The organism is Actinopolymorpha sp. NPDC004070, assembly GCF_040610475.1.
Taxonomy (GTDB): Bacteria; Actinomycetota; Actinomycetes; order Propionibacteriales; family Actinopolymorphaceae; genus Actinopolymorpha.
Genome location: NZ_JBEXMJ010000001.1, coordinates 690,353 through 787,670, shown reverse-complemented (window position 1 = coordinate 787,670; position 97,318 = coordinate 690,353). Strand labels below are relative to the sequence as shown.

Sequence of the window (97,318 nt, the reverse complement as noted above, 5' to 3'; positions counted from 1 at the left end):
GCCACCAACTCGTCGAACCCTTCCAGCGACCCGAACGCCGGGTCGACCGCGCAGTGATCGGCCACGTCATAGCCATGGTCATGACCCGGAGAGGCATAGAACGGGTTCAGCCACAACCCGTCCACACCCAGACCCGCCAGATACGGCAACTTCGCCACCACACCCGCCAGATCCCCCACACCATCACCGTCACCATCACAAAAACTCCGCACATACACCTGGTACACAACCGCCCGCCGCCACCACTCCGACCCCAGGGACGAGACCGGCGAGGGCTCCAGGAGGTCGGCAGCGGAGGAGTCGACGGTGGAGTCGAGGGTGGAGGAGCCGAACGGGGTGGCTCCGGAGGCCGGCCGGAAGGCCGAGGGTTCCAGAGCGGGCACGGTGGTCGGCAGCGGAGCCACGGACTCCCGGGCCGGCGGAAGCGTGCACCGCCGGTGGGTGGACCGGGTGACGTTCCTGTGCGCCGGGAACGTCGCGGGGGTCGTGGCCCGCACCGCGACCGCGGTGCTGGTGCGCTGGGAAGTTCCCATGTCCTCGACCTTTCGCGTCCTGATCCGAAGGTGAGCTCCGTCATCTGCAAGCATCGGCCGCGGCAGGGCCCGAGTCGTCACGGCGAGCCGCCATCCGCCGGGTGGGCCTTCTGGCAGATCGGCGTACCTGCTGGCTGGTACGCGCGAGAGAGGATCTGACCGTACGCGCGGAATGGGGGGAACGCGCCCGTCACAATTGAGCGGAATGGGAAAGTCCCCGCCGGGGCTCGCCCGGGACTTCCGGCCCCCCTGCCGGCCTCGGAGCGGTCAGGACGCGGGCTGGCCGGAATCCACCGGTAGTTCGGCGTGGATCCGGGTTCCCTCGCCCGCCGGACTGGTCACCTTGAGCACGCCGCCGAGCGCCTCCACCCGGTCCGCCAGACCCACCAGGCCGGAGCCGTCACCGGAACTCGCACCGCCGACCCCGTCGTCTCGTACGTCGACGCACACCCGGCCGCCGCGTTCGCAGGTGGTGACCTCGACGTGCGAGGCGTGCGCATGCTTCGCGGCGTTCGTCAGAGCCTCGGCGACGACGTAGTACGCCGCGACCTCGATCGGCTGCGGCAACCTCGTGTTGACACCGAGGCCCAGCTCGACAGGAACGGACGACCGTCTGGCCAGGGCCTTCAGGGCGGGTGCCAGGCCCGCCTCGGAGAGGATCGCCGGGTGGATGCCGCGGGCCATCTCGCGGAGTTCATCGACGGCGTCGGTGAGCCCGGTGGCCACCTCGGCCACCTCGGCACGCACCCGGCCGTCGGGGATGTCCGCCTCGATGCCGCGCAGGTCCAGCAGCAGGGACACCAGGCGCTGCTGGGCGCCGTCGTGCAGGTCGCGTTCGATCCGCCGGCGTGCCCGGTCGGTGGCCGCGACCACGCGTGCCCTGGACGCGGCGAGCTCCGAACGCGCCTGGGCGTTGGCGATCGCGAGCGCGATGATCTCGGTGAAGTCGGCGAACCGCGCCTCGGCGTCCCTGGGCAGTGGCCGTTCCTTGGTGGAGAACGCGGTCAGTGCTCCCCACAGTCTTCCCTCCACCTCGATCGGCGCGGCCACCGCCGAGCGCACCCCGAGCTCACGCGGACCGAGAGCCGTGCCGGTCGAGTCCGCGTAGCTGTCCCGCCGGGCATGCCGGCCGGTACGGCGTACTTGAGCAGGCACGGTCCGCGCCCCCAGCTCCGCCCGCGAACCGACGCCGGGCAAGGAGGTGTCCTGCTGTCCCCACAGCGCGACAGCGGTCGCGGTGCCGTCGGACTCGTACCGCAGCATCGCCGTGCCGTCGGCGTCGAACAGCTCGCCGATCTCCTCGGTCACCGTGGCGAACGTCGTGGCCGGCGGCACCGCGCGGGCCACGAGGGTGGACAGCCGGCGCAACGCGGTCTGCTCCTCCACCAGCTTTGCCAGCTCGTCCCGGTTGCGCTCCAGCGACTCGCCCATCCTGTTGAACGAGTGCTCGAGGGTACGGATCTCCCCCGCGCCCGTCTCCGGCAGCCGGGCGCTCAGGTCACCGGCGGCGAGCTCGCCGGCCATCATCGCCGCCCGCCGCACCGGTCGGGCGATGGCTCTGGTGAGGTACGCCGCGAGCAGGGCGACCATCAGGGCCGATCCGGCCATGCCGATGACGGCAGCGACCTCCGCCCGCCGACCGGCCGCGGCGGCACGCTCCTGCCGGGCGACAGCTGCCCCGCGGGCGGAGTCGGACAACCGGCCGATCTGGGCACGGATGGCATCGGCGCGCCGCTTGCCCTCCAGCGTCAGTGACAGGTTGCGGGCGGCCTTCGGGTCGCGGCCAGCGAGCGCGACCAGCGGTACCGAGTAGTCGCGTACGTAGGACTGCGCCGAGTCGACGATCTGGTGCGCCATCCGGTCCCGGACCGGGTTGATGGTGAGGTCGGTCAACCGCGCGCCCACCCGCGGAATCTCCGCCCGGGCGGTGTTCCACGGCTGCAGGAAACGCCTGTCGCCGGTGAGGAGGTAGCCACGTTGTCCGGTCTCAACGTCCAGGACCAGCGCCTGCATCCGGCTGGTGGTGGTGAGGATCTGCTCGGACCGCCGCGCCAGCGCGGCGGCGTCGCGCTGGTCGGAGACCGCGAGCAGCAGTGCGGCGAACACCGAGCCGAGCAACACCGCGACCACACAGCTCGCCGCCACCAGTCGGCCGGTCAACCCTCGCCGCAGATGCGCCATCAGGTCAGCTGCTCGCAGCCGCACGTAGGCTGAACGAGTGCGTCGCACCGAGGCGACCGCAGCACCCCGCTGCCTGCCCGGTCGCGGCGGCGCAACCGGCGACTGCGTACATCTTCGGAGGCACCACCACGAACTCCCCCGGCACGAGCGGACGCCCACGACGCCAGGTGACACCGGACAACCCGCCGCCGCAGCTCCCCGAGCAAGCAGCCGTTGACAGCGGTGCCGCCATGGGACGGGTGGTGCTCGCCGACGACGACCTGTTGCTGCGCGAGGGAGTGGCGAGCCTGCTCGGCCGCCAGGGCTTCGAGGTCGTCGGCCAGGCCGGTGATGCTGCTGACCTACTCACGATGGTTCGCGAAACTCTTCCTGATCTGGTGGTCGTCGACATCCGGATGCCGCCCACCCACACCAACGAGGGGCTTGATGCCGCCCGGACGATCCGCGAGGAGTTCCCGCAGATCGGGATTCTGGTGCTCTCAGCATATGTCGAGGCGGAGCACGCGACGGAACTGCTCGCCACCGGGCAAAGCATCGGCTACCTGCTGAAAACCCGGGTCACCGACGTGGGCGAGTTCACCGAGACACTGCGGCGAATCGTCAAGGGAGGTTCGGTCGTCGATCCCACCCTCGTGCACGAACTCGTCTCCGCCCGGCGCCGTGACGACCCGCTGGACGTACTCAGCAGCCGGGAACGCGAGGTTCTCGCCCTGATGGCCGAAGGGCGCTCGAACGCCGGAATCGCCCGCCACCTGTGGGTCACCGAGGGAACGGTGGAAAAGCACGTCCAGCACATCCTGACGAAGCTGCGTCTCCCCGAGACCGGTGACGACCACCGCCGGGTGCTGGCCGTCCTCACGTTCCTGGAGGGCTCGCAGGGCGGGACGTAGCGTCAAGCCGGAGTTGCCGGCGCAAGCCCGGGTTGACGCGGACCGCCGGGACGGCGCGGTCAGTCGCCGCCGGCCTCGACCAGCGAGGCGATCGCCGCGGCGCTGAGGTTCGACTTGTCCAGGAAGCCCGCGGCCGGACTGGACTCGATGAGGTCCTCGAAGTCGTCCGCGCTGTGGCTGGAGATCAGGATCACCGGGGAGTGGCGGTCGGGACGGTCGCCCGACGTCAGCCGGCGAGCCAGGTCGAACCCGCTCTCGCCGCGCAGGTTGATGTCGACCAGGGTCACGTCCGGGCGGAGTTCGGCTACCTGGGCGAGCGCCTCCTCTGCCGTCTGGACCATGCCGACGACGGCGACGCCCTCGCGTTCGAGAAGCGCACGCGCTGCCCGCAGGTAGCGCGGGCTGTCGTCGATGAGGAGGCAGCGCATGTCTTCAGGATGTCCAACAGGTGGGAGACAGACATTCCGGCTACCCAGAAGATGCCGACGCCAGCCTTCCTGACCGGAAGCGGCCCGCCGCCGTGCCATCATCGGGGTAGGCCGCGTCTACACGAGGGTGCCGTCGTCGAAGACCGACGGCGCGGGAATGCCTCAACCGCCGCGAACGTGCAGGATGGGGGCAGTAGAACCGGTTCGGCCCAACCGCCGGTCCCGCGCCCGCACCCCGATGTCATCGACAAACCGACGCACAGGACGCACGAAGGAGCCCCATGAGCAGCGAAGTCTCGCGGACGATCGCCGCACCGGCCGACCAGGTGTGGGACGTGCTCGCCGACGGGTGGACGTACGCCGCCTGGCTGGTGGGCGCCTCCCACATCCGAGCTGTGGACGCCGAATGGCCCGCGCCGGGGGCGAAGATCCACCACAGCGTCGGATCCTGGCCACTGGTCCTGCAGGACGACACCAAGGTGCTGAGCTGCGAGCCCGGGAAACTTCTGGAGCTGGAGGCCCGCATCTACCCGGCCGGTGCCGCACACGTGCGGTTCCAGCTCACCTCGCTCGGCCCGGCACGCACCGAGGTGCGGATGACCGAGGAGCTCACCCGTGGACCGGCGCAGCACCTGCCCAAGCTCGTGCAGAAGCTGCTCCTCACCCCGCGCAACAAGGAGTCACTGGCCCGGCTGGCCTCCTACGTCGAGGGCCGGGTGCGCACGGGTCGTCAGTCCACCCCGTAGACCGCGCGGTGCCCGAGCCTGATGGCGGCGGCGTACGCGCCGCCGGCCAGGCCCGCCCGGGCCAGCGCGGCCCGGGCGGCGTTGGCTCCGGGCGCGCCGTGGACGGCACCACCCGGGTGCGCGGAGGCGCCGGCCAGGTAGAGCCGGTCCACCGGGGTGTCGGCGCGGGCGAGGCCCGGCGTCGGCCGGAAGATCAGCTCCTGGTGGATGGCCGCCGTACCCGCGTTGATCGCCCCGTCGACCAGGCTCGGGTTGTGGGCCTGCAGGTCCGGTGGGCCGGCCACGTGCCGGCCGAGCACGAGGTCGCCGAAGCCGGGTGCGTGGCGTTCGATCACGGCCTGGACTCGGTCGGCGTAGCGGTCCCGCCGCGCGGCGTCCCAGGACTCACCGCGGGGTACGTGGGTGTACGCCCACACGGTTTCCGTACCGGCCGGGGACCGCGTCGGGTCGGCCACGCCCATCTGCCCGAGCAACATGAACGGCGTGCTCGGCACCCGTGACCGCGACAGGTCCGAGCCGTACTGCACCAGCGCGTCCATGTCGCCGCCGAGGTGGACCGTTCCCGCGCCGCGTACGTCCTCGGCGGTCCAGGGGACGGGCCCGGAGAGCGCCCAGTCGATCTTGACGGTCGCGTGGTCCCAGTGGAAGCGCTCCAGATCGTCGAGCAGCCGGGCCGGCAGGTGCTCCGCCCCGACGAGCTGGTGATAGAGGATCGGAGCGGGCACGTCGGCGAGCACGCCGCGGCGTGCCCGGACCAGCCCGCCGTCGGTGGTGCGTACGCCGAGGGCGCGGCCGCCGCCGACGATCACCTGGCTGACCGGGGTGTCGCAGACGATGCGGCCGCCTAGTGAGGTGAGCCGGCGGACCAGCGCCTGCGTCAGCATGCCGGCGCCGCCCTCGGGCACCGGGAACCCGACGTCCTGCCCGAGCATGCACAGCAGCCAGCCGAAGACGCCGCTGCCGGCGTGGTCGGGGCCGAGGTCGGTGTGCAGCGCGTTGCCCGCGAGCAGCACCCGCGCGCCCTCGCCCTCGAACGACTCCTCGCCGAGTGTGCGAGCGGGCAGCATCAGCATCCGAGCCATCCGTAGTGCGTCCGCCGTGCCGAGCCGGCGCAGCAGGCGGGTGCCGGCCCGCACGGGCGGGAACGGGCGCAGCAGCGCCGACAGCAGCTCGGTGCGGATCCGCTGCCAGCGTTCGTACTCGGTCAGCCAGGCCTGGCCGTCGCCCGGAGCGAACGTCGCCAGCGAGGCCGCTGTCGCCTTCGGGTCGCGGTGGAGCACCGCGGCGCGGTCGTCGGGCAGGACGTGCGCGAGCACCGCCGGAGCGTGCCGCCACCGCAGGCCGTGCAGCTCGAGGTCGAGGTCGGCCAGCACCGGAGACGCCGCGCCCAGCGGATAGAACGCGCTGCACAGATCGCTGCGGAACCCGGGGCGGACCAGCTCGGCGGTGCGGACCGCTCCCCCGGGCTCGGACGTCGCCTCCAGCACCAGGACGTTCCAGCCGGCATCGGCGAGCACGTTGGCCGCCACCAGGCCGTTCGGGCCGGCGCCGATCACGACCGCATCGACGACCTCGGTGGTCATCGGCCCGCTCCCTCCACCTGCCGGCGCGGGCCGGTGAGGCCCTCACCCCCCTCACCGGTCGTCGTCATCGATCTCCATCGCCGGGTCCGGAATCTCCGCCGCGAGGCGCTGGTCGAGGGTGTCACCGCGCTCGTCGTCATCGTCGGTCGGGCGCCGCTGGGTTTCGCGGCTGAGCCGGTCCGGCGGCTCGAACTCGGTGACGTCGGACTCCGGGCGCAGCTCGTCGGTGACCAGGGGGTCGTAGCCCGCGTCCGCGGACACGTCGCGCGCTGCCTCGACGTCGGGTTCGAGGATGACGTCCGGCTCCTCCTCGCTCAGGTCCTGCGGGACGTCGCCGGCGTCCGGCAGGTCGAGATCGGCTTCCTCGTCGGGAATCTCGGAGTCGGGCAGGTCGAGGTTGTCCTCCCCGGTGACGTCCGGGGCGGGGATTTCGTCGCCGGCCGGGGTACGGTCCGGCAGGTCCGGGCTGCTCACGTCGCGACCTCCCTGGGTGCGTCTGCCTGTCGTACGGTCGTGCCTGTCGGCATCTGCGGGTGGGCCCGAGCCCAGTGCCGGGCCGCCCCACCACTCCGACCGTAGCCGTACCCGCTGCTACCCGCACTTCGCCCCGGCCGCGGCGCGGCCCCGCCCTCTCCGCGTCCGGTGAGCGACGGGGCCGTGGCCCCGCGTCAACAGTGACTTGACGCTGAGTCGTGAGCCGTCAGCGCTCACGACAGGTCGGGATCATCACTCCGGTGAACGAGAACCTCGTCGATCAGCCCGTACGCCATCGCCTCCTCGGCGTCGAAGACACGTTCCCGGTCGGTGTCGGCCCGCAGCGCCTCCATGCTGCGGCCGGTGTGCCGGTTGAGCACCTCCAGCATGAGCGTGCGGACGCGGGCCACCTCAGCGGCCTGCAACTGCAGGTCGGACAGCGCACCCTGCCCTCTGGTCGCGGGCTGGTGCAGGGCGATACGGGAGTGGCGCAGGGCGAGCCGCTTGCCGGGCGCACCACCTGCCAACAGCACGGTCGCGGCCGAGCTCGCCTGGCCCAGGCACATCGTGGACACGTCGGGCAGCACGAACTGCATCGTGTCGTAGATGCCCATCAGCGCGCTGAACGAGCCGCCCGGTGAGTTGATGTACAACGAGATGTCCTGCGACGGACTGGCCGCCTCCAGGTGGATCAGCTGCGCCATCACGACGTTCGCCACGTCGTCGTCGATCTCGGTGCCGAGGAAGATGATCCGTTCCGACAGCAGCCGGCTGAACAGGTCGGTGGCGCGTTCGCCGGTGTGCGTACGCTCGATCACGTTGGGGATCGTGTAGTGGCCCACGGCTCACACCCCCGCCCGGTGGGAGATGCCGTGGCCGATGCGGTCGAGTGAGTCCACCACCGCGTCCACCATGCCGTACTCGCGCGCCTCCTCGGCAGAGAACCACCGGTCGCGGTCGCTGTCCTCCCGGATGCGTTCCACCTGCTGACCGGTGTTGGCGGCGAGCAGGCGTTCCATCTGGGCCTTGGAGTGCTCGAGGTTGTCGGCCTGGATGGCGATGTCGGCGGCGGTTCCGCCGATGCCTGCCGAACCCTGGTGCATCATGATCCGGGCGTGCGGCAGCGCGAACCGCTTGCCCTTCGTGCCCCCGCACAACAGGAACTGCCCCATGCTGGCGGCGAAGCCCAGCGCCAGCGTGGACACGTCGTTGGGGATCAGCCGCATCGTGTCGTAGATCGCCATCCCGGCGTACACCCCGCCACCGGGGCTGTGGATGTAGAGGCTGATGTCGGTACGCGGGTCCTCCGCGGACAGCAGCAGCAACTGGGCGCACACCCGGTTGGCGCTGACCTCGTCCACCTCCGTACCCAGCAGGACGATTCGGTGGTGAAGCAATCTCGCGGCCAACTGGTCGTCGAAACCGTGGCCGGCGGTGGCGGCGTCTTTCATGGACGGATTCACGGATGCCTCCTGGACGTGGTGCCCTCTCAGTCGCCTCCACCTTCACCGAAGAAGCAGGGGTGTGACCGTGAGTGCGCTGTGAGCGAATCCGCTCAGGGCGTACGGGAGTCCTTGACGTACGAGGTGAAGCGTGCCGCGTCGACCCGCGAGTACGCGAGCCAGGCGGAGGTGTTGCTGCCCGGCATGTAGTGCCCCGTGTCGTATCCCACGAGCGGCATGCCGCGGCCCACCGGGACGTTGCGTACGACGACCTCGGCTCCGGAGCCGACCGCCGATCGAGCCGCCTGGGCCGGCCCGGCTGGAGCGGCGGCGAGGCCTTCAGGACGTGTCCAATACTGTCCAACGCCCGGCCAACTCTTCTCCGGGGCTTGTACGCCCCCGCTCACGCGCGGAGTATCGGCTAGCACTTCCGCCGATCCGCCGAACCGACCCGAGGGGCCATCCGGTGACGAAGCGCCTGCGATATCTCCTCCTCAGCCTGCTGCTGTGCGCACCTCTCCTCGCCGCCTGCGGCATCTCCAGTGCGGACACCGGTGCACTGTCGGGCCGGTGCCCTGGCACCAAGCCGGCCAAGGACGCGGTGACGATCGAGTGGTGGGTCGCCTGGGCCAACCCGACACTCACCAGGGCGGCGCAGGAGTTCAACTGCGCCAATCCGAAGATCCTGGTGAAGATCACGCTGTATCCGAACGTCGGTGACGACCGGCAGGGGAAGCTGCTGGCCGCGACGGTCGGCAAGAGTCCGCCCAACGTCGTCATCGGGTACGACGACGTCATCGCTCGCTGGGCGTCCCAGGGAATGATCCAGCCACTCGGCGACGCGGCAGTTCGGGCATCGGGCAGCAGCGCAGAGGACTTCGTGCCGGAGGCATGGGATTCCGTGCGCTGGCAGGGCCACACGTACGGCATCCCGATCGACTGGGACCCGGACACGCTGCTGTGGTGGAACAAGGAGGTCTTCGCCGACGCCGGGCTCGATCCCGACCGCGGTCCGCGCACGTGGGCCGAGTTCGAGGACTACGCGCGCCGGATCGACCGGGTCGACGCACGCGGACGGATCACCAGGCTGGGCTTCGTGCCGTGGTCGGGCTGGGAGTTCAACGACATCGAGTTCGGCCACCTCTTCGACGCGGGGCTGGAAAGCGGCGCGAACCGCCGGGTGACGCTGAACACGCCCGGCATGCGGGCCGCACTGGAGTGGGAGGCCTCGATCGCCCGGCGCTACGGCGGCGCGTCCAAGGTGAACAGCTTCACCTACGTGGCCAACGCCACCGGGGCCGCCGCCGACCCGTTGATCTCCGGCCGCCTCGGCATGATGGCCGTCGGCGACTGGTACCTCGGCAACCGGCAGGTGGTCGGGGCCAAGGAGTTCCGGTCGAAGATCGGTGTCGGGGTGATCCCGCCACGGCCCGGTGGCCGGCCCTACCTGTGCCACAGCGGATGGGCGTTCATGATGCCGAGGGGCGCCGGGCACGTCGAGGAGACGATGAAGTTCGTCGCCTGGATGCTGGACGACCACAGGTTCGCCCGCTACTTCGGTGCCGCCCTCGGATGGGCGCCGGCGAAGAAGTCCTCGCGTACGGTGCCGTTCTACGCCGACGATCCCATGTGGCAGGCGGTGTTCGCGGCGAACGCCCGTGCAGGCGCGGAACGCCAGTGGCTGCCGCCGAGCCCGGTGCTGGCGGAGTACTACCGCGCTCTCGGCGACGCCGAGGAACAGGTTGTCAACCTGAAGATGACACCGGCGCGGGCACTGGCCGAGGCCGACTCGATCGTGCAGCAGGCGCTCGAGGTGGCCATCACCGAACGCAACTACGGTGACTGATCCGGAGGAGAACCACGTGTCCGCACGGGCATCGAGCGCGCCGAGACGTCAGCCCACCGACAGGTCCGCGAACAGGTCCACCACCGGGTCCCGCGACGAGGCCGGCACCCGGGTGCCGCAGAGGTTTGGCCTGGTCGGGCAGGAGTGGCGCAACCAGCGCAACGGCATCCTGTTCATCTCACCGTGGATCATCGGGTTCCTGGTCTTCTCCCTGGGCCCGATGCTCGCGTCGTTGTACTTCAGCTTCACGTCGTACAACGTGCTGAAGGCTCCGCGGTGGATCGGCGTGCAGAACTACGTGAACATCTTCGCCCACGATCCCTACCTGCGGACGGCCGTGGTCAACACGCTCTACCTCGCCGTGCTCGGAGTCTCCCTCGGCACGCTGCTGTCGCTGGTCCTGGCCATGCTGCTCAACCAGCGGGTGAAGGGCATCGGGATCTACCGCACGTTGTACTACCTGCCGACGATGCTGCCGATCGTGGTCAGCTCGTTCATCTTCCTGCTCGTGCTCGACCCGCAGTTCGGCGTCATCAACAACTTTCTCGCGCTGTTCGGCATCCCCGGCCCGGGGTGGCTGAGCTCGCCGGACTGGTCCAAGCCGGCCCTGATCGTGCTGGGCCTGTGGGGCGTGGGCAACAGCGTCGTCATCTATCTCGCCGGCCTGCAGGACGTGCCCCGCCATCTGATGGAGGCGGCGGAGGTCGACGGTGCCGGCTGGTGGCGGCGCCTGGTGCACGTGACGCTGCCGATGCTCAGCCCGGTGATCTTCTTCAACGTGGTGCTGGCGATCATCGCGGCGTTCCAGAACTTCGTCAGCATCTTCTTCCTCACCGACGGAACCGGCGGGCCGGCCAGGTCGACCGTCACCTGGGGTCTGCAGATCTACACCAACGCCTTCGTCAACGGCCGCATGGGTTACGCCTCGGCGATGTCCTGGATCATGTTCGTGATCGTGCTGCTGGTCACCCTGGCGCTGTTCCGGCTCGGTTCGCACATCGTCTACTACGAGGGCGCCGAGGGCAGCGCCCGCAGACGCAGGTGAGTCTCCTCCCAGGCAAGTTCGCGTTGACAGGCAGAAGGAGTCAGGCGATGGCACGATCGGCGAACCTCCCGGCGGGAGTGGCGGCACTGGGCCGGGCCGGACGGCACGCGGTCCTCGCGTTGGTGGGACTGGCGTTCGTGGTGCCCGTCCTCGCGTTGGTGTCGACGTCGCTGAAGACGCAGGAGCAGAACCTCCGGGTGCCGCCGATGTGGATCCCGGTCTCGCCGCACATCGCCAACTACGCTGCGGCGTTCCAGACCGTCCCGGTGTGGACGTTCTTCCGGAACAGCCTCTTCGTCGCCGCGGTCTCGGTGGTGGGTGTGGCGGTGTCGAGCGCGCTGGTGGCGTACGGCTTCTCCCACATCCGCTGGCGCGGGCGCAACGTGGTGTTCGTGCTCGTCATCAGCACCATGCTGTTGCCGTACGAGGTGACGATGATCTCGCAGTACATCATGTTCGCCAACCTGGGTTGGGTGAACACCTTCCTGCCGCTGACGGTGCCGAGCTTCTTCGGTGTGCCGTTCTACATCTTCATGCTCCGGCAGTTCTTCCTGCGGATCCCGGTCGAGATGACCGAGGCCGCCCGGATCGACGGCGCCTCGGAGCTGCGGATCTTCGCGAGCATCGTGCTGCCGCTGGCCGTTCCGGCGTTGTCGGTGGTGGGGTTGCTGCAGTTCGTGGCGAGCTGGAACGACTTCCTCGGCCCGCTCATCTACCTCAACGACCCCAATCTCTACACGCTGTCGCTGGGGATGCACTACTTCCGCACCAGCCTCTACCAGACCGAGCTGGGTCCCCAGGCGGCGTACGCGTTCATGATCGCGCTGCCGGTCATCGTGGTGTTCTTCCTCGCCCAGCGCAGGTTCATCCAGGGGATCGCGCTCACGGGCCTGAAGGGCTGACGGTCTCGTAGGACACGAGGAAGGCCTCCGCCGCCGCGTCCACGGCATCCCGGTCACCGGTGGCGAGCAGGTCGAACAGCAGACCGCGGGCGACGGCCAGCGCCAGCCGCGCGTGTGCCCGAGCATCGGCCTCCGAGCGGCCTGTTCGCCGGCTGAGTTCGGTGAGCGGTGGCAGCCAGGCGTCGACGATGCCGTCCAGCAGTGGCAGGGCGTGCGGGTTGCCGACCAGCGCCTGCCCGGTCAGCTCGAAGAACAGCCGCGCGGGCCAGTGGTCGGCGGCGGACAGACGGTGGTGGAACTCCCGGGCCAGGTGGGCGGCGCTGTGGTCTGAGTCCAGGTTGAGCTGTGCCATCGCCGCGCGCTGCTCTGCCTCGACCCGGCGTACCACCTCCACCAGCAGGCCGTCCTTGGAGCCGAAGTGGTAGATGAGCATGCGATGGCTGGTGCCGAGCGCGGCCGCGAGCCCGCGCAGGCTGAAGTCGCCGACGCCGTGGCGGGCGAAGTGCGCGACCACCTCGTCGAGCAGCCGATTCCTGGCCGGCCGGGACGAGGACCGCCGCTCGGATTCGTTGTCTGCTCGGCTGTCCTTCGGCATGTACCAGATGGTACATATGACGGTGTGCAGTCCCGCTGCGCCGCGGCCTCCAGGACCTGGACGGCCCGCGGCACGTGGCTCCCTTGGAGGAAGTCATGCATGACGAGGTCGAGTTCGAGGTCGCCGCTCCCGCCGAGCAGGTCTGGAAGCTGCTGGTCGACGTCGAGCGCTGGCCGGAGTGGAGCGAGTCGATGACGTCGGTACGCCGGCTCGGCACCGGCCCGCTCGCCGTCGGCGAACGCGCCGTGGTCAGGCAGCCGAAGCTGCCCGAGCTGACCTGGGAGGTGACCGAACTCGTCGAGGGTTCGTCGTTCGTGTGGGTCACCCGCTCCCCCGGCGTCCTGACCACCGGCAGCCACTCCGTCACCCCTGTGCGGTCGGCGGACGGCAGGGAGGCCGCGAAGGTCCGCCTGGCCGTCGCGCACACCGGGCCGGGTGCCTGGCTGGTCAGGTTGTTCACCAGGTCCCTCAACCGCCGCTACCTCCAGATGGAGCGCAGCGGCCTCACCGCGCGGGCGGAGTCGACGACTGCTCAGAGCTGACCGAGTTTCACCTTCACGGTCGCGTCCTTGTCCTGGCGGCGGATGGAGACGGTGACCAGTTGCCCGGGCCGGTGCTGGGCGATGACCTCGCTCAGCGCCGCGCTCGTCGGCGTCTTCACCGCGTTGACGGCGGTGATGACGTCGCCGCGCAGAATGCCGGCGTTCGCCGCGCCGCTGCCGGTGCGCACCGACACGACGCCGACGCCGATCGGCGTGCCCTGGGGATCGGTGACCGTCGTGCCGGTCACGCCGAGCGCCGCCCGGCCGGAGTTCACCACTCGCCCGTGCCTGATGATCTGCCCGGCGATCCGGGTCACGGTGTTGCTCGGGATGGCGAACCCGATGCCGGCGGCGACGCCGCCGCCCTCGACCTGTGGATCGGTGGCGGCCAGCGTGGGGATGCCGACCACCTTCCCGGTCAGGTCGACCAGGGCGCCGCCGCTGTTGCCCGGGTTGATCGGCGCCGACGTCTGGATCATGCTCGTAATCGTCGTGCCCGGCACGCCGTCACGAGACGACTCCGGGACGGTACGCCCGACCGCGGAGATGATGCCGCTGGTCACACTGCCGGACAGGCCGAGCGGGTTTCCCATGGCCAGCACGATCTGGCCCACCCGCAGCTTGCTGGAGTCGGCGAACGTCGCCGGCGCCAGCCGCGGTGCCCGGTCCAGCTTGACCACCGCGAGGTCGCTCGGCGTGTACGCCGCGACCAGATGTGCGGTCAGCGGCGCCCCGCCCGTGGCGAGCAGAACCTGCACCGTGGTGGACCGGCCCAGCACGTGCGCGTTGGTGACGATGTGGCCCTGCTTGTCGTAGACGATGCCGGACCCGAGCCCGCCACCGCTGACGTTGAGCTGTACGACGGAGATGAGGGTGTGGCGTACGACGGCCTCGTAGTCACGCTGCAGCGCCTGCGCCTCACCGCCCGGTGCGGCACCGGCCACCCTCTTCGACGCGCCGGTTCCGTTCCGGTCACTGTCGGGCGGGTTCCCGGTGCATCCGGCCGCGCCCGCGGCGAACGCGAGCAGCACGACGAACACCGCGAGCGCGGCGGACCGGGACACCGCGGGCCGAAGCTGACGGGTCGTTCCCACGGGCTGGCCCCCTCGCCCGAGACACGTCTTGGGTGTACCCGAGGAGCGGCCGACCTACTCCGCCCCGGTCCTCGACCATCGGTGATCCGGGTGACGCTCCCCGAACCCGAGCGGATTGCCCATCGCTGGTGTGATCCCCGAACGGCGATGCCCGGGCATACCCGGGACTGGGGCACAAATGCCCCCCGGGAGGGTGGACCCGCGGTGTACCCCGGCGGCCGGTGGCTTACGCTGCCGGTGCGTCGTACCCCCAATTGGCCGCCACCGGCCATCGCAGCAAGGAGCGGTGCCGGACATTCTCCGCGGAGGGACCGTGACCATCCCGACCGTCTCGTCGTTGACGTTCCGGACCGGCCGGAGCGGCTGCGGGACGGGGACGCACAGATGAACCACTCACACCACCGCCATGCCGCGTGGGACGGCGGCGAATCGGCTGCCCGACCGGATGGCCCCTCGGGCGCCGCGGCTGGTGGTGCCCACCTCGGGGCCCGGCAGATGCGCGCTCGCCCGCCCGAGCTCGCCGACGTGACCGGCCTGCTGATCCGCGCGCAGTCCGGGTCCGCCCGCGAGGTGCTGGCCGAGCTGGACGACCTGCTGGGTGACGCCCGGCGCAGGCACGCGCACGAACGTGCGCAGTGGCTGCGGTTCGTCCGCTTCGCCGCCCACCACGAACTCGGCGAGCTCGACCTCGCCGACGCCGCGGCCACGGAGATGATCCGGCTGGCCGAGCCGTTCGACGACCGGACCTGGGAAGCGTTCGGGCACGCACTGCGCGGCATGGCGCTGTTGCTGCGCAGCCGGTTCGAGCCGGCCTACGACGAGCTCGCCCGCGCGGTGGTGCTGCTGGAGGAGATCGCCGAGCCCGGCTACGCGATCGGCCACGCCATCAACGCGGCCGTGCTCGCCCTGGCCCGCCTGGACCTCTACGAGCTGGCCGTCACCTGGCTTGAGCGGCTGCGCGAGGTGTCCACCGCGTTGTCCGACGCCATGCTGGCGACCCTGTACGCCTACAACAGCGGCTGGCTGGAACTCAACTGGGCGTGCGAGCTGGAGCTCATCGGCGAGGCCGACGCCGCCCGCGCGCACTACCGCGCGACGCTGGCCGCGTTCGAGGCGGCGCCGTCGGGAGTGGACGCGATCGACCGGTCGTACTGGCCCCGCGAGGTGGTCGTGCAGGCAGGCGCGGCGCGGGCGATGCTCGGCGCGGGTGCCGAGGTGGTCCCGGAGCTGCGCGCCCACCTGGATGCCGTCGCCGCGACCGAGCGCCAGGAGCCCACCATCGTCGGCCATCTCGGCCTGGCCCGTGCGCACGCCAACGAGGGTGAGACCGACCTGGCACTGGAGTGCGCCGCGCAGGCCTGCGCCGTCGGCGACGCGCTGCCCCGGCTGAACGTCGTCGCCGTACGCGCCTACTGGGAGTACGCCGAACTGCTGCGCCGCGTGCACGGCCCCGAACACACCGGCCAGGCGTACGCCCGGCTGACGTCCCGCCTGGTCCGCGACCGATGGAACGAACGCCGGGCCCGGGTGACATCCTTCGACGAGCGGCTGTCCGCGGAGCGGTTGCGCGACGAACTGCGCCGCCGGGCCGCGGCCTACCTCACCGACCCGCTGACCGGGCTCGGCAACCGGCGGCTGATCGAGATCCGGCTGCCCGAACTGCTGGTGGAGTCCGCGGCGACCGGTCACCCGCTCGCGGTCGCGTTCGTCGACGTGGACGACTTCAAGAGTGTCAACGACGAGTTGTCACACCTGGTGGGCGACGACCTGCTGCGCGAACTGGCGCAGGAGATGCGCGCGGCGCTCTCCCCCGACGACGCGGTGGCCAGGTTCGGCGGGGAGGAGTTCGTGATCGTGCTGCCGAGCCGGAGCGCGGAGGAGGCGTTCGACGTGGTGGACACGCTCCGCCGGCGGATCGAGGAACGCGTGTGGAACTGCCTGCCGCACGACCGCCGGATCCGGATCACCGCGGGCCTCGCGCAGTCGTGGCACGGCGCCACCCGCACCCAGCTGCTGGCCGCCGCCGACGAGGCGCTGCTGCGGGCCAAGCGGCAGGGCAAGAACCGCGTCGAGGTCCGCGTGAGCCCGCTCGCCGGCGATCTGTAGGTCCGCGGCGGGGCTTGCGCGAAACTTGGGCTCCAGGCGTACGGTCGAGTGCGTGACCCGACCCACCACACTCGGCGCCCTGCGCGCCACACCGCACCAGCACCGCAGCGTCAAGGAAGAACTCCGCACCAACCTCGTCGCCGCGCTCCGCTCCGGCACCCCGGCGTTTCCCGGCATCGTGGGCTTCGACGACACGGTCCTCCCGCAGGTCGAGCGCGCCCTGCTCGCCGGCCACGACCTCGTCCTGCTCGGTGAACGCGGCCAGGGCAAGACCCGCCTGATGCGCACCCTCGTCGGCCTGCTCGACGAGTGGACCCCGGTGGTCGAGGGCTGTGAGATCAACGACCACCCGTACGCCCCCACCTGCACCCGGTGCCGGCGGCTGGCCGACGAGCTCGGCGACGAGCTGCCGGTGGCGTGGAAGCATCGGGAGGAGAGGTACGGCGAGAAGCTCGCCACCCCCGACACCAGCGTCGGCGACCTGGTGGGCGACGTGGACCCGGTGAAGGTCGCCGAGGGCCGCACGCTCGGTGACCCCGAGACCATCCACTACGGCCTGGTCCCCCGCACCAACCGCGGCATCTTCGCCCTCAACGAGCTTCCTGACCTGGCCGAACGCATCCAGGTGGCGTTGTTCAACGTGCTGGAGGAACGCGACATCCAGGTGCGCGGGTACCTCCTGCGGCTGCCGCTGGACGTGCTGCTGGTCGCCTCGGCCAACCCCGAGGACTACACCAACCGCGGCCGGATCATCACCCCGCTGAAGGACCGGTTCGGTGCCGAGATCCGTACGCACTACCCGCTGGAGGTCCGGGAGGAGCTGGTCCTGATCCGCCAGGAGGCGGAGCTGGCCGCGCCGGTGCCGGACTTCCTGCTCGAGGCGGTGGCCCGGCTGACCCGCGGCCTGCGCGAGTCGCCCTCCATCGACCAGCGGTCCGGTGTGTCCGCCCGGTTCGCGATCACCGCCGCGGAGACCGTCGGCGCCTCCGCGCTGCGGCGGTCCGCGCTGACCGGCGAGCCGGACCCGGTGGCGCGGGTGTGCGACGTCCCCGGCGTCCTGCCCACTCTCCACGGCAAGGTGGAGTTCGAGATGGGCGAGGAGGGCCGCGAGCAGGAGATCTTCGGCCACCAGCTGCGGGTGGCGCTGGCGGAGACGTTCCGCGACCGGCTGCGCGGCCTCGACCTCGGCGGGTTCAGCAACCGGTTCGCCGAGGGCACGACGGTGGAGACCGGCGAGCTCACCCGCGGCGACGAGCTGCTCGACCAGCTCGGCACCATCCCCGGCCTGGCGAAGGTCCTGGAGCGGCTCGACCTCGGTGACGCGCCGGCGCCCGGCGAGGTGGCCTCGGCGGTGGAGTTCGTGCTGGAAGGCCTGCACCTCACCCGGCGGCTGGCGAAGGAGACCGTGGACGGGGTGACCTACTACGGCGCCTGACGGACCGCTCGATCCGTTCGATCCGTTCGATCCGTTCGACTCCGTTCGGCACAGGCACTCGAGAAGGGCGGCGCGGTGAGCGCACGGAAGTTCCGCTACGGGCCGTGGGACAACGGCCCGGACCCGCTGGCCTCGCCGTACGACGTCCGCGAGGCGCTGGACCAGCTCGGCCGCGACGTCCTCGCCGGCGGCAGCCTGCGGGAGGCGCTGCGGGACCTGCTGCGGCAGGGCACGCAGGGCCGGCGCGGGCTGAACGACCTGCACGCGGCGGCCCGGCGGCGCCGGCAGGAGGCGCGCCGGCGCGGCAACCTGGCCGGCACGCTGGACCGCGTACGCCAGATGCTCGACCAGGCGCTGGCCGCGGAGAAGGACACCCTGGCCCGTGACCCCGGCGACGACGCGCGGATGCGGGAGATGGAGCTGGACACCCTCCCCGACGACGTGGCGCGCGCCGTCCGCGAGCTCTCGGCGTACGAATGGCAGTCCGAAGAAGGCCGGCAGACGTACGACCAGATCCAGCAGATGCTTCGCCGGGACATCCTGGACGCGCAGTTCGCCGGGATGAAGCAGGCGCTGTCCGGGCAGGATCCGGCCGCCAGCCAGGCAGTCCGCGACATGCTCGCCGACCTCAACCAGCTGCTGGCCGCGCACTCCCGCGGCGAGGACACCACCGACCGGTTCGCCGAGTTCATGCAGCGGCACGGTGAGTTCTTCCCCGAGAACCCCTCGGACACCGACGAGCTGATCGACCTGCTGGCCCGGCGCGCCGCTGCCGCCGAGCGCCTGATGCGGTCGCTGTCACCGCAGCAACGCGACGAGCTGGCCCAGCTGATGAGCCAGGCGCTCGGCGACCCCGACCTCGCCAGCCAGCTCGGCCAGCTGCGCGACAACCTGCACGCGCTTCGGCCCGGACTGGACTGGCAGTCCCGCGCCCAGATGCGCGGGCAGCAGCCACTCGGCTACGGCGAGGCCGTCGAGGCGCTGGCCGACCTGGCCGACCTGGAGGCCCTGACCGAACAGCTCGGCCAGGAACACCCCGGCGCCACCCTGGACGACGTGGACGTCGAGGCGCTGGAACGCCAGCTCGGGCCGGAGGCCGCGGTCGACATCCGCGCGCTCCGGGAGCTGGAACGCGAACTCGAACGCCAGGGCTACGTCTCCCGCGGCGCAGACGGGCTGCGGCTCACCCCGAAGGCGCTGCGCCGGCTGGGCGAGACGGCGCTGCGGCGGGTGTTCCAGGAGCTGTCCACCAGCGGGCGCGGCGACCACGACGACCACCGCACGGGTGCGGCGGACGAGCCGACCGGCGCCAGCCGGGAGTGGAGGTTCGGCGACGAGCACCCCATCGACGCCACCCGCACCGTCCACAACGCCGTGCTGCGCTCGGCCGCCGAACGCCGCCGCCCGCCGCTGTCGCTGTCGGTGGAGGACTTCGAGATCGCCGAGACCGAACGCCGGTCCTCCGCGGCCGTCGCGCTGTGCGTCGACCTGTCGTACTCCATGATCCAGGAGGGCCGCTGGGGCCCGATGAAACAGACCGCGCTGGCCCTGTCGCACCTGGTCGCCACGCGGTTCCGCCAGGACGCGCTGGAGATCATCGGCTTCGACCGGGTGGCCCGCCGCCTCTCCCCCGTCCAGCTCGCCGAGATCGAACCGGACTGGATCCAGGGCACCAACCTCCAGCACGCGCTGATGCTGGCCGGCCGGCACGTGCGCCGCCACCCCGACGCCGAACCGGTGATCCTCGTGGTCACCGACGGCGAGCCGACCGCCCACCTGGAGCCGGACGGGGAGCCGTTCTTCTCCTGGCCGACCACGCGCGAGACGCTGCGGGCGACGATCACCGAGGTGGACGCGCTGACGAGGTACGGCGCGACCCTCAACCTGTTCATGCTCGGCGAGGACGAGGGGCTCGCGCGGTTCATGGACGCGGTGGCCCGGCGCAACGGCGGCCGGGTTTTCACGCCCGATCTGGACAGGTTGGGCGATTTCGTGGTGGCCGACTACCTCCGGGCCCGGCGAGGCTTCCGCCGGTCGGCGTGACCGCGGCGGGACCGCCTAGGCTTGACAGTCATGTACGACCGCTTGGTGTGGATCGACTGTGAGATGACAGGGCTCGACCTCGGAGCCGACGCACTCATCGAGGTGGCCGCGCTCGTCACCGACGGGCAGCTCAACGTCCTCGGCGACGGGGTCGACCTGGTGATCAAACCGCCCCAGCCGGCACTGGACCAGATGCGGGACGTGGTGCGCACCATGCACACGTCCTCGGGGCTGCTGAACGAGCTCGCCCAGGGGGTGTCCCTCGCCGAGGCCGAGGAGCGGGTTCTGTCGTACGTCCGCACCTACGCGCCCGAGGCCAACAAGGCCCCGCTGGCCGGCAACACCGTGGCCACCGACCGGGCGTTCCTCGCCCGCGACATGCCCACGCTGGAGCAGCACCTGCACTACCGCATCGTGGACGTCTCCTCGATCAAGGAACTCGCCCGCCGCTGGTATCCCCGGGCCTACTTCGCCAGCCCCGGCAAGGTCGGCAACCACCGGGCTCTCGCCGACATCCGCGAGTCGATCGACGAGCTGCGCTACTACCGCGCCGCGGTGTTCGTGCCGCAGCCGGGGCCGGACACCGCCACCGCGAAGGCGATCGCGGACGGGATCCTCGGCCACCCGACCCAGTCCGGGCCGGCCACCGACGCGGTGTCCTGATCGGTGACCTGATCGGTGACCGGATCTCGGTGCAGGGCCCGCTGACCGGATCGCTATACTCGTGGCGCCGCGGAGGAATTCGCGGCTGTCGTTCGTAGGGGGACCACTCCGTCCGGATAGTCTCCCTGTGGCGTGGTGGGTGTAGCTCAGCTGGTAGAGCACTGGGTTGTGATCCCAGGTGTCGCGGGTTCAAGTCCCGTCACTCACCCCATCCTCGTAGGGCCGCTGCCCCGCCTCGCGCGGGCAGCGGCCCTCTCTCGTTCCTGCGTCTGCGGCACCTGACCTGGACTTTCACGTCCTGATGACTGGTGGCGGCTATGAATACCCCGGAACGAAGGGGGCGCAGAATGCTTCACCACCATCACCACCACCGGGTCCCCGGCCTCTTCCGGCAGGCGTGGGACCGCCACCAGCGCCGTCGTCTGATGCGAGCCTTTGCCCGCAGCCGGTGAGCCGGCCCTCACCAAGCGGACGGGCGTGAACGCCTGCTCGGGCGATCACGCCCCGTCCGGCTGCCCGGCCAGGGGACCTGTTCCGCCGGAGCGCGCCTGAACAACTGAGCGGCTGCCCTGCGTCCCGCGTCAGGACGCCTTGCGATCGGGCTGGTCGCGGAGCAGTTGCGACACCCGCTGGGGAGACACGTCAAGGATCTTGGCAATGTCTGTACCCGTCAGCCCTAATCTTTTGAGCCTGCGGACCAGAATCCGCGACGCGCTGGCCAGTTCGCGGCCCGCCCGGCGAAGGTCCTCGGCTCGCCGCCGAACGTCGGCCGTTTCCTTGTCCAGGTCGTCGCTCACTTCGGGGGCGATGACGATGTTGGCGCTGTCGGCGACCTGCTGCCCGTACTCCAGGTGGAGGTAGTCGCGAACCATGCCTTCGGCGTCTCCGAGTCCGTGAGACTGTGTGACCCCCACGCCTTCGATGTGCAATTCCCAGCCGCGCTCCCACCGCACGGCGCGTACGTTGTATGTCGTCACTGCAGCCACCCCTCCGGTAGGCAGGTCATCCGCTTGATGGTGTCTCCGACGACTCCGGGGCTGACCTCGATGTGGCGGGGGATGTTGGCGGTGTGCCGGCCGCACGGGCAGACCCACTTGGTGTGCGGTCCACGGCTCGGGACGATCTCACAGTCCTGTTTGCGCATGGCCCGCTCGAGGTCACGGAGCTTCATCCCCTTCGGCATGAGGGTATCTCTATCCCCCTTGATCGACAGGTAAACCCGGCTAGAGGTGTATCTAGCCGGGTCGTGCGGCAACCGCAATCGAAGAGGCAAGGCCGCGCGGGCCGCGGCTCACTCGGTCATTTCCCATCGCTAGCCGGCGTTGTGGGCTCGGCCGTTCTGGGGGACGGCGGGCGGGGTATCCGTACGGCGAGGGCGCAGCCAGCTCAGCCGGACGGGAGGCGCACAGTGCAGGTCACCATCCTCGGCGCGGGCACCATGAGCCGCGGTATCGCCACCAGGCTCCTCGCGGGCGCCCACGAGGTGCACATCCTGGACCGGGACGCCGGACACGCGGCCACCCTGGTCGACGAGCTCCGCAGCGCCAGCGACGGCCGCGCCTCCGCCGGAGCCGTCGGTGACAAGCTGATGGGTGACGTGGTGATCCTCGCCGTTCCGTACGTCGGGGCCGCCCGGATGGTCCGGACCTACGCCGACCAGCTTCCCGGGCGGATCCTCGTCGACGTCACCAACCCCGTGAACGCCGCCTACGACGGACTGAGTGTGCCGCCGGGCACCTCGGCCGCGGAGGAGATCGCGAAGCTCGCCCCTGAGGGCACGAAGGTGATCAAGGCGTTCAACACCACGTTCGCCGGCACGCTGCTGACCGGCCGGGCCGGCGGCATGCCGCTGGACGTACTGATCGCCGGGGACGACGCCGACGCCAAGGCGACGATCGCCCGCCTGGTCGAGATGGGCGACATGCGGCCGCTGGACGTCGGTCCGCTGCACCGGGCTCGCCAGCTGGAGGGGCTGGGCCTGCTGCACATCACCCTGCAGTTCACCATGGGCACCGGGTTCGGCAGCGCGGTCAAGATCGTTTCCTGACACCGCCTAGTCTTCCGGGCATGGACTCGTACGACGTCGCCGTCGTCGGAGGCGGCCACAACGCCCTGGTCGCGGCGGCCTACCTCGCCCGCGCCGGACTGTCGGTGATCGTCCTGGAGCGGCTGGACCACGTCGGCGGCGCCGCGGTGAGCGAGCGGCCGTTCGCAGGCCAGGACGCCCGGCTGTCGAGGTACTCCTACCTCGTGAGCCTGCTCCCCGACCGGATCGTCGCCGACCTGGACCTGCGGCTCGACCTACGGTCGCGCCCGGTCGCGTCGTACACCCCGGTGGTCCGCGACGGCACCCCCACCGGCCTGCTGGTGGAGCGTGAGCCCGGACCGGCGACCGAGGAGTCGTTCCGGTCGCTCACCCGGTCGGACCGGGAGTACGCCGCGTGGCGGGCGTTCTACGGCGAGCTGGAGGACGTGGCCGAGGCGTTGGCCCCGACGCTGCTGGAGCCGCTGCGGCCGGCCGCCGAGGTGCGGGACCGGCTCGGAGCGCAGGCGTGGGACCGGTTCGTGAACCGCCCGCTCGGTGAGGTCGTCGAGCAGACCTTCGCCGACGATCTCGTACGCGGTGTCGTCCTCACCGACGGCGTGATCGGGACGTTCACCCATGCGCACGACGAGTCGCTGCGGCAGAACCGCTGCTTCCTCTACCACCTGATCGGCAACGGCACCGGGGAGTGGCGCGTACCGGTGGGCGGGATGGGCGCGGTGTCCGGCGCGCTCGCGTCGGCGGCCCGGCAGGCGGGCGCTACGCTGCGTACCGGTGCGGAGGTCCACTCCGTCGAGGCCGACGGCACGGCGGCGCGGGTGAGCTTCACCGACCGCGACGGCGGCGAGAAGGCCGTCGCCGCCTCGTACGTCCTGGCCGGGTGCGCGCCCGCCACACTGGACCGGCTGCGCGGGCGTACGCCCGCCGAGGTGCCCGAGGGCGCCCAGCTCAAGCTCAACCTGCTGCTCACCCGGCTGCCGAGGCTGCGCTCGGGCGCCGACCCGCGGCAGGCGTACGCCGGGACGTTCCACATCGACGAGGGGTACGCCGAACTGCAGCAGGCGTACGACGAGGCCGCCGGCGGCCGGCTGCCCACCCGCCCGCCGGGTGAGATCTACTGCCACACCCTCACCGACCCGACGATCCTGGCGCCCGAGCTCGCCGGGCGGGGCTGGCACACGCTCACGCTGTTCGGCCTGCACGCGCCGGCCCGGCTGTTCGGCGGTAGCGAGGCGGAGCACGCCGCGCTACGGGACGAGGCCGCGGCCGCCTACCTGGCCGGCCTGAACGCCCACCTCGCCGAGCCGATCGAGGACTGCCTGGCCACCGACCGGGACGGACGTCCCTGCGTGGAGGCGAAGACGCCGCTGGACGTCGAGGCATCGGTCGGCATGCCGGGCGGGCACATCTTCCACGGGGACCTCGCCTGGCCGTGGGCGGAAACGGCCGAGGAGGAAGGTACGTGGGGAGTCGAGACGGACGTACCGAATCTCCTGGTCTGCGGCAGCGGCGCGCGGCGTGGCGGCGCGGTCAGCGGGATCGGCGGCCACAACGCCGCCCAGGCGGTCCTGCAGCGCTGGGACCGAACCCGCAATTCGCCCGCCAAGACCCACACTGCTAACATCTCCGATGCCACGCGCCGCTAGCTCAACTGGCAGAGCAGCTGACTCTTAATCAGCGGGTTCGGGGTTCGAGTCCCTGGCGGCGCACAGCAGGAAACAGCAGGTCAGAGGCCCTTTCCGCCCCACAGCGGGGAGGGCCCTCTACTTTCCCGGGGCCAATGTGATCCCGGACTGGCCGAACCGGGCCCAGACGGTCCGTACTCCCTGGCCGGTCAGGCGGTGCGGCGCATCAGTTCGTCCACCGCAATACGCGCGGACGACGGGCAGCCCTTGGTGAATCCGTAGAAGGGTCCGAAGTCACGGGTCGAGGCGAACCCGATCACGTGCAGGCCCGGCAACGATGTCTCGAAACCTTCGGTCAGGTCGGGGAAGCCGTCGGTGGTGCTCACCTGGTCCGAGACGCTGCGAAGGTAGGGAATCCGGGAGAGGTCCGCTTTGTAGCCGCAGGCGAAGATCACATGGTCGGCCGTCAGCGTCGTCTGGTCCGAGAGCCGCAGTCGTACAGCTTGATCCTCGGGTGTCAGGTCGACAACCGCGGAGTTGGGATGGCTCGTGACGGCGCCCGTGGCCAGTCGTGGGACCAGCCAGGGCTCGAGGGTGAGGCGGCCCACCCGCCAGAATTCGCCGCTGATCCGCTGTCGTTCCTCCGCGGGCAGCCGCCGCCACCATCCTCGTTGCGCCAGCGTTTGCTCGATATACGGGTTCACAAAGGCCCAACTGACCTTGGCGAACTGAGGAGTGGGATGCCGATGTACGACGTGCACCTGCTCGGCCCCGTGGTCTGCCAGCAACGCCGCCCACTCGTACGCGCTCTGCCGCCCACCGATGATGACGACGCGGGCACCGGCGAGACTGTCGAAGCTGACAAGCTCGCTCGTGTGTGATCGGAGCTCCGGCGGCACCTTCGTGTGCCACTGCGGGAAGTGGGCGAAGTAGGAGACGCCCGGGACGGCTACGACCTTCTCCGCCGAAATCGTCGAGCCGTCGTCGAGGGTCGCGACGAAGGCTCCGTTCGGTTTGGTGAGGTCGGTGGCCAGCCGTTCGTCGACTTCGAGCGACGTGCGCTGGCGGAACCACTCGGCGTATCCGATGAAGACGGCGATCGGTATCGGGTCGAAGTCCTCGGGCCGCATCTTCCGGTCCTCGAAGAAGGCCTCGAAGGTGTAGTTTCCGTCCGCGTCGAGGTGCCAGTCGGGACCCGACCGCAGGAACATCTCGTCCGGCATCTGGTCCTGCCAGAACGCCATCGAACGGCCGACGATGTGAGTTTCGATTCCGTTGAAGCGCGCATGGGCGGCAGCCGAGTAGGCGTAGGGCCCTGCACCGATGACCAGCAGATCTGTCCGCTTCGGCATGGATTCCCCCGAAGGCTGGGCTCCTTCCACGCTATCTCGCGTGGGCCCGTCACCAGCTGCGCTGGTCGTCCCGTGGCACCCGCGCCGCTGATCGACACGTGGGCTCGTAGCGTGGGATCGAAGCCAGGCATCACCCGAGGTCCCCGTCGTGCGTACCACCGGGCCGATCGAGCCCATGCTCGCCAAGAGCATCGAGCGGTTACCTCCACCACGGCCAGGCGGATGGCGTTACGAACCGAAGTTCGACGGGTACCGTGCGCTGGCCACAATTGGGGACGACTCGTCGGTGTCGGTCCATTCCCGCCGCGGCACTCCCCTGGGCCGGGCGTTCCCGGAGCTCGTCGGCGCGTTGTACGCCCACCTGCCCGCCGGAACCGTCGTGGACGGGGAGATCGTCTGCTGGCGCGAGGGCCGGCTCGACTTCGCGGCACTTCAGCACCGCTACGCCGGACGCCGTCAGGCCGCCGGGCTCGCCACAGCACAGGCGTGCCATCTGGTGGTGTTCGACGTACTGGAAACGGCCCGGGACGGTGATCTTCGCCGTCGCCCGCTCTGGGAGCGCCGTACAGTTCTGGAGCGGCTGTTCGGGCGGGTTCCGGCCAGGTCGCCGCTCACACTCGCGATGCACACGTCCGACCCGGCCGTCGCGCAGGAATGGTTCGACACGATGGCCGTCGCCGGGGTCGAAGGGCTGGTGATCAAGCCCGCGGACGGCCTCTACGTGCCGGGCGCGCGGGAGTGGCTGAAGTACAAGGCCCGGCAGACCACCGAGGCCATAGTCGGCGGGGTGACCGGCAGCCTGCGGCGCCCGGAGACATTGCTGCTGGGACGGTACGCCTCCGACTCCGGTGTACTCCACTACGCCGGGCGGACGACCCGGCTGACCGACGCCCAGGCCGGCGCTGTCGCCCCGCAGCTGGCCGTCCCGAACGACGCCCACCCCTGGCCGGCACGGCTCACCGTGACCTGGCGATCCGCTCCGACCGACTACGTGCAGGTCGTCCCGCTGGTCGTGGTGGAGATCCACGCCGACACCGCCACCGACGCGGGACGGCGCTGGCGCCACGCCGTTCGCATGCTGCGGATTCGAGCGGAGTTGCGTCCAGTGGACGTTCCGACAGACCTCGACAACGATGCGGATGGCTGAACTCGGCAGTCCGGCGGAAGCGCCAGCAGGGGGACCCCGAGAACCTCGCCCCAGCCGATGTGCCGACTGACCTGGGACAGTGACGTACGCGCGGGCGTACTTTGTGCCCGTTGTGGATGTGCGCGGTCGCCTCCACCGAATTGCCGCGACACACGTGTGCCTCGGATTCGACGTCAGCCCAGCGGCCCGGCCACGCCGACGATGTTGCCCTCGGGGTCGCTGAACTGCCCCACGGCGAAGCCTCCGGACTCAGGCTCCGGACCCAACAGTCTCTTGCCGCCCAGGCTCTCGGCCCTGCGCAGCGCGTCCTCGACGTCGGGCACACCCACGTAGAACAGCACCCGGGGTGCGAAGTCCCGGCCACCGCCGACGCCGCCGTTGATGCCGTTTCCGTCGCCGGTGCCGGCGCCGTCCACGAAGTGGTAGTTGCCCGGCTCGGAGACCTTCTCCGTGGTCGCGTCCCCGGTGCTGAACTCCCAGCCGAACAGTCCGGCGTAGTAGTCGCGCAGTGTCGCGGGCGCGGCCCCGATGATCTCGAAGTGCACTACCGGCATGCCCATGTCTCTTGTCCTCCTCGTGCGTTCCTGCCGTCGGGCGCCGCTGTTCGGGCACCTCATGGCGAACGTCGGAGCCGGTGGCCGGATGTCGACACTTGCCGCCTGAGATCCGCGGCGGCGTCCTCCCTCCCCGCCCCCGACGGTCGCATCGAACCTCTGTTCGAGCCAAGATCGAGTCGTGGGGCAGCAGCGGAGATACAACAAACAGGCGGTCGACGGGTACGAAGTACCCACCGGGCAGCGGCGCCAGCAACTGGAGGATGCGGTCGACGCCATCCACACGCATGTACGCCAGACGGCATACGGCGGGATCTACTCAGGGGACGGCACCTGGCGCGCACCCGTCGACGACAAGCTGCTGGCGCCCATGCTCGACGGGCCGGACCGTGTGCGCCGCGGTGAACGCGCCGACGGCGCGGACACCATCCTCGCCGCCCACCCCGCCGAGACCCGGGAGGACGTGCAGGACCGGCTGTACCGATCGCGCCACTACGCATCTCCCCGCATGCTCACTCGCCACCGCATCGCCCAGGTCCTCTACGCCGGCATCGGCACCGGTCATCTCGAACCCGTCCCGGCCGCCCGCGTCGACGACACCGTCGACCTGATGCTGCACGCCATGGCTCGCGGGCGACTGCACGCCAGGATGCTCGCCGCCTACGGCCGGGGCCTGCGCCAGTGGCTCGGCCTGCCCGACGGTGAGTGGACCGAGGCCGACGACGAGGCGGCGCGGAAGGGACGCGCGATGTGCGCGGCGCCGGATGTCCTGCGGCGGGACGCCGAGTCCGCTTCCGGCCTTCGCCCTGGCCCGGTCGACCGGCGCGCCCTTCCCACGGACATGTGACGCAGGTCATACTCACCGCCATGAGTACGACGGGGCGCCACTCCACTGCCCGGGCCTGGGCGAGCGTCATCCTCCTCGTACTTCTCGTCTGCCTCCTCTTCTACGGCGCCTGGTACTACGCCGGCAGCGTCAGCATGTGAGCCGTTCACGTCTCGCGGGCGGACCGAGCCACCGGATCCCGCCGCGAGACGACGAACGACCAGACCGGCCACTGTCAATTAACGATTGACAGCAGCGGGACCGTGCAAAAGCAGGGCGCAAGGAGAGCCTGACAGTCGGAGGAGGCTCACCGCGGATCGGCGAGCCGGCCGTGCTCCCAGTCCCACGTACGACCGTCGAGGAGTTCGCGCGCGGCGTCCAGGTGCCCGGCGTGACAGGCCGTCTCGACCAGGACGTGCTGCAGCACCTCGAGGAAGTTGTCCATGCGCCAGTCGCCGAACACACCCTCGGGCCACCACGCGGGCGGGGTGTCCAGCGGCAGCTCACGGACAGCCGCGGTGGCCTGCGCGGTCACCTGCCGGTACGCGTCGAGGACGCTCACCGCGGGAACCGACGCGGGTACGTGGAAGTCGTCGTCGACGCCCGGCTCGACGCGTACGCCGGTCATCACCTCGACGAACCAGAACCGCGTCCCCACCATCAGGTGGTGGACCATGCCGGCGCAGGTCCAGCCCGACGGCAGGACCGGCCTGCGGAGGGCGTCGTCGGACAGTCCTTCGAGGATGCCCAGGATCCGGCGCTGCTGCGCGGCCAAGTACTGCAACAGCGTGTCGGTGGTCGTGACGGACAGGTGAGTGGTCATCGTCTTCTCCTGTGTACGAGGGGAACCGGACGGGATGTCCGTGCTGCCCGAGACGTCGGAGCCGTGCCGGCCGCCTCGACACAGTGCGCCGAACTTTTTCCTCGAGCTGATCCCGGGGTGTCGAGAACACGTCCCCGGCTCCGACGTTCCCGTCAGCAGGCAGGGGTGCGGCACCACCGCATCCGCCCGCATCGCAGAATCTCCCTACGACGGCGCAGAGCCCGAAACGAGGACTTTCCGATGAAGTACGTCATCCTGATCCACTCCAACCCTGACCCGTGGGGCCACCCGACCTCGCGCTACACCGCCGAGGGGCGCGCGCTCTCCGAAGAGCAGCACGCGCAGGGCGACAGCGCGTTCGACGCGTTGCTGGAGGAGATCTCCGCCTCCGGCGAGCTGGTCACCGCCGAGGCGCTCGCCGATCCCGCGTCCTCCACGGTGTACCGGTGGAGCCCCGAGGGCAACCTGGCCACCGACGGCCCGTACGCCGAGACGAAGGAGCAACTGGCCGGCTTCTTCCTGATCGACTGCGCAACCCGGCAGCGAGCCGAGGAGATCGCCGCCCACTTCGCCGGACCGGGCAGTCATGTCGAGCTTCGCCCGGCGATGTGGTCCGGCGGCGACGACCAGTGACCGGCTTCGAGGACGTGTGGCGCGAGTGCGCGCCGCACGTCCTCGCCGCGCTCGTCCGCCGCTACGGTGACTTCGACACCGCCGAGGACGCGGTGCAGGAGGCGTTGCTCGCGGCGGCCCGGCAGTGGCCGGCCGACGGGATGCCGGACAACCCGAGGGCCTGGCTGATCCGGGTGGCCTCCCGGCGGCTGGTCGACCACTGGCGGGCCGACCAGTCCCGGGCGGACCGGGAGGACCTGGTCGCCCGGCACACCCCGGCGCAGGCGTTGGTCGCCCCGCCGGCGGACGCGTCGGTCCACAGCGAGCGGGACGACTCGCTGACGCTCCTGCTGTTGTGCTGTCACCCTGCTCTGCCGCGGCCGTCCCAGGTGGCGTTGACGCTGCGGGCCGTCGGAGGGCTGAGTACCGCGCAGATCGCCCGCGGGTTCCTCGTACCCGAGGCGACCATGGCCCAGCGGATCACCCGGGCGAAGGCCCGGCTTCGCCAGGTCGGTGCGCGGTTCACCGTTCCCACGCCCGAGGAGTTGCCCGAGCGGGTGGCCGTGGTCGCCCACGTCCTCTACCTGATCTTCACCGAGGGCCACACCGCCACCACGGGGACCAGCCTGACCGACACCTCCCTCGCCGAGGAGGCCATCCGGCTGGCTCGTCAGCTGCATGGTCACCTGCCCGGGGCCGGCGAGGTGAGCGGGCTGCTGGCGTTGATGTTGCTCACCGACGCCCGGCGTGCGGCGCGGACCCGCCCCGACGGTTCACTCGTACCGCTGGCCGAGCAGGACCGCTCGTTGTGGGACCGGCGGCTGATCGGCGAGGGGGTTCGGCTGGTGGAGGCCGCGCTGCCGAGCGGGCCGGTGGGGCCGTACCAACTGCAGGCGGCGATCGCGGCGGTGCACGCCGAGGCGCCGACGGCGGCGGAGACCGACTGGCCGCAGATCGAGACGCTGTACGGCATGCTGCACGCGCTCACGCCCGGCCCGGTGGTCACGCTCAACCACGCGGTCGCGGTGGCGGAGGTGTCCGGGCCGGCCGCGGCCTTGCGGATGATCGAACCGCTGCTCGCCGACCGGCGGCTGCGTCACCACCATCGCCTGCACGCCGTGCACGCACACCTGCTGGAACTGGAGGGCCGCCTCGACGAGGCGCGGACCACCTACGCCACCGCGGCCCGGCTGACGACGAGCATCCCCGAGCAGCGTTACCTGAACGCCCGGGCGAACGACCTGGCCTCAGTGGCGGTCGGTGACTCCGGCCACGATCACGACGCCGACGGCGGCGAAGCCGACCTGGAAGGCGAGCTGGATCCAGTCGATGCCCGGGGTGTGCGCAACCCCCAACAATCCGGCGATCCACGTGCCGAGCAGGGCCGCGACAATTCCGATGGCGATCGTGAGTAGACAGCCCAGCTTCTGTTTTCCCGGCACTACCAGCCGGCCAAGTGCCCCGATGATGGCGCCCACGATGATCGCGGTGATGATTCCGCTGATAATCATTGATATTTCCCTTTCGCCCCGACCTGCGTGACGACCTGGCGGGGTGAACGCGAGATCGCCAGGCTACAGCCGGTGACGAGCAGGTACGACATCTCGGAGGCGGTCCGCACGGTCCTTGCGACCACACCTGTCGGACAGTCTCGATTGCCCGAAATCCCCTACCCAGCAGGCTTCTGACTGTCATGATCAGCGCATGAGCATCTACGGTCGTCGGCAGGGCGGCACGCCCTGGGGGCTGGTTCTGCTCTTCCTGCTTGCCCTCAGCCTCTCTGCCGGAGTTTTGATTTATCGCGACGGCGTCGCTGCCGCCAACGTCGTCGACACCACTTCCTCCACCAGCACCTCCACTTCCTCCACCAGCACCTCCACTTCCACGCAACGCTGACACGTGACGCACGACTGCTTTCGCCGCCGGACGTCACGTCTCGAACTCGCATCGATATCACCTGTATAACGAATTCCCGAAAACGCCGAGACGACTCGGCAGCACATTCACGTCGCAGCTCGCCGAGCACACATCACCCGGCTCCGGCCACCGCGTGGCGCCGCGTGGCGCCGCGCAGCGGCCGGGTGCCGGACCGAACGACCACCGCGCAACCGGCGAACAACTCTGACGAACGGCCGCCACGACGCCAAAACGACTGGTCTGCGGCGAGACGTGCGGCCATGCTGTGGCCTCATGGCATGGTTGCGCGAGATCGTCGTCGACTGCCGGCACGCAGCTTCGCTGGCGCGGTTCTGGGCACAGGTCCTGGACGGGTACGCCGTCCGGGCCTATGACGAGGATGAGATCCAACGCCTCGCGGGTCTCGGGTTCACTCACGAGACCGACCCGTCCGTCGCGCTGGACGGCCCGGGCCCGACCTTCTTCTTCACCGAGGTTCCCGAGCCCAAGGCGGGCAAGAACCGACTCCACGTCGACGTCGTCTCCACCGACCGGCGCAACGAGGTCGCCCGGCTGGTCGCGCTGGGCGCCTCGGCGCGCCAGGAGTACGACGGGTGGACCACGCTCGCCGACCCGGAGGGCAACGAGTTCTGCGTCACCGACCCGCGAGACGCGCCGTGAAAACCGACCGACTGATCGCCGAAGGCGTACAACTGCTGGCCGAGGCGGTCGAGGACCTCCGCCACCTGCCACTCGGACGGCAGTGACGGCGCTCAGGCCGATGGGGCTCCGCTGCCCTCCACGCGCTCGCGTACCACCCGGTGCTCACCGTCGCCCTGCTCGGTGAGGTTGCGCGCCAACGGCACCGGCCGGGGCCGCAGACTCCGGTCGAGCTGGCTCACCACCGACGCGAGCTGGGTGGCCGCCTGCTCGACGTCGTTGTGGGCGAGGTTTCGCTCGGTGGTGGTGACCGCAAGGACCAGGGCGGTGAGCGCGGTGGACCCGTCGAACGCCTGGATGGTGATCAGGTTGGAGTAGACGTCCTGCCCCTCGAACGGCCCCGACCCGTTGACGGCGCCGATGACCGCCATCGTCGACACCACCAGGATCGCCGTGGTCGCCCCGGCAAGCTGGAACCTCAGCGCCGCCCAGATCAGGAACGGGAAGACCAGGAAGAGAAGTTCGGTGCTCGTACGGGTGGCGAGGAGCATGACGAGAAGCGTTCCGGCCAGCATGACCACCGCCTCGAGAACGCGGAGCAGGCGTACGTCGCGTGGCACGTGCACCCGGCGCAGGACGAGAAGGAACGGTGTGACGACGAGGACGCCCATCGCCGAGCTGATCCAGCTCAGCAGCAGGCGGGTCCAGAAGTTGCCGGGTTGTTCGAGTCCGGCCAGCACCTGGACGCCGATGGCGATCGTCGTGCTGACGGCCGTGGCGGCCAGCGCGCCGTACACCACCAGGGAGGCGAGGTCCTTCATCCGGTCCAGCTCCAGCCGGAAACCGGCGCGACGCAGCAACCGGTAGCCGCACCACATGCCCAGGGTGACCCCCAGCGCCACCGCGGCGGCCACCAGCGGAGGGCGGCCCAGGCCGATCAGGTTGACCAGGAACGAACCGAGGGTGACGCCAGGGAGAATCCGTGCCCCGAAGATGAGCAGCGCGGCGATCGACACCCCCGTCGGCGGCCACAGCAGCCGCGCGGGCCCGGCACCGATGTGCTGGAGCAGTCCGACATTTCCGACGAGGTAATAAACCGCTGCCAGTCCGATGATCAGCGCGACGGTGGTGGCGTGATCACGCTTTCGGAAATCACTCGTCACGACACCTCATGATACGCCCGTTGGTCGTCGTTATTCAGCACCAATTCAGGCCCCTCCGTCCGAGTGGGACAGGCCGTTCGGAGTTCTTCGACACCATTCGGGAGTTGTCAATCACTGGCGCTTTTTCGGTAGTAATGCCACTGCTAGGCGGTTTTCGACTGTGGGAGGTTCGGGTCGCTGCGCTCCGAACCGGAGGCGTGGTCGGCCCGCGGGCGTACGCCTAGCCGCCGGGCGAGTTGGTGGACCACCGCGGCGAGTTGGTTGGCGACCTCCTCCACGTGCGTACGCGCCTCGTTGCGGGCGGAGACGGTCACCGAGAGGACCGACGCGGACACTGCGGTCGCCGCGGCGAAACGGGCACCATGACCGCGAACAGGGTTGTCACCTCGAGCCAGCGCGCGGGCAGGAACACCCTGGGCCAGTGGACTCTTCGCACCATGAGCAGGAACGGCGCGACCACCAGCACGCCGAGGGCGTCTCCGATCCACTCCACCAACCAGGTGGTGCCGAAGTCCGTGGCCGGCATACCGGCCACCTGCACCGAACCGACGGCCACGGTTGCCCCCACCACCGTCGAGGCGATCCCACCGAGCACCACGAGCGCGAGCACGTCGCGCAGTCTCGGCAACTCCGGCCGGAAGCCCGCGGCCTCCCGCAACAAATAGCCGAGCACTGACGTCAGCGATGCCACCACCGATCGGGCTGTACACACCAGCCGGCCACTCGCGTGACAGGCGACGGCGACGCCGAGAATGCACAAAGGCACACCGAACCGGCCGGGGTGTGCGGGGCGATTTCCACACGCCGACCGTACGTGCCGGCGCCCGGGCCCAACCACCGGACTTTTGCGGCTTCGGTGCGACCGTTTTCCGGTACGACGACCAGGGAGAAGGGAGATTCGGAGGAATGGGGCTCGATAGCGGCCCGCATGTTCAACGCTGTCAACCCGCCCTTGCTCTGACTGGTTTTCGGACCTGCCCCGGCGGGGAGGGGGCGACCATGACCGGCAGGCTGGCACGCAGGTCATGGGAGGGTACGCCCGGATTCCGCAGGCTCATCCCGGCTCGCCCACCGCGGCGCGCCGGATCCGCCGTCGCGGTCGCGGGCGGGCCGGCCCACCGCGCCCGTAGCGCCGGACCCGGCCCGTCGGGAGCGCTCCTGCCCGACCTGGTGGGCATGGGCCTGCAGTCGGCTCAGGAAGCGGCGCGTGGTGCCGGATTCGCGAACCTCATCTCCCACGACGCGCTCGGCCGCGGCCGCCGGGAGATCCTGGACCGCTCCTGGCGGGTCTGCGGCCAGTCGCCGGCGCCGGGCCGGTGGGCCAGGGACTCCCCTGTCGACCTCGGCGCCGTGCGCCTGGGGGAACGCTCCCCCGCCGACGACTGAGCACGCCCTCGCCGCCCGCGTGGCCACTTCGGCCAACTTTCCGCCGGTCGCACGAAGCCGAGCGTGCCCAGCGGTCGGCGTACGAATGGCGACCACCGCCTCGCGCACGTCCGTGCGGCCACCGCGATTCGGGCAGAAGATCCAAACCGGACAGCGCGCTCGCCCAATTCCGCAACCTTGCAGGGTCTGGCGGCAAAGGTCAGGCCGGACTGAGCGCTGTGACAGTCCTTTGCCTGGTTCCGGGGCGAGTGTTACAAGGTATGGACCCTGCGTGATCGGAAGTGGCAGCGACCCCGAAAACGAGCAGACGACACCAGGCGATCGCCGCCCGGACCCTCGGCTCAGCCTGACACCACCCGCACCGCGAGGTAGGACCCACTGACGAGGGAGCGCGCCGTGCCACGCCAACGACCCCAGTTTCGGCGACCCGGCAACTGGCGTACCCGCCGGGCAGCGTCCGCCCGGGAGCGGCTGCGGGCCGAGCTGGACGAGCAGCGGATGCGTGAGGACGCGGCGGTGCGCACCGAGGGGGTCGAGCAACGCGTACAGAAGCTCGGGTTCGTCCTGCGGGCCACGATGCCGCGCACCGTGGCGCCGCTGGACTTCGAGGCCCAGAAGGAGCGGGTTCCGTTTCTCGACCTCGGCCCGGACGCCGTGCCGGCGCAGGTGCCCACCTGGGCCGACTTCGCGCCCCGGACCGGACGGCTGCGCCGGTTGCTCACCAGGGACGCCCACCGGCAGGCCGCGCAGGCGGCGGCGGAGCAGGAGTACACGAGCGCGCTGGAGCGCTACCGCGAGGAGGAGGCCGCCCGCCTGGCCCGGATCGAGGAGCGCGGCAGGGCACACCACGAAGCCAGCGGACCCGACCGGCGCCGCGTTCTCGCCCACAACGCCGGCATCGACCGATTCCGCGACCGGGTGCTGACCGGGGACCCGGAGGCGGTCTGCGACTACTTCACCAGGATCTTCGCGCCGTTCGCGTCCCGCCCGGCCGGTTTCCCGCGCGGTCACCGGTTCGGCTACGTGCCCGAGTCCCGGCTGCTGGTGGTGGAGTGGCGGCTTCCCGGCGTCGACGTGGTGCCTCGCGAACGGGAGTACCGCTACAACCCGGCCACGAAGTCGGTGGGCGTGCACCGGTGGCGGCCGATCTCCGAGGTACGCAAGGTGTACGAGGGCGTCTGCGCACAGTTGGCGATTCGGGCCGTGCACGTCGCCCTGTCAGCCGACCCGGCCGACCTGGTGCAGACCGTGGTCTTCAACGGCGTCGTCACTCCCGGCTCCGGCCACAGCCCCGAGCACAGCCCCGAGCATGGCCACGACCATCGCCCCGGGCACGCCGCGGACGGGCCCGCGGATCCGGAGGAACCGGTCTGCCTGATCAGCCTGAGCACCTCCCGGCGGCAGTTCGCGCGGCTTCCCCTGGACGACCTCGACGATCCGCTGGGTGAGATCCGCAGCCGGTTCGGCGCGCGGGTGTCGGCCTTCCCGGACGAGCTCAGCGCCGTCTCCCCCGTCCTGCCGTACGAACTGGCCGACCCCCACCTGTTCGTGGCCTCGAGCAAGGGACCAAACCTGCTGGCCACCACGCCGGAGGAGTTCGGCCGGCTGATGGAGCGGCTGCTGGAGCGGATGGGCTACCAGCTCACGCCGCTCCCCCAGGGCTCCGGCAGCTATCTGGCCCGGCGTACCACCGGAGGGCGGACCGAGCAGACCGTCGTCCAGGTGCAGCGGCGCGGCGGGACGATGGAGACCGCGGAGGTACGAGCACTGGGCTCGGCCGTGCGCCGCCGGCACGCCACCGAGGGCCTGCTGCTCACCACGTCCGGGCTCGAACCCCAGGCCTACGACTACGCGCACGGCCGGCCGCTGCGCCTGTACGCCGGGCGGAGCCTGCTGGCGCTCTGCCGAATCCACGGGTTGCCCGCCCGGATGGACCCCCCTGCCGCCACCGCAGTCGCGGCCACCGCCGACGGCCCGACCGGGAGCCAGGCCGCGAACGGGAGGGCCCACCCGGCCGCCGGGTCCAACGGCGCCGGGCCGGGACCCTCGCACCATCCGACCCGCAGGACTGGACCGCGCGCCACCGGGGACACGCACCCCGCGCCGAAGCCCTCGCCCCGCCCGCCGTCCTGACTACTCCGGTGACTCCGCCGACCCTGCCGACCCGGTCGACTCAGCCGACTCCGGCGGCTGGCGGCGGCCGAACGCCTCGTCCACCTCGTCGGCCTCCAACCCGGCCGCGCGCATCAGGTCGTGGGCGGCCGAACGGATCTGCGCCACCATCACGTTGCCGGAGAAGCCGGTCCCGACCGAGGCTGTGGCGAGCTCCACCGCGTCCACCAGTCCGCGCTGCGTGGCCCGGGTGTCCGCGCCCTTGGCGAGTTCGTTGCGCAGTGTGCGGGTCGCCTCCGCCAGCCGGCGAACACCCGCCGGCAGGCCCGGGTCGACCGGCTCGTCCTGCTGGATCGCCACCACTGCCCGGCGGGCCAGCACCCGTACGTTGCGTACGGCGTGGTCGAGGTGGTCGACCGCGTCGACGTACTGCATCAGGTGACCCCGGGTACGCCAGCGCACCGGGGCGATGCGGGCGATCTCGCTGCCGGCACCCACCGCGTCCCGCAACTCCCCGACCGGACCCTCGATCTTCCGGGCGCGGCGCAGCGTCTCCCGGGCGTGCTCGGCATCCCGGTCGGTCAGCACCGTGGCGATCTCGTCGAGGACCGCGGCGAGTTCGTCGAGCACGCGGTTGGCGGCCCGGCGGGCCAGCAGGATGGGGTTCATCGGCAGCAAGAGCGCGTTGACGACCAGGCCGACCGTGCCGCCGACCAGCGCGTCGACGAACCGCGCCGTCGGGGCCGGCGACGTCGCGGCCGCGCTCGCGGGCACCAGCGCGACGATCAGGATGGCCGACGCCGCGCCCTGGTTGACCAGGACGGGCCCGCCACCGGCGAGCACCGCGGTGCACATCGCGAGGAACACGACCAGGGCGATCTGCCACGCACCCCGCCCGATCACGCCGATCAGGAGTTCGGCGACGAGGACGCCGAGCGCCACGCCGAGCACGAGCTCCGCCGAGCGGCGCAGCCGCTGTCCGAGCGCCACGCCGAGGGACAGGACCGCGGCGATCGGGGCGAAGAACGGCTGCTGGTGGCCGATCAGCTTGGTGGCGATGGCCCAGGCGATCCCGGCCGCGGCGGCGGACTGGATGATCGGCACGAGGGCCTGGCGCAGGCGTCCGCCCCGGGCGCGCACTGACTCCCGCGAGCGCTGCGCCATCTCGCCGACGATGGTCTCCCCGCGCCGGACCATCCGCTCAGCCGGTCGCCGGCCGGAGCGGTCGGAGTGTTCGGACTGGTGGGAGTGGCCGGGCTGGACGGGCATCGTGGTGGCCGGTGAGCGAGGCGCTCAAAGGTAGAGGCCGGTCGAGTCGTCCTCGAGGCGTTCGGAGGCGACGGCATGGATGTCGCGCTCCCGCAACAGGACGTACGCCTCGGCACGGACCTCGATCTCCGCGCGCTCCTCCGGATCGAACAGCACCCGGTCGCCGACGACGATGGTGCGTACGTGCGGACCGATCGCCACCACCCGCGCCCAGGCCAGCCGCTTGCCCATCTGGGCGGTGGCCGGGATCACGATGCCCGCCGAGGAACGGCGCTCGCCGCTGTCGGAGTCCATCGAGACGAGGACCCGGTCGTGGAGCATGCGGATGGGCAGTTTCTCGGCCTTCAGCCGCGCGGCGTGGGAGTCAGTCACGTCATGAGAGATTACGGCGCTCCCCCTCGGCGACGCCAAGGGGGACGCCGAAGGAGACACCGAAGGGGGCGTGGTCACCACGTGATCGTCAGGTGATCGTCGCCAGGTCAGCTGCGCTTGCGGACGACGTAGCGGAGCAGGGTCAGTGCACCGACCGCGCCGGCCACGCCGCCGCCGATCGTGAGGAGCCGCTCGGTGCGCGGGCTCCCGTCGGGGTTGAGGACGAGGCTCTTGGCCTTGGCGGTGACCCGGGCGGCCAGCGCCTTGGGCTGCACCCGCGAGCTCAGCAGGTCGACGGTGTTGGCCAGCGAGTCGCGGGTCGCCGCGAGGTCGGCCTCGATCTGCGCCGCGGTGCGTGGGCCCGAATGGGCACTGCGGGAGCCGTTGCTGACAGCCCGCTGGTCAGGAAGCGCCGGTCTGGTCGAGTCGCTCACTGGTGGTCCTTTCCGATCACGTCGGCCCCGCGGTGGTTCCACCTGCAGATCTCCGATCCCCTACCGGAGATCATGCCAGTCTTCCAGATGGCTACCCCGCTCGCGCGACGTTGGCACGTACCGGGTCGAACCCGAACGGAAGCTCCAGCCGGTGCGCGGCCATCAGGCCGGCGTCGGCGAGCAGGTCGACCGTCGCCCCGTCGGCGACGATCGTGCCCTCGTCAAGGATCACCGCGCGGTCGCACAGCTGCAGCGCGTACGGCAGATCATGGGTGACCATGAGCACCGTGACGTCCAGGCCGGTGAGGATCTCGGCGAGCTCGCGGCGGCTGGCCGGGTCGAGGTTGCTGGACGGCTCGTCCAGGACGAGCACCGACGGCCGCATCGCCAGCACGGTCGCCACCGCCACCCGGCGCCGCTGCCCGAACGACAGGTGGTGCGGCGGGCGGTCGGCGTGGTCACTCATCCCCACCGCGGCCAGCGCCTCCACCACCCGGGTGGTGAGCTCGGCACCGCGCAGCCCGAGATTGGCCGGGCCGAACGCCACGTCGTCGCGGACCGTCGGCATGAACAACTGGTCGTCGGGGTCCTGGAACACCACGCCGACCCGGCGGCGTACCTCGGCCAGCGTCGGCTTGCCCACCAGCAGCCCGTCGACGTGCACCGATCCCCGGCCGGCCTCGAGGATGCCGTTCAGGTGGTGCACCAGCGTGGTCTTGCCCGCGCCGTTGGGGCCGAGCAGGGCGACCCGCTCACCGGCGTGCACGGTGAGGTCGACGCCGTACAACGCCTGGTGGCCGTCGGGATAGGCGAACGCCAGTCCGCTGACCGCCAGGACCGGCTGGGCGGCCGGGTGCGTCGCCGGTTGGCTCGCCCGGGGTGTCGTCGTCACGCGGTCCACCATGCCCCAACCGCCAGGAGAAGAGCGCACAGCGGTAGCACCGCGACCGCGGCCCACGCGGCCCGCGGGGTGCGCTCCTCGGACAGGACGGGCAGGGCGCCGGCGTACCCCCGGGACAGCATCGCCAGGTGCACCCGCTCGCCGCGTTCGTAGGAACGGATGAACAGCGTGCCGGCCGACCGGGCCAGGACCGGCCAGGACCGGATCCCGCGCGGGTCGAAGCCGCGGGCCGCCCGGGCGATCCGCATCCGGCCCAGCTGACCGGTGATCACGTCGAGGTAGCGCACCATGAACGTCGCGATCTGGACCAGCTGGTTGGGCAGCCGCAGCCGCTGCAGCCCCGCCAGCAGGTCGCGCTGGTCGGTGGTGGCGGCCAGCAGGATCGAGCCGACGACGCCAAGAGTCGCCTTGGCCAGGACGTTCCACGCCGACCACAGGCCGGATTGGGAGAGTGCCAGGCCGGCCACGTCCACCCGCGGCCCCTGGGCGATGAACGGCAGGAGTACGGCGAACACGATCACCGGCGTCTCCACCACGACCCGCCGGGCCAGGAAGCCGAGCGGCACCCGGGCGACGGCGGCGACCGCGAGCAGCAGGACGGCGTATCCGGCGAACGCCCAGAAGGCGGTACGCGGCGTGGCCACCACCAGCAGGACGAAGGTCACCAGGGCGACGAGCTTGCAGTGCGCGGGCAACCGGTGCACCGGCGAGTAGCCGTGCAGGTGAAGCAGGTGGGTGTGGCCCGAGGCCACGTCACTGCCTCCTGTCGGGAGCGGCGGACGCGTCCTGCGCGGCGGCCATGGTGGCGGAGGGAGCGCCGTGGTCGTCGTTGTGGTCACCGTCATGGTCGCCGCCATGGTCGCCGCGGCGGTCGCGGCGGCGGACGGCGAGCGCGACTCCGGTGCCCAGCGCCAGCACGATGGCCACGCCGGCGACCCCGGCGACCGCGGTGGAGGCCCGGCCGTCGGTGATGCCGCGGACGCCGTAGCCGGCAAACGGGGAGTGCCGCGTCGGGCTGTCCTTCGCGGTGGAGGCGAAGCCGTGGTCCTCGGCGACCTTGTTCAGCCCGTCCGGGCTGGCCGAGGCGTAGTAGCTGACCCCACCCGCGAGGGCGAGTACGACCAGCAGCCCCACCACCACGATCACCCGGGTGCGGGGTCCCCGCCTTCCGGTCTCCCCGGCGGGAGCCCGGTCCTCTGGCCGGCCCTCGGGCCTGTCCTCGGGCCTGCTCATGCCGACCGGTCTCCCTTCGTGACGAGCGGGCGGGGTTTTCGCACGGTGAGTTCGCGGGCCGCGATCAGCGGGCGGGCGCCGTGGACCAGGTCCGGGCGCACCGCGATGACGCTGCCGACCGTGAGGGCGGTGATGGCCGCCTCACCGAGCCCGATCAGCACGTGCCAGCCCACCATGGCGGCGAAGACGGCCTTGAGCGAGATGTCGGCGGTGCCCCCCACGGCGTACAGGCCGACGAAGCACAGCGCGGCCACCGGCACCGAGACCAGCGCGGCGACGAACGCCGCCGGTGCCGCCGAGGCCGGTCGCCTCGGCAGGAACCGCAGCGTGAGCCGGAACAACGCCCAGCCGACCACCACGGTGACGACGCCCATCAGCGTGATGTTGGTGCCGAGCGCGGTGATGCCGCCGTCGGCGAAGAACAGCCCCTGGACGAGCAGGACGACGGTCATGCACAGAACCGCCGTCCACGGTCCGACGAGTATCGCGGCCAGCGCACCTCCGAGCAGGTGCCCGCTGGTGCCGGCGCCGACCGGGAAGTTGAGCATCTGGACGGCGAACACGAACGCGGCGACCAGCCCGGTGAGCGGCGCGGTCTTGTCGTCCAGCTCGCGCCGCGCGCGCCGCAGGGAGACCGCCACCGCGGTCGCGGCGACGGCGCCGGTGGCGATCGACGTCGGCGCGTCCAGAAAACCGTCGGGCACGTGCACCGGTTCCTCCTCGCGGCTGGGAGATGATGAGGCAACCTGCCGGCCCCTGAGTTGCGCCTCGTATTCTTACATGCGAATTATTTGCAACTAGCTCCGGCAGGTCGATCCGTACGCCGACCAGGAGGACCAGTGGCACCCACTCCCCGACTCAACCCCGGCGACACCGCGCCCGACTTCACCCTCGACGACACCGACGGCAAGCCGGTCACGCTGTCGGGCCTGCGCGGGCAGAAGGTGATCGTGTACGCCTACCCCGCCGCGATGACCCCCGGCTGCACCACCCAGGCCTGCGACTTCCGCGACTCCCTGCAGTCGCTCGCGGCCGCCGGCTACACCGTGCTCGGCATCTCCCCGGACTCCCCGGCCAAGCTGGCGAAGTTCGTGGCGAAAGAGGGCCTGACCTTCCCGCTGTTGTCCGATCCGGACAAGTCCATGCTGCAGGCGTGGGGGGCGTACGGCGAGAAGCAGTCGTACGGCCGCACCATCACCGGTGTGATCCGCTCGACCTTCGTCGTCGACGAGGAGGGCCGGATCGAGATCGCGCAGTACGCCGTCAAGGCGACCGGCCACGTGGCCCGGCTGCGACGCGAACTCGGAGTGTGAGGCCTGCCCGGCCCACCCGTGGCCGGCCCGTAGACTGGGCCGCCGCGGGTGGACCGGCAGGCGAGAGTGGCGGAATTGGCAGACGCGCCGGACTTAGGATCCGGTGCCTTTGGGCGTGAGGGTTCGAGTCCCTTCTCTCGCACCAGCAGGCACGGGTTCGCCCGCGGCCGCCTCACCGTCGTCCGGGTCCCCGTCGCACCAGTCGTCCCGGTCCCCGTCGTACTCGTCGTGTCCTCGTTCCGCTGTGTGCGCACGTGCGTACCGGCCCTGGCTCGCGTGGAGAAGTCCCAGTGAAGCTCTCGATCCTCGTCCCCGTGTACAACGAGGCGGCGACGTTCGACCTGGTCCGCAAGCGGATCCTCGACGTCGACTATCCCTGTGACGTCGAGGTCGTCGTGGTCGACGACGGCAGCACCGACGGCACCGCAGACCTGCTCGCCGCGGTGGACGACCCGCGGGTGGTGATCCACCGCCACGAGGTGAACCGCGGCAAGGGCGCGGCCATCGCGACCGCGGCGCAGATCGCGACCGGGACTCACCTGACGATCTGCGACGCCGACCTGGAGTACGACCCGGACGACATCCCGAAGCTGCTTCGCCCGGTGATCGACGGGGAGGCCGAGGTCGTCTACGGCACACGGACGTTCAGCAGCCACACGTCGTTCTCGTTCTGGTTCGTGCTCGGCAACCGGGCCGTGACGACGTTCGCGAACGTGTTGTTCAACTGCTACATCCGCGACCTGGAGACCTGCTTCAAGCTGATGCCGCTGGAGCTCTACCGCCGGCTCGGCATCCGCTCCGCCGGCTTCGGCATGGAGGCCGAGGTCACCGGCAAGCTGCTGCGCGCCGGCTACCGGCCGTACGAGGTGCCGATCTCCTACACCGCCCGCAGCCGCGCGGAGGGCAAGAAGCTCACCTGGCGGGACGGCGTCGAGGCGCTGTGGATCCTGCTCCGCATCCGCGCTGGTGTCGACCGCGTGGGCGACGGACGGGCCCGCCGCTAGCGTCCGGCCCCCTCACCGCCGCAGGCCGGGTCGGGCAGGTGGACCGCGAGCAGCGGGACCAGCTCGCGCAGCGCCCGGCCGCGGTGGCTCACGGCGTCCTTCTCCTCCGCCGACATCTGGGCGAACGTGCGGGTGCCGCCCTCCGGCACGAACAGCGGGTCGTAGCCGAACCCGCCGTCGGCCCGCGGCTCGGTGGCGATGGCGCCGGCGACCCGGCCCTCGACGACGTGCTCCTGGCCACCTGGCAGGACCAGCGCCACGCAGGCGACGAACGCCGCGCCCCGGCGTTCGGCCGGCACGTCGGCCAGCTGGGCCAGGAGCAACGCGTTGTTGCGGGCGTCGTCCTTGTCCACGCCCGACCACCGGGCCGACAGCACCCCCGGCATACCGTTCAGCGCGTCGACGCACAGGCCGCTGTCGTCGGCGATCGCGGGCAGCCCCGAATGCTCGAAGGCCGCACGGGCCTTCAGCAATGCGTTGCCGGCGAAGGTGGCTTCGGTCTCGGCGGGCTCGTCGTAGGAGTCCACGTCGTCCAGGCTGAGCACCTCGACGTCGGGCAGCTGCGGGCGCAGGATCCGGTCGAGCTCGGCGAGCTTCTTGCGGTTGTGCGTGGCCAGCACGACCTGCCGCCGCATGCCCGTCCCCATCGCCGTCATCGGCTCACCGGGCTGATCCGGCCGGCAGGTCGACGGCGAGCGCCTCGGACTGGGCGCGGGTGAGCTCGGCGCACCCGATGGCCGACAGCTCCAGCAGCCCGTCGAGCAGCTTGCGGTCGAACGGCTCCCGCTCGGCCGTGCCCTGCACCTCGACGTAGCGCCCGTCACCGGTCATCACGACGTTCATGTCGGTGTCGGCGCGGACGTCCTCCTCGTAACACAGGTCGAGCATCGGCACACCGCCCACGACCCCGACCGAGACCGCGCTCACCGAGTCGATCAGCGCGCGCCCCTTCAGCGCACCTTTGCGCTCCAGGTGCCGCACGGCGTCGACCAGGGCGACGTAGGCCCCGGTGATCGCGGCGGTCCGGGTGCCGCCGTCCGCCTGGAGCACGTCGCAGTCGAGCACGATGGTGTTCTCACCCAGGGCGGCGTGGTCGATCACTGCCCGCAGGGAACGCCCGACCAGGCGGGAGATCTCCATCGTGCGGCCGCCGATCTTGCCCTTGACCGACTCGCGCGCGCTGCGGGTGTTGGTCGAGCGGGGCAGCATGGCGTATTCGGCGGTGACCCAGCCCTCGCCGGAGTCGCGCCGCCAGCGCGGCACGCCCTCGGTGACGCTGGCCGCGCACAGCACCCTGGTGCGCCCGAACTCGACCAGGACCGAACCCTCGGCGTGGTCGAGCCAGCCACGGGTGATCGAGACCGGTCGTAACTGCTCGGCGGCCCGGCCGTCCACTCTCGTCATGCTCGTCATGGGCCGACCCTACCGATCCGCGCCGACACTCATCGCGGGCCGCGGTGCCGGCGCTCCCAGGTGCCCTCAGATGTCGTACACCGCGCCCGGCCTGGCCAGCTCCAGCGGGCCGGGGTAGACGGCACGGGCGTCGGCGAGCATCCGCTGCCCGTCGTACCACGGCGGGACGTGCGTCAGCACCAACCTCCCCGCGCCGGCCGCCTGGGCGTACTCCCCCGCCTGCCGCCCGGTGAGGTGAAGGTCGGGCGGATTGTCCGCACCGTGCAGGAACGTCGCCTCGCTGAGCAGGAGGTCCGCGCCGGCCGCCAGCGCTGCGAGCTCGGGGTTGGGCCCGGTGTCGCCGGTGTAGGCCAGCGACCGGCCTTCGTGGTCCAGCCGGACGGCGTAGGCCTCGACCGGATGCCGCGCCGGCGCCACCGACACCACGAACGGTCCGATCTTGGTCGGCTCGACGTCCACCCAGGCGCGGAAGTCGAAGACATCCCGCATGCCGGGGTCCAGCGGCAGGCCGTACATCGCGGCCAGCCGGTCGGCGGTGCCGTAGGGTCCGTAGACCGGAACCCGGCCGCGCCGGCCGCGCGGGTGGTAGCGGCTCGCGACGTAGTAGGAGCACAGGTCCACGCAGTGGTCCGGGTGCAGGTGGCTCACCCCCACCGCGTCCACGTCGTAGTCGGGGACGTACCGCTGCAGGGCACCGAACGCGCCGTTGCCCAGGTCCAGGACGAGCCGGAACGTACGCCCCTCGTGCGGCGCCTCGACGAGGTAACCGGACGCGGGCGAGCCCGGCCCGGGAAACGAACCCGAACACCCCAGAACGGTGAGCCTCACGCCATCTCCTCCACGAACGTGATCTCCGGCCCCAGGAAGCGCCCCCCGATCTGCATGAAGGCGTCCGGGTCGCCGGTGGTGAGGAACCGGTGCCGCGGTGGCGCCAGCGCGGGGCTGCGTTCCCCTCCGCCGCGCACCAGCCGCGCGTAGACGTCCTTCGCGGTCTCCTCCGCGCTGGACACCAGCGTGACCTCCGGTCCCATGACGTACGAGATCACGCCCGTGAGCAGGGGGTAGTGCGTGCAGCCGAGGACGAGCGTGTCGATTCCGGCCTTGGTCAGCGGGTCGAGGTAGTCGTGCGCCACGGCCAGCAGCTCCGGGCCGGCCGTGAGTCCACGTTCGACGAACTCCACGAACCGCGGGCAGGCCTGGGTGTGCAGGTTGATGTGCGGGGCGGCCGCGAACGCGTCGTCGTAGGCCAGCGACGTCGCGGTCGCCCGGGTGCAGATCACCCCCACCTCACCGGACCGGGTGGCCGCCACCGCCCGCCGGGCCGCCGGGAAGATCACCTCGACGACGGGAACGGAGTAGCGCTCGCGGGCGTCGCGGAGCACGGCGGCGCTGGCGGAGTTACAGGCGATGACGAGCAGCTTGACGCCCTGGTCGACGAGGTGGTCCAGGCACTCCAGGGCGTATTTGCGTACGTCGGCGATGCTCTTCTGGCCGTAGGGATACCGCGCGGTGTCGGCGAGATAGAGCACGGGTTCGTGCGGGAGCTGGTCGAGCAGGGCGCGGGCCACGGTGAGCCCGCCGAACCCCGAGTCGAAGATCCCGATCGGCGCATCTGACACGGCCGTCAGCCTACGGGGCCAACCCGACAGGCGTTCGAAGAGTGACCGGAGGTGTGACGTGAGTACCAGGCTGCGTACGGTGACCTGCACGGAGGTGGAGACGGGTGGGTCCGGCACCAAGGTGCGGCTCGCCCCCCGCGAGCGCGCACCCTGGTGCCGGACACACCCGACAGCACCCCACCATCAGCGTCACCGAGCACCGTCACGCCGGTCGGTCCGGCCCCCCTCCGGTCCTGCCGACGTGCTCCACCCCTGGCCTCCTGTGCTCGGCACCCCCTCCGGGTTTCCCCGCAGTCGCCGTCCCGGGCGCGTCATGTGGCAGACCCGCGAGACCGGTGGGTGGTTGCAGGCGGATTCGGGCAATTCTCGAAATTTCGGGTCCGAACGCTCTAGGGACGGCAGTCAAGCCGCATTCGCCCCGCGGTCCGGTCGCAGCCTCACGGGGCTCAGGCCCACAGCTGGCTGTCCAGGGACTCCTCGGCAGCGTCGAGCGTGCCTTCGTAGGCGCCGGTGGAGAGGTACTTCCAGCCGCCGTCGGCGATGATCACCACGATGTCGGCGCTCCGGCCGGCCTTGACCGCCTGGTGCGCCTGGGCGATCGCCGCGTGGAGTACGGCACCGGTGGAGATGCCGGCAAAGATCCCCTCCGCGTCGAGGAGTTCGCGCACCCGGCGCACCGCGTCCCGGGGCCCGACCGAGAAGCGGGAGTCGATCAGCTTCGCGTCGTACAGCTCCGGCACGAAGCCCTCGTCGATGTTGCGCAGGCCGTAGACCAGCTCGCCGTAGCGCGGCTCGGCGGCGACGATGGTGACGTCGGGCTTTCGCTCGTGGAAGAACCGGCCGACCCCCATCAGGGTCCCCGTGGTTCCGAGACCGGCCACCACGTGCGTGACGCTCGGCAGGTCGGCGAGAATCTCCGGCGCCGTCCCCTCGTAGTGGGCGAGGGCGTTGGCGGGGTTGCCGTACTGGTAGAGCATCACCCAGTCGGGGTGGTCCTCCGACAGCGCCTTGGCCACGCGGACGGCTTCGTTGGACCCGCCCGCGGCCGGGGAGGAGACGATCTCCGCGCCCCACATCCGCAGCAGTTGGCGCCGCTCCTCGGAGGTGTTCTCCGGCATCACGCAGACCAGGCGGTAGCCCTTGAGCTTGGCCGCCATCGCCAGCGAGATGCCGGTGTTGCCGGAGGTGGGTTCGAGGAGCGTGGCGCCGGGGCGGATCAGGCCGTCCTTCTCCGCCTGTTCGATCATCGCCAGGGCGGCGCGGTCCTTCACCGACCCGGTGGGGTTGCGGTCCTCGAGCTTCGCCCACAGGCGTACGTCGGGGCTCGGCGACAGGCGGGGCAACCCCACGAGCGGGGTCTGCCCGACCGAGTCCAGCAGTGACGCGAAACGCATCCGGTCTCCCGTCCGCTCAGCCGCCGGCGACCGCGGGCAGGACGGTGACGACGTCGCCGTCGGACACCGGGGCGTTCAGCCCGCCCCGGAACCGGACGTCCTCGTCGTTGACGTAGACGTTGACGAACTTGCGCAGGTCGTCGTTCTGGACCAGCCGGTCCTTCAGCCCGGAGTGGCGTGCCTCCAGGTCGTCGAACAGCTCGCTCAGGGTCGCTCCGGCGCCCTCCACGGTCTTCGCCCCACCGGTGTGGGGGCGCAGGATCGTCGGGATGCGGACCTCGATAGCCATCGGGCGTGCTCCTTCGGTCGTCTCTCGTCGCGAGGGTCTGGCTGACTGGACTGGGCTGACTGATCTGGCTGACAGGGCTGCACTACTGCTCGAGGCGAGGGCCGACCGGCGTACCGGCCGGAAATCCGCCGCCCGGATGCTCCAACACGCGCGTCGGCGCGGAGATTCCTCAGGGGTGCGAGGGAGGGAGCGCGCTTGGGGGGCTCAGGCGGGCGAACAGTCGTAGACCAGCGCCGGCGCCGAGTGGGCGAGCAGGAAGAGCTCCACGCCGCTCAGCTTACGGGCCGGACCGTGGCGCGGAGCCGCCCGGTTTCGCCCAGCGGGAACATCCGGGGCGAGCTGTCCTGAACCGGACGCCGGTCGGCCCTTCGGACGGACCCGCCGGGAGGTGGGACGACCGGGCTCCGCGGTCGGACTCAGGCGGTGCGGTCGGGCTCAGGCGGTGCGGTCGGGCTCAGGCGGTGCGGTCGGGCTCAGGCGGTGCGGTCGGGCTCAGGGTCGCGGTCGGGCTCAGGCGGTGCGGTCGGGCTCAGGCGGTGCGGTCGGGCTCAGGGTCGCGGTCGTACGCCGGAACCACCCGAACCTCCTCCTCGGTGACCTGCCCGTCCACGATGCGGTACGACCGGAACTCCACCGGGCCCGCCTCCGACCCGCACTCCCGGGTCGAGACCAGCACGTAGTGCGCCTGCGGCTCCGAGGCGTAGCCGATGTCGGTACGGGACGGGTAGGCCTCGGTGGCGGTGTGCGAGTGGTAGATCACCACCGGTTCCTCGTCCCGGTCGTCCATGTCCCGCCAGACCCGGAACTGTTCCTGCGGGTCGAACTGGAAGAACGTCGGGGAGCGCTCGGCGTTGGTCATCGCCACGTAACGCTCGGGCCGGTCGGACCCGATCGGTCCGGCGACGACGCCGCAGGCCTCGTCGGGGTGGTCGGCACGCGCATGGGCGACGATCGCGTCGCGGGTCGCCTGGTCGATCGTGAGCACGGGCCCGAGCCTACCCAGCGCCCGCCGAGGCCGGCCGGTCAGCACGGGCCGGTCGGGACAGGCCGAGCACGCGCCCGGGTCGGCCCAGGGCGGTCACCAGAGGGCGGAGACGAGGGACTCCTGCAGCCAGCCGAGCCAGACATACACGCCGTACACCTGCCGCCGGCGGTCCTCCTCCGGCAGCGACGCCCAGCGGTCCTCGTCGTCCTCCTCCACCCCGAGCCGGGTGCCGAGGGCGAGCCGCAGGTCGGTGAGAGTACGCAGCCAGCACTGCGCCTCCTCGGCGTTCAGCGAGACCGTCACCTGGTCGGAGTACTCCGGGTCGCCCAGCGACTCGAGCACCGTCTCGGCACTCTTCACCTTGCCGTCGCGCAGGCCGTACTCGGTGAACCGCCGGAAGTCGCCGGCCGCCTCCTCGTCGTCGGCGTAGGCGGTGGGGAACAGCCGGGCGAGCACCTCGTCCTCGGGCGGCTCGGTCGAGCCGAGGTGCCCGACCAGCGCCGCGAGGGAGTCCTCCGGCGGCGGCGCCGCGATGGGCGTCTCGCTGCGCACCAGTTCGACCAGCTCGCCGATCAGGCCGCGGACGAGCTGCACCTCCTCGGCCGCGAGGGTCGCGGTGATCACCCCGCGGCGGGACCGGAAGCCACTGGTCATACGTTTCCGCTCTTTCCGTCGCCGCCCTTGCCGCTCTTCTCCAGGGTGGCCCACAGGCCGTAGGAGTGCATGGCCTCGACGTCGCGTTCCATCTCCTCGCGCGTACCGCTGGACACGACGGCCTTCCCACGCTTGTGGACGTCCATCATGAGCTTCTCGGCCTTCTTGCGCGGGTAGCTGAAGTAGGTCTGGAAGACGTAGGTGACGTACGACATGAGGTTGATCGGGTCGTTCCAGACGATCGTGATCCACGGCGTGTCCGGAAGGACGACGTCGTCGGTCTCGGGGCGTTCGAGTTCCACGGGTGCGGTACCGCTCACAGGTCCCATCGTGGCATCCGGTGGCCGGACCGTTCGGCACGCACCCCCAGAAAATCGTGCAGTCCGCCACCGAACAACAGATGCCCTAGGCTTCGGCCCATGGACGCGGCGCCCGAGGCCTTTCCTCCCGCAGTGCCCACCGGGTCGGAGACCGGGTCGGACACCGGGTCGGACACAGGGCCGACCACCGCACTGCTCACCGACCAGTACGAACTCACCATGCTGCGCGCCGCGCTCGCCGACGGCACCGCGCACCGGCGGGCCGTGTTCGAGGTCTTCGCCCGCCGGCTGCCCCACGGTCGGCGTTACGGCGTGGTCGCCGGCAATGGCCGGTTGCTGGACGCGCTGGAGCGGTTCAGCTTCGACGAGGAGACGGTCGCCTTCCTGCGCGGGCGGGGGATCGTGGACGTCACCACCGCGGACTGGCTGCGCGACTATCGCTTCCGGGGAAACATCTGGGGCTACGCCGAGGGCGAGTGCTACTTCCCCGGCTCCCCGATCCTGGTGGTCGAGGGGACCTTCGCCGAGGCGGTTCTGCTGGAGACGCTCGCCCTGTCCATCTACAACCACGACAGCGCGATCGCCTCGGCGGCCTCCCGGATGACTGCCGCCGCCGGCAGCCGCCCGATCGTGGAGATGGGATCCCGGCGTACGCACGAGTACGCGGCCGTGGCCTCGGCCCGGGCGGCCTACGTCGCGGGGTTCGCCAGCACCTCCAACCTCGCCGCCGGCCGCTGCTACGACCTGCCGACCGCTGGCACCAGCGCGCACGCGTTCACGCTGCTGCACGACTCCGAGGAGGAGGCGTTCGCCGCGCAGGTCGCGGCGCTCGGCGCCGACACCACGCTGCTGGTGGACACCTACGACGTACGGGAGGCGGTGCGGACCGCGGTCGAGGTGGCCGGTCCCGGCCTGGGCGCGGTCCGGATCGACTCCGGTGACCTCGCCGTCCTCGCCCACGACGTACGCGCCGAACTCGACGCGCTCGGCGCCACCGGCACCCGCATCCTGGTCAGCGGCGACCTGGACGAGTACGCCATCGCCGGCCTGGCCGCCGCACCTGTCGACATCTACGGCGTCGGCACGGCCCTCGTCGTCGGCAGCGGCTACCCCACCGCCGAACTCATCTACAAGCTGGTCGCCCGCTCCGAAGGCACCGAGGCCGATTCGCCGATGGAGGGCGTGGCCAAGCTGTCCACGGGGAAGCCCACCCACAAGGGGCGCAAGTGGGCGCACCGCCGGCTGGAGGACGGAACCGCCGTCGCCGAGGTGGTGTGCACACACCCCGAGTGCACGGTCGACGGCGGCCGGCAACTGCTGGTCCCCCTGGTCACCGACGGGAAGATCGTCGGCCGGGAGCCGATCGCCGCGGCCCGCGAGCGCCACCTGCGGTCCCGGGCGGAGCTGCCGCCGACCGCGTTGAAGCTGTCGCGGGGCGAGCCGGTGCTGCCGACGACGTACGACGAGCACGCGGCGCGGCACGAGCGGTCCGCGAACACCGAACACACGGGGCAGCTGGAGCAGACGGGGCACACCGGGCGCGAAGGAGGAGCACGATGAGCCGTGCGCTGATCGTCGTGGACGTGCAGAACGACTTCTGCGAGGGCGGCAGCCTCGCGGTGAAGGGCGGCGCGGAAGTCGCGTTCAAGCTGGGCGAGATCCTGCACACCTGGCAGGAGGCCGACCAGCGGGACAAGGCGTACGACTACGTGGTGGCCACGCGCGACCACCACGTCGACCCCGGGGCGCACTTCTCCGCGCAGCCGGACTACCGCGACTCCTGGCCGCCGCACTGCGTCGCCGGCACCGACGGCGCGGGGTTCCATCCCAACCTCGACCCGCAGCCCTTCGACGCGGTCTTCGACAAGGGCGAGCACTCCGCGGCGTACTCCGGCTTCGAGGGCAAGGCGAAGAACGGTGCCATGCTGGCCGACTGGCTGCGCGACCACGACGTCACCGAGATCGAGGTCGCCGGGCTGACCACCGAGTACTGCGTACGCCTCACCGCGATCGACGCGACCAAGCTGGGCATGTCCGCGCGCGTGCTGCTCGACCTCACCGCCGGCTTTTCCGCCGAGACCACCCGCGCCGCCCTGGATGAGATGCGTGCCGCGGGTTGTGAACTGGTGGGTATTCCGATCGTCCGGGAGTAGGCCCACGGCTGCCCGCACCGGTGCTCAGATCCGGACCCTGGCCAGCTCGGCGTCGGTGAGTTCCTCCAGCCGGGCACGCAGCCGGGCCGGGGTGAGGGGGAGTTCGCGTACCCGGATCCCCACCGCGTCGTCGACCGCGTTGGCCAGCACGGCCGGGGTAGGCGGGGTGGACGCCTCGCCGGCGCCGAGGGGCGGCAGGCCGGGCCGGTCGAGGAGTACGACCTCCAGCTCGGGCACGTCGGCGAACCGCAGCACCGGGTACGACGTCCAGTCCAGGCTCTCCACCCCGTCGGGGCCGTGGCGCACCTGCTCGTACAACGCGCGGCTCAGCCCCTGCAGCACGCCGCCCTCCAGCTGGTTGCGCAGCCCGTCGGGATTGACCACCACGCCGGCGTCGCAGGCGACCACGACCCGGCGGACCGCGACCGCGCCGGTGGCGGCGTCGACGTCGACCTCGGCCACCTGGGCGACGTAGGCCTTGCTGCCCTTGTACCTCGTCACCGCCACGCCCTGGCCACGCCCGCTCGGCCCCACCCGTTCCCGCCAGCCGGCGTGCGCGGCGGCCGCCTCCAGCACCGCCCGGGCCCGCTCGTCACGCAGGTGGGCGAGCCGGAACGCCACCGGGTCGGCGCCCGCCGCCTCGGCCAGCTCGTCCATGAACGACTCGATGGCGAAGGTGTTGAAGTAGCCGCCGAGAGAGCGCAACGCCGACGTACGCAGCGGTCCCGGGGCGTACTCGCCCACGATGTCGCGGGCACCGAGCTCGTACAGCGGCTCGGCACTGCGTACCCCGCCCTCGCCGCCGCCCGACCACGGCCTGGGCCGGGGGTCCGCGCGCAGCCAGGACACCACCAGCCGGTCGCCGGTTCCGTGCGGGCGGGCGGTGTGCGCGTCGGTGCGGATGCGGTGCCGCCAGCCGGTGACCCGGCCGTCCGCGTCCAGACTCGCCGCCAGGTCGGCCGACATCGGCGGGCCGTACGGTTCCCAGCCGAACTCGTCCTGCACGGCGTACTGGAACCGCACCGGCCGGCCGGGCACGGCGCGCGCGGCGGCCACCGCGAACCCGGCGGCGTCGTCGGCGCCGTTGTGGCCGTAACAGCCGGGGCCGTCCACGTGCCGGACGGTCAGCGCGTCCTCGGGCAGGCCGAACGCGGCGGCGAGTTCGCGACGCAGCGGGTAGACGCCCTGGCTGTGGGTCCACACCGTGGTGCGGTCCGGCTCGACCAGCGCCACGGCACTCGACGGGGCCACGGAGGCGTGCGCCTCGTACGGCTTGGCGTAGGAGGCCCGCACCACCCGCCCCGACGTCAGTGCCTGCTCCACTCCGGGCTCCTCGACGACGGATGCGCGCACGGGTGCTTCGGTCCGGGCGGCCGGTCCGGTGCCGGGGTCGGACGGCTGTTCCCAGCGAGTCGTACGGGCGAGCCGGCGCACCGCCCTGACCGCGGCGTCCTCCCGGGTGGCCACCACGAGCAGCAGCCGGCTGTCGTGCACGACCGCCTCCACCCCGGGCAGGTCCTTCGCGGCCGAGAGGTCGACGGCGGCCGGCCGGGCGTCCTCGCGCGGCGGCAGCAGCGCGCGGGCGTACAGCATGCCGGGCAGGGTGAGGTCGTGGACGTACGCGGGTGCGCCGGTCAGCTTGGCCGGCAGGTCGCTGCGCGGTGCGGCCTCCCCCACCGGACCGCCCTCCCATCGGGGCAGGTCGTCCGGCCGGATGGGGCCGGTGGGCGGGCTGCCGTCCCCCGCGTCCTCCGCCTCGGCCGCCAGCCTGCGGTACGCCACGGCGGCCCGGGCCAGTGCCGTTCCCCCGGCCTCCAGGGAGTTGCTGCCCGCGGTGTAACCCTCGTCGGGTGTGCCGTCGGTGGCGGCCGAGCGGACGACGAGGCGTTCCAGCGGTACGCCGAGTTCGGCCGCGACGATCTGGGCCAGCGCGGTGCGTACGCCCTGACCCAGCTCGGCCCGTCCGCTGCGGACCTCGATCCGGCCGTCGGGCAGGGGGCGCAGCCAGTCCTCGACGTTCGGCGCCGTCGCCAGCGCACCGGGCAGTGGCTCGGCCGGGCGGTCATGCTCCGCGGGCACCTCCTCCGACGCAACGCCAGGAACCTCGTCCGTGCCCTCGGTGGGAACCTCCTCCGCCCGGTCCGCGCGGAGGTCGGCGGCCACCTCCGGCGCGTCCCGACCGCCCGGGCCGTCGTCCATCCGGATCGGCGGGCGCGGCGAGGGCTGCTCGTGTCCGGCGAGCTCGCGGACGGCGCGCAGGATCCGGTGGTGGGTGCCGCAGCGGCACAGGTGCTCGGCCAGTGCGACCTGGATCTCCTGCTCCGACAGGCGCGGCGAGCTGCCGGTGCCCGTGGGCGCCGCGCCGCCGGACGTCGCGCCGCCGGACGCCGCGCCGCCGGACGCCGCGCCGTCGGGCGCCGCGCCGCCGAGGAGAGCCGCGGTGGACATGATGATGCCGTTCAGGCAATAGCCACACTGCGCCGCCTGCCGGTCGAGGAACGCCTGCTGGATCGGATGCGGGCGGTCGGGAGTACCCAGTCCCTCCGGGGTGGTGACCCGCCGGCCGGCCACCGCGGACAGCGGAAGCTGACAGGAGCGTTCGGCGCGTCCGTCGACGAGGACGACGCACGCCCCGCACTCACCGATCGCGCAGCCCTGGCGTACGCCGCGCAGGCCGAGGTCGTTGCGCAGCACAGTGACCAGCGGAGTCTCCGGGTCGAGGTCGAGGTCGGTGGGCGCGTCGTTGACAACCGTCGAGATCGAGCCGGATTCGGTCACGGATGGGTTCCCTCTCCTACGTCACGCGTACGCACGGCAGCAGACCGTTCCATCCTGTCCGTCCTGCCCCGCGAACGCCACGTGCGTCCCACGCCGGCAGGAGGGCGGCGTTCAGCTCTCCCGCTCCGCGAGCGGCGCGCTGAACGCCAGCATGACCTCGGCGGTCCGTGCCGGGTCCTCCAGGATCGGCGTGTGCCCGAGACCGGACAACAGTTCGACCTTCGCCCCCGGAACGATCCGGTAGTCGGCGGCCGAGGACGAACGCCACCTGCGATCGTCCTCGCCGAAGATCACCAGCAGCGGCTTGCCGAGAACCTTCAGCCGATCGGGAAGGGTCCGTTCCATCACGTAGTCGCGCGGTGTTTGCATCAGTGCGGCGAACACCTGGAAGCTCGTACTCCGCAGTTCGGCCACGACCTCCTCCGTGACCTGCCGGCCCGAGCGGCCGAACCCGGTGCTCGCCAACTGCCGGATCTGCTCGTCGCTCGGCGGCCACTGCTCCGGTCCGAGCTCCGCGGAGGCCGGGGCGATGAAGGCGTCCATGCTCGGCCCGGTGTTGACGACCACGAGCGCGGTCACCAGGCCGGGCCGGCGCTCGGCGAGGGCGGTGGCGACCATGCCACCGCTGGAATGACCGACGACCGTGGCCCGGTCGATGCCGAGCCGGTCGAGAACCTCACCGACTCGCCGAGCCTGGTCCGGTAGCTCGTAGCTCGCGTCCTCCGGTTTGGCCGACCGGCCGCACCCGAGCAGGTCGATCCGAACGACCCGGTGGGATCGGGTCAGCAGGGGAACCAGCAGGTCCCACGAGCGCCCCGAGAAGGCAGTCCCGTGGATCAGCAGGAGTGCGGGGGCGTCACGCCGGCCGTCCTCGCACACGTGCAGGTCGCCGTCGCCCAGCGACACGGCGGTCTCGGCGGTCTCGGCGGTCTCGGCGGTCTTGGTGGTCTTGGTGGTCAGGTGCGGTTGCCCGTCAGGAAGAGTCATGAGCTCACTGTCGCCGCCGGAACGCACCGGCGGATTGAACGAATGTTCCTGCGGCGGCTCCTCGGTCGCGGCCCGATCCGCGGCAACCGGTCCTAGCATGTGGCCATGCGGTCCACCGTGCGCGGGCGCGGCGCCGTGGCCGCGCGGCACGCCGTCGCCGCGTGGGACGTCGCGTCTCCGAGGCGGCCCAGCCGGCTGCCCGGGGTCACCATGGCGGGCTTCGGTGTGCCCAGCATGGCGATGCCGGTCCGGATGATCCCGCACCCCGGCCTCACCCTGGTGCTGGACTTCGGTGCCGGTCGGCCGGTCGTGGACGGCACCACCGGGCGCCAACGAGGGAGTCTCGTGGCCGGGCTCGGATTCGGGTTCGGTGGTGTGGTGCTGGCACGCGGGGAGAACGTCGAGTGCGTCCAGGTACGCCTGTCCCCGCTGATCGCCCGGGCGGTTCTGGGTGTGTCCCCCGCAGACCTGGAGGGGACGGTGGTGGCTCTGGAGGACGTGTGGGGCCAGGAGGTGGAGCGGATCCGCGAACGACTGAGCCAGGTCTCCTCGTGGGAGGCTCGCTTCGCGGTGGCGGACGCGCTGCTCACCCACCGGCTCCGGGCGGGGTCGGCCGCGGGATCGTCGATGGACCCGGAAGTAGCCTGGGCCTGGCGCAGAATCGTCGCCGGCCGCGGTCTGGTCCGGGTCGAGGACCTGGCCGCCGAAGTCGGCTGGAGCCGCAAGCGGCTGTGGGCACGGTTCCGCTCGCAGGTCGGTCTGCGACCGAAGCTCGCCGCGAAGCTGGTTCGTTTCGACCATGCCGTCCACCGTCTGGTCGCGGGTGAGGGAGTGGCCGACGTCGCGGCCGGCGGTGGCTACGCCGACCAGTCCCACCTGCACCGTGACGTCGTCGCCTTGAGCGGAGAGACGCCGGGCACCGTGGTCGGTGAGCCGTTCCTCGCGGTGGACGACGTGGCCTGGCCGCGATCGCCGTCGGCCCGCCCGCCCCGGTTGTCAACGGGTCGTTGACAGGGATCCCGTAGCCGCCGCGATGTCACCGCGGGCCGAACCCCACCTCCCACACCAGCCGGCAGTGCCGTAGGTCGACCGACCCGCCGTGGTCGGCCAGCAGCGATGTCAACGGCTGCTTGACTTCGACGTACGTACGGGACACCGGAATCCCCTACCAGCTTGCGATACAGCTGCTCGGCGTCGTCGAAGCGTTCGGCGACGTCCAGCCACCAGCAGCCGATGAGCTCCACGTCCGCCTTCGAGTAAGCCGTCGAGGCAACTGCGCCCTCTGGTTCGGCCAACGCACGAGTCACCCAGGAGCGAACAGTCGCGTAGTCTCGCGCGGCGAGCGTTCGGAACTCCACGTTGCCGACACCGCGTTCGGCGGCGAGCTCGCCGGCCAACTCCACGACTCCCGGGTCGCGGTCGACACCGACGACGTGCCGGGCACCGGCGGCAAGACGACAGCTGTACGCGCCGTGGCCGCAGCCCACGTCCAGCACCGTCGCGTCCGGACGAAGGTGGGCGTGCACGAGCGCGTCGAAGAACGTCTCGCCGTTGCCCGCGCCGACCTGCGAACGCCAGGGATGGCTGAAGCCACGCGCCACCAGCCGGTCGTCGCGTTCCCACTCGGCCAGGTCGCCCGGGTAGCCGGTGAGGAACCCCGCCGAAGGAGCGGGCGGGGATTCTGCTCCGCGGCGGGCCGTCACCGGCCCAGCTGCCGGCGCTCCCGGATGCGGGCCAGCCGCCGTCGCTGCGACGGGTCGAGCATGAGGTAACCGGCGACCGGGGCCCCGACCACGGCCAGCACGATCAGGAGCGTCGCCCACCAGGGCAGCAGCATCCAGGCCACGAAGGCGACGCCCACTCCCCCGATGATCCACCACGCGCGATTCGACATCTCGTTCCCTTCGCCCCGTTGTCCGCCCACCCCGGCCACGACGCGGACCGTGGCCACCGGCTGCAGCACAGTGTTCCTGCCACAGTCATTGTCCGCCAGTCCCGGCCGGACCGGCGACCGTCCCACGTCGGGAGCGGCCCCGGGGTCAGCCGTGATCGCACCCGGCGCTCCCACCGTCAGGGCGAAACCGCGCGGCCAGTGCGATGCCGGGCGAAAACCGGATGCCGGACATCCACAGACTGTGGGGGCTTCTACTACTGAACGGCGGCCGGGCCGGCGGACTGCTCCAGCCGGCGCAGCAGGTGTGCCCTGGCCCGGTCGTCCGAGTGCCCGGCGCGCTCAGCCAGCCCGGCGGCGATCTCCTGGCGGTGCTCGGCCTGTTTGTTCCCCGCGTACTTGAACTTCGCGCGCACCCCGGTGACGGTGAGCTCCAGCACCCGCAGCCCCGGCAGCAGCCGCCGGTCGGCCTCGGTGGGGACGGGCACGCGGCCGGACCCGGGCTCGAAGTGGTCCAGCTGCCGGTTGAGGACGGTCGCCTTCTCGTCCGGGTCGTCAACGACCCGTGCGTCGCAGGCCAGCTGGACCGAGGCGTAGAACGACGTGGGCACGCCGTGTTCGGCCGGTGTCCCCGGCGGGGCCTGCCAGCGCGCCGGCGCGTACACGTAGTCGTCGACCACGGTGAGGAGCGCGCGCGGGTGTTCGGCCAGCGGCGCCCACACCGGGTTGGGCCGGGCCAGGTGCAGCCACACCGTCCGGTCGCCGTCGAAGACGAAGTGGGTGGGTACGACCACGGGCAGGTCACGGTTGCGGCCACCGGCGACCAGCTGGCCGAAGTCGTGCTCGGCCAGGAACCCGCGCCATTCGTCCTCGCCGGCCTCGTCCCACGGGTGGATCAGCATTGCGGGGTACCTCCGGGTGTTCGGCCGCGGTCAGGTGGTCGCGGGGGTGTCGGCCGGGAACGCCGAGGGGCGCAGCCGGGCGGACAGCCGGTCGCGTACCCGCGGCCAGTCGTCGTCGGTCATCGCGAACTGCACGGTGTCGCGCCAGCTGCCGTCCCGGCGCAACCTGTGCTTGCGCAGCACGCCTTCTCGCTGGGCGCCGAGCCGGGCGATCGCCGCCTGGGATCGCTCGTTACGGATGTCGGTGTGCCACACCACCCGCACCGCCCCGAGGTCGTCGAACGCCAGGCGGAGCAGCAGCAGCTTCGCCTCGGTGTTGACGCCGGTACGCCACCAGCGCCGGCCGAGCCAGGTGTGGCCGATGGCGACCGTGCGCAGGGTGGGATCGATCTCGTAGTACGACGTGGTGCCCGCCACCTCACCGGTCACCGCGTCGAGCTGGGTCCAGGGAAGGAGCACGCGCTTGTCCCGCTGGGCGAGGACGGATCGTACGAACGCCTCACCCTCCTCGCGGGTCCTCGGCACCCGGCTGATCCGCAGGTGCTCGAACACCTCGTCGTCGGCGGCGGCCGCGAGCCCCTCGGCGTGGGCGAGGGACATGGGCTCCAGCCGTACGTGGTCGCCGGCCAGCACGGGGGCCTCGAACCACCGGTCCGCCGGGGCGGGTGCGGCGCGTGCGGCGGGTGCGGCGGCTTGGGCGGCGGCGGGTTCGGCGGTGCCGGCTTCGGCGGCGGAGGTCTCGGCCATCGCGGGGTCTCCCGTGGGACGTGTCAGGTTCGTACTGTCTGCCGTCGGCCGTCCGCCCCTCGCAGGACGCGTTTCCCGAGCGCGGCGCTTGCCGGCAGATTTGTTTTAGTACAAACTGTCGATTGTGTCCTCACGATATTGCATCGTCGGCGCGACGTCGAGCGCAATTGCCGCCAGTGTGGAGTCCGGGGTCCGCTCCGGCGACCTGAGCCCGGGCACGAAGCTGCCCGCCGTCCGCGCGCTGGCGCAGAACCTGGACGTGAGCCCGGGCACGGTCGCGGCCGCCTACCGCGCGCTGCGCCAGCGGGGCGTCATCGAGACCGACGGCCGGCGGGGTACGCGCGTCCGTCCGGTGCCCACCGTCGCCAGCCGATCCCGTACCCGGCTCCCGGTTCCACCGGGCGCGCGGGACCTCTCCGTCGGCGGGCCCGATCCGGCGCTGCTCCCGTCGCTGCGCGCGCCTCTGCGGCGGATCCCGTCCGGCCCGGTGACCTACGGCGCCGGGTCCGGCGTCCTGCCCGACCTCGCCGAGTCGGCCCGGCGCCGACTGGTGGCGGACGGGGTGCCGGCCGACGACCTCACCGTCACCAGTGGCTGCCTGGCCGGGGTCGAACGCGTCCTCGACGCTCACCTGTCCCCCGGCGACCTGGTGGCCGTGGAGGACCCCGGGTGGGCGAACCTGTTCGACCTGCTGGCCGCGATGGGGTTGCCGGTCGCGCCCGTGCCGGTCGACGACGACGGTCCCGACGCCGAGGCCGTGGAGCAGGCGCTGCGGCGGGGCGCCCGGGCGCTGGTCGTGACCAGCCGGGCGCAGAACCCGTACGGCTCCCAGGTGAGCAAGCACAGAGCGGCGCAGTTGCGCGGGATCCTCGACCGGCACCGGGAGGTGCTGGTCGTCGAGGACGACCACGCCGCCGAACTCGCCGCCGAGCCGCTTCGGACCCTGGCCGGCGCGACGACGCACTGGGCGCTGGTGCGGTCGGTCTCCAAGCCGTACGGACCGGACCTGCGCTGTGCCGTCCTCGCCGGGGACAGCGAGACGATCGGCCGGGTCGAGGGCCGGCAGGCGGTGGTGACGCGATGGGTGTCGAGGATCCTGCAGAACATCGTCGTCGCCTTGTGGGAGGACGAGTCGGTCGCCGAACAAGTGGCGCGGACCGGTCTGCTCTACGACGAACGCAGAGACGCCCTGGTCGCCGCGCTCGCCCGGCGCGGGGTGGCAGCGCACGGCCGCTCGGGCCTCAACGTGTGGGTTCCCGTCGGTGACGAGACGGGCGTGTGCGCGCGGCTGCTGGAGGAGGGGTGGGTGGTGGCCCCCGGCGCGGCCTACCGGGTGCGGAGTGCGCCCGGCGTCCGGATCACCGTCGCCGGGCTGCCGGTCGAGGACGCCGACCGGTTGGCCGACGCGATCGCCGCGGCCACCCGGCCCGCCCGCGGGGCGTATGCCGTCTGACGTCAGCCGTCCAGGAGGCAGCAGGCGTACGGCCGTTCAGCCGTACGCCGTCCGTCACGTACGCCGGAAGGTCAGCGGTGCAGCTGGCCCCGGTTGCGCAGCCGGTGCAGCCGGCGCCGCTGGGAGTCGTCCAGCATGAGGTATCCGACGACCGGTGCGGCGACCACCGCGACGATCAGCAGGGCAGCCAGCCAGTTGGGCAGCAGCCACCAACCGAGGAGGGCGACGAGAACGCCGCCGATGACGTACTTGGTGCGGTTCGACATGTGCCCATCCTCTGCCCCGGACCGCCCGCGGGCTCTCCGGCATCACCCTGGGATCTCCCGGAGAGCCCGTGCGGTTCCGCCCGGTTACGGCTGAATGATCACCGGGGTCCCGTTGGCCACCAGCTGCCAGTCACGGGAGAAGAAGACCGTCGGGTCGATCTCTCCGGCGGCGGTCACCCAGTCGATCAGCAACTGCCGGATCTCCACCTGGGCGTTGTAGAGCACCTCCGCGGTGCTCACGCCCGGGAAGTTGCCGCCGCCGGACTGGCGGTAGTTGTTGACCGCGAGTGCGAACTCCTGGTCGTCGGCCACCGGCGCGCCGGCGTAGCTGAGCCCGGTGATCCGCTGGCCCACGGGCTTGGCGATGTCGATGTCGTACGTCAACGGCGCGTCCAGGCCGGCAACCACGTCGTAGTTGTAGTCCGGCGTCCCCCTGGGGGCGTTCTCCGTCGGCGCGTTCGTCACGTCGTCCGGGGCGTAGGGACCCACGCCGTCGACCTGCCTGAAGTAGACCGCGGACTGCTCGAGGTAGGCCTTCAGCTGCGCGCCGGTGAAGCGCACCGCGAGCAGGGTGTTGTCGTAGATGTAGAGGCCCGCGACGTCGCGCACCGAGACCTGACCAGCTGGGATCTGCGCGTCCTTGTTGAACGGCGCGGCGATGGACAGCACCGGCAGGTCGGCCGCGGCCGTCCCCGCCAGCGCCTTCTTGACCGCGTCGGCCTGGACGTAGTTGACGAAGTCCAGCGCCGGGGTGTCCTCGTACCGCGCGGTCGACGCCGACATCGCCACCTTCGACGTGCCGATCGGCGAGTTGACGTAGGTGACCACGGCGTCGTGGTCGGCCTTGAGCAGCGCCACGATCTCGGGATCTTCGGGAACGGTGTTGGAGTTGAGCACCTGCGAACCGCGGCCCACCACCGACCAGCCGTTCCGGGCGGACCAGCGCAGGTCGAGCTCGATCAGGCTGAGCCGGCGACCCCAGTAGGAAGGCTCGGTGAGGACAACCTGCGAGCCGGTCTCCTTGTTGGTGACGAACCGCTCCGCGATCTCCACGTGGGCGTGCCCGACCAGGATGGCGTCGATGCCGGGCACCTGCTCGGCCACCAGCGTGGAGGCGTTCTCCGGCCAGGGCAGGGCGTCGCCGTAGGAGGAGGAGGTGTCGGCACCGGAGTGCGCGGACACGATCACGACGTCACAACCGGCCCGGCGCATCTTCGGCACCCAGACCTTCGCCTGCTCGACCAGGCCGGGGAACGTCATCCGGCCCTCGACGTTGGCCTTGTCCCAGATCGCGATGCCGGGGTTGGTCAGACCGAGGATGCCCACCCGCACCGGGCGCATGCCGCGGAAGCGCACCAGCTTGATGACGTAGGGCTGGAACGCCGGGCGGCCGCTGTGGGCGTTCAGCGCGTTGGCGCCGAGCAGCGGGAAGTCGAGCTGGTCCTCGAACATGCGCAGCAGCGGGATGCCGTAGTTGAACTCGTGGTTACCGAGCGCCGCGGCGTCGTACCCGATGGCGTTCATCGCCGCGGCCATCGGATGGACGCGGGTCTTCGAGATCGGCTCGATCCGGGCGTAGTAGTAGGCCAGTGGCGTGCCCTGGATGGTGTCGCCGGCGTCGATCAGCAGAGTGTTGCCCCGGCCGCGTTCGGTGCGTACGGCGTTGACCAGGCTGGACACCTTGGCCAGACCGATGTCGTCAGGGTTGGTGGCGCTGCCGAACTCGCGGTCGGCGAAGTAGTCCCAGTTGAAGACGTTGCCGTGCAGGTCGGTCGTGCCCATCACGGTGAGCCGGTGGCTGCCGTCGGCCGGGCGGGCCGCGTCCACGCCGGCGGCCCACGCGGGAGTGGCCCGGAATCCGGCGGCGGCCAGGATGGCGGCGGCACCGCCGGTGAGCACGCTGCGTCGGCCGACGAGAGTGCGCTCTGCGTGGGTGGTCTGGGGCACGAGGTCTCCTTCGCGGGGTGCGGCCGGCGGGCTGACGGGTGTGGCCGCCGGGCGACCGGGGACCGTCTTCGTCGGGGTCCCGAAGTGGCGAACGTAGCGTACGCGAAGGTTCGGACAAGCCGGACGAAATGCGCGCCGAACTGCGCACGTGCGGGAGGTTCTCCGGCGTACGCTTGACGGGTGGGACGAGCCTGGTCGAGCTGAAGGCGGAAAGGCGCGGAGGAGGGAGCAGGCCTGTGGCCAGCGGCGGAGTGACCCTAGAAGGCATGCGGACGGTCCGGCTGCCGTCCGGTGAGCAGGTACCCGCGCTCGGGCAGGGCACCTGGGGCTGGGCGGAGGACCTGTCGCGGCGGGAGCAGGAGATCGCCACACTGCGGCACGGCCTTGATCTCGGGCTGACCCTGGTCGACACAGCCGAGATGTACGCCGACGGCGGTGCGGAAGAACTTGTGGGCGAGGGGGTCGCCGGGCGCCGTGACGAGGTGTTCCTGGTGAGCAAGGTGCTACCCGAGCACGGCCGCCGTCGCGACACACTGCGCGCCTGCGAGGCCAGCCTGCGCCGGCTCCGGACCGACCACCTCGACCTGTACCTCCTGCACTGGCGCGGGCGCGTGCCGCTGGCGGAGACGCTGGAGGCGTTCGAGACGTTGGTCGCAGCCGGGAAGATCCGCTACTGGGGCGTGAGCAACTTCGACACCGCGGACCTGGCGGAGCTCATGGGGCTACCAGGTGGCGACGCGGTCACCACCGACCAGGTGCTGTACAACCTCACCAGGCGCGGGGTGGAGTACGACCTGCTGCCGTGGGCACAGGCGGCCGGCCTGCCGGTGATGGCGTACTCCCCCGTCGAACAGGGCCGGCTGCTCGCCGACCCCGACCTGGCGGCGATCGCCGCCGACCTCGGCACCACCTCGGCACAGCTCGCGCTGGCCTGGGTGCTGCGCCATCCCCACGTCGTCGCGATTCCTCGGGCGGGTACGCCCGCACACGTGGAGGAGAACCGCGCCGCCCTCGACCTCCGGCTCACCCCGGACGTCCTGGCGGCACTGGACCAGGTTTTCCCTCCACCGACACAGAAGGTCCCCCTCGAAGTCCTCTGAACGACCGCGACGGAAGCCAACGGAGGGCAACCGGGACGCGCGGTGGGCCGGTTACTCGGGGCGCCGGGCGCGGGCGACCAGCCCCGGCCCGTGCCCGGGATAGCCGCGCTCCAGCAGGCGGAACGGCAGCGTGGCGTACTCCGTGACCGCGCCGAGCAGCGGCGACAGCGGTTGCGGGAGGAGGCCGGTCCCGTCGACCCATCCGACGGTCGACGCATCCTGCCGCTGCCGGCGGCGGGCGGCCTGGTTGCGGGCGGCCTCCAGGAGGTAGCCGAGCGGGCCACCGAACACCCGCACCTCGACGTCTTCCAGGCCGACCTCGCGCAGCATCCGCGCCAGGACGTCGGGCTCGTAGCGGCGGAAGTGCCCGGCCGTGGCGTCCGCGTCGCCGAAGCGGTGCTGGAACGCCGGCGCACTGAGCAGCAGCCAGCCGCCCGGCCGGAGCCGACCGGCCCACTCGGCCAGCGCCTTCTCGTCGTGTTCGAGGTGCTCGAGCACCTCGAACGCACACACCAGGTCGAAGTCCTCGCCGTTCCGCAGCGCCGACAGGTCACCGTTGCGGACCTCGCCGCGGCCACCTGCGCCCGCGAGCCGGGCCCGCGCGACCGCACACGAGTCCGGGTCGGGCTCCAGGCCGAGGTAGTCGTACCGCTGGGCGAGCCGCGTTCCGAACCCGCCCTGGCCGCATCCGACCTCCAGTACGGAACGAGATTCCGACTCGGACGTGGACTCGGCCGGCAGCAGGTGCGAGACGAGATCCCACCGCAGCCAGGCGTTCGGCCCGAGTGGAGGAAGCCCGAGAGAAGGAGGCCCGGACGAACGCCGGCCGGACGGCGGAACGGGTGCGTGTACGCGGTCAGGCGCCGGAACCGGACCGACCAGGCGGTCGAGCAACGGGCGTACGACCTCTTCGGGCGCGAAGTGCTCGCGGGCAGCCCGGCCGGCCGCCGCCCGCAACGCGGCGACCTTCTCCGGGTCGCGCCGCAGCCTGCGCAGGGCCGTCGCCAGTGCCGTCGCGCTCCCGGGCGGGACGTACACGACAGCGTCGCCGAACGCCCGCCGCTGCGGCGCCGTGTCGGACGTCACCACCACGCAACCGGCGGCGGCGCCCTGGAAGACCTTGTTGGGAACGACCCGCAGGGCCTTGGGCCCGGTGCCGAAGATGCCGAGGCACACGTCGTGCTCGGCGACGAGGTTCGGCAACTCCGCCGGCGGCACCCAGTCCAGCCAGCGCACCCGCGGGTCGCCCGCCGCGGCCGCTCTGGTGCGTTCGAGGTCCTGCCCGTGACCGATCATGGTGACCTCGACCGGCTCGCTGGCCAGCAGCCCGATCGCGGTGCCGATCACCGGCGCGCCCTGCAGCGGGGTGAAGGCGCCGAAGAACACGACCCGCAGCGGGTCCGCGCGGCGCGCGCCCGCAGCGAGCACCGCACCGAACTCGTGCCGAGGGTCGCCGGGGGACCGGGCAGCCGCCGCCGAGAACCACTCCTCCCCCACTCCCACGGGCACCACGACCGCCCGGTGGCGACGGCGCTCCGGCACCAGTCCGCGGTGTTCCTCGGTGTCGACGACGATCACGTCCGCACAGGACAACGCCGCCCCGTCGAGGGCGCGGAGCAGGGCCAGCTTGACGCCGCCGGTCTCGCCGCGGTCGCGAGCGGTGTCGGCGGCGAAGACGAGATGGTCGAGCACGATCGTCGTACGCCGGAACAACGCCCGGGCCAGCAGCACGTCGAAGTGGCCGAGGTAGCCCACGAGCACCACGTCCGGTTGCGGCAGGTCCCGGGCACCCGCCACCAGGCGGCGCCAGCAGTTCAGGATGCGAGCGGCCAGGGAGACCACCAGCCACGGCCGGCGGAGGATCTCCACCCGGCCGGCGGTGTCGATGCCCAGTGGTGCGTTGCACTCGGCGATCTCGGCGCCGTGCCGGCGTAGCCCCTCGGCGAGGATGCCGACACGCGGGTGACTACGCGTGTCGTACGTCCCGAACATCACCACCCGCACGGGGACCGACACTAACAGTGAGCTGGCGCGGGCGTACTCTTCCGACCGTGCTCTCGCTCCGTGTCGTCACCAGATCAGCACTCCGGGTGATCAGCAACAGGCCGGTGCGGCTCGGCTTCGCGGTGGTCGCGGTGACCTTCGGGGTCCTCGCCGTCGCCACCCGGTGGGGCGAGGTGGCCTCGGCGCTGGCCAGGCTGCAACCGCTGCTGGTGCTCGCCGCGCTGGTGCCGGCGATCCTCGCCCTGTCCTGCGCGATGGTGATGTGGCGGCTCCTGCTCGCCGGGCTGGGCTCGCTGCTGCCGGCCCGGGTGGCCGCGCGGGTGCTGTTCGTCAGCCAGCTCGGCAAGCACCTGCCGGGTTCGGTGTGGCCGATGCTCGCGCAGATGGAGCTCGGCCGCGACCACGGCGTTCCACGGCGCCGGACCGCCTCGGCGTTCGTGCTGACGATGTTGTTCAGTCTCGCCACCGGCCTGCTGGTGGCCACCGGCACGCTGCCACTCGCGGCCGGCGCGCGGACCGGGGCCTACCGCTGGGCGTTCCTGCTCACGCCGCTCCTGCTCGCCCTGGCCCACCCGCCGGTCCTCAACCCACTGCTGTCCAACCTGTTGAGGCTCGTACGGCGGCCGGCGCTGGAACGCCCGCTCACCGGACGCACGACGGCGCTGGTGGCGCTGACCGGCATGGCCCAGTGGCTGCTGAACGGCCTGCACGCGTGGATCCTCGCCGTCGCGCTCGGCGCCGATCCGGTGGCGGCCGTTCCGCTGGCGGTGGGCGGCTTCGCACTCGCCTGGTGCGTGGGGTTCCTGGTGGTGGTCACCCCTGCCGGGCTCGGCGTCCGCGAGGCGGTCCTGGTCGCGACGCTCGCGCCCGTCCTGGCGCCGGCCGACGCGCTCGTCCTCGCACTCGTGTCCCGGGTGCTGCTGACCGCCTCCGACCTCATCCTCGCCGGGGCGAGCGTGACGTCGATGCGCGGGACGCGGCACCGGACCCGCGAACCCGTCGGCTGAGCCGAGGCTCACCCCGGGTCGGCGCCACCCTGGCAGCGGCGGGTGCCTCAGGTGCCGCGGCGACCGGCCCAGGTCCAGGCGTACACCCCGTCGTCACTGGCGATGCCGGCCTCGCCCAGCTCCAGTGGGCGGAACGTGTCGACCATGACCGCGAGCTCGTCGAAGTACTCCGCACCCAGCGCCGCCTCGATCGCACTCGGCTGCGGCCCGTGGGCGTACCCGCCGGGATGCAGGGAGATCGACCCCAGACCGATTCCCGCACCCTTGCGCGCCTCGTAGTCGCCGCCGCAGTAGAACATCACCTCGTCGCTGTCGACGTTGGAGTGGTAGTAGGGCACCGGGATCGCCAGCGGGTGGTAGTCGACCTTGCGGGGGCAGAAGTTGCAGACCACGAAGTTGGTGCCCTCGAAGACCTGGTGCACCGGCGGCGGCTGGTGCACCCGGCCGGTGATCGGCTCGAAGTCGGCGACGTTGAACGTGTAGGGGTATAGGCAGCCGTCCCAGCCCACCACGTCGAACGGGTGGGTGGCGTAGACCATCCGGGTGCCGACGATGCCCGTGGGCCCGTGGCCGCGGTGCTTCACCAGCACCTCGACGTCCTCGCCCTCGCGGACGTACGGCTCGTCGGGTCCGTGCAGGTCGCGCTCGCAGTAGGGCGAGTGCTCCAGGAACTGGCCGTACCGCGACAGGTAACGCTTGGGCGGGCTGATGTGGGAGTTGGCCTCGATGCAGTACGCCTGCAGCGGGGTGTCACCGGTCGGGATCCACCGGTGCGTGGTCGCCCGCGGCAGCAGGACGTAGTCGCCCTGCCCGGCCTCGAGTACGCCGAACACCGTCTCCACCCGCGCCGAGCCGGACTCGACGTACACGCACTCGTCGCCGATGGCGTTGCGGTAGTAGGGCGACTCCTCACCGGCCCAGACGTAGGAGAGCCGGACGTCGGCGTTGCCGAGCAGCAGCCGGCGGCCGGTGACGGCGTCCTGGGACTTCCAGTCCAGATCGGCGAACAACCCGTGCAGCTTCAGGTGCCGCGGCGTCAGCGGGTGGTTGGCCCTGGTGGCGAGGTCGGGCAGCTCCCACACCTGGGAGTCGACGATCGCAGACGGCACTCCCGCGTGGTAGAGCAGCGAGGAGTCGGAGGTGAAGCCCTCCTCACCCATCAGCTCCTCGCGGTAGAGGCCGCCGTCCGGGCGCCGGAACTGCGTGTGCCGCTTGGGCGGGACCTCGCCGACCCTGCGGTAGTACGTCATCGTCGGGCTCCTTCCGGCCGGGTGCCGCCGCGGCTGGTGGCGCGCGTGAGTCTGGCGTTCTCCCACTGGTTTGTGCCCCGACCTTAGGCCGATCACTCCCGGGTGTCTCGCCCGAACTGCTCCGGTAGGTCCTGGGTCCGACCGGCGCCGGCGGCCCCTCCGGCTCCGGCCGCCCCGCCGGTCTCGGCCGCGACCCGGGCCCGCAGCGTCTCGCGTACCTCCGCCAGGTCACGGGGGGACGTCCGCGACGCCAGCCAGTACATCGCGCCGGTGGGTACGAAGAACAGCTGGAACACCGCCAGCCCGACCGCGTAGTTCAGCGGCGGCGGGAACCCCACGGCCAGCGCCCGGAAGCTCACCCCGACCAGGCCGTTGCCGAGCGCCCGCCCGACGCCGTTGACGAGGTTGCCCGCGCTGTAGACGGTGCCGCGGTGCTCGGGCGGGTTGACGTCGGCCAGCAGCGCGAACCAGTTCGGTGAGTTGGCCGACGTCAGCGCGAGGGCGATCAACGCCATCGCGAAGCTGACCGTCACCGTCGGCTCGGTGACCACGCTGGCGAGGACCGCCGCGACGACCGTTCCCGTACCGGCGGTGTCGGGCACGTCGAGGCGCAGCGGCAGGAAGAACAGCACGACGTAGAACGGGATGCCGCCGAGGATGCCGATCGCGGCGACCATGGCCCGCCCGCGCGGGGTGCGCCGCTGCAGCCGGTCGCCGACCAGGCCGCCTACGATGGAGAGCACGCCGCCGAGCTGGAAGAGCGTGGCGAACAGGCTGCCGATGACGATGGAGATCTCCTCGGAGTGCCCGGCCGCCTGCGCCTTGGCCTGGAACAGCCGCGGCAGCCACACCAGCGAGCCGAAGACGAACTGCGCGGTGAAGCCCTGCATCACCAGCCAGACGTTGGTCCGCCGGGCGAGGATGCCGGGCACGTCGGCCCGGCTGATCCGGTGGCTGTAGTCGCCTCCCTCGGCGAAGATCGCCGCGAGCTCCGGCTCGCTCTGGCCGCGCCGGATGTCGTACGTGAAGAGGTACGCCACCGCCGCGACCAGCCCGATCACGGTGAGCACCAGGAACGGCCGGCGCCAGTCCGCGGCTCCGAGCACCCCGGCGAGCAGCGTGCCCACCAGGGTGCCGAGACCCTGCGACAGGCCCCAGAAGCTCATCACCAGGCCGCGGCGTCTGGGCGCGATCAGGTCGCTGACCACCGAGAAGCCGACCGAGGCGACCGCGCCGAGGCCGACGGCGGCGACCATCTGGGCGACGAAGAAGGCCGCGTAGTTGCCGGCCAGCGCGGTGCCGCTGGTCCCGGCCGCCCAGACCAGCGTGCCGATCATCAGCATCGGCTTGCGGCGGGTCCGGTCGCCGGCGTACGCCCAGGCCACGGCGGCGACAGCGGCGACGAGGAAGCTCACCGCGGTGACCAGGCCCACCGCGCTCTCCCGGACCTCCAGCTCACGGGCGATCGGGCTGTAGAGCGGCGGCACCAGGACGGCCGCAACGTTGTCGACCGATGCAAGCACGATGAACACGACCACGCTGTAGAGGCGGTGCGTCCTGCCTCCACGCCAGCCGGAGGTTCGCGCCGTGCTCGTGGTCACGGGCACATCAAACCAGCAAGTCCCCGGCCGGACCGCTTCCCCTCCACAAGTCAGCCGTCCCACTTCGGCACGCGCCCGACCCGGCGCGTGACCAGCAGGACATGCCCTAAAGTGCGAGGGGATGACTACTCCGCGCAGCCGCACCATCCCGGCTCTGTGCGCCGGGCTGATCGACGACGCCGCGGTGTTCCCGCCCGCCAGCGAGCCGCTCGCCGCCGCGCTGGCCGTCTATCTCACCCGTCGCGAGGAGTGGTACGCCGGACTGGTCGGGCCGTTCCTGTGCCCGGACGCCACCCTGCCGGAGCTGCTCGCCGCGCTCGACGACGGGCCGCCGCCGGAGGAGCCGCTGCCGCTGGGCCTGGTGGTCGGCGGCGGCGCCGGGGCGATCGAACCCGCCCTTCGCTGGGCCGGCCGCATCGACCGGGCCCGGGTGGTCTCGGTGGAGGTGACGCTGCGGGACGAGCCGGACCTGGCCCGCAACGTCGCCCGGATGGACCGCGCGCTGGCCGCCGCCGAACTCCCCGACGAGGTGGCCGTGGCCGTGGAGGTGCCCCGCAACGACGGCAGCTGGGACGGCGCGCTGGATGCCCTGGACGCGCTGGCGGAGTACGGCCACCGGGCGAAGCTCCGGACCGGCGGGGTGGCAGCCGAGGCGTTCCCCGGCGAGGAGGCACTGGCCCGGGTGATTCTCGCCTGCCTGGACCGGGAACTCCCGTTCAAGTGCACCGCCGGGCTGCGTCGCGCGGTCCGCGGCTCCGGCGGTGGCGCGGACCACCACGGGTTCCTCAATGTCGTCCTCGCCACCCGGCTCGCACTGGACGGCGCGGACGAGCCCGCCCTGGTCGAGGCGCTGGGCGACCGGGACGACGACCGCGTCGCCGGCCGGGTGCGTGCACTCGACGACCGGGCGGCGGCCTCGGCCCGGCGGTGGTTCAACTCGTTCGGGTCGTGCAGCGTGTCCGATCCTCTGGCCGACCTGCTGCGACTGCGCGTCCTGCAGGATTGACCTCGTGGCCACGACGGGTTGGGTGCCCGTGCCCGAGGGTTCGCCGTTCACGGTGCACAACCTGCCGTACGGCGTCTTCTCACTCCCCGACGAGGAGCCGCGGGTAGGCGTGGCCGTCGGCGACCACGTTCTCGACCTCGCCCCGCTCGCGGCCAGCGAGTACGCCGACTTCGCCGGAGTGTTCACCGCTTCGTCGCTGAACCCGTTCATGGCGCTGGGCGCCCGGGCCTGGCACGCCGTTCGGCACTGGCTGACCGAACGCCTGACCGACGAGGCCTTCCGCTCCCTGGTCGAACCCGAGCTCCTCCCGGTGGACCAGGTGCGGCTCCACCTGCCGTTCGAGGTCGCGGACTACGTCGACTTCTACGCCTCCGAACACCACGCCACCCGCCTCGGCCGGCTGCTCCGCCCCAACGAGCCGCCGCTGACCCCCAACTGGCGGCATCTGCCGATCGGCTACCACGGCCGGGCCGGCACGGTCGCGGTCTCCGGCACGCCGGTGACCCGCCCCTCCGGACAGCACCTGGCACCGGGCGAGACGGCCCCGTCGTTCGGCCCCTCGACCCGGCTGGACCTCGAGGCGGAGGTGGGTTTCGTGGTCGGGACGCCCACAGCCGCGGGGCGGCGGGTGAGTGTGGACGAGGTACGCGAGTACGTCTTCGGCGTGGTCCTCGTCAACGACTGGTCGGCCCGTGACCTGCAGGCGTGGGAGGCCCGGCCGCTGGGACCGTTCCTGGGCAAGTCGTTTCGTACGTCCGTCTCGCCGTGGGTGGTCCCGCTGGCCGCGCTGGACGCCGCCGCGGTGGCGCCGCCGGTCCAGGAGCCGGCACCGCTGCCCTACCTGCGCGGCACGCACGACTTCGGCCTCGACCTCGACCTGGAGGTGGCGATCAACGACCAGGTGGTCGCCCGTCCCCGGTACGCCCACATGTACTGGACGCCCGCGCAGATGCTCGCCCACCTCACCTCCAACGGCGCGACGCTGCGCACCGGTGACCTGCTCGCCTCCGGGACGGTCTCCGGACCGGGCGAGGGCGAGTACGGCTGCCTGATGGAGGCGACCGAGGGCGGCGCGAAGCCGCTCACCCTGGCGGACGGGTCCACCCGGGCGTTTCTGGAGGACGGGGACGTGGTGACCGTCCGGGCCACCGCTCCGGCGCCGGACGGCGGACGGCTCGGCTTCGGGGCGGTCACCGGACAGGTCCGGCCGGCCGCCCCGTAGTTCGCACCGCCCACGCCTCAGTACAGCGTGACGAAGAAGCCCACGGCGGCGGCAGTGACCACCGCCGCACCCACCCGCGCCAGCGGCGCCCGCAGGCCCAGCGGGGCCTCGAACCTCCGCGTCACCGCGACCACCGCCACCAGCACCGCCGCCATCACCGGTAGCCACGCCAGCCGGGCGAGCACCCACGACACCTGGTCCGGTGAGGTGGTCAACCCCGGCACCGCGCCGATCGCCGTCTTGCCGACGAGGGACACCAGCAGTATCGGCACCTGGTGCCAGCAGAAGATGGTCATCGCCGCCAGGTTCACCGCGGCGACGCCCGCCCACAGGCCGGGCCGGCGCATCAGCCGGCTGACCGGTCCGTGCAGGAGCAGGGCCGCGCCGGACTGGAACGCGGCCAGTGCGGGGACCAGCAGCGACGGGGGGTGCGCGTTGGACCGGGCCGCACCCGGCACGCCGACCATGCTGGCCGGGTAGTGGAACACCAACAGCAGCAGGGCGAACAGACTCGCACCGCCCACCAGCAGGAGCCACCCGGCCCGCCGCCCGAGCCGGTTCTTCGACGCACCCTTGCTGCCGAGCGGCACTGCCGAGAACGTCCCCCGGCCCCAGGAGACGCCGAGCTGGTACGCAAACAGCCAGCCCGGCACCAGGTTGACCATCCCGATCCATCCGGGCATCGCGTCGCTCCATGGGCCGTACCTCGCCAGGTCACCGGCCGCCACGACCCCCAGCAGCGGCAGCGCCGCCCAACCGCCCCACCGCCGGTCGGCCGCCACGGCGCACCGGGTGAGGACCGTCAGCACCGCGTAGACCGCGACGAACCAGAACGGCTGCACCAGCAGGACGACCCAGGTACGCAGGGTTCCCTCGGGTACGCCCACAGCGCCGAGGACGGCCAGGCAGCCGGCCGACAGCGCGGTGGCGGCGAGCACCGGCCGGGTGAGCCGGGCGAACCGGCGGCGCAGCCAGGTGGCGTACGGCTCGCCGCGTTCGGCCGACCGGGCCAGGCTCGACACGGCGGAGTGCCCGCCGACGAGGAAGAACAGCCCCAGCATCTGCAGCACCCAACTGGCCGGTGCCAGCGCGCCCAGGTCGCGCAACGGGCTGGCGATCCGCAGCGTGCCGTCGGGCTGGGCGACCAGCGCACCGACCAGCCAGTGGCCGGTCACCACGCCGAGCGTGGCGAGGGCGCGGTAGGCGTCCAGTGCCCGGTCACGGGACGCGGGCGTACGGGCGGCCACGGTCCGGACGAACGCCTGCCACGGGCCGCGGCCGGCGCGGTGCACAGCAGCCTGGGTGGAGATCGGAGCGGGGATCGGGGTGGACGTCACAGCGGTCATCGGGTCACCTCGTCCGTACGGCCGCGGACGATGCGGGCGATGTTGGCCAGCGACTCGGTTCCGCGAGTGAAGTAGTCGGCGTGCCCGCGAGCGGTGCCGACGGCGAACGTGCGGGCATCGAAGCCCGGAGCGGTGGGGTCCGCGTCGTGGCCGAAGCCACCCACCCGCAGCGGCGGCGCGAACCGGATCGGGTCGCCCGGCGCACGCGCGGCCCACACCCGCGCGCCGGTGTGCAGGGCGGCCCGGCTGCCGGCGTCCATCCCGGGGCTGCCCACGACCACGAGGTCGTCGACGTCCACCTCGGGCGCCGCCCTGCCGATCACCACCGACCCGTAGCTGTGGCCGACCAGAGTGATCCGGGTGTCCGGGGACACCAGATGGTCCAGCCGCCGGACGAACCGGACCAGGTCCCGCGCGCCGGCCTCGGCTCGTTCGGAGCGGGCCGAGGCGAGGTCGACACCTTCGGGGGCGTCGTAGCCGAGCCAGACGACCACCGCCGACCCGGTGCCGGGCGACTGCCGGCGCAGCTCGGCCAGCAGGGCCCCGCCCGCGCCGCGCGGCGTGGGCCGGGCCCTGTCGCTGAGGTAGTTGCCCAGACGGTGGCCGGCACCGGGAATGAGGACGGCCACCTGGTCGGCGGTGGCAAGGTCACCGAGCACCTCGACGACCCGGCCGTCACCGCGCTGGTCGTAGGCGAGGAAGTCGTGGCCGTCGACGGTGCGGGCGGCGTAGCGCAGCGGCGGCAGGGCCGCATGTGGGTCGGCGGCGGCGGCCGCACCTGCCCCGGGGGTGAAACCCAGCAGGACGGTCGCGGCGACCAGCGGAGGCAGCAGAGTTCGCACGTCAGTGACGCTACGAAGAGTTGCCGCCGGTCACGATGCGGCAGATACCCGTTGTGATGGTGGAGTTTCCGCACCGTCAAGGTGGGGTTGCCCCCACCCTGAGCTCTGCCCTAGGGGCACGCCCCCGAACGCGAACGTCCCGCTGTCAAGAATCACTTGACAACGGGACGTACGGGCGACGGTTGTGGCGTCAGTCCAGGATGTTCTCGTGCAGCCGGGGCACGTCGGCGAGCAGCCGCTGGGTGTACTCGTGCTGCGGGTTGAAGATCACCTCGTCGGTGGGGCCCTGCTCGACGACCTGCCCCTTGCTCATCACCAGCACCCGGTCGCTCACGTAGCAGGCCTGGCCGATGTCGTGGGTGATGAACAGGATCGTCATGTCGTAGTCGCTGCGCAGGTCGGCGAGGACGTTCAGGATGTTCGCCCGCAGCGACGCGTCCAACATCGAGGTGGCCTCGTCGGCGACCAGGATGCGTGGCTGCAACATCAGCGCCCGGGCGATCATCACCCGCTGCCGCTGGCCGCCGGAGAGCTGGTGCGGCCACTTGTCGAGCACGTCGGCGGACAGCCCCACGTGATCGAGCGCCTGGGCCATCAGCGTCTCGCCCCGCTCGGCCGACCCGGCGGCGGCCAGTCGCAGCGACCGGTTGAGCAGCCGGCGTACCGTGAAGAACTGGTTGAACGAGCTGAACGGGTCCTGGAAGACCGCCTGCACGTCGCGCCAGTACGCCTGCAGGTCACGCCCCTTCAGCGAGGTGACGTCCCGCCCGGACAGGTGCAGCGTCCCCGACGTCGGGTCCAGCAGCCGCAGCACCAGCCGGGCCAGCGTCGACTTCCCGCTGCCGCTCTCCCCCACGATGGAGACCACCTCCTGGCGGCCCAGCGTGAACGACACGTCGTCGACGGCCCGAACGACCTTGTCACCGTGGCCGAAGACGCGGGACAGCGACTTCGCCTCGATCAGCGGTCCGGCGCCGTTCTCGGGCTGTGCGCTCATCGACCCACCTCCACCGTCTGACCGGGATGCTGTTCGGTCCACCAGCACATCGAGTGCCGGCGCTCGTCACCGACCCGCGGCGGTTCCTCCGTACGGCAGATGTCCATCACCAGCGGGCACCGGGGATGGAACCGGCACGCGGGCGGAGGGCTGGCCAGACTCGGCGGAGCGCCGGGAATGCCGCGCACCCTCGTCTGCCGCATGTGGGGTTCGGGCACCAGCACCGAGGACAGCAGGGACGCGCTGTAGGGGTGGCGGGGGCGGTTGATGAGCTCGGTCGCGGGACTGACCTCGGCGATCTTCCCGGCGTACATCACCGCGATCCGGTCGGCGATCGTGTTGAGCACCGGCAGGTCGTGGGTGATGAAGATGACGCCGCCGATGATGTCCTGCTTCAGCATCTCCCGCAGCATCTCGATCAGGATCCGCTGGGAGGACACGTCGAGCGCCGACGTCGGCTCGTCGGCGATCAGCAGCCGCGGGTTGAGCAGGGTGGAGATCACCGTGACGACCCGCTGCTTCATGCCACCGCTGAGCTGGTGGGGGTAGTAGTCGAGCACGCGTGCGGGCAGATCGAGCTGTTCGAGTCGCTGCCGCGCCCGCTCGATCGCCTGGTCCCGCCGAACGCCCGGCTGGTGGGCACGAATCACGTCGTAGGCGAAGTCGCGGATCCGTACGGTCGGGCTGAGCGAGTTCATTGCGCCCTGCGGCAGCAGCGAGACCACCTCGCCCCGCCAGGAACGCGGTGGCTTGCGGTCCGGGCCGAGGTCGAGCTGCTTCCCGTCGACCTCCAGCGAACCGCTCAGCACGTAGAGCGGCGGTCGTACGGTCAGCGACAGGATCGCGCCCAGGGTGCTCTTGCCGCAGCCGGACTCACCGGCCACCCCGAGCACCTCGCCCTTGCGTACCTCGACCGACACGTCGTCGACCGCGACCACCTGGCCGCCACCGACGCTGTAGGCGGCCCGCAGCCGCTCGGCCCGCAGCAGGGCGTCGGTGGTGGTCGTCACCCCGGTCATGCGCTACCCGACCTTTCACTCGTACGGTCCGGACCGGAGCCGACGGTGCGTTCACCCGCACCGGGTTCGGGCACGGGTTCTTGTGCCGCCCCGACGTCCAGGGTCTCGGCCGCGACGGTGCCGCTGGTGACCAGGGACACCGCCGCACCGGCGCCGGCACCTGCGGCCGCACCGCGCTCCCGGCGGCCGCGCCGCAGCCGCGGGTTGAACACCTCGTCCAGGCTGGACTGCAGCATCAGCAGGGCGAACGCGATCAGCGTCAACAGGATGGTCGGCGGCAGGAACGCCCACCAGGCGCCGTTCAGCAACGACTCCCCGACCAGGGCCCAGTTGAGCATGATGCCGAGCGAGACGCTTCCGCTCGGGCCCAGTCCGAGCAGCGAGAGCCCGGCCTCGGCGAGGATCGCGCCGGACACCTGCAGCACGAACGCCATGCAGATGTAGGACATGAGGTACGGCAGGACGTCCCAGATCAGGATGTCGAACGTTCGAGCACCGGAAAGCCGTGCCACGTCGAGGTGTTCGCGCGTCCGCACACTGCTCGCCTGCGCACGCACCGCCCGCGCCGTCCACGGCCAGCTGGTGATGGCGATGACCACCGCCATCGCCACGATCGAGCGGAAGTCGATCGCGACCGACAACAGGATGAGGACGACGATCGCGGGGATCGCCAGCGCGACGTTGGTGACGCCCATCAGCGCCTCCTCCACCATCCCGCCGTGGTAGCCCGCGAGCAGACCCACGACCACGCCGATGAGCGTGGCCACCAGCCCCGCGACCAGCCCGATGATCAGCGAGGTCCGGGTACCGAGCATCAGGTTGGTGAAGACGTCGTGGCCGAGGTCGTCGGTGCCGAGCCAGGAGGTGCTCGACGGCGGGTCGTACAGACCGCCGACGTCCTTGCCGGGATTCGCGCCGAAGACGATCGGGCCCAGGACCGCGAACGCGACGACGAGGGCGAACACCACCGCCGAGACCCAGAACCGTGGTGTGAAGCGTGCCATCCGCATCAGCGCTCACCTGCCTGCGACGCCCGGATCCGCGGGTCGACGAACCCGTAGGCGATCTCGACGAGGAAGTTCGACAACAACACGGCCACCAGGATGATCAGGGTGATCGCCTGGATGACGGGATAGTCGTTCTGCCCGATCGCGGAAAACAACAGCGAACCGATCCCGGGATAGGAGAACACGATCTCGGTAATGAGGGCGCCGCCCACCAGAGTGCCGATCGACAGGGCGAGACCGGTCACCTGCGGCAGCATGGCGTTGCGGAAGATGTACCGCACGATCCGCTTGTCCGACAGGCCGAGACCCCGGCCGTAGTTCACGTAGTCGGAGTTCAGTTCGTAGATCGCCATCGACCGCATGCCGACGGCCTGTCCGCCGACGAAGATCAGCACCAGCGACAGGAACGGCAGCCAGTAGTGGCGCATCACGTCGACCATGAACGTGACACTCAGCTCCGGTGAGCTGCCCGGCTCGTAGCCGCCTCCGGGTGGCAGCAGTGGTAACGCCACCGCGCACAGGTAGAGCAGCAGGATCGCCAGGCAGTAGTACGGCATGCTGGACAGGAACAGCGAGCTCAGGAAGGCCCCTCGGTCGAACCACCCGCCCTTGAACGCCGCCAGCGCGCCGAGTGCGTTGCCGACCAGCCAGCCGATCAGGATGGCCGGAAGCTGCAGGCCGATCGTCCACGGCAGCGCCTGGCTGATCAGCCCGTCGACGTGGGCGGGGTACTGCGCGAACGACGTGCCCAGGTCGAAGTGGGCGAGGTTGCCGAGATAGGTGAAGAACTGCCCCACCATCGACTGGTCGAGGCCGAACTCCTTGACGTAGTGCTCGTGGATCCGCTGCAGCGAGTCAGCCTGCGTTCCCGAACGCCCGAGCTGCGCGACGATCGCGTCCACGGGGTTTCCGGGGACGAGCCGCGGGAGCAGGAAGTTCAGCACCAGCGCGACCAGCAGCGCGCCGAGGTACCACAGCGATTTGCCGACGAGGTACTTGCGTAGCCGCATACACTTCCCTCACGTTCCGCCGACGGTGTGCCGGCCCGGACGCCGCGTGCACGACGTCGTGCACGCGGCGTCCGGGCCAGAAGGTGTTCAGCTCTCCGACGCGCTCTTGATCTTGAACAGCCAGGACACGCCGGCGCCCTGGAACATCGGCGGAGCGTAGGCGTTCTTCTCGTTGGGGAAGTTCTTCCAGTTGGTCTCGTTGAACTCGTAGAACTCCAGCGGGCGGTACATCAACGGGATCATCGGTGCGTTCTTCATGAAGATCTCGTCGAGCTTTCCGTACGCCTGTTTGGCGGTCGCGTCGTCGGTGGCCCCGGCCGCCTGGTCGAGCAGTCCGGCGACGGCGGGGTCCTTGAACCGGCCGTAGTTCCAGAACGCCGGCTGGCCGAGCTTGGCGACACCGCGCTCGTCGAGCACGTCACGGAACCGCTGCCAGGGCGTCGCCGCACTGGTGGAGGCCACACCCCAGCAGGCCAGGTCGAAGTCGCCGGCCTGGACCGAGGTGGTCACGTTGGGCGCCTGCGGGAACTTCGTGGTGATGTCGATACCAACCGCCTTGGCGTTGGCGGCCATGATGCGCAGGGCGCTCTGCCAGTCGCTCCAGCCGGTGGGCGTCTGCGCCGTCCACGGGCCGAGCCGGGTGCCGTCGGGCAGGACGTAGATGCCGTCCGAGCCCTTCTTGGCCTTCAGTTCGCCCTCGAGAATCTTCTTGGACTGCTCGGGGTCGTACTTCCAGCCGTTGGTCGCCACCGCCTCCTTGTCGAAGTACTTCGACTCACCACCGGTGGGCAGGATGACGCTGGAGTTGGCCGGCTGGGAGTACCTCGACATGGCCTTGTCGGCGATGTCCTGGTAGTTGATGGCGAACGCCAGTGCACGGCGCACCGCGGGATTGTCCAGGCCCTTCTTGGTGGTGTTGATGACGAGCATCGGGATACCACCGGGCACGTGGTAGGGCTCCTTCTTGTACCACGTGGACACCGCGAGCTTCTTGTCCTCCCACATCTTCCAGATCTGGGGGGTGAACTGCTGCATGACGTCGACACCGCCGCGCTGGAAGCGCAGGTCGCCGTCCTGGTTGCCCTTGAAGATGGGGTGCACGATGTACTTCGGCTTCGGCAGGCCGCCGAAGGCGCTCTTGCCCCAGTAGCTGTCCTGGCGGGTGAGGCTGATCTGCTGCTGGTTGTAGGAGTCCACTTTGTAGGGGCCGGAGCCGACCGGCTTGGTGTTCTCGAACTGCCCCATCGGCTTGCCCTGCTTCTCCAGGGGTTCCCAGACGTGCTTGGGCAGGATGTAGGTGGTCGCCAGGCTGTTCTTGACCATCGCCGGGTTGAACGGCTTCTTGCCGACGGTGACCTTGACCGTCTGCGGGTCGCTCGCCTCGATCTTGTCGACGTAGTCCCAGAACGACGCGTAGGAAAGCTCGCTGTGCCGCTTGGCCAGCTCGAAGGTGAACACCACGTCGTCGGCGGTGAGCGGTTTCCCGTCCTGCCACTTGGTGCCGTCCTGCAGCGGGACGACGATCGTGGAGTCGTCAGGCGTCTGGAGCTCTTTACCCAGACCTGGTTCGAGTTTGCCGTTCAGCAGGTTGAACCGCACCAGCGTCTCGTAGACCAGCTGCATGTTGTTCTGCCCGCACGGCCAGCCGGTGTTCTGCCCCAGCGGGTTGAACTGGGTGGGCGGTCCCCACTGGAAGCCGGCAATGAAAAGCGTCTCGCCCTGCTTGCCGGAACGACCGCCGCCCTTTCCTCCCCCGCCTCCGCCGCCGGCACCACTTCCGCCCTGACCACAACCGGCCAAAGCGCCGCCACCGACTCCCACGGCCGCGGCTGCCATCGCGGCGTTGAACAAGAACTGCCGGCGCGACGAGCGCGCGGCACCGAATTCAGACATCGCTTGAATCCCTTCCTGCACGGGGAAACCAGTCCTTCGCGCAGTCAGCGGGTGACGTGTGCCCAGCAGGCTACGGGCAAGCGGGTACTGACACCAGATGGAAACGGCAACGAATGGTTCTGTTGCGTTCGCGGGAAAGACTCAGCAGCTCTGTCTGTGGCCACTATCGGATACAAATAGCGACCGACCGGTCGCAATTCGTAGACAATGGCCGATAGCGGCCGCGCTTTTCTTCGGAGGTTGAAGGCAGAAAGCGTTTCGATAAGAGCGGCTCGGAGCGGGCACCGGTCAGGCGCTGAGCACCTTTCCGGGGTTGAGGATTCCGGCCGGGTCGAAGAGCCGCTTCAGGTCGCGGTGCACCCGCTCCCCGACCGGCCCGAGCTCACGCGCCAGCCAGTCACGCTTCAGGACGCCGATGCCGTGCTCGCCGGTCACCGTGCCGCCCATCTCCAGGCCGATCCGCATGATCTCGTCGAACGCCCAGTTGGCGCGGCGCACCTGGTCGGCGTCCTTCTCGTCGAAGATCACACTGGGATGCAGGTTGCCGTCACCGGCGTGCCCGACCGTGGCGATGGTGAGGTCCGCCTCGGCGGCCACCTTCTCCACCTGGTGGATGTAGTCGGCCAGCCGGGTCAGCGGCACGCACACGTCGTCGGTCAGCCCGGTGCCCAGCGCCTCCAGGGCGTAGTGGGAGTTCCGGCGCGCGGCCAGCAGCATCTCCCCCTCGGCCAGGTCCTCGGCCTCCACCACGTCGAAACCGCCGGCCTCGGAGAAGATCGCGGAGATCGCACCGATGTCGGCGACCGCCCGGTCGGGGTCAGCGTCGGACTGCGCGATGAGCATCGCGGCGGCGTCCTCGGGCAGCCCCATGTTGAGGTGGTCGTTGGAGGCCCGCAGCGACGTCTGGTCCATGAACTCCAGCAGGCTCGGCACCAGCCCCGCGGCGACGACCCGGGCCACCGCGTCACCGGCCTGCGCGACCGTCGGGAACAGGCCGGCGACGGTGCGGGGCTCGCGCCCGGTCGGCCGCAACGCAAGCGTCACCTCGGTGACCACGCCGAGCGTTCCCTCCGAGCCGACGAACAGCCGGGTGAGGTCGTAGCCCGCCACGCCCTTGGCGGTCCGGCGCCCGGTGCGCAGCACCTCGCCGTCGGCGAGCACCACCTCCAGGCCGCGGACGAAGTCGGCGGTGACGCCGTACTTCACGCAACACAGGCCGCCGGCGTTGGTGGCCACGTTCCCGCCCAGGGTGGAGATCTCCCAGCTGGACGGGTCGGGTGGGTAGAACAGCCCGTGCTCGGCGACCGCCGCCGACAGCGTGGCGTTGAGCACGCCGGGCTCGACCACCGCGATCCGGTTCGGCGCGTCGATCTCGCGGATCGCGGCCATCTTCGAAAGCGACAACACGATGCAGCCGTCGATCGCGTTGGCGCCGCCGGACAGGCCCGTGCGGGCGCCCTGGGGTACGACGGGGACGCCGAGGCGCGACGCGACCCGCAGGACGTGCTGCACGTGCTCGGTGGACCGGGCGAGCACGCAGACCGCGGGCATGCCGTAGGGACAGAACGTCGCCATGTCGTGCTGGTACGACGCCAGCCGGTCCGGATCGGTGACGACCGCCTCGTCGGGAAGCTCGGCCCGCAGGGCGGTGATCAGGTCATCAGAGGTTTCCGCCATGCCACCTACGGTACGGCGAAGGGGTCACAGGTTGCCGCGCCGCTCCTGCTCCCGCTCGATCGCCTCGAACAGCGCCTTGAAGTTGCCCTTGCCGAACCCGAGCGACCCGTGGCGTTCGATGAGCTCGTAGAACACCGTCGGCCGGTCACCCAGCGGCGAGCAGAAGATCTGCAGCAGGTAGCCGTCCTCGTCCCGGTCGACGAGGATGCCGCGCCGCTTGAGTTCCTCCACCGGAACCCGCACCTCACCGATGCGGGCCCGCAGCTCGGGGTCCTCGTAGTAGGAGTCCGGCGTGGACAGGAACTCCACGCCGTTGGCGCGCAGGACGTCCACCGCCTGGAGAATGTCGTTGGTGGCAAGGGCGATGTGCTGGCAGCCGGCCCCGGAGTAGAACTCCAGATACTCGTCGATCTGGCTCTTCCGCTTGCCCACCGCCGGCTCGTTCAGCGGGAACTTCACCCGGTGGTTGCCGTTGGCGACGACCTTGCTCATCAGTGCCGAGTAGTCGGTGGCGATGTCGTCGCCGACGAACTCCGCCATGTTCACAAAGCCCATGACGCGGTTGTAGAAGGCGACCCACTCGTCCATCCGGCCGAGCTCGACGTTGCCGACGCAGTGGTCGACCGCCTGGAAGATCCGGCGCGGGTGCCCCTCGGGCCGGGTCACGGTGGTCTGCCGGGTGACGTAGCCGGGAAGGTAGGGGCCGGTGTAGCGGGAGCGGTCCACCAGGCTGTGCCGGGTCTCGCCGTACGTCGCGATGGCCGCCCGGCGTACCGTCCCGTGCTCGTCGGTCTCGTCGTACGGCTCGACCAGGATCGTGGCGCCCTGGGCTCGGGCGTGCGCGACGCACTTGTCCACGTCGGGGACTTCCAGGGCGAGGTCGACGACACCGTCCCCGTGGGCGCGGTGGTGGTCGAGCACCGGGCTGTCGGGGGCGGCCCCGCCCTCGAGCACGAACCGCGCCGAGCCGGACTTCAGCACGTACGACTTGCGGTCGCGCATCCCGGTCTCCGGCCCCGCGTAGGCCACCAGCTCCATCCCGAACGCCAGTTGGTAGTACGCCGCGGCCTGGGTCGCGTTGCCCACCCAGAAGACCACCGCGTCCATGCCGGTGACCGGGAACGGGTCCTTCGTCGCGTCGTAGTCGACCAGCCCGACGAGCTGGCGGAGCTGGTCGAACCTGAGGTCGGCGGCCTGCTCCTCGGGGGTCAGCGTGGTGTTCGGCTGCATGTCCGTCTCCTCGTTCGTCCCGCCGCTTTGCCGGAGCGTCGCCCAATTCGACAGTCTGTGCAAGAGCTCGCCGACGGCCTGTACAGACTGCCCAGCCGACTGGCAGAGTTCACCGGCAGAGTGTCCAGTTTGCTCAGGACTTTGGGCATACACGTGCCGGAGGTCACCCGTGGGTTCGTCACCGCAGCCAACCGACCCGCCAGGCGGCCGGCCGGCCGGTCAGGCAGCCGGCCGGTCGGCCGGTCCGCCGGCCAGTCCGTCACCCACGCCGGTGGACGAGCTGGACGCCCGGATCGTCCGGTTGTTCGCGGCCGAGCCGAGGATCGGCGTCCTGGAGGCGTCGCGCCGGCTCGGCGTGGCCCGCGGGACCGTTCAGGCGCGCCTGGACCGGCTCGCCCGCACCGGCGTCGTCCGCGGTTGGGGACCTGAGGTGGAGCCGGCCGCGCTGGGGTACGGCGTGACCGCGTTCGCCTCCCTGGAACTGCGCCAGGGCGCCGGCCACGAGGCGGTGGCCCGGCACCTCGCCGGCATACCGGAGGTGCTGGAGGCGCACACGATCACCGGGCCCGCCGACATGCTGGCCCGCCTGGTGGCGCGGTCGAACGCCGACCTGCAGCGGGTGATCGACGAGGTGCTCGCCTTCGACGGCATCGTGCGGATCTCGACGGTGATCGCGCTCGCGACGCAGGTGCGGCCACGGGTGGTGCCGCTGCTGTCCCGCGCCGCCGAGAGCGCCTCGGACTGAGGCCCCGGACGGAAGCTCAGGACCGCTTGACCGCCCATTCACGGATCATGTCGATGCGGGCCTGGAGCTGTTCGGCGGTGGCCTGCACCGCCAGTGGACCCCCACACACCCGGCGCAGCTCGGCGTGTACCGCGCCGTGCGGCTGGCCGGTCCGGTGGTGCCAGGCGGCGACCAGGCCGTTGAGCTCCCGGCGCAGCACGCCCAGCCGTTGGTACGTCGCACCGTCCGCCGCGCCGGCACGGCCCGCGGACTCCTCGACGACCGGCGGCGGCACCGCCCCGACCGAGGGCGAGGACGCCGGGTCCGACGTCGACGTCACCGAGGACGGCTCGGCCCCCGCCGTCGGCCCCCCGCCCGACCGGCGCCGGCGCAACAGCTCACGCATCTGGTCCGGCTCCAGCAGGCCCGGGATGCCGAGGAACTCCGTCTCGTCCTCCCCCAGCTCCCCGCCGAACTCGTTGCCGTCGTACACCAGCCGGTCGAACGCCGCCTCCGACCCGATCGCCTGGTAGCGCTGGTCGTCCAGCATGTCCGCCCCGGTCTCGCCGCGGGCCGCTTCGGCCAGGAGGTCCTCCTCCGCGGCGAAGATGTCGTCCTCGTCCTTCACCGCCCGGCCCAGCGCGTGGTCGCGCAGAACCTCCATCTCCGCGGCGTACTGCAGCAGGATCGGCACCGTCGGCAGGAACAGCGACGCGGTCTCACCCCGCCGCCGGGCGCGGACGAAACGACCCACCGCCTGGGCGAAGAACAGCGGAGTCTGGGTGGCGGTGGCATACACGCCGACCGCCAGGCGGGGCACGTCGACTCCCTCGCTCACCATCCGGACGGCGACCATCCACCGGCTGTCGTTCTCGGCGAACTGCCCGATCCGCTTGCTCGCCGTGGACTCGTCCGACAGCACGACGGTGGGCTTCTCACCGGCGACCTGGCCGAGAATCTTGGCGTACGCGCGGGCGGTCTCCTGGTCGGTGGCGATCACCAGGCCGCCGGCGTCGGGGACGTGCCGGCGTACCTCGGTGAGCCGGGTGTCCGCGGCCCGGAGCACGCTCTGGATCCAGTCACCGGCCGGGTCCAGCGCCGTCCGCCAGGCCTGGGCCGCGAGGTCCTTGGTGAGCGGGGTGCCGAGCCGCACGTGCATCTCGTCGCCGGCGCTGGTCCGCCAGCGCATGTCACCGGAGTACGCCAGGAAGAGCACCGGCCGGACCACGCCGTCGGCCAGGGCGCGGCCGTAGCCGTAGCCGTAGTCGGCCTCGCTGCGCGGGACCCCCTCGGTGTCGGGCACGTAGGTGACGAACGGGATGGGGTTGGCGTCGCTGCGGAACGGCGTACCGGTGAGCGACAGGCGCCGGGTGGCCGGCTCGAACGCCTCGCGGACCGCCTCGCCCCAGGTGAGCGCGTCACCGGCGTGGTGGATCTCGTCCAGGATCACCATCGTCTTGAACCGCTCGCAACGCACCCGCAGCGCCTGCGTCGCCGCCGCCACCCCGGCGTAGGTGACCACGACACCGTGGAAGTCCCGGCTGGTACGCCCGCCACGCCCGGCGAACGCCGGGTCCAGGGCGATGTCGCCGCGTGCGGCCGCGTCGGCCCACTGGCGCTTGAGGTGGTCGGTCGGGGTGACCACGATGACCTTCTCGACGATCCGCCGGGCGAGCAGGTCCGCGGCGATCGTGAGCGCGAACGCCGTCTTGCCCGCTCCGGGCGTCGCGACCGCGAGGTAGTCCCGCGGGTTGCGGGCGTTGTAGGCGTCGAACGCCTCCTGCTGCCAGGCGCGCAGCCGGCCCCAGGGTCCGACGGTGCTGGCGGCTCCGGCGCCGGCCACTCCGGGGTTTCCGGTGCCGGGGGCTACTTGACGGGTGTCGGTCGTCGAGGCGGGCGTGCTCACGTCTTCCCTTCCGCATGGACGAACTCCGACCCGCGACATTAGCTTGATCGCCGGTCGTTTCGGGCCAGGCCCACACGCATCGCGACATCGACCCAGGTGATAGGACGAATGGCGTGTCGCGGCGACCCGCTCGTCCCGGTTTCGCCGGGTAGGACGCCCTTCTCCCGTTATCGAACGGTCACCGATCCGTGAGCGTGTCTTCCACCGAGGCTTGACCAATCCGTAACCATCGGGGAACTCCAAGTGGGGAATATCGACCGCAGCGCCAGCTGCCGGCGCGCTTTCGAATCGGGGGCGCGCGCCGGCACTGTCCGCAGGGTCAGAGGGGCCGGACGGGGCCCCGACCGGTTCACGCCGGTGTCCGACCGGGTCGAACCGGGGTCGAACCAGAGTCGAAGAGGAGCAGCGATGGTCGATGGCGGCGGGTCCACTCCGGACGGTCGGCAGGTTCCGATTCCCCAGCGAGGCCTGGTGGAAACCGCCCGCAGACTCGTCGGCCAGGTGGCCTCGCGACTGCCCGGCCTGGACGCCGACCTCGGGCAGCGCAACGCCTGGGAGGCAGTGTGCGCCGACCTGCAGCGCCGCCAGCAGTGGAACGACGTCGTCGAACTCGCGGTGAACGCCGGGCGGCGACCGGCGCGGCGCCGGCACACGCCGCCCTCGCGCTCGGCTCCCCCGTCGGCAGGCGCCTCGACCTCCGCCCGGGCAGCCACCCGCGCGCCCGACCAGCCGTAGCCGGGTCAGCAGCCGTCCGGCGGCGGTTCGGCGGTGGTCCAGCGGCGGTCCAGCGGATACCGACAACCGTCGACCGGCATTGACCTGCCGGCAACCGGCCCGCAACACAGCCCGCGCATCCTCGTGGGGAGAACACCCCCGGATCCGCGCCCGGCGGCCCTCGGCCGACCGGAGCAGCGAGGAGCGAGCATGAGCAGCCGGGCCGCGTCCCCCGAGCCGGACTCCGCGTACCCGCAGCCCTGGCCGCCTCCCCTGGTCCGGGGAGCACGGTCGGTGGTGGGCCGGCTCGCCGCGCTGCTCGCGGCCGACGCAGACGTCGCCAGGCGTAACGCCTGGGAGTCGGTCTGCGCCGATCGGGAACGCCGTCGCCAGTGGGCAGAGGCAGGCTGAGGCCGGTCGGACCAGCCGGTCAGCTGGTCAGTCGTCGCCCTCGCCGTCACCGCCGCCGGGCGGGAGACCTTCCCAGATCTCCTTGCACTCCGGGCAGACGGGGAACCGCTCCGGGTCACGGCTGGGCACCCAGACCTTGCCGCACAGCGCGATCACGGGCGTACCCGTGACCATGGCCTCGACAAGCTTCTCCTTGGGTACGTAATGGGAGAACCGCTCGTGATCGCCGTCGTCGCCGTGGGAGGGCACCGTGCGGGTGTCCTCGACGGTCTGCGCACCGGGGCTCAGTTGCGTATTCACCCGGCGAAGTCTAGACGTTCCTCCGCCGCGGGCACACAGTCCGGCGGCCCGCTTCCGGTCGCTGCGGGTCCGGGCTGGGGCCGTACCAGGCCCGTACCGGGCCCCGGTACCTAGTTGAGGGAGGGATCCTCGGGGAACGTCGCCACCAGGGCGAGCTCGTCCGGCTGCCTGCGCAGCACCCGCCGCCACAGCCCTTCGGGGTCGGTGGTGAACGCGTCGCCGGGCTCGGCGTCGACCACGTACCACCCGCCCTCCTTGACCTCCGCCTCCAGCTGGCCGGGCGACCAGCCCGCGTAGCCGGCGAACATCCGCATGCTGCGCACCCCGCCGGCCAGCAGCTCCGGAGGTGTGTCCAGGTCGACCAGCCCGAGGTGCCCGTGCAGCCGGCGCCAGCCGAGGGGCTCGGCGTCCCCGTCGGCGGGCACCTCCGCCAGCGCCAGCGCGGAGTCGGTGGCCACCGGGCCGCCGTGGAACAGCACGTCCGGTGGGCAGACCAGGTCGTTCCACTGGGCGAGAACGGCCGTGACGGGCAGCTCACTGGGCCGGTTGACCAGCACCCCGAGGGCCCCGTCGTGGTCGTGGTCGAGGACCAGAACGACGCCACGGGCGAAGTTGGAGTCGGTCAGTGCGGGCGTCGCGACCAGCAGCTGCCCGGTGAAGTAGTCCCCGCTCATGTCCTCATGATCCCGCGTCCGGTGCCGTCGTACGAGCGTGTCCGCCGCCCCTCGTCCGCAGATCCTTCCCGGCGGGCCGTTCCTTCCCCGCGGAACGGCCCCCCTGGCGGCGGACCCGGCGAGCGGCGACGGCGAGGGCCAGGCCGAGCGTGACGCCGGCCAGGTCGGCGAGTACGTCGAACGGGTCCCCCTCGCGGTGCGGAAGCAGGGTCCCCTGGATGATCTCGCTGCTCGCCGCGTGCAGGGCGAGGATCCCGGCCAGCCAGCGCACCGGGACGCCCACCATCGCGCCGGTGAAGGCCACCGAGGCGAAGGTCGCGAAATGCGCCACCTTGTCTGCATAGCTGAACGTCAGGTCCGGGCCGGGCTCGTTGGGTGCGTACAGCCCGTACAGGTTGAGCACACACGCCAGCGCGAACGCCGCCCACCAGGCAGCGCCGGCCACCCCGGTGAGCCGGCGCATCAGCGGCCGGAGGCGGCCACCGCGTCGCGCACCGCGGCCGCGACCGCACCGTGCACGTCCGGATGGAAGACGCTCGGGATCACGTAGTTGGCGTTGAGCTGCTCCTCGGTCACGACGTTCGCGATCGCCTGCGCGGCGGCCAGCAGCATGCTCTCGTCGACATGGTGGCTCTGGGCGTCCAGCAGACCGCGGAAGACGCCGGGGAACGCCAGCACGTTGTTGATCTGGTTGGGGTAGTCGCTGCGGCCGGTGGCCACGACGCTGGCGTGCTCGCGCGCCTCCGCCGGGTCGACCTCGGGGTCGGGGTTGGCCAGCGCGAACACGATCGCGCCCTTGTTCATGGTCGCCACGTCGGCTCCGGCCAGGACGTTGGGTGCGGAGACGCCGACGAACACGTCGGCCCCGACGACCGCCCCGTGCAGGTCGCCCACGAAACGGGCGTGGTTGGTGTTCTCCGCGATCCAGCGCAGCTCCGGCGACAGTCCCTCCCGGCCGGCGTGGATCACCCCGTCGATGTCGGCCACCAGGACGTCCTTGGCGCCGGCGGCCAGCAGCAACCGCAGGATGGCGCTCCCGGCCGCACCCGCGCCCGACATCACGATCCGCACGTGGGCCATGTCCTTGCCGACGATCCGCAGGGCGTTGGTCAGCGCTGCCAGGACGACGATCGCGGTGCCGTGCTGGTCGTCGTGGAAGACCGGGATGTCGAGCAGGTCGCGCAGCCGGCGTTCGACCTCGAAGCAGCGCGGGGCGGAGATGTCCTCCAGGTTGATCCCGGCGAACCCGGGGGCGATGCTGCGGACGACCTCGACGATCGTGTCGACGTCCTGGGTGTCCAGGCACAGCGGCCACGCGTCGATTCCGGCGAACCGCTTGAACAGCGCCGCCTTGCCCTCCATCACCGGCAGCGCGGCGTGCGGGCCGATGTTGCCCAGGCCGAGCACCGCGGACCCGTCGCTCACCACGGCGACGGAGTTGCGCTTGATCGTCAGCCGGCGGGCGTCGTCGGGGTTGGCGGCGATCGCCATCGACACCCGGGCCACGCCGGGGGTGTAGATCATCGACAGGTCGTCGCGGTTGCGGATCGGGTGCTTTGCCTGCATCTCGATCTTGCCGCCGAGGTGCATCAGGAAGGTGCGGTCGGACACCTTGTGGATCGCGACGCCGGCGACCTGGCGCAGCACCTCGACCAGGCGGTCGGCGTGCGCGGTGTCGGTGGCCGCACAGGTGACGTCGATCCGCAGCCGCTCGTGCCCGGAGGCGGTGACGTCGAGGGCGGTGATGGTGCCGCCGGCGTGCTCGACGGCGGCGGTGAGCTCGCTCACCGCCCGTCCGCCGGCCGGCACCTCGAGGCGCACGGTGATGGAGTACGAAGCACTCGGCACCGAAGTCACGTCCGCTCCTCATGATCACGAATGCCCTCCGGACGTCCCTGTCCAGATATGGCCGATCGTATTACCTTAGGCCCGGATGGCGGCCGTGCCCACGGCGAGGGCGGTTCGGTTCAGGCGTCGCGTTTGTGGAAGAGCGCCGTCGCGGCGCCGAGCACGAGAGCGACCCAGGCGGTGAAGGTGAGGCTGCTGACCAGCCGGGTCGGCTGGTCGCCCAGCTGCGGGCCGCCACCACCGCCCACCTCGTTCGGGTTCATGGTCTGCGACATGGCGTTGCCGGCCGTGAAGGGGAGGTAGTTGACGTAATCCCGGAAGGACTCCAGCGCGGGGATCATGGTGAGCGCGCCGAGCAGCGGCTCCACCACCAGCGGGACGACGAAGATCAGCACCATCGCCGCCGGCAGGCTGCGCAGCAGGCCGCCCAGGCCGAGACCGAGCAGCCCCCACAGCACGACGAAGCCGAGGTAGCCACCCAGCGCCGGGCCGACAGGCGCGTCGAACAACGGCAGCGACTGGCCCGAGAGCACCCGGGCCACCGCCCAGTTCAGTCCCACGCTGACGAGGGCCACCACCAGCGACCAGCCGATCACCACGGCGGCCTTGGCGACCACGAGCGAGCCGCGCCGGGGCACCGCGGTGAGGGTGGGCAGGATCGTTCCGTGGCGGTACTCGTGGCCGAACGCGAAGACGCCGATGATCCCCATGAAGACCGCGGTGAACGGCAGCGGGCTGAACGCCGACCCACCGGTGAGGATCACCCCGGCCATCTGGTCGTTGATCGGGTTCTCCCGTCCGAAGTACGCGATCAGGCCGGCGACGGCGGCACTCAGCACCAGGGCCAGGGCGGTGAGCCAGTACGTGGAGCGGATGGTGCGGATCCGGATCCACTCGAACCGCAGGGCGTCGATCATCGAGACTCTCCCGAAGACGGGGTGGCGGACGGTGTGGAGGACGTGCTGGCGGACGAGGAACCGGTGTCGGCGGGCCGCCCGGCTCGAGCGGCGACCACGTCCTCGGCGGTCGCCTGGCCGAGCTGGGCGACGTACTCCTCCGAACCGCCGGTCGCCTCCAGGAAGGCCTCCTCCAGCGTCGCGGTCCGGGTGCTGAGCCCGTGCAGGACCACACCGGCGGAGAACGCGAGCTCGCCCACCCTGGCCTGGTCCAGGCCGTTGACCACCAGGCTGCCGTCGCTCTGCGGCTCGGTCCGAACCTGCTGCGCGCGCAGCGCCTCGGTGAGGCGGTCGACGTGAGGCGTGCGGACGAGCACGGCGGTGTGGGAGGCCTTGCGTACGAAGTCCTGGACCTCGCCGGAGGCGATCAGCCGGCCGCGGCCGATCACCACCAGCCGGTCGGCCATCAGCCCCATCTCGGCCAGCAGGTGGCTGGAGACGAACACCGTGCGCCCGGTGGAGGCGAAGGACTTCAGGAAGTTGCGCAGCCAGGTGATGCCCTGCGGGTCCAGGCCGTTGGCCGGCTCGTCGAGGATCAGCGTGTGCGGGTCGCCGAGCAGCGCGCAGGCCAGTCCCAGCCGTTGCCCCATGCCGAGCGAGAACGACTTCGGCTTGTGGCCCGCCACCTCGGTCAGCCCGACGTGGTCGAGGACGACGTCGACCCGCTGACGAGGAATGCCGTTGGCGGCCGCCAGCATCGTCAGGTGGTTGCGGGCGGTGCGGGTCGGGTGGAACGCCTTCGCCTCCAGCACCGCGCCGACGTGCCGCATCGGGTGGGTGAGGCGGGAGTACGGCTGTCCGTCGAAGCGGGTCTGTCCCCCGCCGTGGTCCAGGCCGAGCATCAGCCGCATGGTGGTCGACTTGCCCGCGCCGTTGGGGCCGAGGAAGCCGGTCACCACGCCGGGCTCGACGGTGAACGACAGGTCGTCCACCGCGCGTTTCCCGCCGTAGGTCTTGGTGAGGTTTCTCGCCTCGATTCGTCCCACGGATGCCTCCCGACACCTTGGTTCACACACGCCTGGCCTGCTGGCCGTCCCCAACCGTAGGCGGTGGGCGACCCGCGGGCGTGGCCCGCCGGGTGGAGTTTGGCTCCTACGGTGTCCGCCCTGAGGAGGAGGTGACCCTCCTCAGGCCCTCGCGTACCGGCGCTCAAAGGCATGGCGGTAGGCGGTGCCCGGCGCGTACGGTTGTCGGCATGGGCGTACCCGGGCGGCGATTTCTCCGCCCCGGCCGGCACCGCGGTGCCGTCGGGGTGGAGTGCCGGGCATGCCCGGGTGCCGCGTTTCGTCAGTGTCTCCTCCACGGTCCGGTCGGCTGACCGACCGTCGGCTGACCGCCTGACCTTCCGAACGCGAACCACCGGGCGCCGTCGGCGGCGTTCTCCTCGGTGGATCTCTCGCGGCCGGTCGGGGTGTGCAGGTCCCTTCACCCCGTTCCACCACCGCGAACGATCTTTCGAGGAGTACTTCCATGTCCGCTCTCTTGTCCGTCCTCTCGCCCGCCCAGCTGCGGGCCTGCCTTGCGATCCGTGATCTGTCCGACCCGGCGCAGGGCGCGCATGCCCTGCAGTTGGTGGTCGACGACCTGGCCGCCGCGCTGGGTTCTTCCTGGGGCGCCGAGGTCCGCGTCGTCCGGTCCTCTCCAGTCGTCTCCCTCGCCGACAACTACGACAATCTGGGGTACGCCGCCGACGCCGTGACCCGCGAGGAGCGCTACACCCGCTACGTCGACGCCGGGCACGTGCTGCGCAGCCACAGCAGCGCGATGATCCCGGGTGCGCTCCGCCGGCTGGCCGCCGAGGCCGAGGCCCGCGAGACCGGCGAGTCCGGCGGGCCGACGGTGGACGTGCTGCTGGTCTGCCCCGGCATGTGTTACCGGCGGGACAGCATCGACTGGCAGCACACGGGGACGCCGCACCAGGTCGACCTGTGGCGGGTACGCCGCGACCGGCCCTGCACCGAGGAGGACCTCGCCGAGATGATCGGCCGGGTGGTGGAGGCGGTGCTGCCGGGCAGCCGCTGGCGTACCGAACCGAAGGTGCACCCCTACACCGACCACGGGCGCCAGATCGACGTCTGCTGGCAGGGCCGCTGGGTGGAGATCGGCGAGTGCGGGCTGGCGGCGCCCGGTGTGCTGGCCGGCGCCGGGCTGCCCGTACCTCCCTGGACCGGCCTCGCGATGGGGCTCGGGCTGGACCGGCTGCTGATGCTCGGTAAGGGCGTGCCGGACATCCGGCTGCTGCGCTCGGCCGACCCCAGGGTGGCCGCGCAGATGCAGGATCGTACGGCGTACCGGCCGGTCTCCCACCAGCCTCCGGTACGCCGCGACCTGTCCGTGGTGGTGGACGCGGACGTGGACACCTCGGCCGAACTGCTCGGCGACCGGGTGCGCGCCGCCCTCGGTGCGGACGCCGACGTCGTGGAGACCGTCGAGGTGCTGGCCGAGACGGCGTACGACGACCTGCCGGCGCCTGCGCGGGCCCGGCTGGGTATCGCCCCGGGCCAGCGGAACGTGCTGGTCCGGATGGTGGTGCGGGCGCTGGACCGCACGCTCACCGACGCCGACGCCAACCGGCTGCGGGACCAGGTCTACGCAGAACTGCACCAGGGCGCGGCCTCGCAGTGGGCGGCCGGCGCCGCGCGCTGACGACCGACGCCCGAGTCAGCCGTCGATGGTGGCCGGGCCGTGGGCGCGGGCGGCGGTTTCGCCGTCGGTCCGCGTCCCGGCCCCCTCGCCTCGGCCATCCCCGCCGTCTTCGCCGTCGGTCTCGTCACCACCGGCCGCGCCGCGCAGCAGCCCGGCCGCGACGAAGATCAGCACCACGAAGCCGAGCGGGATGATCAGCGCCCACGCGAGGCCGGTCCGGTGGGCGACGGCTCCGATCGCGACCGGGCCGAGCACCGCGCCGAGATAGCCCGCCGACACCACGGGGCCGAGGACCGACACGCGGTTCTTCGTGCCGGTGTTGCCGGCGGCGCTGAACACGACCGGCACCGCCGGCCCGATCCCGAACCCGGCGACGGCGAAGCCCACCAGCGCCACCAACGGCCCGGGCGCGAGCAGGAAGATGACGTACCCCAGCGCACCCAGCGCGGCGCCGGCACGCGCCACCACCACCGGGCCGTACTTCGCGCCCACCCGGTCCGCGACCAGCCGGGACGCCGTCATCGCACCGGAGAACACCGACAGCCCGAGTGCGGCCAGCCCCACGGAGGCGCCGAGGCTCTCGTTCAGGTAGACCGCACTCCAGTCGGCGATCGCCCCCTCGCCGAGGAACGCACCGAACCCCATCGCGGCCATCATCACCACCACGACGACGCGTACCGGCGGCCGGCGCCCGCCCGGCACCTCCACGTGGTGGCCGGTGACCGCCGCCTCCTGGTCCGGGCGCAGCAGGCGGGTGAGGAACGGCGCGCTGGCCACCGCGCACACGATCCCGGCCACGATGAAGTGCACGCGGACGTCCACGCCCTCCCGGGCGACCAGCGCCGCGATCGCCGAACCCACCATCGAGCCGAGGCTCCACAGGCCGTGGAAGCCGGACATGATCGGCCGGCCGTACAGCCGCTCGACCGCCACGGCGTGCGCGTTCATCGCGACGTCCAGCATCCCGCCGATCAGGCCGAGCACGGCCAGCGCGGCGGTCAGCGTCACCAGGTCGGTGGCGAACGCCGGGCCGACCAGCGCAACGGCCTGCACCGGGACGAGGATGCGCATCGCCAGGCCGGTGCGCCCGGCCCGCTCCATCCGTCCGGTCAGCCTAGTGCCGGCCAGGAGCCCGACCGCGAGGCCGCCGAGTGCGATGCCGAGGGCGCCGTTGTCGAGGTCGAGAGCCTGCTTGATGGACGGGATCCGAGGTGCCCAGGTCGCGAAGACGGCCGCGTGGACGAGGAACGTCACGGCCACCGCGAGGCGGGCCCGGCGTACCTCCGGCGGCGGGGCGGGTGCGCGCGTCACCCGTCGACCCTACGGGGTGGCTCCCCCTCGCTACTTGAGCAGGCGAACCGACCAGGGATAGCGCCAGCGGTTGCCGCACAGCGACGACATCCCCGCGATGCCCGACAGCAGCATCCAGGCCAGGATCAGCGGTGCGTAGGCCACCGCGGCGATTCCGAACGTGATGCCGCTCAGGATCCCCGAGCACGATGCACGCGCCGAGGAAGCTGAGCTGGAAGTTGGTCGCCTCGACGGCCTGCTCGCGTACGAACGCCGACCGCTGGCCGGCCGTCGCCGCGATGATGAGCGGCACGACGAACAGCGTGGGTACGCCGGACCAGTGGGCGAGCAGGGCAAGGGAGCGGTCCGACCCGCTCGGCACTGCACCCGGGCGACCGGTCGGCACGCGCGGAACGGTGCCCGCGGTGCTCGACGTGCCCGAGGTGCCGGTGGCCGGCAGTGGGAGCCCGCGCAGGGCGTGGGCGAGTTCGGCGCGGTCGACCGCGGCCAGCGCGCCGCCTACCCGCAGGTCGAGTTCGGTGTGGTCGATCCGGCCCTCGGCGTAGGCCGCCTGCAGCATCTCCACCGCCCGCTCGCGTTCGGCGTCACCGACCCGCAGCGATCCGGCCGGCGAGGTCTGCTGCGGCGAGCCGTACCGCGAGGTGCCGTACTGCGAAGAACCGTGCTGCGAGGAGAAGCCAGTACCAGCGTTCATGGGGTCGATGATTGCCCGCCGCGCGGCACCGTCCATCGGGGGAAGTCCCTGACCGCTCCCCCAACCGACCCTGGCTACGCGGGCGGACGCGAGTGCGGCGCCGACGTGACCTCGCCGTCGTGGCCGAGCGCGATCCGGACCAGGTTGCGCAGGGACTCGGTGTCGGGCGTGAGGTAGCCGCTGTGGCCGCGGGCGCCGGCGGTGGCGAAGACCTTGGCGCCGAACGCGGGAGCCACCGGGCTCGGGCCGTGGCCGTAGTCGCCGACGCGTACGAACGGGACGTACCTGATCGGGTCACCGGCGGCGAGTCCGGCCCAGACCCGGGCGGTGCGCGACAGCCCGGACGCGGTGCGGTGCCGCACCCCGGGGCTGCCGAACACCGCGATGTCGTCGACCTGACGGGGCAGGTGGCTGAGGCCGCAGACCACCGAGCCGTAGCTGTGGCAGAAGAGCGCGATCGGGGCAGAGGTGTACGCCGACAGGCCGGCGAGGAACCGCTGCAGCCGGGCCGCACCCACCCGGGCCAGGCTGCCCTGCATCGCGGCCGCACCGGCGTCGACGGGGGTGGCGTAGCCGGCCCAGGCGATCACCGCCAACCGGGTGCCGGGGTGCTGGCGTTCGGCTTCCGCGCGCATGGCCCGGGCGCCGGCGGCGATTCCGCCGGGCTCGTCCAGGTGGTAGAGGTCCGCGCCCGCGCCGGGCACCAGCACGGCCACCCGGTCAGCGGTCGCCAGGTCGCCGAACACCTCGACGGCGAGGCCGCGTTCGCGGGGGTCGAGCGCGAGAATCTGCCGGTCGCGCAGGTCGAGCACGCCGCGCCAGACACCCGACCTGGCCACCTCGTGCCGGTTCGCGGCGTACCGCAGGGCAGGTGGTGCGCCGTCCATGTTGCCGACCACCGCGGGATAGCGCGTGGCCAGCCCCTTCTGCTCGGCGGCGGGCAACCCGGCGAAGTACTCCGCGACCGAGGCCGGCGAAGCACCGGTGAGACTGGGTAGAGGACGTCCGTCGAAGGAGGCCTGCTGCCAGGCCGCCGTGCCCGGAAGGTCGGGCCGGACACTCGTCGCACCGGCCGGGGCGATGGCGGGCCCGGCGCCGGTCAGCGCCGTCAGCGCTGCCAGGGTGGCGAGCACGATCCGCCGGGATCGAACCATCCGTTCGTCGTTCCTTCCATTCCGACGTCATCGACGTGCCAGCCGGCGAGTATGACCTCACAGATGCGGAACGGAGCGAACGGTGGCACACCTCGCCCCCGTCTGCCGCGTCAGCCGCGACGCCTCCCCAGACTAGGCGAGCCGGCTGGGCGAGCCTGCCCGGGTACCGCGGCTCGTCCCGTACTGGCCGTCTCATGCCCACCGAAGGTGCACGTCATCCCGGATGTTCCTACTGTCCGTCGTGTCCGGACCCGGCCTGGGCGGCACCGACGGTGACCAGGCCGCTCTCGTACGCGAAGATCACCGCCTGGGCCCGGTCGCGCAGGTCGAGCTTGGTGAAGATGCGGCCGATGTGGGTCTTCACGGTCTGTTCGGCCACCACCAGCCGGGCGGCGATCTCCGCGTTGGCCAGGCCACGTGCGATCAGCGTGAGCACCTCCTGCTCGCGCATGGTGAGGGCGTGCAGGCGAGGCGAGCGGGCGCGGACCACCGGGCGGGTGCGGGCGAACTCCTCGATCAGCCGCCGGGTCACCGACGGTGCGAGCAGCGCGTCGCCCGCGGCGACCACGCGTACGGCCGCGATCAGGTCGGCCGGCGGCGCGTCCTTGAGCAGGAACCCGCTCGCCCCGGCGCGTAGTGCGTCGTAGACGTAGTCGTCGATGTCGAATGTGGTCAGCATCAGCACCTTCGGCCGGTG

Annotated in this window: 96 protein-coding genes, 3 tRNA genes and 2 pseudogenes (1 of these 101 only partly in view); 37 read left to right on the top strand and 64 right to left on the bottom strand. The window is 71.5% G+C overall.

The window, feature by feature from the left end; genetic code table 11:
* Both ABZV93_RS03630 and ABZV93_RS03625 read right to left on the bottom strand, forming a co-directional pair.
* The coding region (locus ABZV93_RS03630) for an alpha-amylase family glycosyl hydrolase (protein WP_354929695.1) at nt 1-533 on the bottom strand (533 nt) is incomplete at its 3' end.
* A gap of 267 nt (nt 534-800) precedes the next feature.
* Nucleotides 801-2,714 (bottom strand): CHASE3 domain-containing protein, encoded by a 1,914-nt coding sequence (locus ABZV93_RS03625; protein WP_354929692.1) that lies wholly within the window; start codon nt 2,712-2,714, stop codon nt 801-803.
* A 230-nt stretch (nt 2,715-2,944) separates the two neighbouring features.
* On the opposite strand from ABZV93_RS03625, the gene ABZV93_RS03620 reads away from it, so the two are divergent.
* Nucleotides 2,945-3,604 carry a response regulator transcription factor gene (locus ABZV93_RS03620; RefSeq protein ID WP_354929689.1) on the top strand — a complete coding sequence of 220 codons (660 nt, stop codon included), beginning with the start codon at nt 2,945-2,947 and terminating at the stop codon, nt 3,602-3,604.
* 59 nt (nt 3,605-3,663) lie between these two features.
* Here the strand turns inward: ABZV93_RS03620 and ABZV93_RS03615 are convergent, their stop codons facing one another.
* Nucleotides 3,664-4,032, bottom strand: a complete 369-nt coding sequence (locus ABZV93_RS03615) for a response regulator transcription factor (RefSeq protein WP_354929686.1) — start codon at nt 4,030-4,032, stop codon at nt 3,664-3,666.
* A 281-nt stretch (nt 4,033-4,313) separates the two neighbouring features.
* On the opposite strand from ABZV93_RS03615, the gene ABZV93_RS03610 reads away from it, so the two are divergent.
* Nucleotides 4,314-4,778, top strand: coding sequence for an SRPBCC family protein (locus tag ABZV93_RS03610; protein ID WP_354929684.1), 465 nt, complete (start codon nt 4,314-4,316; stop codon nt 4,776-4,778).
* Here ABZV93_RS03610 and ABZV93_RS03605 read toward each other — a convergent pair.
* The 4 genes from ABZV93_RS03605 to ABZV93_RS03590 all read right to left on the bottom strand — a co-directional run bounded on the left by ABZV93_RS03605 (nt 4,763) and on the right by ABZV93_RS03590 (nt 8,298).
* Nucleotides 4,763-6,361 (bottom strand): NAD(P)/FAD-dependent oxidoreductase, encoded by a 1,599-nt coding sequence (locus ABZV93_RS03605; protein WP_354929681.1) that lies wholly within the window; start codon nt 6,359-6,361, stop codon nt 4,763-4,765. The two genes, ABZV93_RS03610 and ABZV93_RS03605, sit on opposite strands and share 16 nt — an antisense overlap.
* 51 nt (nt 6,362-6,412) lie before the next feature.
* Nucleotides 6,413-6,835: a hypothetical protein gene (locus ABZV93_RS03600; RefSeq protein WP_354929678.1), complete on the bottom strand. Its 423-nt coding sequence runs from the start codon at nt 6,833-6,835 to the stop codon at nt 6,413-6,415.
* Between the two features lie 233 nt (nt 6,836-7,068).
* Nucleotides 7,069-7,677, bottom strand: coding sequence for an ATP-dependent Clp protease proteolytic subunit (locus ABZV93_RS03595; RefSeq protein ID WP_354929675.1), 609 nt, complete (start codon nt 7,675-7,677; stop codon nt 7,069-7,071).
* Between the two features lie 3 nt (nt 7,678-7,680).
* Nucleotides 7,681-8,298: an ATP-dependent Clp protease proteolytic subunit gene (locus ABZV93_RS03590; protein ID WP_354929672.1), complete on the bottom strand. Its 618-nt coding sequence runs from the start codon at nt 8,296-8,298 to the stop codon at nt 7,681-7,683.
* Nucleotides 8,299-8,743: 445 nt separating this feature from the next.
* Here ABZV93_RS03590 and ABZV93_RS03585 point away from each other — a divergent pair, with 445 nt between their 5' ends.
* From ABZV93_RS03585 to ABZV93_RS03575, 3 genes are read left to right on the top strand one after another with little or no spacing between them, the layout of a single operon-like run.
* Entirely contained in the window at nt 8,744-10,123 is a 1,380-nt protein-coding gene (locus ABZV93_RS03585; protein WP_354929669.1) for an ABC transporter substrate-binding protein, read from the top strand.
* Nucleotides 10,124-10,139: 16 nt separating this feature from the next.
* Nucleotides 10,140-11,168, top strand: a complete 1,029-nt coding sequence (locus ABZV93_RS03580) for a sugar ABC transporter permease (RefSeq protein ID WP_354929666.1) — start codon at nt 10,140-10,142, stop codon at nt 11,166-11,168.
* Nucleotides 11,169-11,215: 47 nt separating this feature from the next.
* The gene (locus ABZV93_RS03575) at nt 11,216-12,070 is read left to right on the top strand and encodes a carbohydrate ABC transporter permease (protein WP_354929664.1); all 855 of its coding nucleotides are present in this window, start codon (nt 11,216-11,218) and stop codon (nt 12,068-12,070) included.
* Here the strand turns inward: ABZV93_RS03575 and ABZV93_RS03570 are convergent.
* The gene (locus ABZV93_RS03570; RefSeq protein ID WP_354929662.1) at nt 12,051-12,665 is read right to left on the bottom strand and encodes a TetR/AcrR family transcriptional regulator; all 615 of its coding nucleotides are present in this window, start codon (nt 12,663-12,665) and stop codon (nt 12,051-12,053) included. The genes ABZV93_RS03575 and ABZV93_RS03570 overlap by 20 nt on opposite strands.
* Before the next feature lie 95 nt (nt 12,666-12,760).
* On the opposite strand from ABZV93_RS03570, the gene ABZV93_RS03565 reads away from it, so the two are divergent.
* Nucleotides 12,761-13,207, top strand: a complete 447-nt coding sequence (locus tag ABZV93_RS03565; RefSeq protein WP_354929659.1) for an SRPBCC family protein — start codon at nt 12,761-12,763, stop codon at nt 13,205-13,207.
* Here ABZV93_RS03565 and ABZV93_RS03560 read toward each other — a convergent pair.
* Entirely contained in the window at nt 13,198-14,301 is a 1,104-nt protein-coding gene (locus ABZV93_RS03560) for a trypsin-like peptidase domain-containing protein (RefSeq protein WP_354929656.1), read from the bottom strand. The two genes, ABZV93_RS03565 and ABZV93_RS03560, sit on opposite strands and share 10 nt — an antisense overlap.
* Before the next feature lie 495 nt (nt 14,302-14,796).
* Here ABZV93_RS03560 and ABZV93_RS03555 point away from each other — a divergent pair, with 495 nt between their 5' ends.
* The 5 genes from ABZV93_RS03555 to ABZV93_RS03535 all read left to right on the top strand — a co-directional run bounded on the left by ABZV93_RS03555 (nt 14,797) and on the right by ABZV93_RS03535 (nt 20,759).
* A complete protein-coding gene (locus ABZV93_RS03555; RefSeq protein ID WP_354929653.1) occupies nt 14,797-16,407 on the top strand; it encodes a GGDEF domain-containing protein in 1,611 nt (536 codons plus the stop codon).
* 52 nt (nt 16,408-16,459) lie between these two features.
* Nucleotides 16,460-17,842: a sigma 54-interacting transcriptional regulator gene (locus ABZV93_RS03550; protein ID WP_354929650.1), complete on the top strand. Its 1,383-nt coding sequence runs from the start codon at nt 16,460-16,462 to the stop codon at nt 17,840-17,842.
* 75 nt (nt 17,843-17,917) lie between these two features.
* Nucleotides 17,918-19,885 (top strand): hypothetical protein, encoded by a 1,968-nt coding sequence (locus ABZV93_RS03545; RefSeq protein ID WP_354929648.1) that lies wholly within the window; start codon nt 17,918-17,920, stop codon nt 19,883-19,885.
* Nucleotides 19,886-19,915: 30 nt separating this feature from the next.
* Complete coding sequence (orn, locus tag ABZV93_RS03540; RefSeq protein WP_354929645.1) at nt 19,916-20,548, top strand: oligoribonuclease; 633 nt, start codon at nt 19,916-19,918, stop codon at nt 20,546-20,548.
* A gap of 135 nt (nt 20,549-20,683) precedes the next feature.
* Nucleotides 20,684-20,759 (top strand) — tRNA-His (locus ABZV93_RS03535).
* Between the two features lie 370 nt (nt 20,760-21,129).
* On the opposite strand, the gene ABZV93_RS03530 is transcribed toward ABZV93_RS03535, so the two are convergent.
* A complete protein-coding gene (locus ABZV93_RS03530; protein ID WP_354929642.1) occupies nt 21,130-21,525 on the bottom strand; it encodes a hypothetical protein in 396 nt (131 codons plus the stop codon).
* Entirely contained in the window at nt 21,522-21,731 is a 210-nt protein-coding gene (locus ABZV93_RS03525) for a type II toxin-antitoxin system HicA family toxin (protein WP_354929639.1), read from the bottom strand. The genes ABZV93_RS03530 and ABZV93_RS03525 overlap by 4 nt, the downstream gene beginning before the upstream one ends.
* A gap of 225 nt (nt 21,732-21,956) precedes the next feature.
* Here ABZV93_RS03525 and ABZV93_RS03520 point away from each other — a divergent pair, with 225 nt between their 5' ends.
* The 3 genes from ABZV93_RS03520 (at nt 21,957) to ABZV93_RS03510 (ending at nt 24,301) form a co-directional block, all read left to right on the top strand.
* Complete coding sequence (locus tag ABZV93_RS03520) at nt 21,957-22,595, top strand: NAD(P)-binding domain-containing protein (RefSeq protein WP_354929636.1); 639 nt, start codon at nt 21,957-21,959, stop codon at nt 22,593-22,595.
* A 20-nt stretch (nt 22,596-22,615) separates the two neighbouring features.
* A complete protein-coding gene (locus ABZV93_RS03515) occupies nt 22,616-24,238 on the top strand; it encodes an NAD(P)/FAD-dependent oxidoreductase (RefSeq protein WP_354929633.1) in 1,623 nt (540 codons plus the stop codon).
* Nucleotides 24,229-24,301, top strand: a tRNA-Lys gene (locus ABZV93_RS03510). Before ABZV93_RS03515 ends, ABZV93_RS03510 begins: the two co-directional genes overlap by 10 nt.
* Before the next feature lie 125 nt (nt 24,302-24,426).
* Here ABZV93_RS03510 and ABZV93_RS03505 read toward each other — a convergent pair.
* Nucleotides 24,427-25,746, bottom strand: a complete 1,320-nt coding sequence (locus ABZV93_RS03505) for an NAD(P)-binding domain-containing protein (RefSeq protein ID WP_354929630.1) — start codon at nt 25,744-25,746, stop codon at nt 24,427-24,429.
* On the opposite strand from ABZV93_RS03505, the gene ABZV93_RS03500 reads away from it, so the two are divergent.
* Complete coding sequence (locus ABZV93_RS03500; protein ID WP_354929627.1) at nt 25,718-26,716, top strand: ATP-dependent DNA ligase; 999 nt, start codon at nt 25,718-25,720, stop codon at nt 26,714-26,716. The two genes, ABZV93_RS03505 and ABZV93_RS03500, sit on opposite strands and share 29 nt — an antisense overlap.
* Nucleotides 26,717-26,889: 173 nt before the next feature.
* Here ABZV93_RS03500 and ABZV93_RS03495 read toward each other — a convergent pair whose 3' ends face one another.
* Nucleotides 26,890-27,276, bottom strand: a complete 387-nt coding sequence (locus ABZV93_RS03495) for a VOC family protein (RefSeq protein WP_354929624.1) — start codon at nt 27,274-27,276, stop codon at nt 26,890-26,892.
* Between the two features lie 175 nt (nt 27,277-27,451).
* Here ABZV93_RS03495 and ABZV93_RS03490 point away from each other — a divergent pair, with 175 nt between their 5' ends.
* A complete protein-coding gene (locus tag ABZV93_RS03490) occupies nt 27,452-28,117 on the top strand; it encodes a hypothetical protein (RefSeq protein WP_354929621.1) in 666 nt (221 codons plus the stop codon).
* 286 nt (nt 28,118-28,403) lie between these two features.
* On the opposite strand, the gene ABZV93_RS03485 is transcribed toward ABZV93_RS03490, so the two are convergent.
* Nucleotides 28,404-28,919, bottom strand: coding sequence for a DUF664 domain-containing protein (locus ABZV93_RS03485; protein ID WP_354929618.1), 516 nt, complete (start codon nt 28,917-28,919; stop codon nt 28,404-28,406).
* A 240-nt stretch (nt 28,920-29,159) separates the two neighbouring features.
* Here ABZV93_RS03485 and ABZV93_RS03480 point away from each other — a divergent pair, with 240 nt between their 5' ends.
* The 4 genes from ABZV93_RS03480 to ABZV93_RS03465 all read left to right on the top strand — a co-directional run bounded on the left by ABZV93_RS03480 (nt 29,160) and on the right by ABZV93_RS03465 (nt 32,108).
* Complete coding sequence (locus tag ABZV93_RS03480) at nt 29,160-29,552, top strand: YciI family protein (RefSeq protein WP_354929615.1); 393 nt, start codon at nt 29,160-29,162, stop codon at nt 29,550-29,552.
* A complete protein-coding gene (locus ABZV93_RS03475; protein WP_354929612.1) occupies nt 29,549-30,946 on the top strand; it encodes a sigma-70 family RNA polymerase sigma factor in 1,398 nt (465 codons plus the stop codon). Before ABZV93_RS03480 ends, ABZV93_RS03475 begins: the two co-directional genes overlap by 4 nt.
* 289 nt (nt 30,947-31,235) lie before the next feature.
* Nucleotides 31,236-31,427 (top strand): hypothetical protein, encoded by a 192-nt coding sequence (locus ABZV93_RS03470; RefSeq protein ID WP_354929609.1) that lies wholly within the window; start codon nt 31,236-31,238, stop codon nt 31,425-31,427.
* Between the two features lie 294 nt (nt 31,428-31,721).
* Nucleotides 31,722-32,108 carry a VOC family protein gene (locus tag ABZV93_RS03465; RefSeq protein ID WP_354929606.1) on the top strand — a complete coding sequence of 129 codons (387 nt, stop codon included), beginning with the start codon at nt 31,722-31,724 and terminating at the stop codon, nt 32,106-32,108.
* Between the two features lie 92 nt (nt 32,109-32,200).
* Here ABZV93_RS03465 and ABZV93_RS03460 read toward each other — a convergent pair whose 3' ends face one another.
* The 3 genes from ABZV93_RS03460 to ABZV93_RS03450 form a co-directional block, all read right to left on the bottom strand.
* The gene (locus ABZV93_RS03460) at nt 32,201-33,250 is read right to left on the bottom strand and encodes an MASE1 domain-containing protein (protein WP_354929603.1); all 1,050 of its coding nucleotides are present in this window, start codon (nt 33,248-33,250) and stop codon (nt 32,201-32,203) included.
* A gap of 143 nt (nt 33,251-33,393) precedes the next feature.
* Entirely contained in the window at nt 33,394-33,564 is a 171-nt protein-coding gene (locus tag ABZV93_RS03455; protein WP_354929600.1) for a hypothetical protein, read from the bottom strand.
* Nucleotides 33,561-33,944, bottom strand: a complete 384-nt coding sequence (locus ABZV93_RS03450; RefSeq protein WP_354929597.1) for an MASE1 domain-containing protein — start codon at nt 33,942-33,944, stop codon at nt 33,561-33,563. Before ABZV93_RS03450 ends, ABZV93_RS03455 begins: the two co-directional genes overlap by 4 nt.
* A gap of 305 nt (nt 33,945-34,249) precedes the next feature.
* Here ABZV93_RS03450 and ABZV93_RS03445 point away from each other — a divergent pair, with 305 nt between their 5' ends.
* Nucleotides 34,250-34,636, top strand: coding sequence for a PASTA domain-containing protein (locus ABZV93_RS03445; RefSeq protein ID WP_354929594.1), 387 nt, complete (start codon nt 34,250-34,252; stop codon nt 34,634-34,636).
* A gap of 396 nt (nt 34,637-35,032) precedes the next feature.
* Nucleotides 35,033-36,769: a restriction endonuclease gene (locus tag ABZV93_RS03440; RefSeq protein ID WP_354929591.1), complete on the top strand. Its 1,737-nt coding sequence runs from the start codon at nt 35,033-35,035 to the stop codon at nt 36,767-36,769.
* Here ABZV93_RS03440 and ABZV93_RS03435 read toward each other — a convergent pair whose 3' ends face one another.
* The 7 genes from ABZV93_RS03435 to ABZV93_RS03405 all read right to left on the bottom strand — a co-directional run bounded on the left by ABZV93_RS03435 (nt 36,770) and on the right by ABZV93_RS03405 (nt 41,667).
* On the bottom strand, nt 36,770-38,017 hold the full coding sequence (locus tag ABZV93_RS03435; RefSeq protein WP_354929588.1) for an FUSC family protein: 1,248 nt from the start codon (nt 38,015-38,017) through the stop codon (nt 36,770-36,772). It lies immediately after the preceding gene.
* Nucleotides 38,018-38,041: 24 nt separating this feature from the next.
* Nucleotides 38,042-38,338 (bottom strand): co-chaperone GroES, encoded by a 297-nt coding sequence (locus ABZV93_RS03430; protein WP_237768554.1) that lies wholly within the window; start codon nt 38,336-38,338, stop codon nt 38,042-38,044.
* A 158-nt stretch (nt 38,339-38,496) separates the two neighbouring features.
* Nucleotides 38,497-38,823 (bottom strand): DUF3618 domain-containing protein, encoded by a 327-nt coding sequence (locus ABZV93_RS03425; protein WP_354929585.1) that lies wholly within the window; start codon nt 38,821-38,823, stop codon nt 38,497-38,499.
* A gap of 91 nt (nt 38,824-38,914) precedes the next feature.
* Nucleotides 38,915-39,715 (bottom strand): ABC transporter ATP-binding protein, encoded by an 801-nt coding sequence (locus ABZV93_RS03420; RefSeq protein WP_354929582.1) that lies wholly within the window; start codon nt 39,713-39,715, stop codon nt 38,915-38,917.
* Nucleotides 39,712-40,476: a cobalt ECF transporter T component CbiQ gene (gene cbiQ, locus ABZV93_RS03415; RefSeq protein ID WP_354929579.1), complete on the bottom strand. Its 765-nt coding sequence runs from the start codon at nt 40,474-40,476 to the stop codon at nt 39,712-39,714. Before cbiQ ends, ABZV93_RS03420 begins: the two co-directional genes overlap by 4 nt.
* Before the next feature lies 1 nt (nt 40,477).
* Complete coding sequence (locus tag ABZV93_RS03410; RefSeq protein ID WP_354929576.1) at nt 40,478-40,957, bottom strand: PDGLE domain-containing protein; 480 nt, start codon at nt 40,955-40,957, stop codon at nt 40,478-40,480.
* Nucleotides 40,954-41,667, bottom strand: coding sequence for an energy-coupling factor ABC transporter permease (locus ABZV93_RS03405; protein WP_354929573.1), 714 nt, complete (start codon nt 41,665-41,667; stop codon nt 40,954-40,956). Before ABZV93_RS03405 ends, ABZV93_RS03410 begins: the two co-directional genes overlap by 4 nt.
* Before the next feature lie 129 nt (nt 41,668-41,796).
* Here ABZV93_RS03405 and bcp point away from each other — a divergent pair, with 129 nt between their 5' ends.
* The 3 genes from bcp (at nt 41,797) to ABZV93_RS03390 (ending at nt 43,274) form a co-directional block, all read left to right on the top strand.
* A complete protein-coding gene (gene bcp, locus ABZV93_RS03400) occupies nt 41,797-42,270 on the top strand; it encodes a thioredoxin-dependent thiol peroxidase (RefSeq protein ID WP_354929570.1) in 474 nt (157 codons plus the stop codon).
* 60 nt (nt 42,271-42,330) lie between these two features.
* Nucleotides 42,331-42,415 (top strand) — tRNA-Leu (locus ABZV93_RS03395).
* A 145-nt stretch (nt 42,416-42,560) separates the two neighbouring features.
* Entirely contained in the window at nt 42,561-43,274 is a 714-nt protein-coding gene (locus ABZV93_RS03390) for a glycosyltransferase family 2 protein (protein WP_354929567.1), read from the top strand.
* On the opposite strand, the gene rdgB is transcribed toward ABZV93_RS03390, so the two are convergent.
* The 9 genes from rdgB to clpS form a co-directional block, all read right to left on the bottom strand.
* Nucleotides 43,271-43,930 (bottom strand): RdgB/HAM1 family non-canonical purine NTP pyrophosphatase, encoded by a 660-nt coding sequence (gene rdgB, locus ABZV93_RS03385; RefSeq protein WP_354929564.1) that lies wholly within the window; start codon nt 43,928-43,930, stop codon nt 43,271-43,273. The genes ABZV93_RS03390 and rdgB overlap by 4 nt on opposite strands.
* A gap of 4 nt (nt 43,931-43,934) precedes the next feature.
* Nucleotides 43,935-44,687: a ribonuclease PH gene (gene rph / locus ABZV93_RS03380; protein ID WP_354929557.1), complete on the bottom strand. Its 753-nt coding sequence runs from the start codon at nt 44,685-44,687 to the stop codon at nt 43,935-43,937.
* A 66-nt stretch (nt 44,688-44,753) separates the two neighbouring features.
* Entirely contained in the window at nt 44,754-45,515 is a 762-nt protein-coding gene (locus ABZV93_RS03375; protein ID WP_354929554.1) for an MBL fold metallo-hydrolase, read from the bottom strand.
* On the bottom strand, nt 45,512-46,306 hold the full coding sequence (gene murI, locus ABZV93_RS03370) for a glutamate racemase (RefSeq protein WP_354929551.1): 795 nt from the start codon (nt 46,304-46,306) through the stop codon (nt 45,512-45,514). Before murI ends, ABZV93_RS03375 begins: the two co-directional genes overlap by 4 nt.
* A 446-nt stretch (nt 46,307-46,752) precedes the next feature.
* On the bottom strand, nt 46,753-47,700 hold the full coding sequence (locus tag ABZV93_RS03365; RefSeq protein ID WP_354929548.1) for a cysteine synthase: 948 nt from the start codon (nt 47,698-47,700) through the stop codon (nt 46,753-46,755).
* A 16-nt stretch (nt 47,701-47,716) separates the two neighbouring features.
* Nucleotides 47,717-47,989 carry a MoaD/ThiS family protein gene (locus ABZV93_RS03360; RefSeq protein ID WP_354929546.1) on the bottom strand — a complete coding sequence of 91 codons (273 nt, stop codon included), beginning with the start codon at nt 47,987-47,989 and terminating at the stop codon, nt 47,717-47,719.
* A 529-nt stretch (nt 47,990-48,518) separates the two neighbouring features.
* Nucleotides 48,519-48,974 (bottom strand): M67 family metallopeptidase, encoded by a 456-nt coding sequence (locus ABZV93_RS03355; RefSeq protein ID WP_354929543.1) that lies wholly within the window; start codon nt 48,972-48,974, stop codon nt 48,519-48,521.
* Between the two features lie 93 nt (nt 48,975-49,067).
* Nucleotides 49,068-49,628, bottom strand: a complete 561-nt coding sequence (locus ABZV93_RS03350; RefSeq protein ID WP_354929540.1) for a DUF2017 domain-containing protein — start codon at nt 49,626-49,628, stop codon at nt 49,068-49,070.
* The gene (gene clpS / locus ABZV93_RS03345; protein WP_354929537.1) at nt 49,625-49,957 is read right to left on the bottom strand and encodes an ATP-dependent Clp protease adapter ClpS; all 333 of its coding nucleotides are present in this window, start codon (nt 49,955-49,957) and stop codon (nt 49,625-49,627) included. Before clpS ends, ABZV93_RS03350 begins: the two co-directional genes overlap by 4 nt.
* 90 nt (nt 49,958-50,047) lie before the next feature.
* On the opposite strand from clpS, the gene ABZV93_RS03340 reads away from it, so the two are divergent.
* Nucleotides 50,048-51,508, top strand: a complete 1,461-nt coding sequence (locus tag ABZV93_RS03340; protein ID WP_354929534.1) for a nicotinate phosphoribosyltransferase — start codon at nt 50,048-50,050, stop codon at nt 51,506-51,508.
* Nucleotides 51,505-52,101, top strand: coding sequence for an isochorismatase family protein (locus ABZV93_RS03335; protein ID WP_354929531.1), 597 nt, complete (start codon nt 51,505-51,507; stop codon nt 52,099-52,101). Before ABZV93_RS03340 ends, ABZV93_RS03335 begins: the two co-directional genes overlap by 4 nt.
* Before the next feature lie 24 nt (nt 52,102-52,125).
* Here the strand turns inward: ABZV93_RS03335 and ABZV93_RS03330 are convergent, their stop codons facing one another.
* Both ABZV93_RS03330 and ABZV93_RS03325 read right to left on the bottom strand, forming a co-directional pair.
* Complete coding sequence (locus ABZV93_RS03330; protein ID WP_354929528.1) at nt 52,126-54,879, bottom strand: molybdopterin cofactor-binding domain-containing protein; 2,754 nt, start codon at nt 54,877-54,879, stop codon at nt 52,126-52,128.
* Nucleotides 54,880-54,990: 111 nt separating this feature from the next.
* Nucleotides 54,991-55,866 (bottom strand): alpha/beta hydrolase, encoded by an 876-nt coding sequence (locus ABZV93_RS03325; protein ID WP_354929525.1) that lies wholly within the window; start codon nt 55,864-55,866, stop codon nt 54,991-54,993.
* A gap of 105 nt (nt 55,867-55,971) precedes the next feature.
* Between ABZV93_RS03325 and ABZV93_RS03320 the strand changes: the two genes are divergently transcribed.
* Entirely contained in the window at nt 55,972-56,877 is a 906-nt protein-coding gene (locus tag ABZV93_RS03320; RefSeq protein ID WP_354929522.1) for a helix-turn-helix domain-containing protein, read from the top strand.
* Between the two features lie 326 nt (nt 56,878-57,203).
* On the opposite strand, the pseudogene ABZV93_RS03315 reads toward ABZV93_RS03320, so the two are convergent.
* The 4 genes and pseudogenes from ABZV93_RS03315 to ABZV93_RS03300 all read right to left on the bottom strand — a co-directional run.
* Nucleotides 57,204-57,362: pseudogene (locus ABZV93_RS03315) on the bottom strand (methyltransferase domain-containing protein); the annotation flags it as partial.
* Nucleotides 57,363-57,565: 203 nt separating this feature from the next.
* Complete coding sequence (locus ABZV93_RS03310) at nt 57,566-57,760, bottom strand: hypothetical protein (RefSeq protein WP_354929519.1); 195 nt, start codon at nt 57,758-57,760, stop codon at nt 57,566-57,568.
* Between the two features lie 254 nt (nt 57,761-58,014).
* Nucleotides 58,015-58,659 carry an FMN-binding negative transcriptional regulator gene (locus tag ABZV93_RS03305; RefSeq protein ID WP_354929516.1) on the bottom strand — a complete coding sequence of 215 codons (645 nt, stop codon included), beginning with the start codon at nt 58,657-58,659 and terminating at the stop codon, nt 58,015-58,017.
* A 30-nt stretch (nt 58,660-58,689) separates the two neighbouring features.
* Nucleotides 58,690-59,406 (bottom strand): GNAT family protein, encoded by a 717-nt coding sequence (locus ABZV93_RS03300; protein WP_354929513.1) that lies wholly within the window; start codon nt 59,404-59,406, stop codon nt 58,690-58,692.
* Nucleotides 59,407-59,530: 124 nt separating this feature from the next.
* Between ABZV93_RS03300 and ABZV93_RS03295 the strand changes: the two genes are divergently transcribed.
* The gene (locus ABZV93_RS03295) at nt 59,531-60,859 is read left to right on the top strand and encodes an aminotransferase class I/II-fold pyridoxal phosphate-dependent enzyme (protein ID WP_354929510.1); all 1,329 of its coding nucleotides are present in this window, start codon (nt 59,531-59,533) and stop codon (nt 60,857-60,859) included.
* A 71-nt stretch (nt 60,860-60,930) separates the two neighbouring features.
* Here ABZV93_RS03295 and ABZV93_RS03290 read toward each other — a convergent pair whose 3' ends face one another.
* Nucleotides 60,931-61,125 carry a hypothetical protein gene (locus tag ABZV93_RS03290; RefSeq protein ID WP_092654355.1) on the bottom strand — a complete coding sequence of 65 codons (195 nt, stop codon included), beginning with the start codon at nt 61,123-61,125 and terminating at the stop codon, nt 60,931-60,933.
* Nucleotides 61,126-61,209: 84 nt separating this feature from the next.
* Nucleotides 61,210-63,072, bottom strand: a complete 1,863-nt coding sequence (locus ABZV93_RS03285) for a 5'-nucleotidase C-terminal domain-containing protein (protein WP_354929506.1) — start codon at nt 63,070-63,072, stop codon at nt 61,210-61,212.
* Between the two features lie 266 nt (nt 63,073-63,338).
* Here ABZV93_RS03285 and ABZV93_RS03280 point away from each other — a divergent pair, with 266 nt between their 5' ends.
* Entirely contained in the window at nt 63,339-64,172 is an 834-nt protein-coding gene (locus tag ABZV93_RS03280; RefSeq protein WP_354929503.1) for an aldo/keto reductase, read from the top strand.
* Nucleotides 64,173-64,223: 51 nt separating this feature from the next.
* Here the strand turns inward: ABZV93_RS03280 and ABZV93_RS03275 are convergent, their stop codons facing one another.
* Nucleotides 64,224-66,176, bottom strand: a complete 1,953-nt coding sequence (locus ABZV93_RS03275) for a methyltransferase domain-containing protein (protein WP_354929500.1) — start codon at nt 66,174-66,176, stop codon at nt 64,224-64,226.
* A gap of 47 nt (nt 66,177-66,223) precedes the next feature.
* Here ABZV93_RS03275 and ABZV93_RS03270 point away from each other — a divergent pair, with 47 nt between their 5' ends.
* Nucleotides 66,224-67,183, top strand: coding sequence for a lysylphosphatidylglycerol synthase transmembrane domain-containing protein (locus ABZV93_RS03270; RefSeq protein WP_354929497.1), 960 nt, complete (start codon nt 66,224-66,226; stop codon nt 67,181-67,183).
* Nucleotides 67,184-67,230: 47 nt separating this feature from the next.
* On the opposite strand, the gene ABZV93_RS03265 is transcribed toward ABZV93_RS03270, so the two are convergent.
* Together ABZV93_RS03265 and ABZV93_RS03260 are read right to left on the bottom strand one after the other, a co-directional pair.
* Nucleotides 67,231-68,433 carry a cupin domain-containing protein gene (locus ABZV93_RS03265; RefSeq protein WP_354929494.1) on the bottom strand — a complete coding sequence of 401 codons (1,203 nt, stop codon included), beginning with the start codon at nt 68,431-68,433 and terminating at the stop codon, nt 67,231-67,233.
* 92 nt (nt 68,434-68,525) lie between these two features.
* Complete coding sequence (locus ABZV93_RS03260) at nt 68,526-70,034, bottom strand: MFS transporter (protein ID WP_354929491.1); 1,509 nt, start codon at nt 70,032-70,034, stop codon at nt 68,526-68,528.
* Between the two features lie 121 nt (nt 70,035-70,155).
* Here ABZV93_RS03260 and ABZV93_RS03255 point away from each other — a divergent pair, with 121 nt between their 5' ends.
* Nucleotides 70,156-71,040 carry a hypothetical protein gene (locus ABZV93_RS03255; RefSeq protein ID WP_354929488.1) on the top strand — a complete coding sequence of 295 codons (885 nt, stop codon included), beginning with the start codon at nt 70,156-70,158 and terminating at the stop codon, nt 71,038-71,040.
* Nucleotides 71,041-71,044: 4 nt separating this feature from the next.
* On the top strand, nt 71,045-72,262 hold the full coding sequence (gene fahA, locus ABZV93_RS03250; protein WP_354929485.1) for a fumarylacetoacetase: 1,218 nt from the start codon (nt 71,045-71,047) through the stop codon (nt 72,260-72,262).
* 17 nt (nt 72,263-72,279) lie between these two features.
* On the opposite strand, the gene ABZV93_RS03245 is transcribed toward fahA, so the two are convergent.
* The 9 genes from ABZV93_RS03245 to hppD form a co-directional block, all read right to left on the bottom strand.
* A complete protein-coding gene (locus tag ABZV93_RS03245) occupies nt 72,280-73,608 on the bottom strand; it encodes an acyltransferase (RefSeq protein ID WP_354929482.1) in 1,329 nt (442 codons plus the stop codon).
* Nucleotides 73,605-74,450, bottom strand: a complete 846-nt coding sequence (locus tag ABZV93_RS03240) for an alpha/beta hydrolase (RefSeq protein ID WP_354929479.1) — start codon at nt 74,448-74,450, stop codon at nt 73,605-73,607. Before ABZV93_RS03240 ends, ABZV93_RS03245 begins: the two co-directional genes overlap by 4 nt.
* A 190-nt stretch (nt 74,451-74,640) precedes the next feature.
* Nucleotides 74,641-75,447: an ABC transporter ATP-binding protein gene (locus ABZV93_RS03235; RefSeq protein WP_354929476.1), complete on the bottom strand. Its 807-nt coding sequence runs from the start codon at nt 75,445-75,447 to the stop codon at nt 74,641-74,643.
* Nucleotides 75,444-76,466, bottom strand: coding sequence for an ABC transporter ATP-binding protein (locus tag ABZV93_RS03230; protein WP_354929473.1), 1,023 nt, complete (start codon nt 76,464-76,466; stop codon nt 75,444-75,446). Before ABZV93_RS03230 ends, ABZV93_RS03235 begins: the two co-directional genes overlap by 4 nt.
* Nucleotides 76,463-77,476 (bottom strand): ABC transporter permease, encoded by a 1,014-nt coding sequence (locus ABZV93_RS03225; RefSeq protein WP_354929470.1) that lies wholly within the window; start codon nt 77,474-77,476, stop codon nt 76,463-76,465. Before ABZV93_RS03225 ends, ABZV93_RS03230 begins: the two co-directional genes overlap by 4 nt.
* Entirely contained in the window at nt 77,476-78,483 is a 1,008-nt protein-coding gene (locus tag ABZV93_RS03220; protein ID WP_354929467.1) for an ABC transporter permease, read from the bottom strand. Before ABZV93_RS03220 ends, ABZV93_RS03225 begins: the two co-directional genes overlap by 1 nt.
* 87 nt (nt 78,484-78,570) lie before the next feature.
* The gene (locus ABZV93_RS03215) at nt 78,571-80,376 is read right to left on the bottom strand and encodes an ABC transporter substrate-binding protein (protein WP_354929464.1); all 1,806 of its coding nucleotides are present in this window, start codon (nt 80,374-80,376) and stop codon (nt 78,571-78,573) included.
* A gap of 288 nt (nt 80,377-80,664) precedes the next feature.
* Nucleotides 80,665-82,053, bottom strand: a complete 1,389-nt coding sequence (locus ABZV93_RS03210; RefSeq protein ID WP_354929461.1) for an FAD-linked oxidase C-terminal domain-containing protein — start codon at nt 82,051-82,053, stop codon at nt 80,665-80,667.
* Between the two features lie 24 nt (nt 82,054-82,077).
* Nucleotides 82,078-83,283: a 4-hydroxyphenylpyruvate dioxygenase gene (hppD, locus tag ABZV93_RS03205; protein ID WP_354929458.1), complete on the bottom strand. Its 1,206-nt coding sequence runs from the start codon at nt 83,281-83,283 to the stop codon at nt 82,078-82,080.
* 169 nt (nt 83,284-83,452) lie between these two features.
* On the opposite strand from hppD, the gene ABZV93_RS03200 reads away from it, so the two are divergent.
* Entirely contained in the window at nt 83,453-84,028 is a 576-nt protein-coding gene (locus ABZV93_RS03200) for an Lrp/AsnC family transcriptional regulator (protein WP_354929455.1), read from the top strand.
* Nucleotides 84,029-84,044: 16 nt separating this feature from the next.
* Here ABZV93_RS03200 and ABZV93_RS03195 read toward each other — a convergent pair whose 3' ends face one another.
* Nucleotides 84,045-85,850, bottom strand: coding sequence for a DEAD/DEAH box helicase (locus ABZV93_RS03195; protein WP_354929753.1), 1,806 nt, complete (start codon nt 85,848-85,850; stop codon nt 84,045-84,047).
* A 471-nt stretch (nt 85,851-86,321) separates the two neighbouring features.
* Between ABZV93_RS03195 and ABZV93_RS03190 the strand changes: the two genes are divergently transcribed.
* Both ABZV93_RS03190 and ABZV93_RS03185 read left to right on the top strand, forming a co-directional pair.
* Nucleotides 86,322-86,648 (top strand): hypothetical protein, encoded by a 327-nt coding sequence (locus ABZV93_RS03190; protein ID WP_354929452.1) that lies wholly within the window; start codon nt 86,322-86,324, stop codon nt 86,646-86,648.
* A 189-nt stretch (nt 86,649-86,837) separates the two neighbouring features.
* A complete protein-coding gene (locus ABZV93_RS03185; RefSeq protein ID WP_354929449.1) occupies nt 86,838-87,038 on the top strand; it encodes a hypothetical protein in 201 nt (66 codons plus the stop codon).
* 27 nt (nt 87,039-87,065) lie between these two features.
* Here ABZV93_RS03185 and ABZV93_RS03180 read toward each other — a convergent pair whose 3' ends face one another.
* From ABZV93_RS03180 to ABZV93_RS03155, 6 genes are all read right to left on the bottom strand, one after another.
* Nucleotides 87,066-87,338, bottom strand: coding sequence for a DUF3039 domain-containing protein (locus tag ABZV93_RS03180; protein WP_354929446.1), 273 nt, complete (start codon nt 87,336-87,338; stop codon nt 87,066-87,068).
* 110 nt (nt 87,339-87,448) lie between these two features.
* Nucleotides 87,449-88,012, bottom strand: a complete 564-nt coding sequence (locus ABZV93_RS03175) for a YqgE/AlgH family protein (protein WP_354929443.1) — start codon at nt 88,010-88,012, stop codon at nt 87,449-87,451.
* A gap of 4 nt (nt 88,013-88,016) precedes the next feature.
* Complete coding sequence (locus ABZV93_RS03170) at nt 88,017-88,475, bottom strand: VanZ family protein (RefSeq protein ID WP_354929440.1); 459 nt, start codon at nt 88,473-88,475, stop codon at nt 88,017-88,019.
* A complete protein-coding gene (locus ABZV93_RS03165) occupies nt 88,475-89,869 on the bottom strand; it encodes an NAD-dependent malic enzyme (protein WP_354929437.1) in 1,395 nt (464 codons plus the stop codon). The genes ABZV93_RS03170 and ABZV93_RS03165 overlap by 1 nt, the downstream gene beginning before the upstream one ends.
* 110 nt (nt 89,870-89,979) lie before the next feature.
* Nucleotides 89,980-90,777 carry an ABC transporter permease gene (locus ABZV93_RS03160; protein ID WP_354929434.1) on the bottom strand — a complete coding sequence of 266 codons (798 nt, stop codon included), beginning with the start codon at nt 90,775-90,777 and terminating at the stop codon, nt 89,980-89,982.
* Complete coding sequence (locus ABZV93_RS03155) at nt 90,774-91,802, bottom strand: ATP-binding cassette domain-containing protein (RefSeq protein WP_354929431.1); 1,029 nt, start codon at nt 91,800-91,802, stop codon at nt 90,774-90,776. Before ABZV93_RS03155 ends, ABZV93_RS03160 begins: the two co-directional genes overlap by 4 nt.
* Before the next feature lie 484 nt (nt 91,803-92,286).
* On the opposite strand from ABZV93_RS03155, the gene ABZV93_RS03150 reads away from it, so the two are divergent.
* A complete protein-coding gene (locus tag ABZV93_RS03150; RefSeq protein ID WP_354929428.1) occupies nt 92,287-93,462 on the top strand; it encodes a hypothetical protein in 1,176 nt (391 codons plus the stop codon).
* 15 nt (nt 93,463-93,477) lie between these two features.
* Here the strand turns inward: ABZV93_RS03150 and ABZV93_RS03145 are convergent, their stop codons facing one another.
* The 4 genes and pseudogenes from ABZV93_RS03145 to ABZV93_RS03130 form a co-directional block, all read right to left on the bottom strand.
* The gene (locus ABZV93_RS03145) at nt 93,478-94,773 is read right to left on the bottom strand and encodes an MFS transporter (RefSeq protein ID WP_354929425.1); all 1,296 of its coding nucleotides are present in this window, start codon (nt 94,771-94,773) and stop codon (nt 93,478-93,480) included.
* 241 nt (nt 94,774-95,014) lie between these two features.
* Nucleotides 95,015-95,332: pseudogene (locus tag ABZV93_RS03140) on the bottom strand (DUF1707 domain-containing protein); the annotation flags it as partial.
* A 209-nt stretch (nt 95,333-95,541) separates the two neighbouring features.
* Nucleotides 95,542-96,621, bottom strand: coding sequence for an alpha/beta hydrolase (locus ABZV93_RS03135; RefSeq protein ID WP_354929422.1), 1,080 nt, complete (start codon nt 96,619-96,621; stop codon nt 95,542-95,544).
* A 229-nt stretch (nt 96,622-96,850) separates the two neighbouring features.
* Nucleotides 96,851-97,318, bottom strand: the 3' portion of a protein-coding gene (locus tag ABZV93_RS03130) for a response regulator transcription factor (RefSeq protein ID WP_354929419.1). Its footprint extends 234 nt past the window's final position; only the last 468 of its 702 coding nucleotides appear in the window; the start codon falls outside the window, past its right edge; the stop codon is at nt 96,851-96,853.

Bases quoted from the DNA above. Each gene is read 5' to 3' on its own strand.
- ABZV93_RS03350 (WP_354929540.1), bottom strand. From the start codon at position 49,628: ATGACCAGTGGCTTCCGGTCCCGCCGCGGGGTGATCACCGCGACCCTC.
- ABZV93_RS03435 (WP_354929588.1), bottom strand. From the start codon at position 38,017: ATGCCCGTCCAGCCCGGCCACTCCCACCAGTCCGAACACTCCGACCGC.
- ABZV93_RS03210 (WP_354929461.1), bottom strand. From the start codon at position 82,053: ATGGCGGAAACCTCTGATGACCTGATCACCGCCCTGCGGGCCGAGCTT.
- ABZV93_RS03605 (WP_354929681.1), bottom strand. From the start codon at position 6,361: ATGACCACCGAGGTCGTCGATGCGGTCGTGATCGGCGCCGGCCCGAAC.
- ABZV93_RS03555 (WP_354929653.1), top strand. From the start codon at position 14,797: ATGCGCGCTCGCCCGCCCGAGCTCGCCGACGTGACCGGCCTGCTGATC.
- clpS (WP_354929537.1), bottom strand. From the start codon at position 49,957: ATGGGACCTGTGAGCGGTACCGCACCCGTGGAACTCGAACGCCCCGAG.
- ABZV93_RS03625 (WP_354929692.1), bottom strand. From the start codon at position 2,714: ATGGCGCATCTGCGGCGAGGGTTGACCGGCCGACTGGTGGCGGCGAGC.
- ABZV93_RS03360 (WP_354929546.1), bottom strand. From the start codon at position 47,989: ATGGCTATCGAGGTCCGCATCCCGACGATCCTGCGCCCCCACACCGGT.
- ABZV93_RS03620 (WP_354929689.1), top strand. From the start codon at position 2,945: ATGGGACGGGTGGTGCTCGCCGACGACGACCTGTTGCTGCGCGAGGGA.
- ABZV93_RS03220 (WP_354929467.1), bottom strand. From the start codon at position 78,483: ATGCGGCTACGCAAGTACCTCGTCGGCAAATCGCTGTGGTACCTCGGC.
- ABZV93_RS03325 (WP_354929525.1), bottom strand. From the start codon at position 55,866: ATGACTCTTCCTGACGGGCAACCGCACCTGACCACCAAGACCACCAAG.
- ABZV93_RS03495 (WP_354929624.1), bottom strand. From the start codon at position 27,276: ATGGGCATGCCGGTAGTGCACTTCGAGATCATCGGGGCCGCGCCCGCG.
- ABZV93_RS03150 (WP_354929428.1), top strand. From the start codon at position 92,287: ATGTCCGCTCTCTTGTCCGTCCTCTCGCCCGCCCAGCTGCGGGCCTGC.
- ABZV93_RS03245 (WP_354929482.1), bottom strand. From the start codon at position 73,608: ATGACCGCTGTGACGTCCACCCCGATCCCCGCTCCGATCTCCACCCAG.
- ABZV93_RS03305 (WP_354929516.1), bottom strand. From the start codon at position 58,659: ATGCTGATCCACCCGTGGGACGAGGCCGGCGAGGACGAATGGCGCGGG.
- ABZV93_RS03525 (WP_354929639.1), bottom strand. From the start codon at position 21,731: ATGCCGAAGGGGATGAAGCTCCGTGACCTCGAGCGGGCCATGCGCAAA.
- ABZV93_RS03230 (WP_354929473.1), bottom strand. From the start codon at position 76,466: ATGACCGGGGTGACGACCACCACCGACGCCCTGCTGCGGGCCGAGCGG.
- ABZV93_RS03280 (WP_354929503.1), top strand. From the start codon at position 63,339: ATGCGGACGGTCCGGCTGCCGTCCGGTGAGCAGGTACCCGCGCTCGGG.
- rdgB (WP_354929564.1), bottom strand. From the start codon at position 43,930: ATGACGGCGATGGGGACGGGCATGCGGCGGCAGGTCGTGCTGGCCACG.
- ABZV93_RS03445 (WP_354929594.1), top strand. From the start codon at position 34,250: ATGACCGGCAGGCTGGCACGCAGGTCATGGGAGGGTACGCCCGGATTC.
- ABZV93_RS03485 (WP_354929618.1), bottom strand. From the start codon at position 28,919: ATGACCACTCACCTGTCCGTCACGACCACCGACACGCTGTTGCAGTAC.
- ABZV93_RS03300 (WP_354929513.1), bottom strand. From the start codon at position 59,406: ATGGCCGAGACCTCCGCCGCCGAAGCCGGCACCGCCGAACCCGCCGCC.
- ABZV93_RS03365 (WP_354929548.1), bottom strand. From the start codon at position 47,700: ATGCGTTTCGCGTCACTGCTGGACTCGGTCGGGCAGACCCCGCTCGTG.
- rph (WP_354929557.1), bottom strand. From the start codon at position 44,687: ATGACGAGCATGACGAGAGTGGACGGCCGGGCCGCCGAGCAGTTACGA.
- ABZV93_RS03235 (WP_354929476.1), bottom strand. From the start codon at position 75,447: ATGAGCGCACAGCCCGAGAACGGCGCCGGACCGCTGATCGAGGCGAAG.
- ABZV93_RS03570 (WP_354929662.1), bottom strand. From the start codon at position 12,665: ATGCCGAAGGACAGCCGAGCAGACAACGAATCCGAGCGGCGGTCCTCG.
- ABZV93_RS03255 (WP_354929488.1), top strand. From the start codon at position 70,156: ATGACTACTCCGCGCAGCCGCACCATCCCGGCTCTGTGCGCCGGGCTG.
- hppD (WP_354929458.1), bottom strand. From the start codon at position 83,283: ATGCAGCCGAACACCACGCTGACCCCCGAGGAGCAGGCCGCCGACCTC.
- ABZV93_RS03340 (WP_354929534.1), top strand. From the start codon at position 50,048: ATGGACGCGGCGCCCGAGGCCTTTCCTCCCGCAGTGCCCACCGGGTCG.
- ABZV93_RS03410 (WP_354929576.1), bottom strand. From the start codon at position 40,957: ATGAGCAGGCCCGAGGACAGGCCCGAGGGCCGGCCAGAGGACCGGGCT.
- ABZV93_RS03335 (WP_354929531.1), top strand. From the start codon at position 51,505: ATGAGCCGTGCGCTGATCGTCGTGGACGTGCAGAACGACTTCTGCGAG.
- ABZV93_RS03175 (WP_354929443.1), bottom strand. From the start codon at position 88,012: ATGAGCGGGGACTACTTCACCGGGCAGCTGCTGGTCGCGACGCCCGCA.
- ABZV93_RS03310 (WP_354929519.1), bottom strand. From the start codon at position 57,760: ATGTCGAATCGCGCGTGGTGGATCATCGGGGGAGTGGGCGTCGCCTTC.
- ABZV93_RS03505 (WP_354929630.1), bottom strand. From the start codon at position 25,746: ATGGGCTCGATCGGCCCGGTGGTACGCACGACGGGGACCTCGGGTGAT.
- ABZV93_RS03610 (WP_354929684.1), top strand. From the start codon at position 4,314: ATGAGCAGCGAAGTCTCGCGGACGATCGCCGCACCGGCCGACCAGGTG.
- orn (WP_354929645.1), top strand. From the start codon at position 19,916: ATGTACGACCGCTTGGTGTGGATCGACTGTGAGATGACAGGGCTCGAC.
- ABZV93_RS03215 (WP_354929464.1), bottom strand. From the start codon at position 80,376: ATGTCTGAATTCGGTGCCGCGCGCTCGTCGCGCCGGCAGTTCTTGTTC.
- ABZV93_RS03135 (WP_354929422.1), bottom strand. From the start codon at position 96,621: ATGGTTCGATCCCGGCGGATCGTGCTCGCCACCCTGGCAGCGCTGACG.
- ABZV93_RS03170 (WP_354929440.1), bottom strand. From the start codon at position 88,475: ATGCGCCGGCTCACCGGGGTGGCCGGCGCTGCCTGGTGGGCGGCGTTC.
- ABZV93_RS03515 (WP_354929633.1), top strand. From the start codon at position 22,616: ATGGACTCGTACGACGTCGCCGTCGTCGGAGGCGGCCACAACGCCCTG.
- ABZV93_RS03615 (WP_354929686.1), bottom strand. From the start codon at position 4,032: ATGCGCTGCCTCCTCATCGACGACAGCCCGCGCTACCTGCGGGCAGCG.
- ABZV93_RS03470 (WP_354929609.1), top strand. From the start codon at position 31,236: ATGAGCATCTACGGTCGTCGGCAGGGCGGCACGCCCTGGGGGCTGGTT.
- ABZV93_RS03185 (WP_354929449.1), top strand. From the start codon at position 86,838: ATGAGCAGCCGGGCCGCGTCCCCCGAGCCGGACTCCGCGTACCCGCAG.
- ABZV93_RS03190 (WP_354929452.1), top strand. From the start codon at position 86,322: ATGGTCGATGGCGGCGGGTCCACTCCGGACGGTCGGCAGGTTCCGATT.
- ABZV93_RS03480 (WP_354929615.1), top strand. From the start codon at position 29,160: ATGAAGTACGTCATCCTGATCCACTCCAACCCTGACCCGTGGGGCCAC.
- ABZV93_RS03160 (WP_354929434.1), bottom strand. From the start codon at position 90,777: ATGATCGACGCCCTGCGGTTCGAGTGGATCCGGATCCGCACCATCCGC.
- ABZV93_RS03290 (WP_092654355.1), bottom strand. From the start codon at position 61,125: ATGTCGAACCGCACCAAGTACGTCATCGGCGGCGTTCTCGTCGCCCTC.
- ABZV93_RS03465 (WP_354929606.1), top strand. From the start codon at position 31,722: ATGGCATGGTTGCGCGAGATCGTCGTCGACTGCCGGCACGCAGCTTCG.
- ABZV93_RS03565 (WP_354929659.1), top strand. From the start codon at position 12,761: ATGCATGACGAGGTCGAGTTCGAGGTCGCCGCTCCCGCCGAGCAGGTC.
- ABZV93_RS03265 (WP_354929494.1), bottom strand. From the start codon at position 68,433: ATGACGTACTACCGCAGGGTCGGCGAGGTCCCGCCCAAGCGGCACACG.
- ABZV93_RS03225 (WP_354929470.1), bottom strand. From the start codon at position 77,476: ATGCGGATGGCACGCTTCACACCACGGTTCTGGGTCTCGGCGGTGGTG.
- ABZV93_RS03320 (WP_354929522.1), top strand. From the start codon at position 55,972: ATGCGGTCCACCGTGCGCGGGCGCGGCGCCGTGGCCGCGCGGCACGCC.
- ABZV93_RS03575 (WP_354929664.1), top strand. From the start codon at position 11,216: ATGGCACGATCGGCGAACCTCCCGGCGGGAGTGGCGGCACTGGGCCGG.
- ABZV93_RS03430 (WP_237768554.1), bottom strand. From the start codon at position 38,338: ATGCTCCACGACCGGGTCCTCGTCTCGATGGACTCCGACAGCGGCGAG.